Origin of the sequence: Mycolicibacterium anyangense (assembly GCF_010731855.1) — a bacterium.
In the GTDB taxonomy this organism is placed as follows: Bacteria; Actinomycetota; Actinomycetes; order Mycobacteriales; family Mycobacteriaceae; genus Mycobacterium; species Mycobacterium anyangense.
This window is the reverse complement of the sequence record NZ_AP022620.1, coordinates 4,559,795-4,675,137: the sequence shown is the minus strand read 5'-3', so window position 1 is coordinate 4,675,137 and position 115,343 is coordinate 4,559,795. Positions and strand designations below refer to the sequence as shown.

94 protein-coding genes (2 of these 94 running past the window's edge) are annotated in these 115,343 nt (G+C 67.4%); 59 read left to right on the top strand and 35 right to left on the bottom strand.

The window, feature by feature from the left end:
* A protein-coding gene (locus G6N35_RS22055; RefSeq protein WP_163806166.1) for an alkaline phosphatase family protein crosses the window boundary here: on the bottom strand, nt 1-1,399 show its 5' portion. The gene continues 524 nt to the left of window position 1, outside the view; only the first 1,399 of its 1,923 coding nucleotides appear in the window; its start codon is at nt 1,397-1,399; its stop codon lies beyond the left edge, outside the window.
* A gap of 106 nt (nt 1,400-1,505) precedes the next feature.
* Between G6N35_RS22055 and G6N35_RS22050 the strand changes: the two genes are divergently transcribed.
* Nucleotides 1,506-2,996, top strand: a complete 1,491-nt coding sequence (locus G6N35_RS22050; RefSeq protein ID WP_163806165.1) for a bifunctional phosphatase PAP2/diacylglycerol kinase family protein — start codon at nt 1,506-1,508, stop codon at nt 2,994-2,996.
* Here the strand turns inward: G6N35_RS22050 and G6N35_RS22045 are convergent.
* A complete protein-coding gene (locus G6N35_RS22045) occupies nt 2,950-3,615 on the bottom strand; it encodes a phosphatase PAP2 family protein (RefSeq protein WP_163806164.1) in 666 nt (221 codons plus the stop codon). The two genes, G6N35_RS22050 and G6N35_RS22045, sit on opposite strands and share 47 nt — an antisense overlap.
* Before the next feature lie 165 nt (nt 3,616-3,780).
* Between G6N35_RS22045 and G6N35_RS22040 the strand changes: the two genes are divergently transcribed.
* Nucleotides 3,781-5,196 (top strand): sulfatase family protein, encoded by a 1,416-nt coding sequence (locus G6N35_RS22040; RefSeq protein ID WP_163806163.1) that lies wholly within the window; start codon nt 3,781-3,783, stop codon nt 5,194-5,196.
* 66 nt (nt 5,197-5,262) lie between these two features.
* Entirely contained in the window at nt 5,263-6,066 is an 804-nt protein-coding gene (stf0, locus tag G6N35_RS22035) for a trehalose 2-sulfotransferase (protein WP_163806162.1), read from the top strand.
* Here stf0 and G6N35_RS22030 read toward each other — a convergent pair.
* Nucleotides 6,055-6,828, bottom strand: a complete 774-nt coding sequence (locus tag G6N35_RS22030) for a trans-aconitate 2-methyltransferase (protein WP_163806161.1) — start codon at nt 6,826-6,828, stop codon at nt 6,055-6,057. The two genes, stf0 and G6N35_RS22030, sit on opposite strands and share 12 nt — an antisense overlap.
* 75 nt (nt 6,829-6,903) lie before the next feature.
* On the opposite strand from G6N35_RS22030, the gene G6N35_RS22025 reads away from it, so the two are divergent.
* Together G6N35_RS22025 and G6N35_RS22020 are read left to right on the top strand one after the other, a co-directional pair.
* Entirely contained in the window at nt 6,904-8,679 is a 1,776-nt protein-coding gene (locus G6N35_RS22025) for a glycosyltransferase family 39 protein (RefSeq protein ID WP_246224463.1), read from the top strand.
* Between the two features lie 72 nt (nt 8,680-8,751).
* Nucleotides 8,752-9,969 carry an alpha/beta hydrolase family protein gene (locus tag G6N35_RS22020; RefSeq protein WP_163806160.1) on the top strand — a complete coding sequence of 406 codons (1,218 nt, stop codon included), beginning with the start codon at nt 8,752-8,754 and terminating at the stop codon, nt 9,967-9,969.
* On the opposite strand, the gene G6N35_RS22015 is transcribed toward G6N35_RS22020, so the two are convergent.
* Together G6N35_RS22015 and G6N35_RS22010 are read right to left on the bottom strand one after the other, a co-directional pair.
* On the bottom strand, nt 9,959-10,858 hold the full coding sequence (locus tag G6N35_RS22015) for a class I SAM-dependent methyltransferase (protein WP_163806159.1): 900 nt from the start codon (nt 10,856-10,858) through the stop codon (nt 9,959-9,961). The two genes, G6N35_RS22020 and G6N35_RS22015, sit on opposite strands and share 11 nt — an antisense overlap.
* 33 nt (nt 10,859-10,891) lie before the next feature.
* Entirely contained in the window at nt 10,892-11,794 is a 903-nt protein-coding gene (locus G6N35_RS22010; RefSeq protein ID WP_163806158.1) for an oxygenase MpaB family protein, read from the bottom strand.
* An 82-nt stretch (nt 11,795-11,876) separates the two neighbouring features.
* On the opposite strand from G6N35_RS22010, the gene G6N35_RS22005 reads away from it, so the two are divergent.
* A complete protein-coding gene (locus G6N35_RS22005; RefSeq protein WP_163806157.1) occupies nt 11,877-12,500 on the top strand; it encodes a TetR/AcrR family transcriptional regulator in 624 nt (207 codons plus the stop codon).
* Here the strand turns inward: G6N35_RS22005 and G6N35_RS22000 are convergent.
* Nucleotides 12,497-13,078: a VOC family protein gene (locus tag G6N35_RS22000; RefSeq protein WP_163806156.1), complete on the bottom strand. Its 582-nt coding sequence runs from the start codon at nt 13,076-13,078 to the stop codon at nt 12,497-12,499. The two genes, G6N35_RS22005 and G6N35_RS22000, sit on opposite strands and share 4 nt — an antisense overlap.
* 200 nt (nt 13,079-13,278) lie before the next feature.
* Here G6N35_RS22000 and G6N35_RS21995 point away from each other — a divergent pair, with 200 nt between their 5' ends.
* The 4 genes from G6N35_RS21995 (at nt 13,279) to G6N35_RS21980 (ending at nt 18,976) form a co-directional block, all read left to right on the top strand.
* On the top strand, nt 13,279-14,400 hold the full coding sequence (locus G6N35_RS21995) for an alpha/beta hydrolase (RefSeq protein ID WP_163806155.1): 1,122 nt from the start codon (nt 13,279-13,281) through the stop codon (nt 14,398-14,400).
* Nucleotides 14,376-15,362 (top strand): NAD(P)-dependent oxidoreductase, encoded by a 987-nt coding sequence (locus tag G6N35_RS21990; RefSeq protein ID WP_179967407.1) that lies wholly within the window; start codon nt 14,376-14,378, stop codon nt 15,360-15,362. The genes G6N35_RS21995 and G6N35_RS21990 overlap by 25 nt, the downstream gene beginning before the upstream one ends.
* Entirely contained in the window at nt 15,340-16,662 is a 1,323-nt protein-coding gene (locus G6N35_RS21985) for an MFS transporter (protein ID WP_163806154.1), read from the top strand. Before G6N35_RS21990 ends, G6N35_RS21985 begins: the two co-directional genes overlap by 23 nt.
* A gap of 115 nt (nt 16,663-16,777) precedes the next feature.
* Entirely contained in the window at nt 16,778-18,976 is a 2,199-nt protein-coding gene (locus tag G6N35_RS21980; RefSeq protein WP_163806153.1) for an acyl-CoA dehydrogenase family protein, read from the top strand.
* An 82-nt stretch (nt 18,977-19,058) separates the two neighbouring features.
* On the opposite strand, the gene fadD2 is transcribed toward G6N35_RS21980, so the two are convergent.
* The gene (gene fadD2 / locus G6N35_RS21975) at nt 19,059-20,738 is read right to left on the bottom strand and encodes a long-chain-fatty-acid--CoA ligase FadD2 (protein ID WP_163806152.1); all 1,680 of its coding nucleotides are present in this window, start codon (nt 20,736-20,738) and stop codon (nt 19,059-19,061) included.
* Between the two features lie 65 nt (nt 20,739-20,803).
* On the opposite strand from fadD2, the gene ligD reads away from it, so the two are divergent.
* The 6 genes from ligD to G6N35_RS21945 all read left to right on the top strand — a co-directional run bounded on the left by ligD (nt 20,804) and on the right by G6N35_RS21945 (nt 27,265).
* Entirely contained in the window at nt 20,804-22,009 is a 1,206-nt protein-coding gene (gene ligD / locus G6N35_RS21970; protein WP_163806151.1) for a non-homologous end-joining DNA ligase, read from the top strand.
* 17 nt (nt 22,010-22,026) lie between these two features.
* Complete coding sequence (locus G6N35_RS21965) at nt 22,027-22,476, top strand: SRPBCC family protein (RefSeq protein WP_163806150.1); 450 nt, start codon at nt 22,027-22,029, stop codon at nt 22,474-22,476.
* Nucleotides 22,469-24,259: a sulfatase-like hydrolase/transferase gene (locus G6N35_RS21960; RefSeq protein WP_163806149.1), complete on the top strand. Its 1,791-nt coding sequence runs from the start codon at nt 22,469-22,471 to the stop codon at nt 24,257-24,259. The genes G6N35_RS21965 and G6N35_RS21960 overlap by 8 nt, the downstream gene beginning before the upstream one ends.
* A 3-nt stretch (nt 24,260-24,262) precedes the next feature.
* Nucleotides 24,263-25,120, top strand: a complete 858-nt coding sequence (locus G6N35_RS21955; protein ID WP_163806148.1) for a polysaccharide deacetylase family protein — start codon at nt 24,263-24,265, stop codon at nt 25,118-25,120.
* Nucleotides 25,121-25,199: 79 nt separating this feature from the next.
* Nucleotides 25,200-26,330 carry a VOC family protein gene (locus G6N35_RS21950; RefSeq protein WP_163806147.1) on the top strand — a complete coding sequence of 377 codons (1,131 nt, stop codon included), beginning with the start codon at nt 25,200-25,202 and terminating at the stop codon, nt 26,328-26,330.
* Nucleotides 26,327-27,265 (top strand): fumarylacetoacetate hydrolase family protein, encoded by a 939-nt coding sequence (locus G6N35_RS21945; protein ID WP_163806146.1) that lies wholly within the window; start codon nt 26,327-26,329, stop codon nt 27,263-27,265. Before G6N35_RS21950 ends, G6N35_RS21945 begins: the two co-directional genes overlap by 4 nt.
* On the opposite strand, the gene G6N35_RS21940 is transcribed toward G6N35_RS21945, so the two are convergent.
* Nucleotides 27,256-27,900: a TetR/AcrR family transcriptional regulator gene (locus G6N35_RS21940; RefSeq protein ID WP_163806145.1), complete on the bottom strand. Its 645-nt coding sequence runs from the start codon at nt 27,898-27,900 to the stop codon at nt 27,256-27,258. The two genes, G6N35_RS21945 and G6N35_RS21940, sit on opposite strands and share 10 nt — an antisense overlap.
* A 106-nt stretch (nt 27,901-28,006) precedes the next feature.
* Here G6N35_RS21940 and mhpA point away from each other — a divergent pair, with 106 nt between their 5' ends.
* Nucleotides 28,007-29,524 carry a bifunctional 3-(3-hydroxy-phenyl)propionate/3-hydroxycinnamic acid hydroxylase MhpA gene (gene mhpA, locus G6N35_RS21935; protein ID WP_163806144.1) on the top strand — a complete coding sequence of 506 codons (1,518 nt, stop codon included), beginning with the start codon at nt 28,007-28,009 and terminating at the stop codon, nt 29,522-29,524.
* On the opposite strand, the gene G6N35_RS21930 is transcribed toward mhpA, so the two are convergent.
* Both G6N35_RS21930 and G6N35_RS21925 read right to left on the bottom strand, forming a co-directional pair.
* Nucleotides 29,510-29,761, bottom strand: coding sequence for a hypothetical protein (locus G6N35_RS21930; protein WP_163806143.1), 252 nt, complete (start codon nt 29,759-29,761; stop codon nt 29,510-29,512). The genes mhpA and G6N35_RS21930 overlap by 15 nt on opposite strands.
* Nucleotides 29,762-29,888: 127 nt before the next feature.
* On the bottom strand, nt 29,889-30,497 hold the full coding sequence (locus G6N35_RS21925) for a helix-turn-helix domain-containing protein (protein WP_163806142.1): 609 nt from the start codon (nt 30,495-30,497) through the stop codon (nt 29,889-29,891).
* A 103-nt stretch (nt 30,498-30,600) separates the two neighbouring features.
* Here G6N35_RS21925 and G6N35_RS21920 point away from each other — a divergent pair, with 103 nt between their 5' ends.
* On the top strand, nt 30,601-31,944 hold the full coding sequence (locus tag G6N35_RS21920; RefSeq protein WP_163806141.1) for an NAD-dependent succinate-semialdehyde dehydrogenase: 1,344 nt from the start codon (nt 30,601-30,603) through the stop codon (nt 31,942-31,944).
* A 62-nt stretch (nt 31,945-32,006) separates the two neighbouring features.
* Here the strand turns inward: G6N35_RS21920 and G6N35_RS21915 are convergent, their stop codons facing one another.
* Nucleotides 32,007-33,068, bottom strand: a complete 1,062-nt coding sequence (locus tag G6N35_RS21915; RefSeq protein WP_163806140.1) for a zinc-dependent dehydrogenase — start codon at nt 33,066-33,068, stop codon at nt 32,007-32,009.
* Between the two features lie 252 nt (nt 33,069-33,320).
* Here G6N35_RS21915 and G6N35_RS21910 point away from each other — a divergent pair, with 252 nt between their 5' ends.
* Nucleotides 33,321-35,240: a PTS mannitol transporter subunit IICBA gene (locus tag G6N35_RS21910; RefSeq protein ID WP_246224687.1), complete on the top strand. Its 1,920-nt coding sequence runs from the start codon at nt 33,321-33,323 to the stop codon at nt 35,238-35,240.
* A gap of 10 nt (nt 35,241-35,250) precedes the next feature.
* A complete protein-coding gene (locus G6N35_RS21905; protein ID WP_163806138.1) occupies nt 35,251-36,009 on the top strand; it encodes a DeoR/GlpR family DNA-binding transcription regulator in 759 nt (252 codons plus the stop codon).
* Here the strand turns inward: G6N35_RS21905 and G6N35_RS21900 are convergent.
* Nucleotides 36,003-37,469 carry a peptide MFS transporter gene (locus tag G6N35_RS21900; RefSeq protein ID WP_163806137.1) on the bottom strand — a complete coding sequence of 489 codons (1,467 nt, stop codon included), beginning with the start codon at nt 37,467-37,469 and terminating at the stop codon, nt 36,003-36,005. The two genes, G6N35_RS21905 and G6N35_RS21900, sit on opposite strands and share 7 nt — an antisense overlap.
* A gap of 43 nt (nt 37,470-37,512) precedes the next feature.
* On the opposite strand from G6N35_RS21900, the gene G6N35_RS21895 reads away from it, so the two are divergent.
* The gene (locus G6N35_RS21895; RefSeq protein ID WP_163806136.1) at nt 37,513-37,953 is read left to right on the top strand and encodes an MOSC domain-containing protein; all 441 of its coding nucleotides are present in this window, start codon (nt 37,513-37,515) and stop codon (nt 37,951-37,953) included.
* 11 nt (nt 37,954-37,964) lie between these two features.
* Here G6N35_RS21895 and G6N35_RS21890 read toward each other — a convergent pair whose 3' ends face one another.
* Nucleotides 37,965-39,215 carry a cytochrome P450 gene (locus tag G6N35_RS21890; RefSeq protein ID WP_163806135.1) on the bottom strand — a complete coding sequence of 417 codons (1,251 nt, stop codon included), beginning with the start codon at nt 39,213-39,215 and terminating at the stop codon, nt 37,965-37,967.
* A gap of 96 nt (nt 39,216-39,311) precedes the next feature.
* On the opposite strand from G6N35_RS21890, the gene G6N35_RS21885 reads away from it, so the two are divergent.
* Complete coding sequence (locus tag G6N35_RS21885; protein ID WP_163806134.1) at nt 39,312-39,917, top strand: TetR/AcrR family transcriptional regulator; 606 nt, start codon at nt 39,312-39,314, stop codon at nt 39,915-39,917.
* A gap of 10 nt (nt 39,918-39,927) precedes the next feature.
* Here the strand turns inward: G6N35_RS21885 and G6N35_RS21880 are convergent, their stop codons facing one another.
* Nucleotides 39,928-40,806, bottom strand: coding sequence for a LysR family transcriptional regulator ArgP (locus G6N35_RS21880; RefSeq protein WP_246224685.1), 879 nt, complete (start codon nt 40,804-40,806; stop codon nt 39,928-39,930).
* A 62-nt stretch (nt 40,807-40,868) separates the two neighbouring features.
* Here G6N35_RS21880 and G6N35_RS21875 point away from each other — a divergent pair, with 62 nt between their 5' ends.
* The 10 genes from G6N35_RS21875 to G6N35_RS21830 all read left to right on the top strand — a co-directional run bounded on the left by G6N35_RS21875 (nt 40,869) and on the right by G6N35_RS21830 (nt 50,193).
* Nucleotides 40,869-41,468, top strand: coding sequence for a LysE/ArgO family amino acid transporter (locus G6N35_RS21875; RefSeq protein ID WP_163806132.1), 600 nt, complete (start codon nt 40,869-40,871; stop codon nt 41,466-41,468).
* A gap of 56 nt (nt 41,469-41,524) precedes the next feature.
* Nucleotides 41,525-42,109, top strand: coding sequence for an acyl-CoA-like ligand-binding transcription factor (locus G6N35_RS21870; protein ID WP_163806131.1), 585 nt, complete (start codon nt 41,525-41,527; stop codon nt 42,107-42,109).
* Nucleotides 42,110-42,123: 14 nt separating this feature from the next.
* Nucleotides 42,124-43,107, top strand: a complete 984-nt coding sequence (locus G6N35_RS21865) for an ABC transporter substrate-binding protein (RefSeq protein WP_163806130.1) — start codon at nt 42,124-42,126, stop codon at nt 43,105-43,107.
* A 22-nt stretch (nt 43,108-43,129) separates the two neighbouring features.
* Entirely contained in the window at nt 43,130-43,831 is a 702-nt protein-coding gene (locus G6N35_RS21860) for a queuosine precursor transporter (RefSeq protein ID WP_179967406.1), read from the top strand.
* A gap of 110 nt (nt 43,832-43,941) precedes the next feature.
* Complete coding sequence (locus G6N35_RS21855) at nt 43,942-44,583, top strand: 5-oxoprolinase subunit B family protein (protein ID WP_163806129.1); 642 nt, start codon at nt 43,942-43,944, stop codon at nt 44,581-44,583.
* A gap of 9 nt (nt 44,584-44,592) precedes the next feature.
* A complete protein-coding gene (locus G6N35_RS21850) occupies nt 44,593-45,486 on the top strand; it encodes a 5-oxoprolinase/urea amidolyase family protein (RefSeq protein WP_163806128.1) in 894 nt (297 codons plus the stop codon).
* 10 nt (nt 45,487-45,496) lie between these two features.
* The gene (locus G6N35_RS21845) at nt 45,497-46,048 is read left to right on the top strand and encodes a GNAT family N-acetyltransferase (RefSeq protein ID WP_163806127.1); all 552 of its coding nucleotides are present in this window, start codon (nt 45,497-45,499) and stop codon (nt 46,046-46,048) included.
* A 258-nt stretch (nt 46,049-46,306) separates the two neighbouring features.
* Nucleotides 46,307-46,801: a MarR family winged helix-turn-helix transcriptional regulator gene (locus G6N35_RS21840; protein WP_246224461.1), complete on the top strand. Its 495-nt coding sequence runs from the start codon at nt 46,307-46,309 to the stop codon at nt 46,799-46,801.
* 45 nt (nt 46,802-46,846) lie between these two features.
* Complete coding sequence (locus G6N35_RS21835) at nt 46,847-47,287, top strand: MmpS family transport accessory protein (RefSeq protein WP_163806126.1); 441 nt, start codon at nt 46,847-46,849, stop codon at nt 47,285-47,287.
* Nucleotides 47,284-50,193 (top strand): MMPL/RND family transporter, encoded by a 2,910-nt coding sequence (locus tag G6N35_RS21830; RefSeq protein WP_163806125.1) that lies wholly within the window; start codon nt 47,284-47,286, stop codon nt 50,191-50,193. The genes G6N35_RS21835 and G6N35_RS21830 overlap by 4 nt, the downstream gene beginning before the upstream one ends.
* Nucleotide 50,194: 1 nt before the next feature.
* Here G6N35_RS21830 and G6N35_RS21825 read toward each other — a convergent pair whose 3' ends face one another.
* Nucleotides 50,195-50,956, bottom strand: coding sequence for an isocitrate lyase/PEP mutase family protein (locus tag G6N35_RS21825; protein ID WP_163806124.1), 762 nt, complete (start codon nt 50,954-50,956; stop codon nt 50,195-50,197).
* 163 nt (nt 50,957-51,119) lie between these two features.
* On the opposite strand from G6N35_RS21825, the gene G6N35_RS21820 reads away from it, so the two are divergent.
* The 5 genes from G6N35_RS21820 to G6N35_RS26975 all read left to right on the top strand — a co-directional run bounded on the left by G6N35_RS21820 (nt 51,120) and on the right by G6N35_RS26975 (nt 55,270).
* Nucleotides 51,120-51,416 (top strand): Rv0250c family protein, encoded by a 297-nt coding sequence (locus tag G6N35_RS21820; protein ID WP_163806123.1) that lies wholly within the window; start codon nt 51,120-51,122, stop codon nt 51,414-51,416.
* A 69-nt stretch (nt 51,417-51,485) separates the two neighbouring features.
* Complete coding sequence (locus G6N35_RS21815; RefSeq protein ID WP_163806122.1) at nt 51,486-52,322, top strand: succinate dehydrogenase subunit SdhC; 837 nt, start codon at nt 51,486-51,488, stop codon at nt 52,320-52,322.
* Between the two features lie 35 nt (nt 52,323-52,357).
* Nucleotides 52,358-54,268: a fumarate reductase/succinate dehydrogenase flavoprotein subunit gene (locus tag G6N35_RS21810; protein WP_163806121.1), complete on the top strand. Its 1,911-nt coding sequence runs from the start codon at nt 52,358-52,360 to the stop codon at nt 54,266-54,268.
* Nucleotides 54,269-54,270: 2 nt separating this feature from the next.
* Complete coding sequence (locus tag G6N35_RS21805; protein ID WP_163806120.1) at nt 54,271-55,023, top strand: succinate dehydrogenase/fumarate reductase iron-sulfur subunit; 753 nt, start codon at nt 54,271-54,273, stop codon at nt 55,021-55,023.
* 91 nt (nt 55,024-55,114) lie between these two features.
* Nucleotides 55,115-55,270 carry a hypothetical protein gene (locus tag G6N35_RS26975; protein WP_170313145.1) on the top strand — a complete coding sequence of 52 codons (156 nt, stop codon included), beginning with the start codon at nt 55,115-55,117 and terminating at the stop codon, nt 55,268-55,270.
* A 25-nt stretch (nt 55,271-55,295) separates the two neighbouring features.
* Here G6N35_RS26975 and G6N35_RS21800 read toward each other — a convergent pair whose 3' ends face one another.
* Nucleotides 55,296-55,778, bottom strand: coding sequence for a flavin reductase family protein (locus G6N35_RS21800; protein ID WP_163806119.1), 483 nt, complete (start codon nt 55,776-55,778; stop codon nt 55,296-55,298).
* A 127-nt stretch (nt 55,779-55,905) separates the two neighbouring features.
* Between G6N35_RS21800 and G6N35_RS21795 the strand changes: the two genes are divergently transcribed.
* Entirely contained in the window at nt 55,906-57,636 is a 1,731-nt protein-coding gene (locus G6N35_RS21795) for an AMP-binding protein (RefSeq protein WP_163806118.1), read from the top strand.
* Nucleotides 57,636-58,271: a GAP family protein gene (locus G6N35_RS21790; protein ID WP_163806117.1), complete on the top strand. Its 636-nt coding sequence runs from the start codon at nt 57,636-57,638 to the stop codon at nt 58,269-58,271. The genes G6N35_RS21795 and G6N35_RS21790 overlap by 1 nt, the downstream gene beginning before the upstream one ends.
* Before the next feature lie 14 nt (nt 58,272-58,285).
* Here G6N35_RS21790 and pe read toward each other — a convergent pair whose 3' ends face one another.
* The 3 genes from pe to G6N35_RS21775 are packed head-to-tail and all read right to left on the bottom strand — an operon-like array spanning nt 58,286 to nt 63,814.
* Complete coding sequence (gene pe, locus G6N35_RS21785; protein WP_163806116.1) at nt 58,286-59,398, bottom strand: acyltransferase PE; 1,113 nt, start codon at nt 59,396-59,398, stop codon at nt 58,286-58,288.
* Nucleotides 59,395-62,373 carry an MMPL/RND family transporter gene (locus tag G6N35_RS21780; RefSeq protein WP_163806115.1) on the bottom strand — a complete coding sequence of 993 codons (2,979 nt, stop codon included), beginning with the start codon at nt 62,371-62,373 and terminating at the stop codon, nt 59,395-59,397. Before G6N35_RS21780 ends, pe begins: the two co-directional genes overlap by 4 nt.
* A gap of 31 nt (nt 62,374-62,404) precedes the next feature.
* Nucleotides 62,405-63,814: a condensation domain-containing protein gene (locus G6N35_RS21775; protein ID WP_163807856.1), complete on the bottom strand. Its 1,410-nt coding sequence runs from the start codon at nt 63,812-63,814 to the stop codon at nt 62,405-62,407.
* A 351-nt stretch (nt 63,815-64,165) separates the two neighbouring features.
* On the opposite strand from G6N35_RS21775, the gene G6N35_RS21770 reads away from it, so the two are divergent.
* Both G6N35_RS21770 and G6N35_RS21765 read left to right on the top strand, forming a co-directional pair.
* Nucleotides 64,166-75,169: a type I polyketide synthase gene (locus G6N35_RS21770; protein WP_163806114.1), complete on the top strand. Its 11,004-nt coding sequence runs from the start codon at nt 64,166-64,168 to the stop codon at nt 75,167-75,169.
* Nucleotides 75,170-75,431: 262 nt separating this feature from the next.
* Nucleotides 75,432-77,267, top strand: coding sequence for an acyl-CoA dehydrogenase (locus tag G6N35_RS21765; RefSeq protein ID WP_163806113.1), 1,836 nt, complete (start codon nt 75,432-75,434; stop codon nt 77,265-77,267).
* A gap of 93 nt (nt 77,268-77,360) precedes the next feature.
* On the opposite strand, the gene G6N35_RS21760 is transcribed toward G6N35_RS21765, so the two are convergent.
* Nucleotides 77,361-78,431, bottom strand: coding sequence for a PE-PPE domain-containing protein (locus tag G6N35_RS21760; RefSeq protein WP_163806112.1), 1,071 nt, complete (start codon nt 78,429-78,431; stop codon nt 77,361-77,363).
* A 108-nt stretch (nt 78,432-78,539) separates the two neighbouring features.
* Between G6N35_RS21760 and G6N35_RS21755 the strand changes: the two genes are divergently transcribed.
* The gene (locus tag G6N35_RS21755) at nt 78,540-79,820 is read left to right on the top strand and encodes an alpha/beta hydrolase family protein (RefSeq protein ID WP_163806111.1); all 1,281 of its coding nucleotides are present in this window, start codon (nt 78,540-78,542) and stop codon (nt 79,818-79,820) included.
* A 183-nt stretch (nt 79,821-80,003) separates the two neighbouring features.
* Here the strand turns inward: G6N35_RS21755 and G6N35_RS21750 are convergent, their stop codons facing one another.
* Complete coding sequence (locus G6N35_RS21750; RefSeq protein ID WP_163806110.1) at nt 80,004-81,305, bottom strand: acetyl-CoA C-acetyltransferase; 1,302 nt, start codon at nt 81,303-81,305, stop codon at nt 80,004-80,006.
* 120 nt (nt 81,306-81,425) lie between these two features.
* On the opposite strand from G6N35_RS21750, the gene G6N35_RS21745 reads away from it, so the two are divergent.
* Together G6N35_RS21745 and G6N35_RS21740 are read left to right on the top strand one after the other, a co-directional pair.
* A complete protein-coding gene (locus G6N35_RS21745) occupies nt 81,426-82,790 on the top strand; it encodes a 3-oxoacyl-ACP reductase (RefSeq protein ID WP_163806109.1) in 1,365 nt (454 codons plus the stop codon).
* Nucleotides 82,791-82,795: 5 nt separating this feature from the next.
* Complete coding sequence (locus G6N35_RS21740) at nt 82,796-83,641, top strand: MaoC/PaaZ C-terminal domain-containing protein (protein ID WP_163806108.1); 846 nt, start codon at nt 82,796-82,798, stop codon at nt 83,639-83,641.
* A gap of 4 nt (nt 83,642-83,645) precedes the next feature.
* Here G6N35_RS21740 and G6N35_RS21735 read toward each other — a convergent pair whose 3' ends face one another.
* On the bottom strand, nt 83,646-84,278 hold the full coding sequence (locus G6N35_RS21735) for a TetR/AcrR family transcriptional regulator (RefSeq protein WP_246224460.1): 633 nt from the start codon (nt 84,276-84,278) through the stop codon (nt 83,646-83,648).
* 55 nt (nt 84,279-84,333) lie between these two features.
* Nucleotides 84,334-85,527 (bottom strand): glycoside hydrolase family 3 N-terminal domain-containing protein, encoded by a 1,194-nt coding sequence (locus tag G6N35_RS21730; protein ID WP_163806107.1) that lies wholly within the window; start codon nt 85,525-85,527, stop codon nt 84,334-84,336.
* A gap of 119 nt (nt 85,528-85,646) precedes the next feature.
* On the opposite strand from G6N35_RS21730, the gene G6N35_RS21725 reads away from it, so the two are divergent.
* From G6N35_RS21725 to G6N35_RS21710, 4 genes are all read left to right on the top strand, one after another.
* Nucleotides 85,647-85,820 carry a DUF2613 domain-containing protein gene (locus tag G6N35_RS21725; RefSeq protein ID WP_163806106.1) on the top strand — a complete coding sequence of 58 codons (174 nt, stop codon included), beginning with the start codon at nt 85,647-85,649 and terminating at the stop codon, nt 85,818-85,820.
* 61 nt (nt 85,821-85,881) lie between these two features.
* Nucleotides 85,882-90,102, top strand: a complete 4,221-nt coding sequence (locus G6N35_RS21720; protein WP_179967489.1) for an alpha-(1->3)-arabinofuranosyltransferase — start codon at nt 85,882-85,884, stop codon at nt 90,100-90,102.
* 9 nt (nt 90,103-90,111) lie between these two features.
* Entirely contained in the window at nt 90,112-91,095 is a 984-nt protein-coding gene (locus G6N35_RS21715; protein WP_163806104.1) for a phosphotriesterase family protein, read from the top strand.
* Nucleotides 91,092-92,558 carry an AMP-binding protein gene (locus G6N35_RS21710; protein WP_163806103.1) on the top strand — a complete coding sequence of 489 codons (1,467 nt, stop codon included), beginning with the start codon at nt 91,092-91,094 and terminating at the stop codon, nt 92,556-92,558. The genes G6N35_RS21715 and G6N35_RS21710 overlap by 4 nt, the downstream gene beginning before the upstream one ends.
* On the opposite strand, the gene G6N35_RS21705 is transcribed toward G6N35_RS21710, so the two are convergent.
* The 5 genes from G6N35_RS21705 to G6N35_RS21685 form a co-directional block, all read right to left on the bottom strand.
* Nucleotides 92,555-93,073 (bottom strand): Clp protease N-terminal domain-containing protein, encoded by a 519-nt coding sequence (locus G6N35_RS21705; RefSeq protein ID WP_163806102.1) that lies wholly within the window; start codon nt 93,071-93,073, stop codon nt 92,555-92,557. The genes G6N35_RS21710 and G6N35_RS21705 overlap by 4 nt on opposite strands.
* A gap of 57 nt (nt 93,074-93,130) precedes the next feature.
* A complete protein-coding gene (locus tag G6N35_RS21700) occupies nt 93,131-93,742 on the bottom strand; it encodes a TetR/AcrR family transcriptional regulator (protein WP_163806101.1) in 612 nt (203 codons plus the stop codon).
* A 194-nt stretch (nt 93,743-93,936) separates the two neighbouring features.
* The gene (locus tag G6N35_RS21695) at nt 93,937-94,902 is read right to left on the bottom strand and encodes an SIS domain-containing protein (protein ID WP_163806100.1); all 966 of its coding nucleotides are present in this window, start codon (nt 94,900-94,902) and stop codon (nt 93,937-93,939) included.
* Entirely contained in the window at nt 94,892-96,106 is a 1,215-nt protein-coding gene (locus G6N35_RS21690) for a glucosamine kinase (RefSeq protein ID WP_246224459.1), read from the bottom strand. The genes G6N35_RS21695 and G6N35_RS21690 overlap by 11 nt, the downstream gene beginning before the upstream one ends.
* 4 nt (nt 96,107-96,110) lie before the next feature.
* A complete protein-coding gene (locus G6N35_RS21685; RefSeq protein ID WP_246224458.1) occupies nt 96,111-97,394 on the bottom strand; it encodes a glycosyltransferase in 1,284 nt (427 codons plus the stop codon).
* Between the two features lie 461 nt (nt 97,395-97,855).
* Between G6N35_RS21685 and G6N35_RS21680 the strand changes: the two genes are divergently transcribed.
* From G6N35_RS21680 to G6N35_RS21670, 3 genes are read left to right on the top strand one after another with little or no spacing between them, the layout of a single operon-like run.
* Nucleotides 97,856-99,484, top strand: coding sequence for a PP2C family protein-serine/threonine phosphatase (locus G6N35_RS21680; protein ID WP_163806097.1), 1,629 nt, complete (start codon nt 97,856-97,858; stop codon nt 99,482-99,484).
* Entirely contained in the window at nt 99,481-100,551 is a 1,071-nt protein-coding gene (locus tag G6N35_RS21675) for a cobalamin B12-binding domain-containing protein (RefSeq protein WP_163806096.1), read from the top strand. The genes G6N35_RS21680 and G6N35_RS21675 overlap by 4 nt, the downstream gene beginning before the upstream one ends.
* An 8-nt stretch (nt 100,552-100,559) precedes the next feature.
* Nucleotides 100,560-100,913: an STAS domain-containing protein gene (locus G6N35_RS21670; RefSeq protein ID WP_246224457.1), complete on the top strand. Its 354-nt coding sequence runs from the start codon at nt 100,560-100,562 to the stop codon at nt 100,911-100,913.
* 3 nt (nt 100,914-100,916) lie between these two features.
* On the opposite strand, the gene G6N35_RS21665 is transcribed toward G6N35_RS21670, so the two are convergent.
* Nucleotides 100,917-102,095: an acyltransferase family protein gene (locus tag G6N35_RS21665; protein ID WP_163806094.1), complete on the bottom strand. Its 1,179-nt coding sequence runs from the start codon at nt 102,093-102,095 to the stop codon at nt 100,917-100,919.
* Nucleotides 102,096-102,262: 167 nt separating this feature from the next.
* On the opposite strand from G6N35_RS21665, the gene G6N35_RS21660 reads away from it, so the two are divergent.
* Together G6N35_RS21660 and G6N35_RS21655 are read left to right on the top strand one after the other, a co-directional pair.
* Nucleotides 102,263-103,459: a cell envelope lipid trafficking protein PgfA gene (locus G6N35_RS21660; RefSeq protein WP_163806093.1), complete on the top strand. Its 1,197-nt coding sequence runs from the start codon at nt 102,263-102,265 to the stop codon at nt 103,457-103,459.
* A gap of 7 nt (nt 103,460-103,466) precedes the next feature.
* Entirely contained in the window at nt 103,467-105,206 is a 1,740-nt protein-coding gene (locus tag G6N35_RS21655) for an MmpA family trehalose lipid delivery protein (RefSeq protein WP_179967405.1), read from the top strand.
* Here the strand turns inward: G6N35_RS21655 and G6N35_RS21650 are convergent.
* From G6N35_RS21650 to G6N35_RS21640, 3 genes are read right to left on the bottom strand one after another with little or no spacing between them, the layout of a single operon-like run.
* Nucleotides 105,203-105,667 carry a DUF1003 domain-containing protein gene (locus tag G6N35_RS21650; protein ID WP_163806092.1) on the bottom strand — a complete coding sequence of 155 codons (465 nt, stop codon included), beginning with the start codon at nt 105,665-105,667 and terminating at the stop codon, nt 105,203-105,205. The two genes, G6N35_RS21655 and G6N35_RS21650, sit on opposite strands and share 4 nt — an antisense overlap.
* 37 nt (nt 105,668-105,704) lie before the next feature.
* Complete coding sequence (locus G6N35_RS21645) at nt 105,705-106,094, bottom strand: DUF5313 domain-containing protein (protein WP_163806091.1); 390 nt, start codon at nt 106,092-106,094, stop codon at nt 105,705-105,707.
* A gap of 20 nt (nt 106,095-106,114) precedes the next feature.
* Nucleotides 106,115-107,272: a glycosyltransferase family 4 protein gene (locus G6N35_RS21640; protein ID WP_163806090.1), complete on the bottom strand. Its 1,158-nt coding sequence runs from the start codon at nt 107,270-107,272 to the stop codon at nt 106,115-106,117.
* 99 nt (nt 107,273-107,371) lie between these two features.
* On the opposite strand from G6N35_RS21640, the gene G6N35_RS21635 reads away from it, so the two are divergent.
* Nucleotides 107,372-108,151 (top strand): class I SAM-dependent methyltransferase, encoded by a 780-nt coding sequence (locus G6N35_RS21635; RefSeq protein WP_163806089.1) that lies wholly within the window; start codon nt 107,372-107,374, stop codon nt 108,149-108,151.
* Between the two features lie 41 nt (nt 108,152-108,192).
* Nucleotides 108,193-109,665 (top strand): aldehyde dehydrogenase, encoded by a 1,473-nt coding sequence (locus G6N35_RS21630; RefSeq protein WP_163806088.1) that lies wholly within the window; start codon nt 108,193-108,195, stop codon nt 109,663-109,665.
* A 185-nt stretch (nt 109,666-109,850) separates the two neighbouring features.
* On the opposite strand, the gene G6N35_RS21625 is transcribed toward G6N35_RS21630, so the two are convergent.
* Complete coding sequence (locus tag G6N35_RS21625; RefSeq protein WP_163806087.1) at nt 109,851-110,309, bottom strand: MaoC family dehydratase; 459 nt, start codon at nt 110,307-110,309, stop codon at nt 109,851-109,853.
* Between the two features lie 46 nt (nt 110,310-110,355).
* Nucleotides 110,356-112,191, bottom strand: coding sequence for an acyl-CoA dehydrogenase (locus tag G6N35_RS21620; RefSeq protein WP_163806086.1), 1,836 nt, complete (start codon nt 112,189-112,191; stop codon nt 110,356-110,358).
* 257 nt (nt 112,192-112,448) lie between these two features.
* Here G6N35_RS21620 and G6N35_RS26970 point away from each other — a divergent pair, with 257 nt between their 5' ends.
* Both G6N35_RS26970 and G6N35_RS21615 read left to right on the top strand, forming a co-directional pair.
* The gene (locus G6N35_RS26970) at nt 112,449-112,586 is read left to right on the top strand and encodes a hypothetical protein (RefSeq protein ID WP_170313144.1); all 138 of its coding nucleotides are present in this window, start codon (nt 112,449-112,451) and stop codon (nt 112,584-112,586) included.
* 60 nt (nt 112,587-112,646) lie between these two features.
* On the top strand, nt 112,647-113,222 hold the full coding sequence (locus G6N35_RS21615; RefSeq protein WP_163806085.1) for a TetR/AcrR family transcriptional regulator: 576 nt from the start codon (nt 112,647-112,649) through the stop codon (nt 113,220-113,222).
* On the opposite strand, the gene G6N35_RS21610 is transcribed toward G6N35_RS21615, so the two are convergent.
* Complete coding sequence (locus G6N35_RS21610; protein ID WP_163806084.1) at nt 113,212-113,736, bottom strand: dihydrofolate reductase family protein; 525 nt, start codon at nt 113,734-113,736, stop codon at nt 113,212-113,214. The genes G6N35_RS21615 and G6N35_RS21610 overlap by 11 nt on opposite strands.
* 36 nt (nt 113,737-113,772) lie before the next feature.
* Between G6N35_RS21610 and G6N35_RS21605 the strand changes: the two genes are divergently transcribed.
* Nucleotides 113,773-114,615 carry a PaaI family thioesterase gene (locus tag G6N35_RS21605; protein WP_246224455.1) on the top strand — a complete coding sequence of 281 codons (843 nt, stop codon included), beginning with the start codon at nt 113,773-113,775 and terminating at the stop codon, nt 114,613-114,615.
* A 5-nt stretch (nt 114,616-114,620) separates the two neighbouring features.
* Nucleotides 114,621-115,343 carry the 5' portion of an acyl-CoA dehydrogenase family protein gene (locus G6N35_RS21600; protein WP_163806083.1) on the top strand. The gene runs 477 nt beyond the window's last position, so only the first 723 of its 1,200 coding nucleotides appear in the window; its start codon is at nt 114,621-114,623; the stop codon falls past the right edge of the window.

Sequence of the window (115,343 nt, the reverse complement as noted above, 5' to 3'; positions counted from 1 at the left end):
CCCCGGTTGTCGGGTCGTTGTAGATGTCGGTGAAGGCCAGGAACGGTGTGCGGTCGTTGGGCAGGCTGTACCCGCCGCCGCCGTCCTGGTAGGCGGCCCACGTCAAACCCGGGTTCTGGTTGATCAGGTTGGGCTCGTTGAAACATTGCGCCGCGCAGTTGTAGTTCAGCCCGAAGTCAGAGCCGCCGAGAATCGGCCAGTAGTTCGGCATGCTCGGATGGGTCAGCGCGTAGTAGTTCTGCGCATAGCCGTAGGCGTTGATCAAGCTGTTGATGTACGGCGCGTTCGGGCTTCCGATGATGTCACCGACGCCATGGTTTTCCATGTAGACCAGGAAGACGTGGTCCAGCGAACCGACGTTCGACGTCGGTACCGTCAGCCCGGCCGGCGCTACGTCCGTCGACTGGACGCTGAACGAGACGTTGTCGGCGTAGGCGTTGTTGTAGTTACCCAGCACCGGGTTGAGATCCTTGAAGCTCACCACGATCTGGGCACTGCGGGTTCCCACCGGGATATAGCCGGTGGTATCACGCTCCTGAAAACCTGTCTGCAGGAAGCGATTCAGTGCAGTCACCGGACCGATGTCGGCACTACCCAGGTAGCCCTTGTTGGCATCGAGGAAGGTGACCTTGACCGATGCCCGGGATGGGTCGATGAGGTACCCACCCAGTTCCGCGCTCAACGCGAACGCCACACCGGCGGCGTTCGGGTCGGCGGTGTGGTCGATGGCGGTCGCCGCGCCGCTGAGGTCCACGGTCTGCGACAGCGACGAACTGGCCACGTTGCCGCCACCGAAGAACTGATTGCCCGCACCGGCGGGAGCGGTCTGCGGGAAGCTCAGGAAGGCGGGCAGCGTCGGGCCCATGGCACCCAGGAATCCGGGCAACCGCCGCAGCGTGCCGTACTGGATCACCGTGGGCGTACCGGTCACCGACCAGCCGGGCACGGTGACCGAGCTGTAGCCGGACAGCGACGGATCGCCCACCTCGGCTCCTCCGTTGATCAGGAGGTTGCCGCTGCTGAGCACCGGTGTCGGGGTGGTGACGACGGCTGCCGTGCGGACCGCGCCGACCGACGTCCGCGCACTGCGTCCCACGTCGCGACGCACCACCTCGGTGACGGCGGCCGCCAGGGCCTGGGCCGGCGTCGCGGGATCCTGCGGGCTGGGACTGGCGCCGCCTGCAACATAGGCCTGGGTGATGGTCTGGTGCGACGACGCAGTCGCGGCCTTGTGCGTGGCTGCGCCACCGGTGCGTGCCGAGCTGCCGTGGGTGCTCGACGAGCCCGTCGAGCCGGTGTCAGCACTACTCGTCGCCGACGTCGCAGTGGCGATGGCCAACCCGACACCGAGGGCCACAGCCAAACCGCCGACCCGACCGACATACCTGGCACAACTCATGACTCGTCCCTTCGCCGGAAATCCCCCAGAGATTGGACACCCATAACCTTGGAGCCGAGGCGAAATTGACCATCGTGTCGAAGAACGGTCCGGCTACGTTGGATTGATGACGTCGCGAAGCGTGCTTGAAGGTCAGGGCATCCGTCAGATCACCAAGGGGCTGGGCACCCTCGACCGGGAAGTCTTCGAGGCTGTCGCCGAATCACCGAGCGTGCTGTTGGACAAGGCGATGCCGATCCTGACCCGCGCGGCCGATCACTCCAAGCTGTGGCTGGGCATCGCCTCAGGCCTGGCCGCGACGGGTTCGCCGTCGGTGCGCCGGGGTGCCGGCAGAGGGGTGGTAACGCTGGCGGTGACCAGTCTGGTCACCAACCAGGTGGCCAAGCGGGTGTGGAAGCGGGACCGGCCCAACCGGACGCTGGTCCCCTTGGTGCGCCGGGCGCGGCGGATGCCGACGTCGAACTCGCTGCCGTCCGGCCATTCGGCCAGCGCTGCGGCGTTCGCCGTGGGTGTCGGACTGGAAAGCCCCCCGGTCGGATTGGGCCTGGCCCTGCTGGCTGGTCTGGTCGGCCTGTCCCGGGTGGCCACCGGCGCCCACTATCCGGGCGACGTCTTCGCCGGGTTCGGCATCGGGGCGGCCATCGCCGTGCTGGGCGGACGGCTGGTACCGCCGATCGTGCCCGCCAAACTTCCGTCCACCGAGCCGCTCGTTGTCGACACCCCCCAACGGCCCGACGGCGACGGGGTGGTCCTGGTGGTCAACCCCGCATCGGGCAGCGGCACCGGAGCCCGGGTGATCGACGAGGTCCGCGCCAAGCTGCCCAAGGCAGACATCGTCGAGCTCGGAGAAGACGACGCCCCCGAGGAGGTGCTGCGGCAGGCCGCCCAGCGCGCCGAGGTGCTCGCCGTCGGCGGGGGTGACGGGACGGTGTCGTGTGCGGCGGCGGTGGCCGTCGACGCGGGATTGCCGCTCGCCGTGTTCCCGGCCGGGACGTTCAACCACTTCGCCAAGGACATCGGCTGCGACACTGTCGAGCGCACCGTCAATGCGATCCGCACCGGCAGCGTCTCCTGCGTCGACCTGGTGTGCCTCAACGAGGACAAGACGGTGATCAACACCGCCAGCATCGGCTCCTACCCGCAGTTCGTGCGTACCCGCGAGAAGCTCGAGCACAAGATCGGAAAACCACTGGCCGGCCTGTACGCGATGCTGCACACCTTGCGCAGCGAGAAGCCCGTGCGTATCCGCTACGACAACAAGACCCTGGAGACCTCGCTGTTCTTCTTGGGCAACTCGGTCTACCTGCCGTCAGGCTTCGCCCCGGCCCGGCGCACCCGGATGGACGACGGCCTCATCGACATCCGCATCCTGGAGACCGGACGCCGGCTGAGTCGATTGCGGATCCTCGCCGCCCTGGCGCTGGGCCGCCTCGAACGCAGCCCGCTCTACCACGAGATGCAGGTCCCGGAATTCTCCTTCGAGGCCGTCGACGGCCCCACCCCGATCGCCCGTGACGGCGAGGTGGGCAGCACCTACGACAAGGCCAGCTTCACCGCACGGTATCGAGTTCTGCCGGTCTTTCGGCCGCTGCCGTGACCGGTCGCGGCGATACCAGCCGCACACACAGCAGGTAATAGACGTAGCCCAGCGCCCATCCCGCGACCACGTCCGACGGGTGGTGGACATTGAGGACCACCCGGCCCACCCCGACCATGACGATCAGCACCGCCCCGATCACCGCCAAGGGGATGCGCAGCCCCGCAAGCCGCGGCCACAGCACGGTCAGGATGGCCAGCACCCCCACCATCACACCAAGCGCATGCCCGGACGGAAACGAGGACGAGGTGGCCTCTGTCATCGCCGTCACCGGCCGCGGCCGCCCGGCGATCCGCTTGAACACCTCCGTGACCAGGCCCGTCATCCCGACACTGAGCACCAGGAACAACGCGGTCCGCAGGTCACGGCGCAGCACCGCGACCACCACCAGAACCAGCGCCATGAGGCGAAACCCGGTGGGGCCGAACACCGTACAGAAAATGTTCCAGAACGACACCCAGCCGGAACGGGTCGCCCCGAAATCGTAGAAGAACCGCAGCGACTCGGTGTCCACGCTGTCCAGCCACGCCCAGTTCTGGACGTAGCCGATCCACATCGCGGCGTAGACGATCACGGCGCCTACCGCCGCGATGACCGCCCAGCGTGTTCGCAATGTCATCTCCGCGAGCGTAACGCGACACCTGAAATGCTGCCTGTGAGCAAACGTAGGGTTACATTCGGCCTTCTGCGGTGGAGGAAACGCCAGGTAATCGGGCTGTGCAAAACCCTTGTGCGCGGGGACCGGCCTGGGGCAGCCTCGCACCGCCAGGCAAGCTAGAACCGAATGAACGGAACGGGAGCAAGTCGCGTGAGCCAGCCGCAACCGGACAACGTGCTGATCGTCCATTGGCATGACCTGGGCCGTTGTCTGGGAGCCTACGGCTACGACGGTGTCGCCAGTCCGCATCTGGACCAGCTGGCCGCCGAGGGCATCCTGTTCACCCGCGCGCATGCCACCGCCCCGCTGTGCTCGCCGTCGCGCGGGTCGCTGTTCACCGGCCGCTACCCGCACAGCAACGGCCTGGTCGGGCTGGCCCACCATGGTTTCGAGTACCGCCCGGGTGTTCGTACCCTTCCGCAGATCCTGCATGAGCACGGCTGGTATTCGGCTCTCTTCGGTATGCAGCACGAGACGTCGTTCCCGGCCCGGCTGGGCTTCGACGAATTCGACGTTTCCAACTCCTACTGCGAGTACGTGGTGCAGCGGGCCCAGGAGTGGCTGGTCGACAGCGCCCCCATCGAGGAGGGCATACCCTTCCTGCTGACCGCGGGCTTCTTCGAGACGCACCGGCCCTATCCACGGGAACGCTACGAGCCGGCCGACACCGCAGACGTCGAGGTGCCCGACTCGCTACCCGACACCCCCGAGGTCCGCGATGATCTGGCCGAGTTCTACGGCTCGATCGCCGTGGCCGACGCCGCCGTCGGCCGCCTGCTCGGCACTCTGGCCGAGACGGGCCTGGACCAGAGCACCTGGGTGGTGTTCATGACCGACCACGGCCCGGCATTCCCGCGCGCCAAATCCACCCTGTACGACGCCGGCACCGGTATCGCACTGATCATCCGCCCCCCGCTGCGACTGGGCCGCTCCGCCCAGGTCTACGACCATCTGTTCAGCGGGGTCGATCTGCTGCCCACCCTGTTGGAACTCGTCGGCGTCACCCCAGGCAATGACATCGACGGCCTCTCCCACGCCGCGAAAATCGTTGCACAACAGGATGATCCGGAAGAAGTCCGCGATCACGTCTACACCGAGAAGACGTTCCACGACTCGTTCGACCCGATTCGCGCCATCCGCACCAAGGAATACAGCTACATCGAGAACTACGCGCAGCGCCCGCTGCTCGACCTGCCACTGGACATCGAGGAAAGCGCATCCGGTCAGGCAGTCGAACCGTTCATCCACGCGCCCCGGCCGGCGCGCGAACTCTACGACCTGATCGCCGACCCGACCGAGACCACCAACCTCCTCGTCGGCGAGGTCACCGACGACGCCGAGAAGATCGCCGACGAACTGGCCGCCCGGCTCAACGACTGGCGGCAGCAGACCGGTGACGTGATCCCCTCGGAGTTCGCCGGAACCCGGATCGCCGCCCGCTACACCGAGACCTACTTCCAGATCCACGGCATCACGCTGACCAGCCGCTCGGCGACTGCCGTCGAACGCGGCATCGACGACGAAGTTGGCTTCGCACAATAATTTTCGTCACAGCGAGTTAAAACGGGCCCCGAAGCGCGCGTGCTCGAGTGCGGTTAGGCTCTGCGCATGCCCGAGCCCGCCTCCGCGTACTTGGTGCTGGCCTCCCAACGAAGCGGCAGCACATTGTTGGTCGAATCACTGCGCGCCACCGGGGTGGCCGGTGAACCCGCCGAGTTCTTCCAGTACCTACCGACGACGAGCATGTCCCCGCAACCGCGGGAATGGTTCGCCGAAGTCGACGACGAATCGATCCTGCGTCTGCTCGACCCCTTGATCGAGGGTAAGCCGGACCTGGCGCCCGCGGAGATCTGGCGTGACTACATCCGCACCGTGGGCCGCACCCCCAACGGCATCTGGGGCGGCAAGCTGATGTGGAACCAGACTCCGCTCCTGCTCAGCCGCGCCAAGGATCTGCCGGACCGGTCCGGGTCAGGTCTGCTCTCGGCGATCCGCGACGTCGTCGGCAGCGACCCGGTGCTGATCCACGTCTACCGCCCGGACGTGATCTCCCAGGCGGTGTCGTTCTGGCGGGCGGTGCAGACCCGGGTCTGGCGGGGCCGCCCGGATCCGGTGCGCGACGCCAGGGCTGAGTACCACGCCGGCGCGATCGCCCATGTGGTGACGATGCTGCGAGCCCAGGAGGAGGGCTGGCGGCAGTGGTTCGTCGAGGAAGACGTCCACCCGATCGACGTGCCGTATCCGGTGTTGTGGCGCAATCTGACTCAGGTCGTCGCACAGATCCTCGAAGCGCTGGGCCAGGATCCGCGGCTGGCTCCGGCGCCGGTGCTGGAGCGTCAGGCCGACCAGCGCTCCGACGAATGGGTGGACCGCTACCGCGCTGATGCCGAGAAGCTCGGACTACCGACCTGAATCGACCTGTGCGACAAAGAAGATACGTCGGAACGGGAAGAACACCAGGCCGTCGCGCCGGACCGGATACTCCGCGTCGATCATCGGGGCCAGTTCTGCCCGGAACTGCGCCCACTGATCATCGGTCAACCGTTCCCGGACCGGCGTCAGCGCAGTCCCGGTGACCCAGTTCAGAATCGCGTCCGCACCACTGAGCTGATGCAGATAGGTCGTCTCCCAGGCGTCGACGCGGCAGCCGGCATCGGTCAGCAGTTCGGCGTAGCCGGTGGGTGATTCGACGACCTGTCCCGTCCGGAACGGGATGTCGTGCAACAACTCCAACCACCCTTCGCTGCTGGCCAACTGCCGGATGGCGGCGTGCGACGGGGCATCGAAGTTGCCGGGGACCTGCACGGCGATCCAGGCTCCGGGCGCAAGGTGGCGAGCCCAACTCGCCAGCAACTCCCGGTGCTCAGGCACCCACTGCAGCGCGGCGTTGCTCAGCACCACATCGGTGTCCGGCCGCGGCACCCACCCCGATACATCGCCGAGGCTGGCGTCGATGCCCCGCTTCTGCGCGGCGGCAACCATCTCCGGCGAACTGTCCAAGCCCTCGACGATCGCGCCCGGCCAACGCCGGATCAACTGCTCGGTGAGATTGCCCGGGCCGCACCCCAGATCGACCACCCGGCGCGGCGCCTCGATGCTCACCCGGGCGAGCAGATCGTAGAAGGGCCGGGAACGCTCGTCGGCGAACGTCAGATAGGTCTGCGGATCCCACATCATTCAAGTTGACCACGCCGCACCCGGGCACGGCACTCACAGCAACTTCCCAGCAGGGTGCGGCACCGTATTGCCGTGACTCTGCGCTGGCCCCGCTTCGCCCTGTTCGGCCTGCTCGCCGCCACGGCCGCGCTCTACCTGTGCAACCTGTCGATCAATGGTTACGGCAACACCTTCTACGCTGCCGCGGCGCAGTCCGGGGCGAAGAATTGGAAGGCGTGGTTCTTCGGGTCGCTGGACCAGAACAACTTCATCACCGTGGACAAGCCGCCGGCCTCGTTGTGGATCACCGGGTTGTCGGTGCGGCTGTTCGGGATGAACAGCTGGGCCGTGCTGGCTCCCCAGGCGGTGATGGGGGTGGCCGCCGTCGGGTTGCTGTACGCGACAGCGCGCCGCACGGTCGACGATCCGGCGCGTGGTGCGATCGCGGGTCTGATCGCGGGGGCCGTACTGGCCCTGACCCCGGCCGCCACGCTGATGTTCCGGTACAACAATCCCGATGCCCTGATGGTGCTGCTGATCACCCTGGCGGCCTACTTCTTCGTCCGAGCCGTACGGACCGGATCGTGGCGCTGGCTGGCCCTGGTCGGTGTGGCCCTGGGTTTCGCGTTCCTGACCAAGATGCTGGCCGGGCTGATGGTGCTGCCCGCCTTCGCGCTGGCCTACCTGTTGTTCGCCCCGGCAACACGCGGCCGGCGGATCCTCGATGTCCTCATTTGCCTTGCCGCTCTTGTGGTTTCCTGTGGGTGGTGGGTGGCAGTAGTCCAGCTGTGGCCGGCCGCGTCACGCCCCTACATCGGCGGCTCCACCGATGACAACGTGCTCAACCTGGCACTGGGCTACAACGGGGTGGACCGCATCGTCGGCGGCGGCGGGGATCGGCCGCATCCCGCCGACGCGCACCCGAGTGGATGGGGCACCCATGCGGGCCCGATCCGGTTGTTCTCCGCGGAGATGGGATACGAGATCTCCTGGCTGCTACCCGCCGTGCTGGTGGCGATCGCCGTCGGGGTCTACCTGGCTGTGCGCGGCCGGCTCACCGCGGTGGAGAACGCCGCCCTGACGATGTGGACCACCTGGTTCGTGGTCAACGCCGCGGTCTTCAGCTGGATGACGGGCATGGTGCACCCCTATTACACCGTGGCCCTGGCACCGGCGGTCGGCGCGTTGATCGGCCTGGCCGCGGTCTGGAGCCGGCCCGCCGGTGTCGTGATGGGAGTGTCGGCGGCGGCGTGGAGCGTGGCTCTGCTCCAGCGCGCGAAGATGGGCCCGGTGTGGAGCCACTGGGCTATCGCACTGGCCGCGATAGCCGGTGTGGGGCTGCTGGCCGTGGCGTTGTGGAAATGGCCCCGGCTAGCGCCGGTGGCCGCCGCGGTGGCGCTCCTGGCCGGTGTCGCCGGACCCACCATCTTCTCGGTGGCGACGGCCGCGACACCGCACAGCGGGTCGATCCCGAACGCCGCACACACCGCCACCGTGTGGCCCACCGTCGGAAACCGCTTCAGCCAGACCATCACGATGGGTGCCAGTTCCGGGCACGTCGATCCGGGGCTTGCCGACCTGCTCCGGGCCTCTCCCGCCCCCTGGTCGGCAGCGACGCCGGGTTCGCAGGATGCAGCGTCGTTGGAGCTGGCCACCGGCACTGCAGTGATGGCCATCGGCGGGTGGAGCAACGACCCGGTGCCTACACTCGACGAGTTCGTCGCTGCGGTGCACGCCGGAAAGATCGGCTACTACGTCGACAGTGGACGACTGCGCCACGACGCCAACGGCATGGACATCGCCCGCTGGGTGGTCAAGAACTACCGCCCCATGCGGATGGGCGGGACGGTGGTGTTCCGGCTGTCCTGACGCCGACGGACGGCTAGCATCCGGACAGGGGGCTGACACCTGTCAAAGATCAGCCGGAGAGGCGCCGCGACGATGACGTCGAATGTCGATTTGCCCATTCCTGTGCCGGTACCGGATGTGCCGGGGGCCGATGCCGGGCGCGCCGGGCTGCCCGCCCGCTCCGACCTCAGCCTGCTGCAGCGCACGGTGGTCGACACCTCGGCCGTCGCTGACCTGGCGCTGCGCACCGCGATCTCGTCCCTGATCGGGGCCACCCTGCTGCCGTCGGTGGCCACCGGCCTGCTGCGCCGCTCGCAGGTCACCCGCGAACGCGACAGCCTGGCGTTCTACGCCGAACTCGCCGCCCATCACGATCCGGCACTGTCGTTCCCCGCGCCGACCACCGCACCGGCGGTCTCCAGCCGCCCGGCCAATCCCGTGGCGGAGTACATCGCACACGGCAACGTCCACAACATCTCGTTCCAGAGCAGCTTCGAACCGGTCAACCCGGCCCTGCGACCCCAGTGGAAGCGGCTGGAGCGCAACAACGTCGTGTGGGCCCAGCACTGGCGCCACGGTGACGGTCCCCGGCCCACGCTGTGCGTGATCCACGGGTTCATGGGCTCGGCCTACCTGTTCAACGGGCTGTTCTTCTCGCTGCCGTGGTTCTATCGAACCGGCTACGACGTGCTGCTCTACACCATGCCGTTTCACGGTCGCCGGGCCGAAAAGGGTTCGCCGTTCAGTGGTTACGGCATCTTCGCCCAGGGAATGGCCGGCTTTGCCGAGACGATGGCGCAGGCGGTCCACGACTTCCGATCGGTGCTGGACTGGTTGCAGGAGACCGGGGTCGACCGCATCGCGTTGACCGGTATGTCGCTGGGCGGCTACACCTCGGCACTGATCGCCTCGGTCGACGACCGGCTCCAGGCGGTGATCCCGAACGTTCCGGTGGTGACCCCGGAGTCGGCGTTCGACCAGTGGTGGCCCACCAGCAAGCTGGTGTCCTTGAGCCGCAATCTTGGTGGCATGAGCCGGGCCGATTCGGTGGCATCCTCGGCCTACCACTGCCCGCTGAACTATCAGCCGCTGGTGCCCAAGGACCGCCGGCTGATCATCACCGGTCTCGGCGACCGGCTGGCACCGCCTGAGCAGGCCGAGGCGCTGTGGGAGCACTGGGATCGCTGCGCGCTGCACTGGTTTCCCGGCAACCACATCCTGCACGTCAGCCAGCCGGAGTACCTGCGCCGCACCAACCGGTTCCTGCGTCCGTTGATGTGGGACGGACCGACGCGCGGTCTTAGTTCTTGACGGCGCGCACCAGCGACACGCTCGAAAGCATGTACTGCGCGTCGGCGTCGCGGTTGGCGACGGTGCGCCCCACCGCTGCCAGGTAGTCGGTCAGCAACGTCTCCTCGGCAGACCACCCGTGCTCGGAAAGCCATTGTGCGGCAGGGGCATGCTGTTCGTTGTAGATCATCTGGTACCACTGCCCGCGACTGTCGTCGATGGTCTTCGCTTCCTGCAGCTTGACCTCGAACTCCGCGGCATCCATCGGCCGGCCCTCCTCGACCGCCACGTGGCTGCCCGCACTGGCCAACGAGTCGATGCCGGTGAACAACTGCTCCTGAGCGCCGGCCGGCAGGTAGATCAGCAGCCCCTCGGCGATCCACGCCGACGGCTGGTCCGGGTCAAAGCCATTGTCACGCAAAGCCTTCGGCCAGTCATCTCGCAGATCCACCGCGATCTCCCGGCGCGCGGCCTTGGCCACCGCACCGTGCCCGGCCAGCGTCTCGTGCTTGAACTCCAGCACCCGCGGCTGGTCGAGCTCGAACACGGTGGTGCCCGGCGCCCAGTCGATCCGGTAGGCCCGCGAATCCAGGCCAGCCGCCAAGAGCACCGCCTGGCGCACGCCCGCAGCGGCGACATCACGGAAGTAGGCGTCGAAGTAGCGCGTACGGGCAGCCTGGAACGCGACGAACGGGATGCCGAATTCCGTGGTCGTCAGCGGATGACCCGACGCGTTGCCGTCCAGCAGATCGGCCCAGGGGCCACCGACGGCACGACAGAACACCTCGGCGTACTCGTCGACGGCCAGCGGATCAGGCTTCTGAGCCTCCAGCGCTCGTGCGGCGGCGACGAACAGAGCCGTCGACCCGACGCTGGTGGTGATATCCCAGGTGTCCTTGTCGCTTCGCACCCTCGCGAGGGTACGCGGGAAGTCTGACAGCCCTCAGACCAACGGGCGCCCGGTGCGGATACGCCAATCCAGGTCGCGCAGCAGCACATTGAACGGGAAGGCCCGGACGAAGCCCGGGGCGAGGTCGTTGGCCACCCGGACGATGCTCATCAGGCGGTCGAACCGGCGCTGCTTGCCCGGATTCCACTCCAAGTGCATCTCGTCGCGGAACTTCTGCGGGAGGAAGCCGGTGGTGATCAGCAGAGCCAGGTCTTCGTTGGCGCGCTGCAGCGGACCGGGCAGCGTCAGGCCCGGTAGCCGCGACACCGCGATCGGATACAGGTAGCCACGGACGGCATCGTCGATGTGCACCTTGTCGAGCGACTCCTGCCAGTACTTGTCGAATGCCACCCGGTCTGCCGGCCACATCTCGGCCGGGACCTGCAGCGTGGTGCCCAGCGCGATGCCGTCGCGATAGTGCCGATCGGCGGTCTCGTCGTCCATCTCACCGACGAAAATCCGGTAGACGTCGACCGCACCCTTGTACAGGCACGCCGCCACCCACAGCTGGAGGTCCTTGTCGAAGGCGTTGTACTGCACCGGGCTTTCTGCCGTCGAGTACACCTGGGCGTGCGATTTGTTGACCGCGCGGCGGTAGGCCTTCTTCTGCTCCTCGGTGCCACGGGTGGCCACCGCCAGATAGGTGAACGTGGTGCGGGCCCGCTTGATCGGATGACGGTCCACCCGCCCGCTTTCCACCCGGCTCTCCATCACGCCATAGCCGACGCCGGGCCTGGCCAGTTGCATGATGACGTTGGCTGGTCCGGCGAGCAGGGCCACTCCCATCATGCCGTCGTCGATCCCGGCCGCCCGCTTACCGCGCCGACGCTGCGCGCTCGGCGCCGGCGGGGCGCTCACCGGGCGTTCGACGTGGCTGAGGGGTTGGCTGATGGTCACTGGTGCCTCACCTGACGGATAATCTGAGAACCGATGTTTCCTGATATTGCCGCTTTCCTGCGGCTGGTGTCAAGATGACCGGATGACGACGCAGGCGCGGCCCTATGCCGGCGTGGACGCCGCCGACCGGCTGGCCCGGCGTCACGCCAACCTGCTGGAGGCCGGGCTGGAACTGCTCGGCGGCGACGTGGACCCGGCGGAGTTGACTGTCCGCGGCATCTGCCGCCAGGCCGGTGTCGCCACCCGCTACTTCTACGAAAGTTTCGCCGACAAGGACGAGTTCGTCGCGGCGGTGTTCGACTGGGCGGTCGCCGGCCTGGCCAGCAGCACGCAGGCGGCAGTGGCCGCGGCCCCACCCGCCGACCAGAACCGAGCCGGCATCGCCAACCTGGTCCAGACCGTCGAACGGGATCCACGCCTAGGCCGGTTGCTGTTCGGCGCGCAGCTGTCGAACTCCACCGTGGTGCGCAAACGCCAGGAACTCGGCCCGCTGTTCGCGATGCTCTCCGGCCAGCACGTGGAGTCGACGCTGAATCGCAAGGCCAACGACCGGATCAAGGCGTTCGCCCACTTCGTCGTGGGCGGGGTGGGCCAGACCATCAGCGGGTGGCTGGCCGGACATGTGGGCCTGTCGGCGACCGAACTCGTCGACCAGATCACCGCGATGGTCGAGAAAATCGGCGACCCGCGACTGTTCCGTGACTAAGGCGTGGCGTGCAGCCGCGGCCTGCGGTCGGCAGCCGTCTTCGGCACCGTGATTGCCTCACCCTCGATGAATTCCTTGGTCCAGCAAGCGAACTCGAGCAGGATACCGTCGGGGTCGGTGAAATAGAACGAACGGACATACACCCCGGGATGCACCGTGGGTGCCGCTTGCGACGGGCTGTTGTCATGGTTGAGCACCGGACCGACCCGCACACCCTTGTCCTTGAGCCGCTGACGGTAGTCGTCGAACTTCTCGGCTGGCACGTGGAAGGCGATGTGGTTCATCGATCCCACCGCCGTGACGATGTCGCCGACGCCGGGCAGCGCCCTGGGCGTGGTCTTGCCCGGCTGACCATCCGGGGCGCCGGTGAACCAGAAGAAGGCCACGCAGTCGCCGTTGCCGGCGTCGAAGAAGAAATGCTGACCCATACCACCGGGCAGATCCAGCGACTTGATCAGCGGCATCCCGAGAACGTTGGTGTAGAAGTCGACGGTGCGCGCCATGTCCGAACACACCAGCGCGACGTGGTTGATCCCGCCGAGTTCGAACTCGCGGTTGGCGAAGCTGGGCCTGATCATGAAGTGCTCCCGATCGCGTGGCACGGTCACCTCGAAAGTAGCACCGTAGGACCTCCGGATTACCCAGCTCAGCATGGTTGTCCAGGCAACATGTCCGAGTCGGCGGCGATCTTCGACGGATGTCAAAGATCCGGCATGCACAGCGACCGCGGCGAATATCGTCTCCTGAGGCGACGCACACCCGAGGAGGCCCGCAGACCATGGCAACCCCCGGAGTGGTTCGCGAGTTCATCGGCGTCGCGTCGCCCACCGCCCGCCGGGCCGGCGCCGGCGGTCACCCCTGCCAGGGCCTTTACCACCGCGGCGTCGGCCGCAAGCCCAAGATCGCGATCATCGCCACCCACTATCAGATCGACTTCTCCGAGCATTACCTTGCCGACTACATCGCCACCCGGGGTATCGGGTTCCTGGGCTGGAACACCCGATTCCGGGGATTCGAGAGCAGCTTTCTGCTCGACCATGCCCTGGTCGACATCGGCGTCGGTGTGCGCTGGCTGCGCGACGTCCAAGGCGTGGAAACCGTTATCCTGCTCGGTAATTCCGGGGGTGGCTCGCTGATGGCCGCCTACCAGTCGCAAGCCGTCGACCCGAATGTGACGCCGCTGGAGGGGATGCGGCCGGCCTCCGGACTCGGTGACCTTCCCCCCGCCGACGGCTACATCGCCAGCGCGGCACACCCCGGTCGCCCAGAGGTGCTCACCGCGTGGATGGACGGCGCGGTCACCGACGAGAACGACCCGCTGGCAAGCGATCCCGACCTCGACCTGTTCGACGAGCACAACGGACCGCCGTTCTCCCCCGAATTCGTCACCCGCTACCGGGACGCCCAGACCGCCCGCAACAACGCCATCACCGACTGGGCCGAGACCGAACTCACACGCGTTCAGGCTGCCGGCTTCTCCGACCGGCCGTTCACCGTGATGCGCACCTGGGCCGACCCTCGAATGGTGGACCCGACGATCGAACCCACCAGACGTCAGCCCAACCTCTGCTACGCCGGGGTGCCGGTGCAGGCCAACCGCTCCGCGCGCGGTATCGCGGCCGCCTGCACGCTGCGCAACTGGCTGGGGATGTGGAGCCTGCGGACGGCCCAGACCCGGGCCGCACCGCACCTGGCCCGGATCACCTGCCCGGCCCTGGTGATCAACGCCGAGCAGGACACCGGGGTCTACCCGTCGGATGCCCAGCGGATCTTCGAGGCGCTCGCCGGCTCCGACAAGACCCTGTGCTCCATCGACACCGACCACTACTTCACCACCCCCGGGGCACGCAGCGAACAGGCCGATACGATTGCGAAATGGATCGCCAAACGGTGGCGCTGAGAGTTCTTGCGCACTTCCTACCCACCGAGACGGTATTGGAAATCATTGCGCCCGAATCTGATTGGCTCGACGTTCACTGGTGCCACGAGGACGATGACGACACGCTGCACCGCGAACTGCCGGAGGCTGAGGCCATCTGGCACGTGCTGCGCCCGCTGTCGGGCGACGATCTGCGCCGGGCGTCACATCTGCGCCTGGTGCACAAGCTCGGTGCCGGGGTCAATACCATCGATGTCGACACCGCAACCGAACTCGGTGTCGCGGTGGCGAACATGCCGGGCGCCAACGCCCCCTCGGTGGCCGAGGGCACGGTCCTGCTGATGCTGGCCGCCCTTCGCCGGCTGCCCGCACTGGATCGCGCGATCCGCGGCGGCCGCGGCTGGCCGACGGACGCCACGTTGAGCGAGACGGTGCGCGATATCGGAAGTTGCACCGTCGGCCTGGTCGGCTACGGCAACATCGCCAAGCGCGTCGAGCAGATCCTGCACGCGATGGGCGCGACGGTGTTGCACACCAACACCTCCGACGACGGCACCGACACCTGGCGCCCGCTGTCCGGCCTTCTGACCGAGAGCGACATCGTCAGCCTGCACCTGCCACTGACGCCGGCCACCGACAAGCTCATCGACCGCGGTGCGCTGGACCGAATGAAAACCGAGGCGGTACTGGTCAACACGTCCCGTGGCGGCGTCATCGACGAGCGCGCGCTGATCGAGGCGCTGCGGGCGGGCCGGCTCGCCGCAGCGGGTCTGGACGTCTTCGCCATCGAGCCGGTGACCGACGACAACCCGCTGTTGCAGTTGGACAACGTGGTGCTGACCCCGCACGTCACCTGGGTCACCCGGGACACCATGCGGCGCTACCTACTGGAGGCGGTGGACAATTGCCGCCGGCTGTACCAGGGGCATGATCTGGTCAACGTTGTCAACGGGAGGCAGGATGGCAAGCGCGTCCACCGCTGAGGTGTCTCTGGAGGCTCGCACGCTGCGCAAGGTGATCGTGCGCGTGGTGCCTTTCCTGATGGCGCTGTACTTCGTCAACTACCTCGACCGCACGAACCTCGGCATCGCCAAGGCCGACATCAGCGAGCACTTGCAGCTGACCTCGACGATGTTCGGGCTGGCCTCCGGCATCTTCTTCATCGGCTACGTGCTGGTCGAGGTTCCGTCCAACCTGGCACTGGAACGGTTCGGTGCCCGGCGCTGGCTGGCGCGCATCGCCGTCTCATGGGGAATCGTCGCCGTCGCAATCGGTTTCGCACCCAATGCAGCGACCTTGCTGGCGCTGCGATTCCTGTTGGGAGTGGCCGAGGCGGGTCTGTTCCCGGGCGTCATCTTCTATCTGACACGCTGGTTCCCGGCGGCCTACCGAGCGCGCATCGTGGCTATGTTCATGATGGCCAGCCCCATCGCGGCAGCGGTCGGCACCCCGTTCTCGGCGTGGCTGATCTCCACCGGTGAGGGCACGTTCGGGTTGGCCGGATGGCAGTTCATGATGATCGCCGTCGGGCTGCCCGCCATCGTGCTGGGCATCATCTGCTGGTTCTATCTCACCGACCGTCCCGCCGATGCGCACTGGCTGGCCGCCGAGGAACGCCAGTGGCTCATCGACGTGCTGGCCGCCGAGGAGCGAGAGGTGGCCGGCACCTTCGAGTTCCCGCTCCGCCGCGTGCTGACCAGCCCGCGGATCTGGGCGCTGTCGGTGGTGTATTTCGGGATCGCCTACGGGCTCTATGCGCTCGCGTTCTTCCTGCCGTCCATCATCTCGGGGTTCAAGAAGACGTTCGGGGTGCACCTGTCGATCGTCCAGGTCGGACTGATCACCGCGGTGCCCTACACACTGGCGGCCATCGCGATGTACCTGTGGTCCCGGCACGCCGACCGCACTCGCGAGCACGTCTGGCACGTCGCAATCCCGATGTTACTGGGCGGCTTGGCAATTCCTGTCGCCCTGTATCTGGACAGCCCGCTGCTGGTGATGATCCCGGTGAGCATCGCCGCGATGGGTGTGTTCAGTGCCATCCCCAGTTTCTGGGCGCTGCCCGCCCAATTCCTGACCGGGGCGGCCGCCGCCGGCGGGATCGGACTGATCAATTCCGTCGGCAACCTTGGCGGGTTCGCCGCCCCGTACGCGACCGGTGCGCTCAACCAGTTCACCGGCAGCGACAAGGCCGGCATGTGGGCGGTCGGCATCTTCATGATGATCTCGGCGGCCGTCGTGGTGGTCCTGCGCGCCACCCCTGAACGCTCCACCCTGCGGTAGCGGCATCCGGCGCCAGCCCGTGAGACTTCCAATCCCGTGGGCTAAGACAACGGGTACCCTCGCTCCCAACCCACCGGTTATTTGACATGCTCAGCCGACACAGGAGTCCGTGAACATGCCCATCGCCATCACCCCCGAACACAACGACCTTGCGGATTCGGTGAAGTCCCTGGTGGCGCGGGTGGCGCCATCGGAGGTTCTGCACGAAGCGCTGGAGAACCCGATCCCCAATCCGCCGCCGTACTGGAAGGCCGCCGCCGAGCAGGGCCTGCAGGGCGTGCACCTCGCCGAATCGGTCGACGGCCAGGGTTTCGGCCTGCTGGAGCTGGCCATCGTCCTGGCCGAGTTCGGCTACGGCGCGGTCCCCGGTCCGTTCGTACCGTCAGCCATCGCCAGCGCGCTGATCTCGGCCAACGACCCCGAGGCCAAGATGCTCGGCCAGCTGGCCTCCGGTGACGTCATCGCCTCCTACGCACTGGAGTCCGACCTGACCGCCGAGCAGCAGGGCGATGGGCTGGTCATCCGCGGTGAAGCACGATCGGTGGCCTCGGCCGCCCAGGCCTCGGTGCTGGTGTTGCCGGTGGCCATCGGCGGCGGCGTGGAGTGGGTGGTGCTCGACGCCGGCCTGCTGGAGATCGAGCCGGTGAAGTCGGTCGACCTGCTGCGGCCGGTCGCCCACGTCCGCGCCAACGGTGTGGAGGTCAGCACCGACCAACTGCTGTCCAACCTGTCCCAGAACGCCGGGCGCGCCATCGTGACGACCCTGCTGTCGGCCGAGGCGATCGGCCTGGCCCGCTGGGCCACCGACACCGCGGCGGCCTACGCGAAGATCCGCGAGCAGTTCGGCCGCCCGATCGGTCAGTTCCAGGCGATCAAGCACAAGTGCGCCGAGATGATCGCCACCACCGAACGTGCCACCGCCGCGGTGTGGGACGCCGCCCGCGCCGTCGACGAAGCCCTCCACAGCGACTGGGACAACGGGGAAACGGCCTACGAGTTCGCCGCCGCAGTCGCCGCCACCCTGGCACCCGAGGCCGCCCAGCACTGCGCGCAGGACTGCATCCAGGTGCACGGTGGGATCGGCTTCACCTGGGAGCACGACACCAACGTGTACTACCGCCGGGCGCTGGGTCTGGTGGCCGCGTTCGGCCGGTCCTCGGAGTACCAGCAGAAGGTGTTCGACACCGCCACCAGCACCGGCATGCGTCCGGTCAACATCGACCTGGACCCCGAGACCTCGAAGCTACGGGAGGAGATCCGCGCCGAAGTCGAAGCGCTCAAGGCCATTCCGCGTGAGCAGCGTAGCGCCGCGATCGCCGAGGGTGGCTGGGTGCAGCCGCACCTGCCCAAGCCGTGGGGCCGCGCCGCCAGCCCGATCGAGCAGATCATCATCGCCCAGGAGTTCACCACCGGCCGGGTGCGCCGCCCGCAGATGGGTATCGCCGCGTGGCTGATCCCGTCGATCGTCGCGTTCGGCACCGACGAGCAGAAGCAACGTTTCCTACCGCCGACGTTCCGCGGCGAAATGATCTGGTGCCAGCTGTTTTCCGAGCCGGGCGCCGGCTCTGATCTGGCCAGCCTGACCACCAAGGCCACCAAGGTCGACGGTGGCTGGCGTATCACCGGGCAGAAGATCTGGACCACCGCCGCACAGTTCTCCCAGTGGGGGGCGCTGCTGGCGCGGACCGACCCCACCGCACCCAAGCACGCCGGTATCACCTACTTCCTGCTCGACATGAAGAGCGCGGGTGTGGAAGTCAAGCCGCTGCGTGAGCTGACCGGCAATGCCATGTTCAACACGGTGTTCATCGACGACGTGTTCGTTCCCGACGAGCTGGTACTCGGCGAGGTGAATCGTGGCTGGGAGGTCAGCCGCAATACCCTGACCGCAGAACGCGTTTCGATCGGCAGCAGTGAGCCCGGCTTCCTGGCCAACCTCGACGGATTCGTCGAGTTCGTCAGCGGCGGGCACTTCGACCAGATCGGTCATCACCGGGCCGGCGAGCTGATCGCCGAAGGCCATGCCGCCAAGCTGCTCAACCTGCGCTCGACACTGCTGACACTGGCCGGTGGCGACGCGATGCCGTCGGCCGCGATCTCCAAGCTGCTGTCGATGCGCACCGGGCAGGGTTATGCCGAGTTCGCGGTGTCGTCGTTCGGGATCGACGGCGCCATCGGCGATCCTGAGTCGGTGCAGGGCAAGTGGGCCGACTATCTGCTCGCCAGCCGTGCCACCACGATCTACGGCGGCACGTCGGAAGTGCAGCTCAACATCATCGCCGAGCGGCTGCTCGGCCTGCCCCGCGACCCGTAGCCCGCGCCGAGATCGACGAAATGTAGTGTTCCACTCGCACTTTCGCGCCCGTTCGCCGGTTTGGGCGCAAGGGTGCGGGGCGCTACTGGATTTCGATCTGGCGCAGTTCGCGTTTGAGGATCTTGCCGGTGGGGTTGCGCGGCAGCTCGGACAGGAACACCACTTCGCGTGGAACCTTGTAGCGAGCAAGATGTTCGCGCACATAGTTCTTGATCGCGTCCTCGGTGGTCTCGGCCTCCTCCTTGAGCACCACGAACGCCCGCAGGCGTGCTCCCCACTCGGGATCGTCCACACCCATCGCCGTCGCCTCGACCACGTCGGGGTGGCCGTTGATGAGGTCCTCGACCTCGGCCGGGAAGACGTTCTCGCCGCCGGAGACGATCATCTCGTCGTCGCGGCCGCTCACGTAGAGCAGCCCGTTGTGGTCGAAGTAGCCGACATCGCCGGAGGACAGCAGACCGTCGATGATCTGCTTGTTGCCGCCGCCGGTGTAGCCCTCGAACGGGAAGCTGTTGCCGACGAAGATGCGCCCCACCTCGCCCTGGGGCAACTCGGCGCCGTTGTCGTCGAGGATCCTGATCCGGGTGCCCCGCACCACCCGGCCCACGGTGGCCGGATTCTTCTGCAGATCGGCCGGACTGGCAATGGTGGCCAGTGCGACTTCCGTTGAGCCGTAAAGGTTGTAGATGACCGGGCCAAGACTCTTCATCGCCCGGGTGGCGAGCTCGGCACCCAACTGGGAACCGGAGACGAACACGATCCGCAACGACGACAGATCCGGCTTGTCCGCCATCTTCTCCAGCGCGTCGAGCATCCGCGACAGCATCACCGGAACCACCACGATGGCGGTCACCTTGTGCTTGGGAACGTCCTCGAGCACCGTGGCCGGCTTGAACCGCCGGTGCAGCACCAGGGTGGTCCCCATGGTCAGCGCGATGGTGGCGTGCAGGTAGCCCAGCGCGTGGAACATCGGCGAGGGCAGCGACGTCACCTCGCCGGCCTTGAACGGAACGCTGGACAGCACACCGCCGATCGGCGCCAGACTCGGTGGCGCGTTACGCGTGGCGCCCTTCGGTGTGCCGGTGGTGCCACTGGTGAGGATGATGACCGAGGACCGCTTGGTGACCTTCGGCGGCGGTGTACTGCTGCTGCGCGCGATCAACTCGGCCAACGTCTCGTCGGTACTGCCCGACGGCTCGTCGGCGTCCGGATTGGTGCCCAGCGCCCGCAGCTTGCCCAGCGGCGGCTGCGCGAGCGCGACAGCCTCGGTGTACTCGTCGTCGTAGATGATCAGCTGGGCGCCCTCGCGCTCGGAGACGTCGCGGATCTGCGGACCAGAGAATTCGGTGTTGAGCATGACCGTGCGGGCACCGACCCGCGCGCAGCCGTAATTGGCGATGACGAACCACCGGTGATTGCGGGCCAGGATCGCCACACCGTCACCGCCCTTGACGCCCATCGCCAACAGCCCGTTGGCCACCGCGTTGACAGCGTCATCGAGTTCTTTGCACGTCAGCGATCCTTCGTCGTCGACGATCGCCAGCCGGTTCGGGGTGCGCCTGGCGTTGAGCGCGGGCACCATCCCGATCTCACCCCAGCGGCGGATGTCGGCCACCATGGCGGCCAGGTTCTGCGGCGGTTCCAGCCCGAACGCCCCGGACTGAATGAACTTCTGCAGGTAGTGCAACTCCGCGGCGCCACGCTCGGCCAGGGTCTGGACCTTGGACAGTGCCTTCGAGGGCAAGTCGGTGAGACTGGACATGCCGCCCACCCTAGGTGACTCGCCGCGCGGGCTGAGCGGAATGCGCCCGTCATTACCATGGCCTTATGGAGGGCTTCGTCGACATCGGGGGCCGCCAGGTCAGCATCAGCCATCCGGACAAAGTCGTGTTCCCGGCTTGCGGTGACCGCGGCCCGGTGACCAAGCTCGATCTCGTCGACTACTACCTGGCCGTGGCTGACGGCGCGCTGCGCGGTGTCGCCGACCGGCCGATGATTCTCAAACGCTTCGTCAAGGGCATCACCGAGGAGGCGATCTTTCAGAAGCGTGCCCCCGAGAAGCGTCCGGACTGGGTCGAGGTAGCCGAACTGCGCTACGCGCGGGGCACCTCGGCCAAGGAAGCGGTACTGCATGACGCAGCCGGGCTGGTGTGGGCGGTGAACCTGGGCTGCGTCGACTTCAACCCGCACCCCGTGCGCTCCGGCGATCTGGACCATCCCGACGAACTGCGCATTGACCTGGACCCGATGCCAGGGGTGAGCTGGCCGCAGATCCTCGACGTCGCACAGGTGGCCCGCGAGGTGCTCGAAGACCACGGCCTGACGGCATGGCCCAAGACGTCCGGATCGCGCGGCTTTCACATCTATGCCCGGATCGCTCCGCAGTGGCCGTTCAAGCAGGTTCGCCTGGCAGCCGAGACGGTGGCCCGCGAAGTGGAGCGCCGCGCGCCGGAACTGGCGACCAGCCATTGGTGGAAGGAAGACCGCGGGCAGACGGTGTTCGTCGACTTCAACCAGAATGCCAAGGACCGCACGGTCGCTTCGGCCTACTCAGTACGCGCGACGCCGGACGCCCGGGTATCGACGCCGTTGAGCTGGGACGAGGTGCCCGGCTGCCGCCCCGAGGCGTTCACCATCGACACCGTCGGGGCCCGATTCGCTGCCGACGGTGATCCATGGGCGGCGATGGACGACGCCGTCGGCTCACTGGACGGGCTGCTGCGGCTGGCCGGGGAGCTGGGGCCGGCGGAGAAGCCGCCCAAGGGCAGCAAGCCGCTGATCGAGGTGGCCCGCACCAAGACCCGCGACGAGGCGATGGCCGCCCTGGACACGTGGAAGTCGCGTCATCCAGCAGCCTCGGCGCTGCTGGCGCCCACCGACATCCTGGTCGACGGGATGCGCGGGCCCAGTTCGATCTGGTATCGCATCCGCATCAACCTCGAACACGTACCAGAACCGCAGCGCCCACCTCAGGAGGAGCTGGTCGCCGATTACAGCCCCTGGCAAGGTTATTCAGGACGTCAGGCACCCTGACGGCTAGGGTGATACCCGTGGCCGAATCCACCCGTCGCAGAACCATTCCGGCCGAGGCACAGCGCATCTGGGCTGTGCTCGCCGACTTCGGAGCCATCAGCTCCTGGGCTGACATCGTCGACCACTCCTGTCTGCTGAGCCCCGCCGCTGACGGTGTCGGCATCGGGGCGGCCCGCAGGGTTCAGCTCGGCCGCAACGCCGTCGTGGAGCGCATCACCGATTTCGATCCGCCGCACACCCTGGCCTACGACATCGAAGGGCTGCCCCGGCAGGTACGCCGGCTCAACAACCGGTGGACGCTACAGCCGATCACCGGCGGCACCGTCGTATCGCTGACCACGACCGTCGACATCGGCCCGCACCGACTGCAGCACCTCGCCGAGAAGGCGCTCACCCGTTTCTCGGCCAGCCGACTGGACGCGCTGCTCGACGCACTGTCTCGCAGAATGGAGGGCTCCCATGTCTGATCGTCCGGACGTCATCATCGTGATGACCGATGAGGAACGCGCCGCCCCGCCTTACGAATCCGACGCCGTCCTCGCGTGGCGCCGGCGCGTGCTGACCGGACGAAAGTGGTTCGAGGACAATGGTGTCAGCTTCACGCGTCACTACACCGGTTCCCTGGCGTGCGTGCCCAGCCGGCCCACCATCTTCACCGGGCAGTATCCGGACCTGCACGGGGTCACCCAGACCGACGGGATCGGCAAGACCGCTGAAGACAGCCGCATGCGCTGGCTGCGGCCCGGCGAGGTACCCACCCTGGGCAACTGGTTCCGTGCCGCAGGGTATGACACCCACTACGACGGCAAGTGGCACATCTCGCACGCCGACCTGACCGACGACAAGGGTGCGCCACTGGCGACCAATGACGACGAGGGCACCGTCGACCATGCCGCAGTCCAGCGCTACTTGGAGGCCAATCCCCTTGACCGATATGGCTTTTCCGGCTGGGTGGGACCGGAGCCGCACGGCGCTGGGCTGGCCAACAGCGGTACCCGTCGCGACCCGCTGATCGCCGAGCGGGTGGTGGCATGGCTGCAGGATCGCTACGCCCGCCGGCGGGCCGGTGACCCGGACGCGCTGCGCCCCTTCCTACTGGTGGCCAGTTTCGTCAACCCGCACGACATCGTGCTGTTCCCCACCTGGGTCCGCAAGACTCCCCTGCAGGAGCCGTCCCCGCTGGACCCGCCTCCGGTCCCGGCCGCGCCCACCAACGCCGAGGACCTCAGGAGCAAGCCGGCGGCGCAGATCGCGTTCCGGGAGGCCTACTACTCCGGTTACGGCCCTGCCGCAGCGATCCAGCGGATCTACGACGGCAATGCGCAACGCTACCGCGACCTCTACTACCGGCTGCATGCGGAGGTGGACGCGCCGATCGACCGGGTTCGCCGTGCGGTCGCCGAAAGTGGTTCGGAAAACGCCGTTCTGGTTCGGACATCTGATCACGGTGATCTGCTGGGCGCGCACGGCGGCCTGCACCAGAAGTGGTTCAACCTCTACGACGAGGCCACCCGGGTTCCGTTCATCATCGCGCGCATCGGCGAACAGGCCACCGCCTCGCGGGTGGTGTCGGCGCCCACCTCGCACGTGGACCTGGTGCCGACGCTGCTGGGTGCGGCGGGTATCGACGTGCCGGCCACCGCAGCGGTACTGGCGGAGACATTCAGCGAGGTGCACCCACTGCCGGGCCGCAACCTCATGCCGATCGTCGACGGAGCCGCCGACGACACCGGCCGCGCCGTCTACATCCTGACCCGCGACAATATGCTCGAAGGCGACAGCGGCGCATCCGGGTTGGGACGCCGGTTGAAGCAGACCACGAATCCCCCTGCGCTGCTGCGCATTCGAATCCCCGCACATGTCGCGGCGAACTTCGAAGGTCTGGTAACCCACGTCGAGGAGTCGGCAGCCGCCGGCGGCGCGGGCCACCTGTGGAAGCTCGTGCGGACCTTCGACGATCCGAGCACCTGGACCGAGCCGGGGGTGCGCCATCTGGCCGCCACCGGCGCCGGTGGCGACACCTACCGGACCAACCCGCTCGATGACCAGTGGGAGCTCTACGACCTGACGGCCGATCCGATCGAGGCGTTCAACCGGTGGACCGATCCCACCCTCGACGAGCTGCGGCAGCACCTGCGGGCCGAGCTCAAGCAGGTGCGAGCCGACGCGGTGCCCGAGCGCAACAGCCCGTGGCCGTACGCCTCGCGGCGCCCATCGGTCCCCGGGCGCAAGCGGTTACTCGGTCGGTGATCGATGTCTGATTTCCATTGGCCTGCAGGGGTACACGCAGCGGCAGCGTTCACCTTCGACGTCGATGCCGAGTCGGCAATCCTGTCGTTCGCGCCGCAGGCAGCCGAGCGGCTGAGCGTGATGTCACACCAGAGCTACGGCCCGTTGCACGGCGTGCCCCGAATACTGCGGATCCTGGATCGCCACGACATCCGTTCGACGTTCTTCGTGCCGGGCTATACCGCCGACAAGTATCCCAACGTTGTCCGAGCCATCGCCGACGCCGGCCACGAGATCGCGCACCACGGTTACCTGCACGAGACGGTGACCGGCATGACCGAGGCCGAGGAACGGCGGGCGATCGAGCGCGGTCTCGAAGCACTCGAACGCATCACCGGGGTCCGACCGGTTGGCTATCGGGCACCGATGTGGGAGATGAACTACCGCACGCCAGAACTATTGGGCGAGTATGGTTTTGGCTACGACAGCAGCCTGTTCGACAGTGACCTGCCCTATCCGATTGCAATCGGCGATCGCGATCCGCTGATCGAGATCCCGATCCAGTGGTCACTTGACGACTGGGAGCAATACGCCTACCTGCCCGACCTCACCGGCACCGGCCTCATCGAGACGCCGACGAAAGCGGCCGAACTCTGGCGACTCGAGCTCGACGCGGTCTACGCCGAGCGGCTGACATTCGTGTTGACCAATCACCCTTTCCTGAGCGGACGGCCATCACGTGCGGCCGCACTCGAGGGATTGATCGAATACGCGACCGCGCTCGATGGTCTGTGGATCACCACACTGGGTGAGCTGGCGGACTACACCGCTTCGCTGGGCTTGGCGCCGATACGGCACCAGCCGCCCGTCCTGCCCGACTGACACTCGAGTCGCACACCTGCCGCTTGACTGACACGACCGTCGCATGTGACGATTTCGTCAGTCAAGTGAGGAGCTTCGCATGGGTGACGTCGTCGGCGCGCACAACGACCTGCACAGCGAGCAGGGTGGCCTACCCGGTGAACACCCCGGGCGATCCCGCAACCCGGTCATCAAGGTGGCCGGCTTGGCCTGGCTGGAATTCGAGAAACCCGACCTGAGCAGGGCCGAAGCATTCGCGCGGGCATTCGGCTTCACCGTCGCGCACCGCGGCGCCGACGAGCTGCAGTTGCGGGGCACCGACCCGAGCGCACCGTGTGTGCTGGTCCGCCGCGGCCCGCGCACCCGCTTCGCCGGGCTGGCCTTCGAGGCTCAGGACGAGATCGACCTGCTGCGCCTGGCTGAGCACACCCACGCGCCGACCCGCGCGCTGCCGGAAGCCTTGGGCGGTGCCGTCGTCGAGCTCACCGACCCCAGCGGCACACCGGTCAAGGTCGTCGCCGGCCTCGACCGGCAGGCGGCGTTGACCGCCCAACCGCCGCACACGTTCAACTTCGGCCACGAGGTCACCCGCACCAACGCCACCCAGCGCCCGCCCCGGGTACCGGCCAGCGTGCAGCGCCTCGGCCACGTCGTACTGCAGTCGACGCGGTACATCGAGACGCTGAACTGGTACCTCGACCATTTCGGCCTGATCGTCAGCGACTTCCTGTACTACCCCGGTCAGCGCGACCGCGGGCCGACCATGAGTTTCATCCGGTGCGACCTCGGCTCCACCCCGACCGACCACCACACGCTGGCGATGGCGCTCGGGCCCGCGAACCGCTACGTACACTCCGCCTATCAGGTCGCCGACCTCGACGCCTTGGCCGCCGGAGGCGAATACCTCCTCGAGCGCGGCTATCTGCGCTCCTGGGGGATCGGCCGCCACATCCAGGGCAGTCAGTTGTTCGACTACTGGCGCGACCCGGACGGCTTCATGGTGGAGCACTACGCCGACGGCGATCTGTTCGACAACACGCTGGAACCCGGGTGGGCGCCGTTCACCGCGACCGGACTGGCCCAGTGGGGCCCGCCAGCCAGCAAGGATTTCCTGGGTATCACCCCGAAAAGCGCACGGCACGAGGTCGGTTCGATGATCACCGCCCTGCGCGACAAGAACGAGTTCGACGTCACCCGCCTGATCGGTCTACTGAAAGTTGCCGCCTCATGACCATCTCCATCCTGCGCACCGCAGACGCCTGGTGGGTCGCCACGCCCACCGGTGCGGCCAAGATCGCCACCGCCGCGCAGACCACTGCAGAGCTGCTGACCGACCGGGCTGCGATCGACGCTGCGGCAGTGAGTTCGGAGACCGTCGACATCGCCGGACTCGAGCTCCTGAGCCCGATCACCGCACCGTGCCGAGTCGTCGCGCAGATGACGAACTTCGCTTCGCATGTCAAAGACGCCGGCATGGATCCGAAGACCATCCCGCTGACGTTCTTCCGTAAGTCTTCGGCCTCGATCAGCGGGCCATACGAGCCAGTGACCAAACCCTCCCACGTGCGGTTCCTCGATTACGAGGTCGAGATCGGCCTGGTGATCGGACGTGACATCCCGGTCGGCACAACAATTTCCGAGGCCGACCTGAGCGACTACATCGCCGGTCTGGTGGTCACCAACGACATCTCGGCGCGTGACATCCAGCTTCCCCAGACGCAGTTCTACGAAGCCAAGTCCTACCCGACATTCACGCCCACCGGCCCTGCCCTGGTGTTGCTCGACGCCGCCGAACTGAAGCGGTTCGGCGAACTGCGACTGCGCCTGAAGGTCAACGGCGAGGATCGGCAGAACGCCCTCGTCGACGGCGACATGCTGTACCGGCCGGTGGAGGCGCTGCGATCGCTGAGCCGGTTCCAGGACTTGGCCGCCGGCGATCTGGTGCTCACCGGAACGCCGGTCGGCACCGCGCTGAGCGCACCGCCGAAGCTGATCGGCATGATCGCCGCGCTGCTGCCGCCGGCCGTCAAGTGGAACGCCTTCTTCAAGGGCCAGGCCAAGAACCCCAAGTACCTGCACAGCGGGGATGTGATCGAGGCGTCGGTGGCCACCGACGACGGCGCGATCGACCTGGGGACCCAGCGGATGACAGTGGTCTACGCCTGAAGGTCGATGTCCGGCAAGGGCATCGAGCAGACCGTGCGGGCGTCCTTGGCCGACATGCCGAACAGTCGCAGCACACTCTCGGTGACCGCGTCCGCCGTCGCGGCCGCGTCGCGATCCGGGTTGGCCTCCAGCAGGTGACCCAGTCCGAGCAGCGCGCCGGCGGCGACGGCCAGCGCCAGCTCAGGATCCTCGATCTCGAAGCGGCCGGCGGCGACCGCGGCCTTGATGTCGCGTGTCGCGCGCGGAGCAAGCCCGCGGTCCGATGTCAGCAGCGTTCCCCAGTTGGCCAGCAGGATGCGGCTCTCCTGGGGGCGTTCCCGGAAGAACCGGCCGGTGAGCCGGAAGCTGCAGGCGAACACCTCGGCAGGGTCTTCGAGGTCGGCGGTCAGCCGGTCCAGGACGGCGCCGTGCCGGTCCAGCACGTCGACGACGGCGGCCTCGAAGAGTTGTTCCTTACTGTCGAAGTGGTTGTAGAACGACCCCATGCCGACGTCGGCGGCCTGGGTGATTTCGAGAACCGGGACGTTCAGCCTGCCCTCGGCGATCAGCGCCTGCGCCGACTTGATCAGTGCCGCCCGGGTGCGTTGTTTACGTCGCTCGAGCCGGTTGGTCGACGGTTCGGGTTCTTCAGCCACGGGCTGATCCTACCGCCCGTGCTCACTACTGATGATTTCATCAGAACTGCTTGACTGACGCGTATCTCGTATGTGACGATTTCGTCAGTTGATCGAAGGAGTCGTGATGGACGAGGCGTATCGGGTAGTGATCGTCGGCGCCGGACCCACCGGCATCACCGCCGCCACACTGCTCGCCCAGCACGGCATCGAGACCCTGATATTGGACCGCTGGGCGCAGGTGTACCCCCAGCCGCGGGCCGTACATCTCGACGACGAGGTCTACCGGATCGTGCACCGGCTCGGAATCGCCGAGGAATTCGCCAAGATCTCGCGACCCGCCCTGGGCCTGCGACTGCTCGATCCCCGGCTCACAGTGCTCGCCGAATTCCAGCGTGACCCGACGCGAACGCGCCACGGCCATCCCGAGGCCAATATGTTCGACCAGCCGGAGTTCGAGGCGCTGCTGCGCACGAACCTGGAGCGCTACCCGCTGGCTACGCTGAAAGGCAATGTCGAAGTCACCGACCTCGTCGACCTCGGAGCGGGACGCACCGGCGTCACCTTCAGCGACCGGGCAGACGGTCACTCCCATACCGTGGCCGCCGATTACGTGCTGGGCTGCGACGGCGCCAACAGCCTGATCCGATCCCGCATCGGAGTCCCTATGCGCGACTTGAGATTTGACCAGCGCTGGCTGGTAGTCGACGTCGCCACCACGGCTGACCTGGGTCAGTGGGCCGGCGTCCATCAGCTCTGTGATCCCCATCGAGCGGGGACCTTCATGCAGATCGGCGATGTGCGCTATCGCTGGGAGTTTCGGCTGCTCCCCGGCGAGACGGCCGACGATTTCCGGTCGGTGCGCGCGCTGCGGCCGCTCATCGCGCCGTGGACCGGCGAGGTCGGTGACGATCAGCTCGAACTCATTCGCGTCGCCGAGTACACCTTCCGGGCCAAGATCGCGCAGCGCTGGCGCAGCGGCAATGTCTTCCTTCTCGGCGATGCCGCCCATCTGACCCCGCCGTTCGTGGGCCAGGGAATGGGGGCAGGGCTTCGCGACGCGATGAACCTGGCGTGGAAACTTGCCGGCGTCCTGGACGGCTCCTTGGATCCCAGCGTTCTGGACACCTACGAACAGGAGCGAAAGCCCCACGCCCGCAAGATGATCGGCCTTGCCCTCACGGTCGGGCGGGCGATGACCGCCGGCGGCGACATCGGTGATCTGTTGCGGCGGACCGTCGTCCCACGGATGCACCTGATACCCGGACTTCGCGAGCGGGTCGTCGACTCCCAGACACCGGCGCTTCACCGCTCCGCGTTGGTACACCGCACGGTGCGGCCGAAACAGTTGGGCGGCACCTTGTGCCCCAACGCCGTGACGGGCGACGGCAGGCGAGTGGACGACGTACTGGGCCGCGAGTTCGCGGTGATCACCGACCGCGCGTTGACCCCCGCCCAGGATGCCGCGCTACACAATTGGGGTGCGGCGATTCTGGTCGCCGAACCGCAATCGGCGCTCGCCGCCTGGCTACGCGCGGGGCACGCCCACGCCGCCGCGGTGCGGCCCGATCGCACGGTGTTGAAGGCAGCGCTCGATATCGACGAAGTGTGCCAGGCGTTGTCGGAGGTACTACTCGGGCGCTAGCTGGTGGCTGTCGACGAAAGCCAATGTGCCCCCGTCCAACAGTACGGCCCACCGGCGCGCAGCGTCGGCGATGTGGGTCTCGCCCAGATCGACGCTCTGCCCCGCCAGGTCACCGAAATCCTCGACGACCACGCCCCGCGTCTCGTCCTCGGTATCGACATAGACCCGCACCCGCTGGTCGACTGCGACAGGTTGCTCACCGTCTTTGCGGCGCACCACTTTGACCGACTTGGCCATCTTTGCAACCTCCCCCTCAGGGATTCCGTTGGGCCAGTACAGCACGGAAAAATCGAATATGGAACAAATTTGATCGACATGTTATCGCCGCATTGCCCGCCGCAACGAATTCCGTCGCTGAGCTGAATCAGCTGGGCCCGCCGGCGCGGGGCAACGGCGGCACGATCGACCACAACACCTCGGACTCCTCGTGACCGGGATTGTCCCAGGAGTGCGCCGCCCGAGCCGAAAAGGTGTAGCTGTCACCGGCTTCGAGCACCGACTCCTGGCCGTCGACCAGAAGCCGCAGACGGCCACGGACGACGAAGACGAAGATGGTCTCCGAGTCCAGCGTGTAGGCCCCCCCGGTGCCACCGCCGGGCTGCAGCACCGACCGCATCACCTGAAGGTGGCGTTCGGTCTGCGGCGTCAGCAGATACTCGCGAATTCCGCTGCCGCCCATCTCCACCGGGGCGCCGCGGCCGTCACGGACCACGGCCGATTCCGGGTAGTCGAACAGCGAACCCAACGAGACGCCGAGGATGTCGCACACCTTGAGCAGGTTGGGCACCGAGATCGTGGTCTGACCGCGTTCCACCAGGCTCAGGAAACCTTTGGTGAGGCCAGCGCGGTCGGCCAGGGCCTCCAGCGTCAGCTCCCGGTCCTTGCGCAGCGCGCGCAGTTTGGGGCCTAACCGGGTGATCCAGCCGTCGGCGCTGTCCGTGATGTCGTCAGCAGCGGGTGCATCACGGGACATCCCGGCACCTCACCTTCGCTTGTCGGCCGCAGGCCTTGCGGAGCCAAAGTTTAGCGGTATATAACTTTCGTAGTTTTACACTACTAAACACCAGGACGGGACAATGAGTCTGTACGCAGTGGTCGACCCCAAGACCGGAGATGTCGTGCGGGAGTATCCGACTGCCACCGACGAGCAGATCGAACAGGCATTGGCCGCTGCCACCAAGGCATACCGGGAATGGTCCAAGACCAGCACCGTCGCCGACCGGGCCGCACTGGTGCGCCGCGTCGCCGCATTGCACACCGAGCGCCGCCAAGAGCTGGCCGAGATCATCCATCGCGAGATGGGTAAGCAGTTGGATCAGGCCCTCGGTGAAGTGGACTTCAGCGCCGCGATCTACGAGTACTACGCGGACAACGCCGAGAAGTTCCTGGCCGACGAGCCCATCGACCTGCTCGACGGCGAAGGCAGCGCGGTGATCAAGCGCGGCCCGGTGGGCGTGTTGCTGGGCATCATGCCGTGGAACTACCCGTACTACCAGGTGGCCCGCTTCGCCGGCCCGAACCTGACCCTCGGCAACACGATCGTGCTCAAGCACGCCCCGCAGTGTCCCGAGTCGGCCGAGGCCATCCAGAAGATCTATGACGACGCCGGCTTCCCCGCCGGGGCGTACGTCAACGTCTATGCCACCAATGAGCAGATCGCCACGGCCATCGCCGATCCGCGGGTGCAGGGTGTGTCGTTGACCGGATCCGAGCGCGCGGGTGCCGCGGTGGCCGAGATCGCCGGCCGCAACCTCAAGAAGGTCGTCCTGGAGCTCGGCGGATCCGACCCGTTCATCCTGCTGAGCAGTGACGACCTCGACGCCACCGTCGATGCCGCCATCGCCGGGCGCTTCGAGAACGCCGGCCAGGCCTGCAATGCCGCCAAGCGATTCATCGTGGCCGCCGACCTCTATGACGAGTTCCTGGACAAGTTCACCAAGAAGGTGCTCGAGACCGCCGACGAGCTGGCCCCGCTGTCCTCGCTGGCCGCGGCCAAGCGGTTGGCCGAGCAGATCGACCGCGCGGTGGCCGACGGCGCCAACCTGGTGTCGGCCGGCGAGCGCAACGGCGCCTACTTCCCGCCTGGCGTGCTCACCGGTGTCAGCGCCGACTCGCCCACCTACCGTGAGGAACTGTTCGGCCCGGTGGCCATGGTCTTCAAGGTGGACTCCGAGGACGAGGCCGTCGAGCTGGCCAACGACATCCCGTTCGGCCTGGGCTCCTATGTGTTCACCACCGACGCGGCGCAGGCCCAGCGGGTGGCCGACAAGATCGACGCGGGCATGGTCTTCGTGAACCTGGTCGGCGCCGACGGTGTCGAGCTTCCGTTCGGCGGAGTGAAGCGTTCGGGTTACGGTCGCGAGCTCGGCCGGTTCGGCATCGACGAGTTCGTCAACAAGAAGCTGATCCGGATCGGCTAGCCGTGAGCGTCACACCAGAGCGGCACTCGATGTTCGATGCCACTCTGGTGTGACGGTCGGTCCTAGCGGGGTTCGACGGTCACCTTGATGGCCTCACCACTGGAGACGATGCCGAATGCGTCGAGCACGTCGTCCAGCGCGATGTGACTGGTGATGAGGTCCTTGACCGGCACCTGCCCGGTGGAGATGTACTCCAGAGCCCGCTTGTTGTGTTCGGGCGCCGAGCCGTTGGCGCCGTGGATGTGCAATTGGCGGTAGTGCACGACGTTCGAGTCGCAGGTGATCGTCGGGTTCGTCTTGGGCAGACCGCCGAAGAAGGAGATCCGACCGTTGCGGGCGGCCATCGCGATGGCTTGTTCCTGGGTGATGTTGGCGGCCGTCGCGGTGATGACGACGTCCGCGCCGCGCCCGCCGGTCAGCTCCATGACCTTCTCGACGACGTCGACCTCGGCGGCGTTGATGACCTCGTCGGGATGCACGGCGTCGGCCGACATCGTGAGCCGGCTGTCGTTGACGTCGACGAGGTAGACCGGCCCGCAGTTGTGCACACCGCGGGCGATGCGGATGTGCATGCAGCCGATCGGGCCGGCACCGAACACCACGACGGTGTCCCCCTCTTCGATACCGAGCAACTCCTGGGCATTGATGGCGCACGCGAACGGCTCTGCGGCAGAAGCTTCGTCGAATCCGACGTTGTCCGGGATGCGGTTGAGTCCGTCCACCTTGAGTACCTGCTTGGGCACGATCATGTACTCGGCGAAGCCGCCGTCGTACTGGTAGCCCACCGACGTCTGGTTCTGACAGACCGCCATCCAGCCCTTGCGGCATTCGTGGCATTCACCGCAGGGCACTGCGGCGATGACCTGGACGCGGTCGCCCGATGTCCAGTCGCTGCCGTAAGTCGCGTTGACCCGCGACCCGACTTCGACGATCTCGCCGGCGACCTCGTGACCGATGGTGCGCGGCGGCGTCAGGTTCTGGTGCCCATTGTGGAAGATCTTGACGTCGGTGCCGCAGGTCGAGCAGTTGCGGACCCGGATCTTGATCTCGTCGGGACCGCACTGCGGTTCGGGTACGTCTTCGAGGCGGACATCCTCCGGGGCATAGAAACGCAGCGCCTTCATCGTCGTCGTCCTTCCACTGTGCGATTGCCGTCACAGGCACTGTAGCGCAGTCCGGGCAGAAAACCACTCCACAATGCGCCCAGTTATGCCCGTTTGCTTGCGACAGTGCCCGTTTGTGGGTTTTACTAGGGAGGTGATGTGACTCGTATCACCTATACCCAGATCGGAGGCCCCGCAGTGACCACCACTGAAACCCAGCCCCGGGCCGGCGCGCGCGTGCACGTGCAGAAACTCGGCACGTCGCTGTCGAACATGGTCATGCCCAATATCGGCGCGTTCATCGCATGGGGCCTGATCACCGCACTGTTCATCAAGGCCGGTTGGCTCACCGGCCTGTTCGAGGGGTTACGCAGCCCGGACGGCTGGGTGGCCAAGATCGGCGGCTGGGGCGACTTCGCCGACGGCGGCATCGTCGCGCCGATGATCACCTATCTGCTGCCGATCCTGATCGGGGCCACCGGCGGCCGGATGGTCTACGGCATCCGCGGCGGCGTGGTGGGCGCCATCGCCACCATGGGCGTCATCACCGGCTCCGACATCCCGATGTTCCTCGGCGCCATGATCATGGGCCCACTCGGTGGCTGGGTGATGAAGAAGGTCGACGGGCTATGGGACGGCAAGATCCGCCCGGGCTTCGAGATGCTGGTCGACAACTTCTCGGCCGGCATCGTCGGGCTGATCCTGGCGGTGTTCGGGTTCTTCGGAATCGGCCCCATCGTGACGGCGTTCTCCAAGGGCGCCGGTCATGTCGTCGACTTTCTGGTGGCCCACGACCTGCTCCCGCTGACCTCGATCTTCATCGAGCCGGCCAAGGTGCTGTTCCTCAACAACGCGATCAACCACGGCGTCCTCACCCCGCTGGGCACCACCCAGGCCCTGGAGACCGGTAAGTCGGTGCTGTTCCTGCTCGAGGCCAACCCCGGTCCCGGTCTGGGAATCTTGCTGGCCTACATGGCATTCGGCAAGGGAGCCGCACGGGCATCAGCACCGGGCGCGGCGATCATCCAGTTCTTCGGCGGGATCCACGAGATCTACTTCCCGTACGTGCTGATGAAGCCGAAGCTGATCGTGGCCACCATCCTCGGCGGCATGACCGGCATCTTCATCAACGTGCTGTTCGGCTCGGGACTGCGGGCCCCGGCGGCACCCGGATCGATCATCGCCGTCTACGCCCAGACCGCGACCGGCAGCTTCGTGGGTGTCACGCTCTCGGTATTCGGCGCTGCGGCAGTCGCGTTCGCGGTGGCCGCGCTGTTACTCAAGACCGACCGCGCCACCGACGACGGTGACCTGGCGGCCGCCACAGCCGACATGGAGGCGCTCAAGGGCAAGAAGTCCAGTGTGTCGGCCGCCCTGGTCGGCTCGACCGGCAGGGCCGCACTAGTCGGCTCCGCCGACGGGGGCCCGATCACGAACATCGTATTCGCCTGCGATGCCGGGATGGGGTCGTCGGCAATGGGCGCTTCCGTACTGCGCAAGAAGGTTCAGGCGGCGGGCTTTTCGGATGTGAAGGTGAGCAATCAGTCCATCGCCAACCTGACCGACACCTACGGCCTGGTGGTCACCCACCAGGATCTGACGGCGCGCGCCCGGCAGAAGACGCCCTCGGCCGTGCACGTCTCGGTGGACAATTTCATGAACGCCCCGCAGTACGACGAGATCGTCGAACTACTCGGCAGGACCAACCGCACCAACGGCGCCGCACCCGCCACGACCGAAGCGGCCGACGACGCGCCCGCCGAGGACATGCTGGCGGTGGAATCCATCGTGCTGGCCGGGACCGCGACCACCCGCGACGGCGCCATCGGCGAGGCGGGTCGGCTGCTGGTGGCCTGCGGCGCGGTCGAACCCGCCTACGTCGAGGCGATGTACGAACGGGAGGGGTCGGTATCGACCTACGTCGGCAACGGCTTGGCCATCCCGCACGGCACCAACGATGCCAAGTCCTCGATCAAGCGGACCGGCATCTCGTTCGTGCGGTACGCCGAACCGATCGACTGGAACGGCAAGCCGGCCGAGTTCGTGGTCGGTATCGCCGGCGCGGGCAAGGATCATATGGCGCTGCTGACCCAGATCGCCGGGGTGTTCCTCAACAAGGACGAGGTGGCCCGGTTGCGGGCGGCCCAGACTCCTGAAGAGGTCCGAGAGGTGCTGGCCGGCTCCGGCAAGTGAGAATGTCGGCGTGGACTCTGAAACCCGGCAAAGCCGCATCGTCGAATTCGCCCGCATCCGGGGACGCGTCGAGGTGGCCGCGCTGGCCGAAGAACTCGACGTAGCCACCGAGACGATCCGGCGCGACCTGAAAGTGCTGGCCGGCCGGCGGCTGCTCAAGCGGGTGCACGGCGGGGCCATCCCGTTGGAGACGGTGTCGTTCGAGTCGACGGTGGAGTACCGCAGCCAGGCCGATCTCGCCGAGAAGCACCGTATCGCCGCCGCAGCGGCAGACCTGCTGCACGGCGCCGAAACGGTCTACCTGGACGAGGGTTTCACCCCCCGGTTGATCGCCGAGCGAATCGCCGAACGGGAGCTGACCGTGGTGACGTCGTCGATGCTGGTGGCCGAGGTGCTCGCGCACAGCACGACGGTGACGGTGCTGCTGTTGGGCGGGCGGCTACGGGGCCGGACCCTGGCCACCGTCGACCACTGGGCCACCGACATGCTCGGCAGCCTGGTGATCGACGTGGCCTACCTCGGCACCAACGGCATCTCGATCGAACACGGCCTCACCACGCCGGACCCCGCGGTGGCGGCGGTCAAACAGACGGCGGTGAAGGTGGCCCGCCGGCGGATCCTGGTCGCGGCACATTCGAAGTTCGGGGCCAACAGCTTCTGCCGGTTCGCCGAGGTCTCCGACTTCGAGGCGATCGTGACCGACACCGGCCTTTCACCCACGGAGGCACAGCGCTTCGAAGCACTCGGACCGTCGGTCCTGCGTCAGTGAACGCCCTCCATCAGACGGCTGATCCGCGGTGCGATCACCCACACGATCGCACCGACCACGATGGCGGCCGCGCCGAGAATGCCGAAGTAGGCGACTTCGTGGTTCGCGTCGTAGTACCGCGCGAGTACCCCCGACAGCGCGGTGCCCAAGCCCACCGAGAAGAAGTACAGTGCCATCATCTGAGCGCGAAATGCATTGGGCGCCAATTGAGTTGTCACCGACAGGCCGATGGGCGAGAGCATCAGCTCCGATACCGCGAACGCCGCCATGATGGCGACCACCACCAGGGCGGGCACGCTGCGGCCGGTGGTGGCGGCCATCGGCAGGAACAGCAGGAACGCCGCGCCCATGCCGATCACCCCGTAGGCGAACTTGCGCGGGGTGGTGGGGGCGCGCCGCCCGAGCTTGGTCCACATCAACGCGAACACCGGCGACAGCAGGATGATCCACACCGGTTCGATCGAGCCGATCCAGCTCGACGGCGCGGTCCAGCCGAAGATCGACCAGTCCATCCGTTCGTCGGAGTAGACCGCGAGCACCGTGAAGATCTGTTGGAACAGCGACCAGAACACCGCATTGGCGATGAACAGCGGGATGAACGCCCGCACCCTGGTCCGCTCCAGGGCGTCGACCTTCGGGCTACTCAACATCAGTGCGAAATAGCCGATCGAGGCGACGATGATGACTCCGGTGGTGACCTGTGACAGATTCGCCAAGGTGATGAGCCCAGCGAGGAAGGCCACGACGACGACGCCCGCCACCACGGCCAGCGCAATGGCGGTGCGCCAGAAATCCTTGCGCGACAACGGATGTGGGACAGTACGGCCGTGCTCGCCGAGATTTCGCCGGAACACCACGTATTGCGCGAGGCCCAGCGCCATACCGATGGCAGCAGCACCGAACCCGTAGTGGAAGCCCAGGTGGGTCTGCAGCAGGCCGGTGATCAACGGCCCGATGAAGGCGCCGAGGTTGATACCGAGATAGAACAGGGTGAAGCCGCCGTCGCGGCGCGGGTCGCCCTCCTCGTAGAGGGTGCCCAGCAGCGAGGACGCGTTGGCCTTCAGCGCGCCGGACCCCAGCGCGATCAGCATTAGACCCACCGCCACGCCGGCCAGCCCGGGGATGAGAGCCAGGGCGATATGGCCGCACATCACCACCACGCCGCCATAGAACACGGTGCGTTCCATGCCGAGCACCCGGTCGGCGGTCCACCCGCCCAACACCGTCGACAAATACACCAGGCCGCCGTAGGCGCCGACGATGCCGGTCGCGGTGGCCTTTGGCAGGGCAAGGCCTCCGTCGCTCAGTGAGTAATAGAGGTAGTAGCCGAGGATGGTGAGCATCCCGTAGAACGAAAACCGCTCCCACAGCTCGACACCGAACAGGTTGGTCAGCCCGATCGGGTGTCCGAAGAGGGTGCGACGCGCGGGGTGGTCGGTGCGCTCAACGAGTTCAGCCATGCGGACAACCATGCCACGCGGCGGTCGCCGGTAAACTCCAGCCGTGAAAGTGCTGGCGATCCATCTGGCACCGGGCACCCGGCTCCCGGTCCGTGCCGTCGATTCGGTGGTGGCCGAGGCGGGCACCGGACTGGTCGGCGACCGCTACCACGGCGCCCGGCACCGGCACGTGACGATTCAGTCCCAGGAGTTCCTCGACCACGCCGCGGCCGAGCTCGGCTACGACTTCGACCCCGGGGCCACGCGGCGCAACATCACCGTGGACGCCGGCGAGATTCCCACCAGGCCGGGCGCCCGGCTGCGGATCGGTGCCGTCGATCTGGAGGTGGTGCGGGTGGCGGCACCGTGCCGGCTGCTCGACGACAGCGTTGGCCCGGGTGCTGCCGCGGCGCTGCGCCGCCGGGCCGGCTCGGTCTGCCGGTTGCTGACCTCCGGGACGATCCGCGTCGGCGATCCCGTCGAGGTTGATCTACCCGACGGCTGAACCGGCGGCGGTCAGCGCAGCGAGTACCTGATCGGCAGGTGCTTGACCCCACCGACGAAGGTACTGGCGGCGATCTCGGGCTCGCCGGCGAGTTCGATGGTCTTGATCCGCGGGATCAGCTCGGAGAAGAAGCTGTTCATCTCCATCCGGGCCAGCGAGGCACCGAGACAGAAGTGCACCCCGTAGCCGAAGGACAGGTGCTTGTTCGGGTCGCGTCCGACGTCGAAGCGCATCGGATCGACGAACACGTCCTCATCGCGGTTGGCTGAAACATAGGACAGCAGAACCGATTCGCCCTTGGTGATCGGCACACCGCGGACCTCGGTGTCGGCCTGCGCGGTCCGCATGAATGCCCGGACCGGCGTCGAACACCGCACCATCTCTTCCACCGCGGTGCCCATCAGACCGAGGTCGCCCTGCAACCGGGCCAGCTCGCCGGGATTTCGCAGCAGCTCGAGCAAGCCGCCCGCGATTCCCGCGCTGGTGGTGTCGTGTCCTGCGCTGGCAACGATGACGTAGTAGGACAGCGTGTCCATGTCCGAGAGCGGCTCACCGTTGATCTTCGCGTTGGCCACCGCGGAGGCCAGATCGTCGGTCGGGTTCTCGCGGCGCGAAGCCGTCAGTGCGGCGAAGTAGGCGAAGAAGTCCATCAGGGTGGCCAGCAGCGCTTCCTGGTCGACATCGCGCTGGAATTCCGAGTCCTCGCTGCCGAACAGTTCCTGCGTGAGCTTGAGCATTCGGGGGAAGTCGGACTCCGGCAGGCCCAGCAGCGTGAGGATCACGTAGAGCGGGTAGTTGACCGCAATCTCCTGGGCGAAGTCGAGTTCGGGCCCCTTCTCCACCATCAGGTCGACGTACCGCTTGGCCAACTCGTCGCAGCGCGCCTTGAGCACCCTTAGCGCCGACGGCTTGAACCAGTCCGCACCGATCTTGCGGAGGTCGCGGTGGTGCGGATCGTCGATATGGATCAGGGTAGCCAGCCCGGCGCCTGCTGCCCGGTCGGCACGCATCTGGGCATCCAGCGCCGATGGCAGCAGCACGGCCCGTGGATCGTTGGTGAACAAGTCGTTCTGGCGTTCGATGTCCATGATGTCGGCGTGCTTGGTGATCCCCCAGAACGGGTCGAAACCCTCGACATCCACCCACGACACCGGGGCGTGCGCACGCAGCTGGGCCAGCGACTCGTGCAGCCGCTTCTCGTCGGCGTAGGCCGCGGGTTCGGCGAGCACCCGCCCTGCCGGGTCCATGATCCGAGTGGTCATCGTTGTCACTCCCTCGCCGATTGCCGGCATCGCGTAATCTGGAACGAATTCGTTCTAGATTATGACTGCCGCCACAGAATGGTCAAGGATGGGTTCATGACAGTCGACGGGCGCACCTACGGCGGCCTGACCGCCGAGCAACGGTCGCGGGAACGCCGACAACGCCTGCTCGATGCGGCGCGGGCACTCATCGCCGAGGTCGGCGTGGCAGCTCTGACCGTCGACCTGGTCTGCCAGCGGGCCACCCTGAGCAAGCGCTACTTCTACACCGAGTTCGCCACCAAGGACGATCTACTCGATGTCTGCGCCGACGACCTCTACGCGCGATTGCACCAGGCGATGACCGAGGTTGTTCAGACAGCGCCGATGGAAATCCGGGTGAGCCAATCGATTCGGGCCACCCTGGACATCCTGGCGGACCCACCAGACGCGCGGTTGTACATGGAATCGCCCGGCTTCCCCCGGTTGCGCGCCCGCCAGCAGCAGGCCGTTCACGAGGTGACCGCACTGATGGCCACAAGCGGTCTGCCGTTCACCGGAAGGCCGAAACCGTCGATAGACCGCACCCTGGCGACGCGCGCATTGGTCACGGCCACCTCGGAACTGCTCATCGGATGGCTGCAGGGCGATGTCGACACCGACGAGGGCACGCTGATCGCGACGATCACGGCGACGTCACTGGGCGCAGCGCGAAACCTCTGATAACGACAGCTCACACCAGCCCTTCGGCAGCTGCAGCCACGACAGCGCCGGTGATGTTGCGCACCAACGCAGTGTCGAGCTTCCAGCACTGCCAGAACAGCGGAACATCAAGGTGCGCATCGGTTATCAGCTCGAACGAACCTGACCTGATATCAGGGGCGGCGAGTCGCTCGGGAAACATTCCCCATCCGAGCCCGGCCCGCACGGCGGCCGCGAAGCCCTCGGCAGTGGGTACATAGTGCACGGGCCTGCCGATATCACGCCGGAATGCCTTGCGCACCAACATGTCCTGAAGTGCGTCGTCCCGGTTCCAGGCCAGTGACGGCGCCAGGCCCACCGCCTGGACGGTGAAGCCTTCGGGCAGATAGCGCTCGATGTAGGCGCCGGTGGCCACTGGGACGTACCGCATCACACCGAGCGGATGGACGCGGCACCCGCCGATCGGGGTGTGTTCGGTGGTCACCGCGCCCATCACCGCCCCCTCCCGCAGCAGGCGCGCCGAATGGTCCTGGTCCTCGATCCGCAGATCGAACAGCACCTCGGGCACTGCGGTGAAGACCGTGGTGAACCAGGTGGCCATCGAGTCGGCGTTCACCGCGATCGCCGCGCGCGTTGGCTGGGCCCCACTTCCGGTTTCCCGCAGCGCCTCGGATTCCAGCAACGCGATCTGCGCGGCAAGCCTCAGCAGCGGAACTCCGGCATCGGTGACCGAACACGGCTTCTGCCGCACCACCAGGACCTGGCCGACGCGTTGCTCGAGCGACTTGATCCGCTGGCTGATCGCCGACGGCGTCACATGCAACCGCTCGGCGGCGGCATCGAAACTGCCGAGATCGATGACGGCGGCCAGCGCCGCCAGTTGGTCCCCGCCGATGGCCACATTAACGATGCTAATCGTTAGTAAGAATCATTAGTTGGACTTCAGCAAGTCGGCTTCCTAGCGTCGACGTCGTGTCCTCACCCCTGCTCGTCGGATTTCTCACCTCGATGACGCTGATCGCGGCCATCGGTGCGCAGAACGCCTTCGTCCTGCGCCAGGGCATCCGGGGCGAGCACGTGCTGGCGGTCGTCAGCGTGTGCGCGCTATCCGATCTGCTGCTCATCTCCGCAGGCATCGCCGGGATCGGCGCACTCATCACCGCACACCCGCAGACCGTCACCATCGCCAAGGTGGGCGGTGCGGCGTTCCTACTCGGCTACGCCGCCCTGGCCGCCCGGCGGGCGTTGCGCCCGTCGGCCCTGAACGCCTCCCAGGACGGCCCGGCCCGACTGGCCTCGGTGGTGCTCACCTGCCTGGCCCTGACCTTCCTCAACCCGCACGTCTACCTGGATACCGTCGTGCTGCTGGGCACCATCGCCAACCAGCACACCGATAGCCGGTGGCTGTTCGGCGTGGGTGCGGTCAGTGCCAGCGTCGTCTGGTTCGTCAGCCTCGGCTTCGGTGCCCGACGGCTGGCGGGACTGTTCGCCACCCCGAACACCTGGCGCATTCTGGACGGGCTGATCGCCGTGACGATGAGCGCACTCGCGGTCTCGCTGATCGTCGGCTGACCAGAATTCGGGCCTCCGACGGGCGCGTCAATACCTCAATAGGTGAGAATCGACGCATGTCGGAGGCTATGCGTTTCCCCAGCCTGAGGGAGCGGAAGAAGGCCAGGACGCGGGAGACCATCCGGCGCGAGGCATTCCGCCTGTTCGACGAGCGCGGTTACGCCGAGACCACCGTCGAGCACATTGCCCAGGCTGCCGACATCTCGGCCAGCACCTTCTTCCGGTATTTCCCGAGCAAAGAGTCGGTGCTACTGGCCGACGACCTGAGCCAGGTGATGCTGGAGTCGCTCGCCACCCAGAATCTGGAGATGACGCCGATCGCGGCGTTTCGACAGGCCGTCCACGATGCCTACGAGCGGATGTCTGCCGACGAATGGGACACCGAGAAGACGCGGCAACGGTTGATCTACTCACTGCCCGAACTGCAACCCGCACTGCGCGAGGAGTTCAACACCCTGGTGCAGGGAGTGTCCGAGGCCATGGGCCGGCGCCTGCACCGCGCGCCGCACGAACTGGAGATTCGCACCTTCGCCGGCGCCGTCGTCGGTGCGGTGGTGGCGCTGGGCAACCGGGGGCCCTTCTCACTGGACAACGTCGACCAGGCCCTCTCCGTCCTCGAGTCGGGACTTCGGCTGGATTGAGCTAATGTCGCGCCGTGGGCACGCACTGGAGCAGGCGTGAGTTCCTGGGAGCCGCCGGCGCGGCCGGGTTGCTCTTCGCGACGGCATGTTCGTCGAAGGACGCCGGGGACTCGACGCCGACAACGGTCACCGTCAAGCACATCTTCGGCGAAACCACGCTGAAGGCACCGCCCACCCGGGTGGTCAGTGCCGGACTCACCGAGCAGGATGATCTCCTGGCCGTCGGGGTGGTGCCGGTGGCCGTCACCACCTGGTTCGGCGATCAGCCGTTCGGCGTATGGCCCTGGGCGACCCCCAAGTTGGGTACCGCCCAGCCGGTTGTGCTCAACCTGGACAACGGAATTCAGGTCGACGAGATCGCCAGGCTCAAACCCGACCTGATCGTGGCCATCAACGCCGGCCTCGATGCCGACACCTACCAGAAGCTCACCGCCATCGCCCCCACCATTGCTCAGTCGGACGGCGACGCCTTCTTCGAACCGTGGAAGGATCAGGCCGCCGCGGTGGCCACGGCCGTGTTCAAGGTCGAGACGATGCGACAGCTGATCAGCGGCGTGGACAACAGGTTCGCCGACATCGCCAAGGCCAATCCCGGCTTCAAGGACAAGAAGGCGGTGCTGCTGGCGGGCAGTGCCTCGGCAGGGACCTTCACAGCGACGCTGCCCGGTTGGCGCACCGACTTCCTGACGACCATGGGTTTGAAGATCCCGGACACCCTGTCCCGCTTCGCCGTCGATGACGACCGGGCGGCGATCCCCCGGGACAAGCTCGGCGACGCCCTCGACGGGGCCGACGTGCTGATCTGGTGCACCGACAGCGACGCCGATCAAGCTGCTCTGCTGGCGGATCCCGCAGTGGCCGCGCTGACCGCCACCCGGCAGAACCGCAATGTCTACACCGGCAAGGACTTGGCCGGGGCCATCGCCTTCTCCTCGCCGCTGTCCTATCCCCTGGTGGCCGATCAGCTGCCGGCACTCGTCGCCCGCGCGCTGGGTTGACCCACATGTTTGGATAGCACCCGTGACAAGCAGCCAGACCGACGCAGCACGACAGGACGCCCCCATCCCGGGCTTCGCCCAGGTCGGCTCTCGCTATTATCCGATCCTCGTCGCCGTCTTCACCGCGCTGGTGATCATCTCGAACGTCACCGCGACCAAGGGGGTGGCGTTCGGCCCGATCATCACCGACGGCGGATTCATCGTCTTCCCGCTGACATACGTGATCGGTGACGTGCTGTCCGAGGTGTACGGCTTCAAGGCCGCGCGCCGCGCCATCATCCTGGGGTTCGCGATGAACGGCCTTGCGGCCCTGGCCTTCTGGGTGACGATCTACCTGCCGTCCGCCGACTTCTACACCAATCAAGAGCATTTCGAGAACATCGTCCACGCCTACACCCAGCTGATCGTGGCCGGGCTGGCCGGCTTCATCGTCGGCCAGACCATCAACGCCTGGACGGTTGTCAAGATCAAGGAACGCACCAAGGAAAAGCACCTGTGGGCGCGGCTGGTGGGTTCGACGTTCGCGGGTCAACTCGGTGACACCCTGGTGTTCTGCAGCATTGCCGCCGGCGCGATCGGCATCACCACCTTCAAGGACTTCGCCACCTACACCGCGCTGGGCTGGCTCTACAAGACCGCGGTCGAAGTGGTCATGCTGCCGGTCACCTACCGCGTGATCGCCTACATCAAGCGGCACGAGCCCACCTACACCGCGATGGTGTGACGGCCGCGATAAATATGAGATGCCTGGCAGGTCTGAATCTTTGGTAAGGCAGCTCTGGCAGTGCTCGAAAATCAGCGAGGTAACGCCGGCAACGGATCTACCGTCGGCCAATGAGTGTGGTGACAGATCTCATGGTGTCCAACACGATCCGCGATTACGGTGACCAGGGTCTGCTGCTCGAATGCGAGTCGGCAGATGAGGTGCTCGCGCTGACGGACGCGCTGCAGCGCGAGCGCATCCCCGGCGTCCTCGACGTCGTCCCGGGCGCCCGCACGGTACTGGTCAAACTGGATGGTGCCCGGCTACAGGCCGCCACCCGGCGCCGACTCAGCGCACTGAGCGTCGAGGACCCCGCCGACGCCGCGGGGCATCGCACCGAGGTGGTGATCGACGTCGTCTACGACGGCGCCGACCTCCACGACGTGGCCCGCCACACCGGACTGGCCGTCTCAGCCGTCATCGAGGCACACACCGCGACCCCCTGGCGGGTCGGATTCGGCGGATTCGCACCGGGTTTCGCCTACCTGATCGACGGTGACCCGCGCCTGGACGTGCCGCGCCGAAGTGAGCCGCGGACCAGGGTGCCCGCCGGTTCAGTCGGCCTGGCAGGAGAATTCAGCGGCATCTATCCGCGCCAGTCGCCGGGCGGGTGGCAGTTGATCGGGCACACCGATGCGGTGTTGTGGGATATCGACCGCCCGGTGCCTGCGCTGCTGCTACCCGGCATGTCGGTGCGGTTCCGGGCTGTCTGAGGGGGCGCCGTGATCACCCTGGAGATTCTGCGGACCGGGCCGCTGGCGCTGGTGCAGGACCTCGGCCGGCCCGGCCTGGCGCATATGGGCGTCACCCGGTCCGGCGCGGCCGACCGGCGGTCACACCGGCTGGCCAACCGTCTGGTGGCCAACCCCGACGACTGGGCCACCGTCGAGGTGATGCTCGGCGGATTCGCTGCCCGAGTGCACGGCGGTGACCTCGACATCGCGGTCACCGGCGCCGACACCGATCCCGCCGTCGGTGGAATCCCGTTCGGAACCAATAGTATTCATCATGTCCGCGGTGGCGAAGTGATCTCGCTCGGCGCACCGCACTCCGGTATCCGGTCCTATCTCGCGGTGCGCGGCGGTATCGCCGTCGAGCCAGTACTCGGCTCCCGCAGTTACGACATGATGTCGGCGATCGGACCCCGGCCGCTGCAGCCGGGCGACGTGATCCCGGTGGGCCCGCACACCGACGACTACCCCGAGCTCGAGCAGGCGCCGGTGGCCGCGATCGCCGACGACCTGCTGGAGTTGGGCGTGGTGCCCGGCCCGCGTGAGGACTGGTTCACCGATGCCGACGCACTGGTACACACCCACTGGGTGGCCAGCGAGCGCAGCGACCGCGTCGGCACGCGGCTGATCGGGACACCGCTGGCGCACCGGTGGCCGCAGCGACAGCTGCCCAGTGAGGGCGCCACCCGCGGTGCCATCCAGGTACCGCCGAACGGACAGCCGGTCATCCTGGGACCCGATCACCCGGTGACAGGCGGCTACCCCGTGATCGGGGTCGTCACCGACGCCGATGCCGACAAGGTGGCCCAGATCCGGCCCGGTCAGAAGCTTCGTCTGCACTGGACGCGTCCGCGTATTGCCGCAGGAACGTCTGCGGGCTGGTAGAGCTGACGGTGTGCACGCGCAGCTCCACACCGCCCGGCTGATCCACACCAGCGATCTCGACCACGACACCCGCCGCGACGCCCACCTCATGGTGACCGAGGCGTTCGGCGGGTTCGCCGAGTTCACCGACTCCGATTGGGAGCACGCCCTAGGCGGTATGCACGCCGTGATCGTCCACCGCGGGGCGCTGATCGCGCACGCCGCCGTTGTCCAGCGTCAGCTGCTGTATCAAGGCACAGCGCTGCGGTGCGGTTATGTGGAGGGAGTCGCCGTCCGCGAGGACTGGCGGGGTCAGGGCCTGGGGCATGCGTTGATGGACGCGATCGAGCAGGTGATCCGCGGGGCCTACCAACTCGGCGCACTCAGCGCGAGCCCGGCCGGCGAGAAGATCTACCGTCGGCGGGGTTGGCTACCCTGGCAGGGCCCGACGTCGGTGCTGGCGCCGGCGGGTCGGACCCGCACCCCGGACGACGACGGATCGATCTTCGTCCTACCGGTGGAGGTCGGCATGGATCCGGCCGCCGAACTGTCCTGCGACTGGCGCGACGGGGATGTCTGGTGACGCCCACTACATTGTGTGGTTTATATATCTTCGGCTGACGGATTCCCACTCGATGGCGAAAATACCCTGGCGCCTGATCTCACAGCGCTTGCAGCACAGCACATTTCGTCCGCGCTTCGCGGGAACTGCCTGTTCGACGCGTTCGTGAAACGGATCGGAAGCGTTCGGAAAGCAGGGCGGATTCTCGAAAAGACCCAGTGAACTCGCCGAACAAGGGCCACTATTGCAGCTATATAATGCACATGATATAGATTCCTGGTGGGTATCCAGCTAACCGACAGCGATGTCAGCGAATGCGTCGGGGAACTTCTGGATCACGCCATCGATCTGACCGCCCGATTCCTCGCCGACCGCTCCGAGCTGAGCACCACCGCGGCGTACACCTTGAACCGGACCGACCGTGAGGGCCCGATCAGGCTCACCACGCTGGCCGCCCGTGAAGGAATCAGCCAGCCCTCGATGACACAACTCATCCAGCGCCTCGAACGCGCCGGACTGGTGACTCGACTGCCCGACCCGGACGACGGCCGGGCGGCCCTCATCGATATCACCGACGCCGGACGGATGTTGCTGGCCGAGCGACGTCGGCAGCGCCGGCACCGGTTGACCTCGCTGCTTGCCACCCTGACCCCCGAGGAGCAATGCGCGCTGTGGCATTCCGCGCAGGTCGCCCTGCCGATCCTCGACAAGCTCGCCGCCAGCGCGGAGGGTGTTGCGAACGACTGCCCGGGCCGCGCGACGGAGACCGAGTAGGTCCGGGGATCGACTCTCTAACAGAGGTTATCGAAAGGTGTTGAGATGAAGGCGGTTCCGGTGGTCCGCGGCCTGAAGAAGGTGTGGATACCGCTTGTGTTGATCGTGGTGCTGGCGGTCTCAGGCCTTGTCGTGTCCCGACTGCACAAGATGTTCGCATCCCAGAACCTCAACGCCGGCGCAGGCGCGGGCATCGAGATCGTCCAGTTCAACCCGAAGGTGCTGGTTTACGACGTCTACGGCGCGCCGGGGACCAGCGCTCAGATCAGCTACTTCGATCCGGAGGCCAACGTGCACACGATCACCGTTCCACTGCCGTGGTCGGTCACCCTGTCGACCACTCTCCCCACCGTCAGCGCCAGCCTGATGGCACAGACCGACGGTGATCAGATCGGATGCCGAGTGACAGTCAATGGTGTTGTTCGCGAGGAGAAATCAGCCGATGGCGTCAACGCCCAGACCTACTGCCTGGTGAAGTCCGCATGACCCACACCGTCGCCACACCCGAGTCCGGCTCCCACCAGAAGCGGCCGGTCGTGCCCCACCTGATCCGCATTCTCTCGGTCCCGATCATCCTGTTCTGGATCGCCGTCTCCGTCGTGGTCAACGTGGTGGCACCACAGCTCGAAGTCGTCGGCGAGATGCATGCGGCGCCGATGGCTCCCTACGACGCCCCGTCGATGATCGCGATGAAGAAGATGGGCGCCGACTTCCAGGAGTTCAACTCCAACAGCACGATCATGGTCGTGATCGAAGGCCAGCAGAAACTCGGCCCCGACGCGCACGCCTATTACGACGAGATCATCCGCAAGCTGCGCCAGGATCCAACACACATCCAGCACATCCAGGATTTCTGGGGCGACACGCTGACGGCTGCCGGCGCCCAGAGTGCCGACGGCAAGGCGGCATACGTGATGCTGAACCTTGCCGGTGAGCAAGGTCTGACGCTGGCCAACGAAGGCGTCGAGGCGGCGCGCAATGTCATCGCCGACACCAAAGCGCCGCCCGGGGTGCAGGCCTACGTCGCGGGCCCGGCCGCGTTGACCCACGACACCCACGTCATCGGCAACGCCAGCCTCGCCGAGATCACCTTGATCACGCTCGTGGCCATTGCCGGCATGCTGCTGGTGGTCTATCGCTCGATCCGCACCACACTGATCCAGCTGTTCCTGACGTTCCTCGCCCTGCTGACCGCGCGTGGTGTGGTGTCGGTGCTGGCCAGCCATGGCGCCTTCGGAATGACCACCTTCGCCGGGAACATCCTGACCATGCTCGCCATCGCCGCGGCCACCGACTACGGCATCTTCATCTTCGGCCGGTACCGTGAGGACCGCGGGATGGGTCTGGATCGAGATGAATCCTATTACGCCACATTCAAATCCGTCGCCCCCGTCATCGTGGGCTCCGGTTTGACCATCGCCGGTGCGACATACTGCCTGAGCTTCGCCCGACTGCCCTACTTCTCCACCATGGGCGCCCCGGTGGCGATCGGCATGCTCGTGGTCGTGGCGATCTCCGTCACGCTCGGCCCAGCGGTGCTCTACCTGGGCAGCCGGGTGGGTCTCTACGAGTCGAAACGTCCGCCACAGAGCCGGTTCTGGCGAAAGGTCGGCACCGCTGTGGTGCGTTGGCCCGCACCGATCTTCGTGGCCAGCCTGTTCGTCGTCCTGCTCGGACTGGTTGCGATCCCCGGCTATAAGCCGGCCTACAACGACCGCTACTACATGCCCAAGGACGCGCCGGTCAACATCGGCTTCGCCGCGGCCGACCGCCATTTCACCCAGGCCCGGATGAACCCCGACATCATGATGATCCAGGCCGATCACGACATGCGTAATCCCGCCGACATGCTGGTGCTCAACAAGGTCGCCAGCAATGTCATGCACACCGACGGTATCGCGATGGTGCAGAGCATCACCCGGCCACTGGGCATCCCGATCCAGCACAGCTCGATCCCGTTCCAGACCAGCGTCGCCGGCCAGACCACCAACATGAATCTGCCGTTCCAGCAGGATCAGCTGGCCAACCAGCTCAAGACCGTCGACACGATGAACACCTCGATCGACATCCTGGAGCAGCAATACCAGTTGTCGCTCAAGCAAACTCAGCTCACCCAGGACTCGGCGGCCAAGTCGGCGGACCTGTTGGAGACCACGAAGGCGTTGCGGGACAACATCGCCAACTTCGACGACCAGTTCCGGCCGATGCGCAACTACTTCTACTGGGAACCGCACTGCTTCGACATCCCGCTCTGTTCGGCAACGAAGTCGCTGTTCGACTCCCTGGACGGGATCGACGAGGTCACCGACAAAACTCAAGCGGTGCAGGGCAACACCGATCAGCTGGCCGCGCTGGCACCACAGCTGACCGCGCTGCTGCCCCAGACGATCGCGTCGATGAAAGTCAGCCGGGACCTGGCGCTGGCGTCGTACAACAACCAGAAGGCGCTGCTCGACCAGATGCAGGCCAGTAACGACACCGCGCTGGCGATGGGCTCCAGCTTCGACCAGGCCAAGAATGACGATCTGTTCTTCCTGCCGCCGGAAGCCTTCCAGAATCCGGACTTTCAGCGCGGTCTGAAGATGTTCCTATCCCCCGACGGCAAGTCCGCCCGCATGTTCATCACCCATGAGGGCGACCCTGCCACAGTGGAGGGCATCGCCAGGGTCGACGCCGAGCGAAAAGCAGCCCAAGAGGCGCTCAAGATGTCGTCGCTGTCGAATGCCAAGGTGTACCTCGGCGGTGTCGCGGCGACCTACAAGGACATGTCCGACGGAGCGCGCTATGACCTGCTGATCGCCGTGGTGTCGTCGTTGACGCTGATCTTCATGATCATGTTGATCCTGACCCGCAGCGTGGTCGCCGCACTGGTGATCGTCGGCACTGCGGGCAGCTCGATCGCGGCGTCCTTCGGTATCTCGGTGCTGCTCTGGCAGGACCTGTTCGGCATCCAGGTGCAATGGCTGGTCATGCTGATGTCGGTGATCATCCTGTTGGCCGTCGGCTCGGACTACAACCTGCTGCTGGTCTCCCGTTTCAAGGATGAGATCCACGCGGGCCTGAAGACCGGGATCATCCGCTCGATGGCGGGCACCGGTGGCGTGGTGACCTCGGCCGGCCTGGTGTTCGCCGCGACCATGGCGGGCATGATGTTCAGCCAGCTGACGGTGTTGGCCCAGATGGGCTCGACGATCGCGATCGGTCTGCTGATCGACACCTTCATCGTGCGCTCGCTGTTGATGCCGTCGATCGCGACCATGCTGGGACGCTGGTTCTGGTGGCCCCAGGTGGTCTACCCGCGCGGCGACAACCACTTCCGGGCCCGGCAGGCAACTCCGCCCACGCCGCCGGCCGGCGACGAGGACACCGCGGAGGTGCCCGCCGGGGCCTGAATTACTGCCAGCGGCCGAGGATCTCGCGCGCCCGCACCGCCAGTGCGGCCTGCCAGAACGGTCCGAAGCTGATCCGTCCCACGCCCAGCGGCCCGAACGAGGCCGGGTCGTCGGATTCCGGCAGGGCGATCGCGTTGATCGGCAGCGGCAGCTCGGTGGCCAGCCGGCGCAACGTGTCGTCGTCATGGCGACCGACGGGATAGAGGACGTCGGCACCGGCGTCGGCAGCCTCGGTAAGTCGGGCGATGGCACGCTCCACCCGATCGGAGGCGTCGCCGTCCTGGCGCAGGAACAGATCCGTGCGGGCGTTGACCACCAGATGAACTCCGGCCGCGTCGGCGCCGGCACGCAGTGCGCCCACCAACTCGGCGTGCTCGGACGCCGACCGCAGCCGACCGCCCTCGGAGTGCACGGTGTCCTCGACGTTGAGGCCCACCGCCCCCGCCCCGAGCAGACCCTCGATCAGCCGCCCCGCGGGCAGCCCGTACCCGGACTCGATGTCGACCGAGATGGGCACGTCGACCGCTGCGGTGATCTGGGTGACGCGGGTGAGCAGGTCGTCGAACGTCATGCCCTCGTTGTCCGGCTTCCCGATGGAGTCGGCGACCGGGTGACTGCCGACGGTCAGCGCGGTGAAACCGGCCTCGACGGCCAGCTTGGCCGACCACGCGTCCCACACCGTGGGCAGAACCACCGGATTGCCGGGCTGATGAAGCGCCAACAACGTTGCGGCACGTTCGGCGAGATTCTTCGGGTCGGTCATGGCGTCAGTCCTTGTCTCGGGTGGTTCAGGTGACTTCGGGTGGTGCAACACGGCCGGCGACAGACCCTTACCGGACGTGACCTGTCTCACTTTTAGTCGGCGACGTGGCTAACATCGGGTGCCGTAATGTGATTCATAACACTTTCAGCCCCGAGGAGGTCCGTTGTCCACCACGACCGAATTGACCGAACTGCACCATCTGATCGGCGGCCTGCGGCAGTGCGTGCTGTCGATGAAGTCCAAATACGGCGACTCCCCGGCAATGCGTCGAATCGTCAACGACACCGAGCGAATCCTCAATGACGTCGAGCTACTGGATATCGACGCCAATGAACTCGAGCTCGGCCAGCAAACGATCATCGTGTCGGGCGAGAAGATCCCCGTTCCCGACACCCCCTACGACTCGACCTTCTGGCGCGACGTCGATGACGAGGGTGTCGGCGGCCACAACCGTCGTTGAGACCACTTTTCACCGGGTGCTGTGATCTGGGTACCCTCCAAACAGTTCATGAGAAGGGGATCACAGTAGATGAGCGCACCTGCGGGTAACCGCCCTGCGACCGGCGTCTTCTCACCGGGTCGCGCCCAGATACCGCAGCGCACGCTGCGCACCGACAACTGGCTGAAGTCGCCGATCCTCACCGACCTGGGATTCGCGGCATTCATCATCTACGCGACGGTGCGGGCCTTTCAGCGGGACCACTTCTTCGTCCCGCAGTACCACTACCTGACGCCGTTCTACTCCCCGTGTCTGAGCAAGGCGTGCGGGGAGGCCAGTGACTTCTGGCCGCAGATCCTGCCCGCGACCGGCCCGCTGTCACTGCTCCCCTACGCCCTGCTGTCGTTGCCGTTCCTGCTGCTGTTCCGGCTCACCTGCTACTACTACCGCGGGGCCTACTACCGTTCGGTGTGGCAGTCCCCCACCGCCTGCGCCGTCGCCGAGCCGCACGCCAAATACACTGGGGAAACCCGTCTTCCGCTGATCATCCAGAACAGCCACCGGTACTTCTTCTACATCGCCGGCATCATCTCGGTGATCAACACCTACGACGCGATCGTCGCCTTCCACTCCGACAAGACCGCCAGCGGTTTCGGGTTCGGCCTGGGCAACGTCATCCTGGTGGCCAACGTCGTGCTGCTCTGGATCTACACGCTGTCGTGCCACTCCTGCCGCCACGTCACCGGGGGCCGGCTCAAGCACTTCTCCAAGCACCCGGTCCGCTACTGGATCTGGACCCAGGTCAGCAAGATCAACACCCGCCACAAGCTGTTCGCGTGGATCACCCTGGGCAGCCTGATGCTGACCGACTTCTACGTCGCGCTGGTGGCCAGTGGGACCATCTCTGACCTGAGATTCATTGGCTGACAAGCATTTTCTGCCCATAGTTTGAGTGAGGACACATGACGGTTGAGGTCGAACGGCATTCCTACGACGTAGTCGTGATCGGTGCCGGCGGCGCGGGCCTACGAGCGGTGATCGAGGCTCGCGAACGGGGCCTGCGGGTGGCCGTCGTGACGAAGTCGCTGTTCGGTAAGGCCCACACCGTGATGGCCGAAGGCGGTTGCGCCGCTGCGATGCGCAACGTCAACACCAAGGACAGCTGGCAGGTTCACTTCGGTGACACGATGCGCGGCGGCAAGTTCCTCAACAACTGGCGGATGGCCGAGCTGCACGCTCAGGAAGCCCCCGACCGGGTATGGGAGCTCGAGACCTACGGCGCACTGTTCGACCGGACCAAGGACGGCCGGATCAGTCAGCGCAACTTCGGCGGCCACACCTACCCGCGGCTGGCCCACGTCGGTGACCGCACCGGCCTGGAGATCATCCGCACCCTGCAGCAGAAGATCGTCTCGCTGCAGCAGGAGGACAAGAAGGAACTCGGCGACTACGAGGCCCGGATCAAGGTCTTCCATGAATGCTCCATCACCGAACTGATCAAAGACGGCGACGCGATCGCGGGAGCCTTCGGCTACTGGCGCGAAACCGGCAAGTTCGTCCTGTTCGAGACGCCGGCCGTGGTGCTGGCCACCGGCGGTATCGGTAAGTCGTTCAAGGTGTCGTCGAACTCCTGGGAGTACACCGGCGACGGACACGCCCTGGCGCTGCGCGCGGGTTCCGGCCTGATCAACATGGAGTTCATCCAGTTCCACCCCACCGGTATGGTCTGGCCGCTGTCGGTCAAGGGCATCCTGGTCACCGAGGGTGTGCGCGGTGACGGCGGTGTTCTGAAGAACTCCGAGGGCAAGCGCTTCATGTTCGACTACATCCCCGAGGTGTTCAAGGGGCAGTACGCCGAGACCGAGGCGGAAGCCGATCAATGGCTCAAGGACAACGACTCGGCGCGTCGCACGCCGGACCTGCTTCCCCGCGACGAGGTGGCCCGGGCCATCAACGATGAGGTCAAGGCCGGCCGCGGCACGCCGCACGGCGGTGTGTACCTCGACATCGCCTCCCGGATGACGCCCGAGGAGATCAAGAAGCGCCTGCCGTCGATGTACCACCAGTTCATCGAGCTGGCCGAGGTCGACATCACCAAGGACATGATGGAGGTCGGTCCGACCTGCCACTACGTCATGGGTGGTATCGAAGTCGACCCCGATTCCGGTGCCGGCGCGACGCCGGGCCTGTTCGCTGCGGGTGAGTGCTCGGGCGGTATGCACGGTTCCAACCGGCTGGGCGGCAACTCGCTGTCGGATCTGCTGGTGTTCGGCCGCCGCGCCGGGCTCGGAGCGTCCGACTACGTCCGGGCGCTCGCCCACCGGCCCACGGTGTCGGATGCGGCGCTCGAGGAGGCCGCCGGCCTGGCATTGGCGCCGTTCGAGCCGAAGGCCAATCCCGAGAATCCCTACACCCTGCACGCCGAGCTCCAGCAGTCGATGAACGACCTGGCCGGGATCATCCGCAAGGAAGGCGAGCTGCAGGAGGCACTGGCCAAGATCGACGAGCTCAAGGCGCGCTATGCCAACGTCGCCGTCGAAGGCGGGCGCGTCTTCAACCCGGGCTGGCACCTCGCGATCGACCTGCGCAACATGCTGCTGGTCAGCGAGTGTGTCGCCAAGGCCGCGCTGGCGCGCACCGAGAGCCGGGGCGGGCACACCCGCGACGACTACCCGAAGATGGATTCGCACTGGCGCAACAAGCTGCTGGTCTGCCGGGTCGCTCCCGGTGATGCGGTGGTGCCCGAGGTGACGGTGACGCCCGAACAGCAGCCGGTGATGCGGCCCGACCTGCTGGCCACGTTCGAGCTGTCCGAGCTCGAGAAGTACTACACCGACGATCAACTGGCCGAGCACCCGGACCGGAAGGGCTGACCATGGCTGCATACGACGCGAAACTGCGGGTGTGGCGCGGCGACGAAACCGGCGGCGACCTGCAGGACTACACCGTCGAGGTGAACGACGGCGAGGTGGTACTCGACATCGTCCACCGGCTGCAAGCAACGCAGGCCGGTGACCTCGCGGTCCGCTGGAACTGCAAGGCCGGCAAGTGCGGCTCGTGTTCGGCGGAGATCAACGGCCGGCCGCGGCTGATGTGCATGACGCGCATGTCGACGTTCGGCCAGGACGAAGTCGTGACCATCACCCCGTTGCGGACCTTCCCCGTCATGCGCGACCTGGTCACCGATGTGTCCTTCAACTACGAGAAGGCCCGGGAGATCCCGTCGTTCACTCCCCCCAAGGATCTGCAGCCCGGCGAATACCGGATGCAGCAGGAGGATGTGAACCGCAGCCAGGAATTCCGCAAGTGCATCGAATGCTTCCTGTGCCAGAACGTGTGCCACGTCAACCGCGACCACGAGGAGAACAAGAAGTCCTTCGCCGGCCCGCGGTACCTGATGCGACAGGCTGAGCTGTCGATGCATCCGCTGGACACCCTGGATCGTCGCAACATGGCCCAGGAGGAGAACGGCCTGGGCTTCTGCAACATCACCAAGTGCTGCACCGAGGTGTGCCCCGAGCACATCAAGATCACCGACAACGCGCTGATCCCGCTGAAGGAGCGGGTGGTCGACCGCAAGTACGACCCGGTGGTCTGGCTCGGCAACAAGCTGTTCGGCAAGAAATAGGCCCTTTTCGACGAGCGTGAATCTGCTGCGAAATCTCACCCGATTTTTCGCAGTGGGTTCACGCTCGTCGCTATCTGGGTAGCCTCGCGATATGGGAACAGCCCACAGCATCAACGAGATTCGCACTGCGATCCGCGAGCTCTCAGCCCGCGCCGAACTGGCCCGCAAAGAGGGTCGGGGCGACGACGCGACCGAGATCGAGCGCCGCATCGCGGGCTATCGCGACGAACTCGCCGAGCGACCCTGACGGCGGGTGTGCCGGTCAGGCTGGGCTAGCTGCTCAGCCTGCGAAACGAGCTGCGGTGGAACACGATCGGGGCGACGTCGTCATGCACGGTGATGTCGGTGACCCGCAGGATGACGATGGTGTGGTCGCCGGCCGGAATCAGCTGCTCGATGGCACTCTCGAGCCAGACGCTGGTGCCGTGGATGAAGACCGCGCCGTTGCGCGACTCGGTCTGCAGGCCGGCGAAACGGTCTCCGGTCTTGGCGGCCAAAGTCCGGGCGGCGACATCGTGGCTCTCGCCGAGCACACTGATGCCCAGCAGCGGAGCACCTGCCAGCTTGGGCCAGGTTTCCGAGGTGTTCTGCACACAGAACGACACCAGCGGCGGGTCCAGTGAGACCGGGACGAAGGTGGAGGCGGCCAGGCCGACCCGCGTACCGCTCACTTCAGCGGCGATCGCGATGACTCCGGTCGGGTAGTGACCGAAGGCCTCACGTAGCGAACTCGAACTCAACTCGGTAGTGCCCATGACGACCCCATCATGGCACCGAGGCCGCCTGTTGTCCGGGCCCGTCCCACCAGCCGGTCCCCTTTTCACAGATGGTCCTTAGCCGTGCCAGGGCGCGAACATATTTACGGTTGAGTAACCTGTGGCCATGTCGAATGTCTCGCTCTTGACCGTGTTGCGCGAGCGGGCGAGTTCGACACCAGACGACGTCGCGTTCACCTTCACCGACTACGACCAGGACGCCGACGGTATCGCGGACCGGCTGACGTGGGCGCAGCTCTACCGGCGCACCGTCAACGTGGCCGAGGAGCTGAGCAGGCACGGCTCACCCGGTGACCGCGCGCTGATCATCGCGCCCCAGGGATTGCCCTACATCGTCGGGTTCCTGGGGGCGATGTGGGCCGGTTTCATCGCCGTCCCGCTGTCGGTCCCCGTCGCCGGGTCACACGACGAGCGGGTGAGCGCCGTGGTCACCGATACCTCACCTGCCGTGGTGCTGACCACGGCAGCGGTTGCCGATGTCGCGGCCCAGTACGTCGATGACGGCGCGGCCGTGATCGCGGTGATCGCGGTGGATATGCTCGACCTCGACGCACCCCAGCCGCAGGACGCCGAGATCGCCGACGGCACCGACGTCGCCTACCTGCAGTACACCTCGGGCTCGACCCGGTTGCCGGCCGGGGTGATGATCTCGCATCGCAACGTGTGCGCGAACTTCGAGCAGCTGATGGCCGAATACCTGGCTCACTACGGTGGCACGTTCCCACCCGGGGTGACCCTGGTCTCGTGGCTGCCCTTCTACCACGACATGGGACTGATGCTCGGGATCGCTGCGCCCATCCTCAGCGGACACCCCGCCGACCTGATGAGCCCCATCTCCTTCCTGTCCCGTCCGGCTCGGTGGCTGGAAGCCATGGCCCGCCAGGACAAGGCGTGGTCGGGTGCACCCAACTTCGCGTTCGATCTCACCGCACGGCGCGCCACCGACACCGAGCTGCAGGGTCTGGACCTCAGCGGCGTCATCGGCGTGATCAACGGCGCCGAGCGCATCCACCCGGAGACCCTGTACCGCTTCACAAAGACGCTGGCGCCCAACGGGTTTCGCCCAGAGATGATCGCGCCGTCGTACGGCCTGGCCGAGGCGACGGTGTACGTTGCCAGCGGCGGCGCCGATCGGGCACCCGAAACCGTCGAGTTCGATGCGGACGAACTGACCCAAGGCCGGGCGGTACGCACATCGGGCGGGACCGAACTGCTGCGCTACCAACCGCCGCGTTCACCGCTGCTGCGCATCGTCGACGCGCAGACCTGCCTGCTGTGCCCGGATGGCACCGTGGGCGAGATCTGGACGCATGGCGAGAACGTCTCCGCCGGCTACTGGCGCAAGCCCGAGCAGACCGGGTCCGCGTTCGGTGCTCGCCTTGCCGATCCCGTCGACGGGCTCGACGTCCCCGTCGACGGCTGGCTGCGCACCGGGGATCAGGGCTTCATCTCCGAGGGAGAGTTGTTCGTCGTCGGCCGCATCAAGGACATGCTGATCGTGCGCGGGCGTAACCACTATTCCGACGACATCGAGGCGACGGTGCAGCGGATCACCCGCGGCCGGGTGGCCGCCATCGCGGTGGCCGACGAGCAGACCGAGAAGCTGGTCGTCATCGCGGAGCTGAAGAAGACCCATGATCCCGAATCCCTGACGACGGCGAAAAACGATGTGATTGCCGCGGTTTCGCGCGCCCACGGGTTACAGGTCGCCGACATCGTCCTGGTGGAACCCGGGTCGATGCCCACCACCACCAGCGGCAAGATTCGCCGTGCGGCCAGTGCCGAGCAGTACGGTCGGGGGCAATTCGTGCGGTTGGACGCGCAACCGCTCAGCTGATGTGGTTCACCCTGCTGGTCATGGCGGCCGCGGTCAGTGTGGAGCCTTTCCGGGTCGGGATGACCGTGCTGATGCTGAATCGGCCGCGACCGGTCCTTCAGCTCGCCGCGTTCCTGTGTGGTGGTTTCCTGATGGGTCTGACCGTCGGTGCCGTCGTCGTCTTCGCGCTGGGAGCACACCTCACCGCCAGCGCCGACGTCACCCTGCCCACCGTGCAGATCACCATCGGCGCATTGGCGCTGCTGGCCGCGATCGTGCTGGCAGTCACGAAGGGCCGCGACAGGACACCACCGGACTGGCTTCGTCAGACCCTCACCCGGCCCTCACCGGTCTGGGCCGGGATCGCGGGGCTCGGGATCGCGCTGCCGTCCGTCGACTTCCTGGCGGCCATGGCTGTCATCGCCGCCGCCGACGTCGCCGCCGAGACCCGGCTGGCGGCGCTGCTGATGTTCAACGTCGTGGCGTTCACTCTGGTGGAGCTACCGCTGTTGGCCTATCTGGCCGCTCCCGGCCCGACCTACGCCGCGATCACCGCGGTGCATCGCTGGATCCGGGCCAGAAGCCGACGACAGGTCGCCGCCCTGCTGGCCGTGCTCGCAGTGGTGCTGCTCGCCGCGGGCGTGGCGTCGATGTGACCGGCCGCGCGGACTCAGTGCTGATTGTGTGACAGCACGTACTGCAGACCGGCCATCAACTGCGACACCGGGTCAGCACCGCCACCGAACGCTGCCTGGGTTGCCGGTGCGGTGACGGCCGCCGGGTCGTAGCCGTGCACCGGATCCACTTCGAGCGGCGCGGTGGCGGGATCGTCGTTGCGTGAATACCCGGAATCCACCATGGGTTTGAGCACCCCGTCGAGCCGGTTCAGGGTCGGCTCGTCGACACCGAGGTACTTGAACGGCAACACCAGTGGCAGGTGCTGCTCCGGAATGAGGAACGTCGTCGTCGTGGCTCCCCGGGAGTTCACCGTGGTCCGGATGTTCTGCGGCGGAACCATGCTCGGGTTGGTGAACGCCACCGCGGTGTGACCGGTGGCCAGCCCCACGACAGCGTTGAGCAAAGCCATCCAATTGTCTTGCCGGTCCGGCCAATCCGCGATGCTGTCATAGGCGGAGACGAACCGGTAGGAGTTGTACTGGCTGTCCACCTGTGGCGGCATGGTGTAGTCGAGGGCCGGTACCACGCTGCCCACCGAAAAGTTCTGCGCCAGGAAGCCCGCACCGAAGGCGTGCGGTGCGACCGGATCGCCGTAGGTGGCGAAGGACAGCTGGTCCGGCGGCGGCGCGTTCGGATCGGTGGCCAACCGGTTCTGCACGGCGTTGAGCACCATCGCACCCTCGGACAGCCCGATCGCGGTGCCGGGCCCGCCCTCCTGAATGGCACGGATGACGTTGCCCTCACCCACATCGACTGATTCGCCGATGCTCGGTCCGTCGATGCCCAGGCCGGGGAAGTTGTCGTCGAGCCGACCGATGCCGGGGAACAGCCGTTCCAGCACGTGGCCCTGCACCTGCCCGGCTGGGTAGTCGACGATCTGGCGCTGCAGACCGGGGAACCAGTCCGCACCGGTTCGGCGGATGTATTCGTCGTAGGGGATTCCCAACACGTGAGCACCGCCCAGCGCATAGCCCCGGCCCGGTGTGCCCAGCGGCGTGGTTCCGTTGTCGGGTGCGATATCCGGTGCCGGCTGATCCGCGCTGGCGATCCCGCCGGTAGCCCCCAGAGTCAGGAAGAGTGTTGCCGCTGCGAGTAGCTTCTTCACGCCTTACTACTCCCCTGCCGGATGAATCGAGACGGCCACCAGTTCGCCTTTCCGACCAGAGTAGCGATGGCGGGCACGGTGATGGTCCTGACCAAGAATGTGTCCAGCAAGATCCCAGCGCCGATGACGAAACCGCCCTGGACGACGGTCCCGATGCTGGAGAACAGCAGCCCGCTCATCGACGCCGCAAAGATCAGACCGGCAGCGGTGATGACACCACCGGTCGAGGACAGCGTCCGCACGATGCCGTAGCGGCTGGCGCCGTACGCCCCGTCCCGCAGTCGCGAGGCGAACAGCAGGTTGTAGTCGGCACCGACCGCGACGAGCACGACGAACGCCAACGGCGGCACCGTCCAATGCAGGTGCTGGTGCAGCAACACCTGGAAGACCAGGACCCCGAGACCCAGCGCCGCGAAGTAGGACAGCACCACCGTGCCGACCAGATACAGCGGTGCTAGGACTGCGCGTAGCAACAGCATCAGGATCGCCAGCACCACCAGCGTGGTCATCGCGATGATGAACCGGATATCGCGGTGGTAGTAGTCGCGGGTGTCACGCAGCGCGGCGGGGTAGCCACCCATCGATATGGTGGCATCGGCGAGCATGGTGTTGGGCTGGGCGCCCCGTGCGGTGTCGGCGATCTTCGACACCTGATCCATGGACGCGGCACTGAACGGATCGAGTTTGGTGAGCACCAGATAACGCGCCGAATGCCCGTCCGGTGAGATGAATACCTTGGTGGCGGTCTTGAAGTCGGGCAACCCGAGCACCTCGGGCGGAATGTTGAAGCCCGCCATCGCCGGGGAGGCCGCGTTCTGCTTCATCGACAGCAGGAAGGCAGCGGCCTGGTCCAGGCCGCTGCGCATGAGTTTGATCTGATCGACCACCTCGTCGACGCCGTCGGCCACCGCACGGCTGCCGGTGGCGGCCTGATCGGCACTCCTGCGCAGCTTGCTGGTGCCGGCCTGGGCGCCGGCCGGGGTGTCCAACCCCATGGTGTGCATGATCGAGGTCAGCCTGCCGAACGCGCTGTTGAGCTGGTCCAGTGCGGCACTGAGCGATTGCTTGTCCTGCATGGACTGCAATTGCCCTGCCAGAGCGTTGATCTCGTCGATGGTCCCGTCATTGCGGGCGTCGACGAGGGCCTGGAAGTGACCGCGCGTCTCGGCGCAGGACGGGTCGAGGTCGCACACCGCGTTGCCATGCAGTGCCACCAGCACCGGGCCGACCCAGGCGAACATGTCGCGGGCGGCGGTGAAACTCACCCCCATCTCGTTGCCCAGCCGATTGACCGCGTTGACCAGCTTGGCTGCCACCTCGACGTTCTTGACCAGCGTGTCGCCGCCGTACTGGCCCTTGATGGACGAGAACGCATCCACCATGGCCTGGATGCTGGTCGCCACCTGGCCGACCTGACCGCGGACATCCCCCAGGTTGGTCGCCAGCGTGTCGGCCCCGCTGGCCAACCGATTCAGGTCGGCCATGTTGTCACCGATGACGGCTGCCCCGGTGCTGAGCCGGTCACCGACCAGGCCCGCCTGATAGGTGGCCCGAAACTCCTTGGGAACCACACCCAGCGGCCGGGTGATCCCGCTGACCATCGCGATGTCGGGCAGCTGGCTGATCCGGCTCGCCATCTGTTCGAGGTCGGCCAGCGCCTGCGGGCTGCGCAGGTCGCGCGGTGACCGGACCAACACATACGACGGGATCAACTGATTGATGTCGAAATGCCGGTCCAGCGCGGCGTACCCGACCGAGCTGGGCGCCGAGGCGGGCACCGCCTTGCGGTCGTCGTAGTTGTACGTGGCCAGCGCCGCCGAGCTGGCCAGCAGACCCAACACCAGCATGCTGGCCACCAGGTGGGCGACCGGCCTGCGCACGATCCGAACCCCGGACCGTCGCCACCAGCGGGCGGTGAGCTCCCTGCGCGGTGCGATCCAGCCGCGCGGACCGGCCAGGGTGATGATCGCCGGCAGCAGCGTGACCGCGGCCAGGAACGCCACCCCCACGCCGATGGCCGAGGACACCCCGACCGTGGCGAACACGCCCATCCTGGCGAAGCTGATACCCAGGAAGGTGACGCCGATGGTGGCGGCCGACGCGGTGATCACCTTGCCGACCGAGACCAATGCCTGACGGACCGCGTCATCGGAGCTCTCGCCCTGCCGCAGGAAATCGTGATAGCGGCTGATCAAGAAGACCGCGTAATCCGTTCCGGCCCCGGCAATTATCGCACTGAGCAAGATGATCGCCTGGTTGGAGACCCCCAAACCGGTCAGCTCGGACACCCCTGCAACGGCAGCCTGGGCGATGACCAGCGACGTGCCGATGCCGATCAGCGGCAGCAGCATGGTGATGGGATTGCGGTAGACCACCAGCAAGACCAGCAGCACCAGCACCCCAATGGCGATCTCGATCGGCAGCCGGTCGGTCTGGCCGGCAACCGTCAGATCCGCGACCGTGGCCGCCGGCCCGGTCAGGTGGACCTCCAGCGGACTACCCGCAGTGCTCTTCTTGACGATATCGGCGACCCTGGTGAAGGCCGCGTAGGACTGCGGGGTGCCCAGCGCACCGGAAAGCCCGATCGGCACCACCCAGGACTTGTTGTCCTTGCTGGTCAGAACCGAACGCAGGGCCGGTGTCCCGATGAACTCCTGCACCATGACGACGTCATGCGGATCATCGCGCAGCGCGGTCACCAGTTTGCGATACGTGGCCTCATGAGACCGGTCCAGACCCTTCTCGGCGGTCAGGACCACCAACAGCAGATCGTCACCGCCGGGCTCTTGGAACGCCTCGGTCATCTGCCGGGCGGCGATACTCGAGGGTGCGTCGGCGGGCAGCATCGACAGGGGATGCTTGGTCGCCATCTCGTTCAGGCTGGGAAACGACAGCGGCAGGGCTATCGCCAACGCGGCCCAGAATCCGATCACGACCCAGGGCCAGCGCACCACCGAATCGGCTAGTCGTCGCACGAGGCCCTCTCGCCCACCATCACCACAGGATTCACCACTGTCCGCTGTCAGCCACCCGCGTCACCACCGACTTCATCGTGGCGATGTAGCGCGCGACAGATTTCTGCGCAATCGGGTTGTCCGGGAACATCACCGACATGACGGTGCCCCCGTCGTACCGGAAGACATAAATGGTCAATTGATAGGAGAACCGGCCATCGGAATAGATCCCGATGTTGTTCGAATAGCCCATATCCGCAGCCGCCAGAACTGCATTCATCGGGGCGGCCTTCCCATGCAGAAAGTTCGACACCGGGAAGTTCGGGCGCGGCCGCTCGAGCCAGTCCGCCAATTCCAGCACCCGGTAATAGGGCACCCTCGACAGGTTCAGCGCCGAATCGAACGACGTCTGTGCCGCCCACGCGGCTTCACTGAACGACGTCGCAGCAATCGGAACGGTGATCGGCACCAGACCGGTGAACCACCCCTGTGTCATGAAATTGTCCGATGTCCGGCGGGTATCCCGTGGAGTCAGACCGAAATACGTTGCAGCGCCGGTCAGCTCATGCTCCGCCATGGCTGTGCAGGCAAACAGGCCACCGACGAAGCGCACCCCGGCAGCCGAACATACCGCGTCGAATCGCTCACTCTGTTCGGGATCCAGCAAAATGTCGCCGACCATATCGGCGACCGTCGGCACACCCGGATCACCCAGCGGCAGCGGAAACTCTGGCAATGTGCCGCCGTTTTGTTCGGCGAAATCGATCCAGGCACGAACTTCCGGCGAATCGACGGTCAGTGCCGCCGTGCGTTCAGCCTCCTGGCGGCAAAAGTCGTCGAAACTGCCCGCCTCCGGCAACGGCATTTCCTGACCGGTCGTGGTCAACGACGAATACATGCCGTGCGCTTCGAGCATCGTGATGCCGATCAAGGCCGCATCACCGTGAACATGATCGATGCTGGCGTAGAAATCGAAATGATCAGCGCTCTGCACGATTCCGAAGCTGAAGCAGCCCCACTCCAGCGGACTCGGAATGTCGACGATGTGCTTGCGGGCCGCTGCAGCGTCCATCTCGCCGTAGTTGTGCGCCTCGAATTCGATGTCCGCCGGATCGGCGATCGTGTGCCTCACCACGTCACCACTGCCGGAGTACTCGAACCAGCTCCGATAGGTGTCATGGCGGCGAAGGTAGGAGTTGATGGCCCGGCCCATCGCCTCGACATCACAGCGACCAGGAACTTCACAGGTCGCGATGATCTGCCGCGAATAGTCCAACCCGGCCGCCGCCTGGTGATGGACACCCCGGATGTGCTGGCTCTGCATGTAACTGACCGGCACCGGACTCACCGGCGCCTGCCTGGCCTTCTCGATCGCGGCCTCGGTGGGATGCCAGGAGATCACCTCTCCAGGCCGCGGATCCCAATCGTCGATGGTGCCGATCGTGATCTTGCCGATCTGCAACAGGTCCTCCACATCACTACAAACCCCGACCGCGGCCTGCTCGCGCCACGTTCGGACCCGACCCGGCCGGCGGCGTCACCGGATGACCCGGTGCGATCGCCGCCACCCCGGAGGGTCCGCAAGCAAGGACCCTAGTCCCACCGTCGGGTGATTGCGCCGATCCGGCGGAGGCACCCAGCTATGAATCGCATTTGGATGGAGACGTGCGCGAGCATCCGCGTGCAATACTGACCCACGCGTCAAGCGGCAGGACGCGGTTGGGGAGGAATTGCGGGCGCCACGCGTGCGCTCACCTCCTGATCACGGGTCCGGCGCGAGGCGCTGATCTAAGCGATGCGGAGAGCACAATCCATGGCAGACACCGTCGACCCGACGCCACCGGCGCCCCGGTTCGCGATCATCGGATACGCGGCGCGCCTTCCCGGGGCGGCGGATGCCGACGGGTACTGGGATGTGCTGCACAACGGCCGCGACGCGGTATCGCAGATTCCGGCCGACCGCTGGGACTGTGAGGAGTTCTTCGACGCGGACCCCTCCGCACCCGGCAAGGTGGTGACCCGGCGGGCCGGGTTCCTCGACGATGCCGTCGGGTTCGACGCGCCGTTCTTCGGGGTGTCGACCCGCGAGGCGAATTTGATGGATCCGCAGCACCGGCTGCTGCTGGAAACCGCCTGGCATGCGGTCGAGCATTCCGGAACCGCGCCAACGACATTGGCCAACACCAGAACAGGCGTCTTCGTCGGACAGTCCACTCATGACTACCTGAGCATGGCCTCGTCGGGGCTGGACTACCCCGAGATCGAAGCCTATATGGCGATCGGCACCTCGGCTGCCGCCGGCGCGGGGCGGATCAGCTACCGGCTCGGCCTGCAGGGACCCGCCGTCACCGTCGACACCGCGTGCAGTTCCTCGCTGGTCGCGATCCACCAGGCATGCCAGGCGTTGCGGCTCGGCGAGTGCGACCTCGCCCTGGCCGGCGGAGTGAACGTCCTGCTCAGTCCGGCCACCATGATCACGTTCTCCCAGTCCCGGATGCTGGCACCGGACGGGCGGTGCAAGACCTTCGACGCGGCGGCCGACGGCTATGTCCGCGGCGAGGGCTGCGGCGTCCTGGTCATCAAGCGTCTCGAGGATGCGGTGCGCGACGGTGACCACATCCGGGCCGTGATCCGCGGCAGCGCGGTCAACCAGGACGGGGCCTCGGGCGGTCTGACGGTACCCAACGGGGTGGCCCAGCAACGGGTCATCACCGAAGCCCTGCAGCGGGCGGGTGTGCAGGCGAGCGACATCAGCTACCTGGAGGCGCACGGCACCGGCACCTCGCTGGGTGATCCCATCGAGGTACAGGCCGCGGCGGCGGTCCTCGGCGCCGGGCGCGACGCGGGTGACCCGCTGCTGATCGGCTCGGCGAAGACGAACATCGGTCATCTCGAGGCCGCGGCGGGCGTTGCCGGCGTCCTCAAGGTGGTGCTCGCCCTGGAACACCAGGAACTGCCCAAACACCTGAACTTCCAGAATCCGTCGCCGCACATCCCGTGGGACCGGATCCCGGTGCGGGTCGTCGAGCAGCCCGTCGCCTGGGAACGGGGTGCGCGCCCCCGCATCGCCGGGATCAGTTCCTTCGGGTTTTCCGGCACCAACGCGCACGTCATCCTCGAAGAGGCACCGGCCACCGCCCCGGCGTCGGCGCCGGCCGAACCGGGCGACGACCGGCGGTTCAGCCTGCTCACACTCAGCGCGCGCACCCCGGCCGCACTGGCGCAGGCCGCGCAGAACTACCGCGGCTGGCTCGCCGAGCATCCGGAAACCAGCCTGGCCGATCTGTGCCTGACCACCGGAACGGGACGCGCGCACTTCGAACACCGCGCGGCGCTGGTGGTGAACTCGGTCGCGTCGGCCGGTGAACTGCTCGCGGCGCTGGCCGACGAACTGCCCGCCAAGGGCCTGGTCCGTGGCCACAGTGCCGCCCCGCCCAAGACGGCGTGGCTGTTCCCCGGACAAGGCAGCCAGTACGCCGGGATGGCCCGCGAGCTCTTCGAGACCGAACCCGTCTTCGCCGAGACGCTCACGCGCTGCGCCCGAGCGGTTTCCGACCTCCTTGACACACCGCTTCTGGACCTCGTCTTCGACGCCGAGGGCGGCGAGACGCTCAAACTGACCAAGCACGCCCAACCCGCTATTTTCGCCGTCGAGATGGGCCTGGCCCGGCTTTGGCAATCGTGGGGCTTGGAGCCGGATGTCGTGCTGGGCCACAGCGTTGGCCAGTACTCGGCAGCCTGTGTGGCAGGAGTGTTCAGCCTCGAGGACGGTGTACGGTTGCTGGCCGAGCGGGGCAGGCTGTTCGCCGAACTGCCGCCGGGCGGACAGATGTGCGCCATCTTCGCCGATCCGGACCGCGTCGAACGGATCACCGACGAGTTCCCCAGCCTGTCGGTGGCCGCATTCAACGGCGCCAACACCGTGCTCTCCGGCCCGGCAACCGACCTCGAACAGGCAGTCGTGCAGTTGTCCGACGAGGGCGCGCGCTGCGATTGGCTGGATACCAGTCATGCCTTCCACTCGGCAATGCTGGACCCCGCGCTCGACGAGTTCGAAGCGATCGCCAATACCTTCACATTCGCTGCGCCGCAACGGATTCTGTTGTGCAACCGGACGGGTGCCGCACTCGGCCGGACAGCGAAGCTCGACGGCGCCTACTGGCGCCGGCACGCCCGCCAGCCGGTTCAGTTCGCCACCTGCGTGGCCACGCTGGCCGAGCTCGGCGCCACGCTCCTCCTGGAAGTGGGCCCACAGCCGGTACTCACCGCCACCGCGCTGCGTGCCTGGCCGGACGCCGCGAACCCGCCGAAAGCGGTTGCATCCCTCCGCCGCAACAGTGCCGACCATTGGCAGATCACCGAAGCCTTGGCCCAGGCCTACGTCGCAGGCCATCAGCCCGACTTCGGCGCACTCGCCGCACCCGCGGCGCGCACCCTCGACCTGCCGCCCTACCCGTTCCAGCACCGGCACTACTGGTTCCGCCAGACCGCGGGCGTGCACCGCGGACCGGGCAGCACCGAAACCGCCGAACACACCCAGGTGCTCCAGCTTCTCGAAGAAGGCCGGATCGAGGAGTTGGCCGCGCTCCTCGATGACGCAGGCGCACAGCAGAACCCCATCGACACGTTGAAACTTCTTGCTGCACAGCATAATCAGCAGCGAGATGCCAAATCCATCGCGGACATCTGCTACGAAGTGCGCTGGCAGAAGCACACCGACTCGCTGAAATCGGCTGCTGCAGAGCCTGTTTCGTGGATGCTGGTCACCGACGAAGCCGAGGCGATCCAGCCCCTGGTCGAGGCGCTGACGGCCCTCGGCCACCGCCATCGGATCGTCTGGCTCCCGGTCAACGACGAGGACGAAGCGCAGCTGGCCGCCGAGTTGCAGACCGCGTCGGCCGACGAACCGGGGCTGCGGATCCTGCACTGCGCCGCGCTGGAATCGTCCCTCGGCGCCGACGGCGCCACCTCGATGCGGTCCCTGCTACGCATGCAGCACCGCATCCTGGGCGGCACCCAGCGGACCTTCCGGGCCGCAGCGGCAGCCGAATCGCGAACCCCGGTCTGGGTCGTGACCACCGGCGCGCACCACGTCGCAGAGTCCGATTCGGTGTCCCCCGACCACACCAGCCTGTGGGGCTTCTGCCGCGTCGCGGCACTGGAGTATCCCCAGGTGTGGGGCGGACTGGTGGATCTGGCGGCCGGGGTGGCCGACCAGTGGAGCAGGCTGATCACCCACGTGGTCGCCGCCGCGTCTGGTGAGGACCAGATCGCCGTCCGCACGGACGCCAGCTACGTGCCCCGGCTGGTCCGGCGGACCGGCAGCGGAACCAAGGCGCCGCTGGTGTTGCGAAGCGACGCAACATATCTGGTGACCGGTGGACTCGGATCGATCGGCCTGGAGTTCGCCGACTACCTTGCCGCGCACGGCGCCCGGCAGCTGGTGCTGACCGGCAGGCAGCTACCGGGCGAGACCACCCGCCAGCGCATCGACGCGCTCAGCGAACGGCATGGTTGCACGGTTCGGGTGATCGCCGCCGACATCGCCGACCCGCATGATGTGACCCGGCTGCTGGCCACCGTCGACAACGAACTTCCGCCGTTGGCCGGCATCGTCCATGCCGCCGGTGTCAACGACACCACCCCGCTGAGCACGCTCTCCGGTGCCGACATCGATCGAACCTTCGCTGGCAAGGTCTGGGGCGCTTGGAATCTGAGCGAATCGTGCGCCGGCCGCCAGCTGGACTTCTTCATCACCACCTCGTCGATCTCAGCGGTGTGGGGTAGTTACGGCCAGAGTGCCTACAGCGCGGCCAACGCCTTCCTCGACGGTGTGGCGTGGCGGCTTCGCGAGCGCGGCATCCCCGGCATCAGCGTGAACTTCGGCCCCTGGTCGGCCGGCATGGCCGACCCGGAGGCCCGGGCGCAACTGCAACGCCGGGGCATCCACCCACTGGCTCCCGGAGAGGCCCTGGCCGCGATGGCAGACGCGATGGGGCGTCCGAAGTCAGCCACACAACCGGTGGTGGCGCGGGTCGACTGGAAGCAGTTCCTGGCGCTGTACCTGCAAACCGGACACCGCGCGCTGTTCGACGTGGTGGGCCAGGAGGCACGCCGCTCGGCACCCGAGGAGACGACCCGGTCGGCGGAGACACCCGGCAGCACCCGCCTGGTCGAGCAACTCACCGCCGCCCCGGCCCAGCAACGCCGGAAATTGGTTCTGGACCATCTGCGCAACACCGTGGCGGAGGTGACCAGGATCGAAGCCGCGGAGATCCGCGAAGACACCGGATTCTTCGACCTCGGCATGGACTCGCTCATGGCGGTGGAGTTGCGCCGCCGGCTGGAACAGTCCGTGGGCAAGGAACTCCCGGCCACGCTGGCGATGGACTATCCGCGGCTGTCGGACGTCGCCGACTATCTGATCGGCGACGTCCTGGAACTCGGCGACCGGCCGACCGCTGTTGCCGCAGCAGCCCCGGCGGTACCACTGAGCGTCGGCGCCGACGAACCTATCGCGATCGTCTCGGTGGCCTGCCGCTTCCCGGGCGCACCGGATCCGGATGCCTACTGGGATGTGCTCGCCAACGGGGTGGACGCCATCCGGGAGATCCCCGAGGACCGCTTCGAGGTCGACGCGTTCTACGACCCCGACCAGCAGACACCCGGCAAGATCTACACCCGCAGCGGTGGATACCTCGACAGCGTCGACAGCTTCGATCCCGAGTTCTTCGGCATCTCCCCGCGCGAGGCGGTCTGGATCGACCCTCAGCAGCGTCTGATGCTCGAAGTTGCCTGGGAAGGCCTTGAGCGCGCAGGCTATTCGGCGTCGTCACTGCGCGGAAGCCGCACCGGCGTCTTCGTCGGCGTCGGCGCCAACGAGTACTCGCACCTGTTGTCCGGCGATTCGGTGGACAACCTGGAAGGCCACTTCATCACCGGCAATGCGCTCAACGCCGTCGCCGGACGAGTGGCCTTCGTCCTCGGTCTGGAGGGCCCCGCAGTCGCGGTGGACACCGCATGCAGCTCCTCACTGGTCGCGGTCCATCAGGCCACCCAGGCACTGCGCTCGGGTGACTGCGACCTGGCGCTGGCCGCCGGGGTGAACGTCCTGCTGAGCCCGGTGTCGATCGTCGCCGCCTCGCGCGCCCGCATGCTGGCCCCCGACGGGCGATGCAAGACATTCGACGCGGCCGCCGACGGCTACGCCCGCGGCGAGGGCTGCGGTGTCCTGGTGCTCAAACGCCTCAGTGACGCACAGCGCGACGGCGACCGGATCTGCGCAGTGATCCGTAGCACCGCTGTCAATCAGGACGGTGCGTCCAGTGGTCTGACCGTGCCCAATGGTGGTGCGCAGCAACGCCTTATCGCCACCGCACTGGCGCGGGCGGGGCTCAGCGGGTCCGACGTCGACTACCTCGAGGCGCACGGGACCGGCACTCCGCTGGGCGATCCGATCGAGGTACAGGCGGCCGCGGCCGTCTACGGTGCCGGCCGCGACCAGAATCGGCCGCTGCTGATCGGTACCGCCAAGACGAACATCGGGCACCTGGAATCCGCTGCGGGCGTCGCCGGTCTGCTCAAAGTCGTACTGTCCCTGCAGCACGACCTCCTGCCGCCGAGCCTGCACTTCCACACCCCGTCACCGCATATCCCGTGGAACTCGCTGCCGGTCCGGGTGGTCGACGAAGCCACGCCATGGCATGCCAACGGCCATCCGCGGCGAGCCGGTATCAGCGCGTTCGGCTTCACCGGCACCAATGCGCACGTCGTGATCGAGGAGGCGCCCGCCACCGCGGCGGCCGCCGAGCCGACCGATCAGGATGGCGAACCCGCCCCAACGCGAGAACCATTCAGCGTCCTGCCGCTGTCCGCGCGCTCCGGGCCGGGGCTCACGGCGCTGGCCGCACGCTACGCCGGCTGGCTGGCCGAGCACCCCGACGCCTCGTTCGCCGACGTGTGCTTCACCGCCGGGGCCGGACGCTCCCACTTCGAGCACCGCGCGGCGATCGTCGCGAATTCGACTCGTGAGGCCGGGATCCTCCTGGAGGACCTCATGGCCAACCGGACCCGGCCTGGCGTGCTACGCAGGGAATGCACCGACCGACCCACCACGGCATGGTTCTTCCCCGGTCAGGGCAGCCAGTACGCCGGGATGGCCCGCGAACTGTTCGACAGCGAACCGGTGTTCGCCGAGACCATGCGGCGGTGCGCCGAGGCCGTCGATCCGATGCTGCCGCAGCCGCTGCTGGAGGTGCTCTACACCAGCGACCGGTCGGCCGGAGAAACGTTGCGGCACACGTCCTTTGCGCAGCCGGCGATCTTCGCGGTCGAGATGGGCCTTGCCCGGCTGTGGCAGTCGTGGGGCATCGAACCCGACGTCGTGCTTGGCCACAGCGTGGGCCAGTACGCGGCGGCCTGTGTGGCGGGCGTGTTCAGCCTCGAGGACGGGGCCCGGTTGATCGCCGAACGCGGCAAGCTGTTCGGCAGCCTGCCGCCCGGCGGCCGGATGGTGGCGGTCTTCGCCGATCCCGACTACGTCGAGCGTGCCGCCGCGGACTTCCCGCGAGTGTCGGTCGGCGCCTACAACGGCCGCAACACCGTCCTGTCCGGCCCCGCCGAGGACCTGGAGAAGATCGCCGATGCCTGTGGCCAGGACGGTACCCGGTGCACCTGGCTGGAGACCAGCCACGCCTTCCACTCCGAACTGCTGGAGCCGGTTCTCGACGAATTCGAGGCCTTCGCCACCCAGTTCGACTTTGCCGCCCCCACCTTGCCGTTGGTCTGCAACCGCACCGGGGCGGTGCTCAATGCCCAGACACCGCTGGATGCGCAGTATTGGCGGCGGCATTCCCGTCAACCCGTGCAGTTCACCGAGAGCGTGCGCACCGTCGCCGGGTTGGGCTGCACGGTCCTGATGGAGATCGGTCCGCAACCGATCCTGACCGCCGCAGCATTGCAGATCTGGCCGGAGACATCGGCCCCGCCGCTCGCGATCGTCTCGCTGCGCAAGGGCGCCAACGCGGTACGACAAATCGCCGAGGCTCTCGCAACGACCTACGTCTGCGGGCACCGCCCCGATTTCGCCGCGATCGGCCACCGGCAGGAGCACAAGCTGGAACTGCCCACCTATCCGTTCCAGCGGCGCCGGTACTGGCCGAAGAGCTCGGGGATCTCAGCCCTGGCCTCGTCCGGGCTGTCGGCGTCCGGAATCCTGGGTAGCCCAAAGGATCTGGCTTCCGGCGACACTGTCTACAGCAGCGTGCTGTCGGTCAAGACCCAGCCGTGGCTGGCTCATCACGTCATCTACGGCACCGTGGTGGTGCCGGGAGCAACCTACGCGGCGATGGCGCTGGCCGCCGCAGGTGCGCCCGCAAGTGTCCGCGAGGTGTTCTTCTACGAGCCGATCATCCTCCCGGACAAGGCTTCTCGCGAAGTCCAGTTGACCCTCCATCCGATCGACGACGGCTGGAAATTCCAGGTGCACAGCCGCCCCTACGGGGTACGGGACGCCGAGTGGTCCCTCAACGCCGACGGCAGCCTGGCCACGGGTGCGGATCCGGACGCCGAACCGGCCGATGCCGGCGTCGCTCCAAGTGACGCGATCGAGCAGATGGAGCGCAACCGTCCGCAGGATCTGTTCGACTTCTTCAACGACATGGAACTGGCCTGGGGGCCGACCTGGTCGACGTCGCTGAAGTCATTGTGGGTCGGCGAGCGGGAAGCGATCGGGGACATCGTCGTCGGCGACGAACTCGCCGAACATCTCGGTACCGAACCGATCCACCCGGTGTTGCTCGACCTCTGCACGGGTGTCGCTTTCCCGGCCTTCCCGGCCACGCTGGCCGCCGAGCAGGGGATGTCGGACCTGTTCCTGCCACTGCGATACGGACAAGTCCGGCTTCCGGAGCGGATGCCGCGCCGGTTCTACTGCCGCGCCCGCTGGCATGACAGCGCCGTCACCAACGAAACTCAGGTCTTCGACCTCGATTTCGTCGATCCGGACGGCCGCTCCCTCGGTGGCATCCGGGAGTTCACCGTCAAGCGAGCTCCGCGGGAAGCGCTGCTGCGCGGGCTCGGCGGGGACTCGACCCGGCTGCTCTACACCTTGGGCTGGCAGGAGGCCGCCGCGCCGGGAACCGACGCGGACAGCACGGAACGGGTCAGCGGGCCGTGGCTGGTCGCCGGTTTCGACACCCTGGCCGCCCAACTACCCGACGCTGTCGGCATTGCCGACATCGCCGACCCCGACACCTGGCGGCAAGCGTTCCTGGACGCGGCCGGCCGTGGCGCGCCGGTCGCCGGGATCATCTGGCGCAGCAGCGAGAAACCGGATGACGACGGAACAGCCGGTCAGCTGGCGAGCCGGCTGGAGGCCGAGGTCTCGGCACTGCTGGCCGCCGCCCAGACCGCGCTGACCGAGCAGAAAGCGACGCTGCCCGGCGGCCTCTGGATCCTCACCGAACACGCCGTGGCCACCGAGCCCGGTGAGTCGGTCGATCCGGTTCAGGCGGCGCTATGGAGTTTCGGGCGCACCCTGGTCGCCGAACAACCGACCCTGCGCTGCCGGCTCATCGACACCGATGCCGGCGAGGAATCGCTGAGTTGGCTCGCCGGTGCGCTGGGCACGCCGGTCGTGGAACCCGAAACGGCGGTCCGCCAAGGCCGCTTCCTGGTGCCGCGATTGCTGCACTGGGCGCGCAGCGGTCAGCTGCCGATGCCGCGCAGTGACGACTACGTGCTGGCCCCGACCGAACGGGGTGCGATCGACAACCTGCGCCTGACCGAAACCACCGTGACCGCTCCTGCGCCCAACGAGGTGCAGGTGGCGATCGAGGCCGCCGGACTCAACTTCCGCGATGTGCTCAACGTGCTCGGGTTGTACCCCGGCGACCCGGGCCCGATCGGCGGCGACCTGTGCGGTGTGGTCACCGAAGTCGGTTCGGAGGTCACCGGATTCGAGGTCGGACAACGGGTGTTCGGCTCGATGCAGGGCGCCTTCGCGAGCCGGCTGAACGTGCCGGCCCAGCTGCTGGCCGTCGTCCCGGACGGGATCGGCGCCGTCGAGGCGGCGACCATCCCTGCCGCCGCGCTGACGGTTCGGCTGGCATTCGACTGGGCCCAGATCAAGCCGGGTGACAAAGTGCTGATCCACGCGGCCAGCGGCGGCGTGGGACTGGCGGCGGTGCAGATGGCCCGACACCAGGGGGCGACCGTGTTCGCCACGGCCAGCACCCACAAACGGGCGACCCTGCGCGACATGGGCGTCGAATACGTTTACGACTCTCGCACAACAGCTTTCGCGGACCAGATCCTGGCCGACACCGGCGGCGCGGGTGTCGACGTGGTACTCAACAGCCTCACCAACGAAGGCTTCATCGAGGCCACGGTGCGCGCCACCGCTGCCGGCGGCCGGTTCGTCGAGATCGCCAAGCGGGATATCTGGACGGCCGACCAGATGGCTGCCGTCCGGCCCGACATCCGCTACGAGATCGTCGCACTGGACGTGACGATGATGAGCGATCCCGAGCACATCGCGCGGTTGATGGACGAGGTCTCCCAGGGCCTGGCCACCGGGGAATGGACGCCCGTCCCGGCCGAGGTGTACCCGCTGCCCGAGGCGCGCACAGCGTTCCGGCGGATGCAACAGGCGCGGCACATCGGCAAGATCGTGGTGCAGATGCCCAAACCGCTGCAGCCGCGCGGTGATCGCAGCTATCTCATCACCGGTGGTCTTGGCGCGCTCGGCCTGCATACCGCGGCATACCTCGCCCAGCTGGGCGCCGGGGACATCGTGCTGACCAGCCGGCGTGAGCCGGAGCTCGAGGCGCAGCAGACGATCGACGCGATCGCCGAGCGCTACCACTGCCGGATTCACGTCTTCACCGCTGACGTGGCCGACGAGGACGAGGCGGCCCGGCTGCTGGCCAGGATCCGCGCCGAGTTGCCGCCGCTGGCCGGTATCGCCCACCTAGCCGGTGTGCTCGACGATGCGCTGTTGCCGGACCAGTCCCTGGATCGATTCCGGACCACCCTGGGGCCCAAGGCTTATGGCGCCTACCATCTGCATCGGATGACCGCAGGCGAGAATCTGGAGTTCTTCATCCTCTACTCGTCGGCGTCAGCGGTTCTCGGCTCACCGGCGCAGGCGAACTACGCGACTGCCAACGGACTGCTCGACGGCCTGGCCGCCTATCGACGCTCTCGGGGGCTGCCGGCGACGGCGGTCGACTTCGGACCATGGGGAAGCGGCGGCATGGCCACGTCGGCAGCAGCCCTGGCCAACCTCAGCGCGCAGGGCATGATGCCGCTGGATCCGCCGGCCGCCTTGGCGGCACTGGGGGAAGTGGTCCGCCACGGGACGGGGCAGGCCACGGTTCTGAAGGCCAACTGGCAGCGGACCGCCAAGATGCTCGGCGGTATCCGGCCGCCGATGCTCGACAACGTGCTGCCGCGCGACGACGCGGCGACAGCCGCCGACAGCCAACTGCTGCGCCAGCTCCAGGACACCCCGGAAGCGCAGCGGGTCGACTTCATCGCCGAATTCCTGCAACGCGAAGTGCAAGGCTTCCTGCGCCTGGCCCAACCACCGGCCGCGTCCAGCAGGTTCCTGGATCTGGGGACCGATTCGCTGATGGCGGTCGAGTTGCGCAACCGGCTCTACGGACAGTTCGGCGGCAAGTTCGACATCAGCCCGACCGCGGTGTTCGACTATCCGACGATCGGCGAGCTGGCCGCGCACCTGGTCAGCCAGCTGCCCGCGGGCGGGGAAGCACCCGAACCGGCCGCGGATGGCGGCCCGGAGGCCGACCAGTAGGTGTGATTTCGGTCGCACCCGCTGGTTCGGCGGGTGGCGGGGCAAACCGGGGTACGTCGCCCGGTATGGCCACTAGCTGCATAGATGGCGACGCCAGCGGACCACTGGGCGAGCAGTCCAACCGGTGGGTTGAGCATGCATTCGGAGTTGCGCACGGGGATTTGCAAGCGGGTTACCGGGCGGTATAGTTGCCGTGTTACTGGTGGGTAACTTAGAGCCAAGTACCCAACCCGAAAAGGCACATTCCCATCGAGGAGAAGCAGTGAGCCACTACAAGAGCAACGTACGCGATCAGGAGTTCAACCTGTTCGAGGTACTTGGCCTGGACAAGGTCCTTGGCGAGGGCGAGTACAGCGATCTGGACCCCGACACCGTGCGCGAGATGCTGGCCGAGTCGGCCCGCCTCTGTGAGGGCCCGGTCGCGGCGTCCTTCGTCGACGGTGACCGCAACCCGCCGGTCTTCGACCCCAACACCCACACGGTGACGCTGCCGGAGTCCTTCAAGAAGTCGGTGCAGGCGTTCATCGAGGGCGGCTGGGACAAGGTCGGCACCCTGGAGGAGCTCGGCGGTATGCCGATGCCCCGGATCCTGGTGTGGGCTATCCACGAGCACGTGCTCGGCGCGAACCCCGCGGTCTGGATGTACGCCGGCGGCACCGGATTCGCCAACATCCTGCATCACCTCGGCACCGACGAGCAGAAGAAGTGGGCCGAGCTGGCCGCCGAGCGCGGCTGGGGCGCCACCATGGTGCTCACCGAGCCCGACGCCGGATCCGATGTCGGCGCCGGCCGGACCAAGGCCGTCAAGCAGGATGACGGCTCCTGGCACATCGACGGTGTGAAGCGATTCATCACCTCGGCCGATTCGGATGACCTGTTCGAGAACATCTTCCACCTGGTGCTGGCCCGCCCCGAGGGCGCAGGCCCCGGCACCAAGGGTCTTTCGCTGTTCTTCGTGCCGAAGTTCCTGTTCGATCCCGAGACCGGCGAGCCCGGCGAGCGCAACGGCGTCTTCGTCACCAACGTCGAACACAAGATGGGCCTCAAGGTTTCGGCGACCTGCGAGCTGACCATGGGCCAGCACGGCATCCCGGCCAAGGGCTGGCTGGTCGGCGAGGTCCACGACGGCATCGCGCAGATGTTCGACGTCATCGAGCAGGCTCGAATGATGGTGGGTACCAAGGCCATTTCGACGCTGTCGACCGGTTACCTCAACGCGCTCGAGTACGCCAAGGAGCGCGTGCAGGGTGCCGACCTGACCCAGATGACCGACAAGGCCGCGCCGCGCGTCACGATCACCCATCACCCCGATGTGCGCCGCAGCCTGATGACCCAGAAGGCCTACGCCGAGGGCGGCCGCGCGCTGTACCTCTACACCGCCAGCTACCAGGACGCCGCACTGGCCAAGGCCGTGCACGGTGTCGACGCCGAGCTGGCCGCCAAGGTCAACGACCTGCTGCTGCCGGTCGTCAAGGGCTGCGGCTCCGAGCAGGCCTACGCCAAGCTCACCGAGAGCCTGCAGACCTTCGGTGGCTCCGGCTTCCTGCAGGACTACCCGGTCGAGCAGTACATCCGCGACGCCAAGATCGACTCGCTCTACGAAGGCACCACCGCCATCCAGGCGCAGGACTTCTTCTTCCGCAAGATCGTCCGCGACAAGGGTGTGGCGCTGGGCCATGTGGCGGGACAGATCGGTGAGTTCATCAAGAACGAGTCCGGCAACGGCCGGCTCAAGAGCGAGCGCGAGTTGCTGGCCAAGGCGCTGGAGGATGTCCAGGGCATGGCAGCGACGATGACCGGCTATCTGATGGCCGCGCAGGAGGATCCGCAGTCCATCTACAAGGTGGGCCTGGCCTCGGTGCGCTTCCTGATGAGCGTCGGCGATCTGTTGATGGGCTGGCTGCTGCAGCGCCAGGCCGCGGTCGCCATCGCCGCGCTGGACGCCGGTGCTACCGGTGCCGACAAGTCCTTCTACGAGGGCAAGATCGCTGCGGCGTCGTTCTTCGCCAAGAACATGCTGCCGCTGCTGACCAGCACGCGTCAGGTGATCGACACCATCGACAACGAGTTGATGGAACTCGACGAGGCGGCCTTCTAACCCACGCAGGAAGAACAGCCAAAGACAAGCGGCCCCGGGACCTTTCGGTCTCGGGGCCGCCGTCTTTGATGCGGTTGCGGCGCGCCTACGCAATCACTTGTTGCGCCCGGAGCCGCCCGTCGACTTCGACGAGGATCCCGAAGACGATCCCGATGACCCGCCCGATGACCCGCCCGAATGCGAGCCTGTGGACGCCGCACCCTTGACCGCCGGCGGCGTGGTTGGGCGCTGCCGGCCGCTGGACGCGGTCCGCGAGACCAGCTGGGCGGCCGGCGACGCCGCTACCGGGGGCCGGGTCGACGAGACCGGCGCGTACCCCTGATCGATGATGGGCCGCAGTTGGGCGTCGATGGCATCGACGACGCCGGCTGGAACTCCCCACTGCCGCAACGGCATTGTCAACGGAAGGAAGGTGGTGGGAACGCGGTAGACCGTCGTGGTGCCACCTTGGCTGTTCGTCGTGGTGGTGATGTTCTGCGGCGGGACGGTGGACAGGTCGGTCGCCTGCGCGACCGAGTGCACGTAGTAGATGCCCACCAGCGCATTGAGATCGGTCAATAGATTCCACGGCTGGGTGATCGGATCGGCGAAGAAGTCGTACTGATTGACCACGATGATCGTCTTGAAGCGCGTCTCGGGAACGGCGAAGGGGACATAGTCGAAGACCGGCACCGATTGCCCGTGACTGCCGTTGAACAGACCCAGGTTCGGGTCGGCGATCAGGATGAAGGTGGTGTTGTCCGGGACTGCCGGGTTGCTGTTCAGGTTGGCCTCGACCTGCTGCACCACCAGGGAACCCTGTGACGTGCCGGCGACCACCAATTGGCCACTGAGCGTTGCGATGGCGGCCATGGTGTTGGTGACGCCGATGCCCACCGAGACGCCGAGGGTGGGATCCAGTACTCCGGTGATGGGCCACAGCCCGCCCGGATAGTCGACCGTCGTGAAGTCGTCGTCTTGGTATGCGCCGCCGAGCAATTCGTCGTTGATGCTGAACAGTCCGGACAACACCGTGCCCAGCGAACCCTTCGTACCCCCGACCCAGACCACGTTCGCCGCATGCGCGGGTGCGGCCATGGCGACCACGACGGCCAACGCCGCAAAGAACAATGCGCCCGCTCGCGATCGACCCTGATCACATAGCGGGGCCAAACCCCGACCCATTGCTAAATGGTAAGCGCTGCAGCAAACTCCGCAAGTCCGTCGTTCGGAGGACAATTGTCGGGACCTTGTCCTCTGGCGCGCCCGCAAGCATCGGTTAGATTCGACGGTATGGCAAAGCCTGATGACAGCAAAGATGCTGTACCGACGGCCCACGGCCCGGACAGGGAGAAACCGTCGACAAGTGGACCGCTGGCGACAATCGTCGCACCATTCACCCGAGCGGGCAGCTATTACGCGCGGTCCTGGGGCGCGTACCTCGACGGCAGCAACGGTGAATTGCCGGTCGCGCGCCCGACCCTCTCGCTGGCCACCCACGCGCTACGGGACGAGATCGTCCTGGTCGGATTGCGCTGGCGTCGGCCGCTGAGTGACGCCCGCGTCTACGATCGCATCAACGCCGAGGTACGCCAGGCGATCGCGCTCTACGACAAGAAGGGCTGGCTGACCGCGCCGGCGACGTTCTTCGCGGCGCCGCCGGCACCGACCGACGTCGCGATCCGGTCGTTCACCAGCCGTAACCGCACCCACGAGCGGTTGTCGTTCGATAGCGGCTATCAGCCCTTTCCGAAGGAGCCGGGCGGGGACCGCTGGCGTAGCTACACCGGGAATCACCGCGCGTACGCGCTGATGCTGCGCCACCCCGAACCGCGGCCGTGGCTGGTGTGCGTGCACGGCACCGAGATGGGCCGGGTGGGCCTGGACCTGACCCTGTTCCGGGCCTGGCATCTGCATGAAGACTTCGGACTCAATGTGGTGCTGCCGGTGCTGCCCATGCACGGGCCCCGGGCCAGGGGCCTGCCGAAGAACGCGGTCTACCCGGGCGAGGACGTGATGGACGACGTCCACGCCACCGCGCAAGCGGTGTGGGACGTGCGGCGGGTGCTGGCCTGGATCCGCACCGAGGCGCCCGACGCCCAGATCGGACTGAACAGCATCTCGCTGGGCGGCTACATCGCGGCTCTGGTCGCCAGCCTCGAGGACGGCCTGTCCTGCGCCATCCTCGGTGTGCCGCCGGCGAATCTGGTCGACATCCTGGGCCGCCACGCGGGCCTGGAGAAGAACGACCCGCGACGCAAGACCCTGGAGTTGGCGGCACCGATCGGGCGGATGATCTCGCCGCTGTCACTGCAGCCGAAAGTCGCACCCGCGGGCCGGTTCATCTACGCCGGTGTCGCCGATCGGATCGTGCATCCCCGCGAGCAGGTGCTGCAGCTGTGGGAGCACTGGGGCCGGCCGGACATCGGTTGGTACCACGGCGGTCACACCGGTTTCTTCCAGGCGCGCCCAGTGCAGCGCTTCATCGACGCCGCGCTGATTCAATCGGGACTCGTCGACGCCGGGTCCGTCGACACCGGGCCCATCGACACCGGGCCCATCGACAAAAAATGACCGCCGCTGGACTCCCCTCTCGCCAGCGGCGGTCCTTCATCCGTGTCAATTAGCCCCGGATAAAGAGGATGCCCCGTGTTGCCGTCGGGTCGGGGGGTCAGACGGCAACACGGAGCTATCCGGTACATCGGGTACCCGAGGCGCCGCGTTACAAACCCGCCGAAGTTTTTTTCGACATTTTTTTCAGGCCTCCAGGATCGCGGTCACACCCTGGCCGCCAGCTGCGCAAATGGAGATCAGGCCGCGCACCGGCTGACCGGTCTGCGCCTTCTTCTCGGCCAGTTGCTTGGCCAACTGGGCCACGATCCGACCGCCGGTGGCCGCGAACGGATGTCCGGCCGCCAGCGACGAACCGTTCACGTTGAGCTTGGCGCGGTCGATGGTTCCCAGCGCAGCGTCCAGGCCCAGCCGTTCCTTGCAGTACTCCTCGGACTCCCAGGCCTGCAGATGCGCCAGGACCACCGAGGCGAAGGCCTCGTGGATCTCGTAGAAGTCGAAGTCGCCCAAGCCCAGCCCGTTGCGCGCGAGGAGCCGCGGTACCGCGTAGGTGGGCGCCATCAGCAGGCCGTCGGCGCCGTTGACGTAATCCACCGCCGCCGTCTCGGAATCGACGAAGTACGCCAGCGGCGTCAACGAATGTGATTCTGCCCACTGTTCGCTGGCGAGTAGCGCCACCGAGGCGCCGTCGGTCAGCGGTGTCGAGTTGCCCGCCGTCATGGTGGCGTCGCCGTTACGCACCCCGAAGACCGGCTTGAGCTTGGCCAGCTTCTCGGCACTGGAGTCGGCGCGAAGGTTGTTGTCGCGGTACAGACCCAGGAACGGTGTGACGAGATCGTCGAAGAAGCCACGGTCGTAGGCGGCCGCCATATTGCGGTGGCTGGCGGCGGCCAGTTCGTCCTGGTCGACGCGTTTGATGCCCATCTGCTTGGCGGTGATGGCGGCGTGATCGCCCATCGACAGACCGGTCCGCGGTTCGCCGTTGGTGGGGATCTCGACCCCCAGCGCGGCGGGCAGCTTGCCGACCAGTCGCAACCGATCGACATTGGACTTGGCCCGGCGCAGCCCGAGCAGGGTGCGACGCAAATTGTCGCCCAAGCCAATTGGCGCATCGGAGGTGGTGTCGACGCCGCCGGCGATGGCCGCCTCGTAGCGGCCTGCGGCGATACCGTCGGCCGCGGCGATGGCCGCCTGCAGACCGGTGCCACAGGCCTGTTGCAGATCGATGGCCGGCGTGTAGGGCGAAAGTGCACTACCGAGCACACTTTCGCGCATGAGGTTGAAGTCACGGCTGTGCTTGAGCACTGCACCGCCGATGACGGCGCCGAGTTGTTCACCGGCAAGACCGAATCGGTCCACCAGACCGTCGAGTGCGGCGGTGAACATGTCCTGGTTCGACGCTTCGGCGTAGGCGCCGTCGGATCGGGCGAACGGGATGCGATTGCCGCCGAGGACGGCAACCCGACGAGGTTTCTGACTCAAGGCCACGGGAATCTCCGCTGTGTCGTCGTTGCAAGGTGGGTATACGGGTCCATCGTACCCACCGTTCTTACTCTAGAGTAAGTTCGTTCCCGGTCCACCCGCTCCGCAAACGCGAAAGGCAGATTCGTGGCTACCGACCTGTTCTCGCAAGTCCTCAACTCCGCCCCCGGGTCGTTCCTGGCCAAGCAGCTCGGCGTCCCTGCGCCCGAGACCCTGCGCCGCTACAAGCCGGGCGAGCCGCCGCTGGCCGGCTCGCTGCTGATCGGCGGCGAGGGTCGCGTGGTCGAACCGTTGCGGGCCGCGCTCGCCGAGGACTACAACCTGGTGTCGGACAACCTCGGAGGTCGCTGGGCCGATTCGTTCGGCGGCCTGGTCTTCGACGCCACCGGCATCACCGAGCCCACCCAGTTGCGCGGCCTCTACGAGTTCTTCACCCCGCTGCTGCGCAACCTCGGACCGTCGGGCCGCGTCGTCGTGATCGGCACCACCCCGGACGAGGCCGCCGGTACCGACGAACGCATCTGCCAGCGTGCGCTGGAAGGCTTCACCCGGTCTCTGGGCAAGGAACTGCGCCGCGGCGCCACCGCATCCCTGGTGTACCTGTCGCCCGCCGCCAAACCCGCCGCCACCGGCCTGGAGTCGACGATCCGGTTCATCCTGTCCGGCAAGTCCGCCTACGTCGATGGGCAGGTGTACTCCGTTGGAGCCGCCGACTCGACACCGCCTGCCGACTGGGACAAGCCGCTGGCCGGCAAGGTCGCCGTCGTGACCGGCGCCGCCCGCGGCATCGGCGCCACGATCGCCGAGGTGTTCGCCCGCGACGGCGCGAAGGTCGTCGCCATCGACGTCGAACAGGCCCACGATGCGCTGACCGAGACCGCGGCCAAGGTCGGGGGAACGGCGCTGCCGTTGGATGTCACCGCAGACGATGCCGTGGAGAAGATCACCGAGCACCTGCGCGAGCACTACTCCGACCACAACGGGGGCCGGGCCGACATCCTGGTCAACAACGCCGGTATCACCCGCGACAAGTTGCTTGCCAACATGGACGACGCCCGCTGGGATGCCGTCATCGCCGTGAATCTCCTTGCCCCGCAACGACTCACCGAAGGCCTGGTGGGTAACGGCACCATCACCGAAGGCGGCCGGATCATCGGCTTGTCGTCGATGGCCGGCATCGCAGGCAACCGCGGCCAGACCAACTACGCCACCACCAAAGCGGGCATGATCGGCATCACCCAGGCCCTGGCCCCGTCGTACGCAGAGAAGGGCATCACGATCAACGCCGTGGCACCGGGCTTCATCGAGACGGCGATGACCGCCGCGATCCCGCTGGCGACCCGCGAGGTGGGCCGCCGACTCAACTCGCTGTCCCAGGGCGGCAAGCCCGTCGACGTCGCCGAGACCATCGCCTACTTCGCCAGCCCGGCGTCGAATGCGGTGACCGGCAACGTGATCCGGGTCTGCGGCCAGGCGATGCTGGGGGCGTAGCAGCGATGACCGAACAACCCAGTGGCCTGCGCAACATGCTTCGGGCAGCAGTTGGCGCGCTACCAGTGATCCCCCGCAGCGACAGCCTGCCTACCAGGACGCTGACCGTCGACGGGCTGGCCATCGACCGTTCCAATGTGGCCGAATACGCGGCGGTGACAGGTCTGCGCTTCGGCGACACCGTGCCGTTGACCTACCCGTTCGCGCTGACGTTCCCGACCGTGATGTCGTTGGTCACCGCGTTCGACTTCCCCTTTGCCGCCATGGGGGCCGTCCACGTCGAAAACCACATCACCCGGTACCGGCCCATCGCGGTCACCGACACCGTCGGGGTCACGGTGCACGCCGAGCAGCTGCGCGAGCATCGCAAGGGGCTGCTGGTGGACCTGGTGACCGACGTGCACGTCGGCAACGAGCTGGCCTGGCATCAGGTGACCACCTTCCTGCACCAGCAGCGCACCAGCCTGACCGATGAGGCCCGGCCGGAGCCGCCCAAGGCGCCGAAGCTGCCGCCGCCCAACGCGATTGTGCGCATCACGCCGGCCCAGATTCGCCGCTACGCCTCGGTCAGCGGTGATCACAACCCGATCCACACCAACACGATCGGCGCCAAACTGTTCGGGTTCCCCACGGTGATCGCGCACGGAATGTTCAGCGCGGCAGCAGTTCTGGCGAACATCGAGGGGCAGATCCCGGATGCGGTCCGCTATTCGGTGAAATTCGGCAAGCCCGTGGTGCTGCCGGCCAGCGCCGGCCTCTACGTCGACCGGGTGGCCGACGGGTGGGACATCGCGCTACGCAACGTCAGTAAGGGCTATCCGCATCTGACCGGTACGGTCAGAGCGCTCTAGCCGGTCAGTGCGAGCTGGCCGGGGTGATTTCCTTGTCCGCCGGGGCACCCTTGAGGCCGCGCCAGAAGAGGTTGATCAGGAGGGCGGCGGCCTCATCCACGTCGGCATCGCCGGCGCTGACCCGGGCCGCGACCGCCTCGCCCGCGCCCACCAGCGCCACGGCCATCATGTGGAAATCGGTGCCGGGTTCGGGATGTCGCGTCCCGGTCTCCAGCAGCCGGGCCACCATGTCGATGATCTTCTCGCGCCCTTCCCGCACAGTGTGCGCGAAGGCCTGCGAACTGGTCGCCTGGGTGTAGAGCACGATCCAGGACGCCCGGTTGGCGTCGATGTACTGCAGCACCGACAAGATGACGCTGCGCAACAGGTCATGCGGACTCTGCTTGAGGTCGATGTCCTCGCGCAGCGCCTCGATGAAACGGCTCAGCTCCCGGCTCAGGCACGCCCCGAACAGCTCCTCCTTGGAGCCGTAATAGAGGTAGAGCATTGGCTTGGAGATCTGGGCCTCGGCGGCGATGACGTCCATCGACGTCTCGTGGTAGCCGTTGACCGAGAACATCTGCACGGCCGCGTCGAGCATCTGTTGCTCACGCACGGCACGGGGCAACCGCTTGGTGCCACCTGCCGCCATGGTCATCGCCTTCCCTGTCGCAGAACGTTCCCCGTCCCGTGACGTCCGTCCTAGGAAGAGGCTAACCGCCGCAGCGCGGACTCGGGCCCTTCAACGCCGCCAACCGCTGTACCGAGGCGTCGACGGCCGGCATGGCCAGCTCACCGCCGTTGACCGCGGCCTCGAGGCGGTCGAGCACGGCGGGCACCTCGTCGGTGGTCACCCACAGCCCGACATCGGCCCCGGCCTGCAGCGCCCGCAGCACTGCCTCGGCCACGCCGTAGTGCGACGAGATCGCGGCCATGCTCGACAGATCGTCGGTGAAGATGATGCCGTTGAACGGCGGGCCGCCGTAGTCACCGCTGCGCAGCAGGTTCACCGCGGCCGGGCTGAGGCTGGCGGGCAACCCGCCGGTCAGACCCGGGACCTCGAGGTGGCCGATCATCACTGCGACCGGCGCGTCGGCGGCCAGGGTGCGGTACGGGACCAGATCGTTGCTCTGCAGCTGATCCAGCGGCGGGGTGGTGACCGCACCGGCGGTGTGCGAATCCCCGGACCCGTGGCCGTGGCCAGGGAAGTGCTTGAGCACCGGCAGCAAGCCGGCATCCCGCAGGCCGCGGGCGTAGGCACCGGCGTAGGTGGTCACCACCGCGGGATCGTTAGAGAACGACCGGTCACCGATCACGCTGTCGTCGGGGTCACCGGAGACGTCGGCCACCGGCGCGAAATCGACGGTGAAGCCCAGGCCCTTCATCTTGCGGCCGCGTTCCAGGGCCAGCTGGTACACCTCGTCGGGGGTCTTGGTCTGGGCCAGCACCCGGGCCGACGGCGCGGTCCCGATCAGGCTTTTCAGCCGGGAGACCCGGCCGCCCTCCTCGTCGACGCTGACCGCCAGCGGCAGCGGCCCGGCACCGGCGATGCCCGGCAATGAGCCGTCGGTCAGCATCGACAGGTCGGTCCAGCTGCCGATGAAGATGCCGCCGACGTGGTAGTCGGTGACCACGGCGCGGGCGTCGGCGCCGTTGCGCACACCGACCATCAGCAGCTGGGCCAGCTTGTCGCGGGTGGACATCGTCAGCGGGTCACCGCACACCGGCGGCGCCGGGGCGGCGGGGACCGGGCCGGCCAGCGGCGCAACCCCGGTGCCCGAGGTCGCGCTGACCGGCGACGAGGGCGCCGCTGCGCTCTTGGAGGCCGGCGACGAACAGCCCAGGAGCAGCAGCGGCAGGGTCGACACGGCGGCGATTCCGCGCAGGGTGAGCAGGCGTCTGGCCATCCGCCCATGCTGTCATGAGCGCCGCCGCGGTCCAACCGCGGTTGGACGCGTGTTAGGTTGACCAGCGGGTACCCCCCACTCGATTCGACCCTTCCCCGTACAGCAGAGGAGACCCGATCATGACCCGGTTCGTGGTTCCCGCCGCCGCCAGCATCCTGGTGGGCCTGCTGCTCGGTGCGGCTGCGGTGTTCGGGGTGACGCTGATGATCCAGCAGGACACCAAGCCACCGCTGTCGCCGGGCGACCCGGCCTCGTCGGTGCTCAACCGCGTCGAGTACGGCAACCGCGGCTAGCCTGAGCACGCTCGCCACCGCCTCCCCCGCGGTCACGGAGGCGCCCGTCACCACCACACCGCTGTCCCGGCGCTGGCTGGGCGGTGCGTTCGTGATCGCGCTGGTGCTGTGCTTCGCGCAGTCCCCGGGCATGGTCTCGCCCGACACCAAACTCGATCTGACCGCCAACCCGCTGCGGTTCCTGGCTCGCGCCGCCAATCTGTGGAACAGCGACCTGCCGTTCGGGCAGGCGCAGAACCAGGCCTACGGGTACCTGTTCCCGCACGGAGCGTTCTTCCTGCTCGGCGACACCCTGGGCTTGCCCGGCTGGGTCACCCAACGGCTGTGGTGGGCGCTGCTGCTCACGGCGGGCTTCTGGGGTCTGCTTCGGGTGGCCGAGGCCCTGAACATCGGTAACCGGCCGGCCCGGGTGATCGCCGCGGTGGCGTTCGCGCTGTCACCGCGGGTGCTGACCACGCTGGGCTCGATCTCCTCGGAGACACTGCCGATGATGCTGGCGCCATGGGTGCTGCTTCCGGTGATCCTCGCGCTCAAGGGGGATAGCGGCAGGCCGCTGCGGATGCTGGCCGCCCGTGCCGGCATCGCCCTGGCACTGATGGGCGCCGTCAATGCGGTGGCCACGATCACCGGCTGTCTGCCAGCGATCATCTGGTGGTTGTGCCATCGGCCGAACCGCACCTGGTGGCGTTTCGCTGCCTGGTGGGCGCTGGCCTCGGCGTTGGCCGTCGTCTGGTGGGTGGTCGCGCTGCTGCTGCTCGGCCAGATCAGCCCACCATTCCTGGACTTCATCGAATCCTCGGGCGTGACCACCCAGTGGACGTCGCTGATCGAGGTACTCCGCGGCACCGACAGCTGGACGCCGTTCGTGTCGCCGAATGCCACGGCAGGCTCGTCGCTGGTGACCCAGCCGGTGATGGTGCTGGCCACCGCACTGGTGGCGGCCGGCGGGCTGGCCGGGCTGGCCTTGCGGTCCATGCCGGCCCGCGGACGGCTGGTCACCATGCTGCTGGTCGGGGTGGTGCTGCTCGCGGTCGGCTACTCCGGCGGCCTGGGTTCGCCGCTGGCCCATCAGGTGCAGCTGTTCCTGGACGCCGCCGGCGCTCCGCTGCGCAACGTCCACAAGCTGGAGCCGGTGATCCGCATTCCGCTGGTGCTCGGCATCGCCCACCTGCTCAGCCGGATTCCGCTCCCCGGCAGTGCCCCGCGACCGGTCTGGATCCGGGCCTTCGCCCATCCCGAGGACGACAAGCGGGTGGCGGTCGGCATCGTCGTGCTCGCCGCGCTCGCCGTGGCCACGTCGATGGCCTGGACGGGCCGGCTCACCCCGCCCGGCACCTTCCGGGCCATCCCCGATTACTGGCATCAGGCTGCGGCGTGGCTGGCCGAGCACAACACGGGACACCCCACACCCGGCCGCGTCCTGGTGGCCCCCGGTGCGCCGTTCGCCACCCAGGTGTGGGGCAACACCCACGACGAGCCGATGCAGGTGCTGAGCGAAGTGCCATGGGGAGTCCGGGATTCCATCCCGCTGACACCGCCACAGACCATCCGCGCACTGGATTCGGTGCAGCGGCTGTTCGCCGCGGGCCGGCCGTCGGCCGGTCTCGCCGACACCCTGCTGCGCCAGGGCATCTCGTATGTGGTGGTGCGCAACGATCTGGACCCGGACACCTCGCGATCGGCCCGGCCCCTGCTAGTCCACCGCGCGATCGACGGATCACCCGGGCTGACCAAGGTGGCGCAGTTCGGTGAACCGGTGGGCGCGGGCACCTTGTCGGGCTTCATCAGTGACAGCGGGCTACGCCCCCGGTATCCGGCCGTGGAGATCTATCGCGTTGACACCCAAGGCAATCCGGGCGCACCGTACCTGACTGACGCAAGCCGGATGGCCCGCGTCGACGGCGGGCCGGAGGTGCTGTTGCGCCTGGACGAGCGGCGCCGCCTGCTCGGCAGGGCCGCCCTGGGTCCGGTGCTGCTGACCTCCGATGCCCAGCGGGCGAACCTGCCGGTCCCGGTGGTCACGGTCACCGACACCCCGGTGGACCGGGAGACCGACTACGGACGCGTCGACGACCACTCCTCGGCGGTGCGAGCCGAGGGCGACCGGCGCACCACGTTCAACCGGGTACCCGACTACCCGGTGCCGGGGGCCAAGCTGGTGCACGGAGCCTGGTCGGGCGGGCGGCTGAGCGCATCGAGTTCGTCATCGGATGCCACCACGCTGCCCAACGTCTCTCCGTCCAGTGGGCCGGCCGCCGCCATCGACGGCGACTCGGCCACGGCATGGGTGTCGAACTCGCTGCAGCCGGCCGTCGGCCAGTGGCTGCAGGTCGACTTCGACCATCCGGTGACCAATGCCACGCTCACCGTGACACCGAGCGCCACCGCCGTCGGGGCCCAGGTCCGCAGGCTTCAAGTGTCGACCGTAAACGGCACCACCACAGTGCGTTTCGACGAGCCAGGTAAGCCCCTGACGATCGCGCTCCCGGTCGGCGAGACGCCGTGGGTGCGGATCACCGCGATCGGCACCGACGACGGGTCCGCCGGCGTGCAGTTCGGGATCACCGACCTGTCGGTCACCCAGTACGACGCATCCGGTTATGCCCACCCGGTCGATATTCGGCACACCGTCGTGGTGCCGGGCCCGCCCACCGGTTCGGCTGTCGCGGCGTGGGACCTGGGCTCCGAACTGCTCGGGCGGCCCGGCTGCGCAGACTCCCCCGATGGTGTGCACTGCGCGGCCTCGATGTCGCAGGCACCCGAGGAACCCGTGACGTTGAGTCGCACGCTGACGGTGCCCGCGCCGATCCAGGTGAACCCGATCGTGTGGGTGCGGGCCCGTCAGGGCCCCAATCTGGCCGACCTGATCGCCCAGCCGGGCACCATCCGGTCGCGTGCCGATTCCGATCTGATCGACGTCGACGGTTCGGCCTACGCCGCCACCGACGGCGACCCCCGCACTGCGTGGACCGCGCCGCAGGGCGTGGTGCAGCACCGGACGGCGCCGACGCTGACCGTCACGCTGCCCAAGGCGACTGAGGTCACCGGGTTGCAGTTGACGCCGAGTTCCTCACCGCTGCCGACACATCCGACGATGGTGGCCATCGACCTCGGGGACGGGCCGCAGGTGCGCAGGCTCAAGGCCGGTGACGATACCGCCGCACAGACCGTGACGTTGCGTCCCAGGATCACCGACACCGTGCGGATCAGTCTGCTCAACTGGGACGACGTCATCGACCGCACGGCGCTGGGGTTCGACCAGCTCAAACCACCCGGCCTGGCCGAAGTCGCCGTACTGGGCCCCGACGGCAAGCCGGTGGCGGCCCCCGACGCGGCCGGCAACCGGGCCCGCAGCATCGACATCCCGTGCGGGCAAGGCCCGATCGTCGCCGTGTCGGGCCGGTTCGTGCAGACCTCGGTGCACACCACCGTGGCCGCACTACTCGATGGCGAGCCAGTCGCCGCCAAGGCCTGTGATCCCGCACCGATCGCGCTGCCGGCCGGCAAGCAGGAGCTGCTGGTCAGCCCCGGCTCCGGTTTCATCGTCGACGGAATCGCACTCACCGGGCCGCGGGCGGCCGAAATTCCCACCGCGACAACGACTCCCGCCGACGTGACCAGCTGGGGCCCGGACCGTCGCGTCATCGACGTGGCGCGGGCACCGATCGCCCGGGTGCTGGTGGTCCCCGAGAGCGTCAACCCGGGGTGGGTGGCGCACACGCCCGACGGCGTGACGCTGACACCGGTGGTCGTCAACGGCTGGCAGCAGGGCTGGGTGGTGCCCGCCGGCGAGCAGGGCCCCATCACCCTGAGCTTCCCGTCCAACGCCACCTACCGGGCCGGCCTGGCCGGCGGCCTGTCGCTGCTGCCCCTGCTACTGGTCCTGGCCCTGGTCCCGGCCCGCCGCCGGAGGGCACCGGCCAGCCCGGCCCGGCCGTGGGCCGCCCCGGTACTGGCGGGTGCGGGCGTGCTCACCGTCGGCGCCCTGATCGCCGGCATCGGCGGGGTGGCGGTCTTCGCCGCCGCGCTGGCCGTCACCGTCGCGCTGCGGCATCGGCAGCGGCTCCGCGACCGCCTCACCCTCGGGGCCGCCTCGTGCGGACTGATCCTGGCCGGGGCATTGTTGTCGCGCTATCCGTGGCGGTCGGTCGACGGTTACATCGGGCATTCGCCGTGGGTGCAGCTGCCTGCGCTGATCGCACTGGGCGCGCTGGCCGCCTCGGTTCTGCCCGAACGGTCGGGTTCTGCCGAAAATGGCGAGGGCGCAACACCTTCCCGTTAGTGTCGAGGGATGACAGTGCCGCCCCAGGTCGATACCGTGCGGGGTCCCGTCGCGACGTCTGAGCTCGGCGTGGTGCTCATGCACGAGCATGTGTTCGTGCTGTCGCCGGAGATTCTGGTCAACTACCCGCAGGGCTGGGGAGACGAGGCGGCGCGGGAGGCAGACGCCGTCGACAAACTCAACGCGCTCAAGGCCATCGGGGTGGACACCATCGTCGACCCCACCGTCATCGGGCTGGGCCGCTACATCCCCCGCATCCAACGGGTGGCTGCCAGGACCGGCCTGCAGATCGTGGTGGCCACCGGCGTCTACACCTACAACGACGTCCCGATGTACTTCCACTTCACCGGCCCCGGCACCGGGCTGGGCGGCCCCGAGACGATGACCGAGCTGTTCGTCCGGGACATCACCGAGGGCATCGCCGACACCGGCGTCAAGGCCGCGATCCTCAAGTGCGCCACTGACGAACCGGGCCCGACTCCCGGTGTCGAGCGGGTGCTGCGGGCGGTGGCCCAGGCGCACCGGCAGACCGGTGTACCGATCACCACTCACACCCATGCCGCCACCCGCCGCGGCCTGGACCAACAGCGCATCTTCGCCGAGGAGGGTGTGGACCTGAGCCGGGTGATCATCGGGCACAGCGGTGACACCACCGATCTGGGCTACCTCGAAGAACTGATCGCCGCGGGCTCTTATCTCGGGATGGACCGATTCGGCCTGCACAACATCCTGTCCTTCGACGACCGGGTGGACACCGTGGCGCGGCTGTGCGAACGTGGCCACGCGGACAAGATGGTGCTCTCCCATGACGCGTCGTGCTACATCGACTGGCTTCCCGAGGCGGCACTGCCCGTGGCCCTACCGGACTGGCATTTCCTGCACATCCACCAGGACGTGCTGCCCGCACTGCGCCAGCGGGGCGTCACCGAGGAGCAGATCACCACCATGCTCGTGGACAACCCGCGGGCCATCTTCGCCCGGAGCGGCAGATGAGCGTCGAGATTCCCCCGATCGGAACCAGGCTGAGCCAGCTGGCCGCCGAGGACCCCGATCGCCCGGCGATCACGTGCGACGGCCGTACCCTGACCCGCCGCGAACTGGAGTCGGCAGCCAACCGGCTGGCCCGCGCCTATGCCGAACTGGGGGTCAGCCGCGGCGACTACGTGACGATCGCGCTGCCCAACTCGATCGAGTGGGTGCTGGCGACGATCGCGGTGTGGAAGCTGGGTGGGATCCCCCAACCGCTCTCGCCGCGGTTGCCCGACGCCGAGTTCGTCGGTCTGCTCGACCTCAAGCCCCGCGCCCTGCTGGTCGGCCGGCCCGACCCGCGCGGCCTGGTGCCCTCGGTCGGCGGCGATTTCACCGGCCGTCCGGAGCTCTCGGATGCTCCTCTGCCCGAGGCGGTTTCGCCGTCGTGGAAGTCGATGCCCTCGGGTGGTAGCACCGGGCGCCCCAAACTCATCGAAGCCGGCGGCGAGGGCCGGATCCCGGCCGAGGTCATCGCCATGGGCATGGGCAACCTGCCGACGGACACCCACCTACTGCCGGTTCCGTTGAGCCACAACACCGGTTTCACCTCGGCCACGCTCGCGCTGCTGACCGGTCAGCATCTGGTGTTGATGCGCCGGTTCGAGCCTGCGGAGTTCCTGCGTCTCATCACCGAGCATCGGGTGAACTACCTGGCGACCGTGCCCACCATCATGCAGCGGCTGCTACCGGTGTATCGCGCCGATCCCGACGCTTACGATCTGTCGTCGGTGCGCCGCTTCTGGCATCTGGCGGCGCCGTGCCCACCGAACATCAAAGAAGCCTGGATCGAACTGCTCGGCCCGGACACGGTGTGGGAACTCTACGGCGGCACCGAACTTCAGGCACTGACCTTCATCAGCGGCACCGAGTGGCTGGCCCACCGCGGGTCGGTCGGGCGGGTAGTCGCCGGCGAGATGAAGGTGCTCGACGACGACGGCAACGAGTGCCCGCCCGGTGTGGTCGGCGAGATCTACCTTCGTCCGGCACCGGGCAGTGCGCCGACTTACCGCTACATCGGCAGCACCGCGAAGACCCGCGACGGCTGGGATTCGCTGGGCGATCTCGGCTGGTTCGACGAGGACGGCTACCTCTATCTGGCCGATCGCCGCGTCGACATGTTCACCGTCGGCGGGCGAAACGTCTACCCGGCGGAGATCGAGAATGCCCTCGCCGAACACCCGTCGGTGTTGTCCTGCCTGGTGGTCGGTGTGCCACACGAGGACCTCGGCCAGGTGCCGCACGCCCTGGTGCACACCGATGGCAGTGCGCTGGACACTGCGGCGGTGCAGGTCTTTGTCGCGCAACGGTTGGCCGACTACAAGGTTCCGCGCACCGTGGAGTTCGTCGACTCCCCGCTGCGCGACGATGCCGGCAAGGCGCGGCGCTCGGCGGTCCGCGACCAGGTGATCGCGCGACTGAACGGCTAGGCCGAGGGTGAGGCCGACGCCCCCGGCACCGGCGGTGACTGACCCGCGAGTTCCCGGACGTAGTCGAGTTGGCCCAGCTCGGCCAGCACCTGGCGGGCCATCAGGCCATGGTTTCGGGTGATCGCCAACCAGAGGTGATCCGGCTCGGTCGCGGCCGCACCCGCCTGTTCGGCGAGCAACGCTGCGGTGACCACCAGCGCACGTGCCTGCGGACTGAAAGGGAGGTGCACGAAGCGTGGCGACGGCCGCTGCCGCACGCCGGTGATCTCTTCGATGCACCCCCGGATCACCGCGGGGCTGACCCCTCGTTCGTCCAGCCCTGCGGTGATCCGATGTGACGCGTCGGCCACCAGGCCGAGAAGCAGGTGCGCCGACCCTACGAAGTTGCTGGCGTAGGAGTAGGCCTCATCGTGCGCTTCCCGGATTACCGCCCGCGCCGATTCACCCAGGGTTGCCAGGGCTCGAGCGAACCGCTCGGCGCCGACGTGACCGTCCGGGGGAAGGGCAGGGGCCATAATTGACCCAGCCTACAATATGGCCGTATTGTAAGCTTCGCTAAGGGTTGCCTTACGCTACTGCGGCGGCTGGCGGATCTGTCCCCGCTCGAGGAGTTTGTTCACGGATTCCTTCCATCGCTCCAGCTGAGCCGGGGTGACGAAGGGTTCCGGCAGGTGCCGGTCGATATGCCGGCGCATGATGACCGCGCCCATCACCAACACCAGCGGATTCAGCGCCGCCCACTCCAGATCCAGATCCTCGACCGTGCCGCCCTCCTCGGCCAGCCGGCGCCAGCGCGCCAATCCGATCTGAGCGGTCGAGTCGAAGAAGGCGGCCCCCGCCGGAGCACCCTCGACGAGCAGCCTGGCCAGGTAGTCCACCGCCGTTAGCTGTTGGGACAGTAGGAAACTCACCCGGCGACCCATCTCCAGAACGGACTGGCCCGGCGAAGCGGTCAGCGGTCTGCTCATCTCGGCTCGGATGACGCCCAGGGCATAGGTGTTGACGGCATCGATCAGCCGGTCTTTGGAACCGAAATGATGTTGCACCAAGCCAACCGAGACCCCGGCCGCCTTCGCGACCATCTGCAGGGTCGACTTGGCGGTGCCGTGCTCCCCGAACACGTCGAGCGCTGCCACGACAATCCGGTCCTGCTTGGACGGACCCAGGCCTTCTTCCGGGACCACTACCTCGCCTATCTTGCTGCCTATCCTGGTGCCGATCGTGCTGCTTGTCTGGTGCCCCGCTGTCTGCCCATCACCCACCGGCGGCTATTGGTATACAGAGTATGACCGACCGCAGATGAAAACGCGTCCCCAAGTTCTACACGAACTGGACGCGTATTTGGTTCAACCCATTGGCAATACGCAGCTATTGCCCGCTATTGCCCGTTCTGCCAGGCCCGACCGGCGACCAGTTCGGGCACCAAAACCTCGGTGAGCAACCGTACGTCGTCGTCCTCGTCGCCGGGATAGCGGACGGTGTAGCCCGCACTGGGGACCGCGCCGCCAACTCCGACGACGGTGGTGTTGCGCAGCGTCGTCCACTCGGCCAGCTGTTCTTCCCACGCCGATCCGGCGAAGACCAGCAGACGGTAGTCGGTGGTCTTGGTGAGGTACACGTCGACGTGGCTCCAGTCGCCGGTCTCGCAACCGACCGCCGGGCGCCGCGGGCCCTCCCGCAACATCAGTGCGCCTTGGGCGGCCGAACAGAATCGGTGGGCCGGGGCTGCCAGATGGGTACCATCCGGACCCAGAAGAAGCTCTGAAATAGTTGGGCGCCAATCAGATTCGGAATCGAGCAGATGCGCGCTCGCCGCCGCCGCCCGCGACAGCGTGTCGGCCAGCACCTCCGTCGGGGCACCGGCGAGGTGGCACTCGAGCGCCATCAGCAGCGCCAGCGTGTGCTGGTAGGTGCGGCAGGCCACGCCGCCGACCTCGGGGTCGGCGCGTAAGTCGACGACGGCCTGGCAGCGGTCGGTGATCGCCGATCCCGGGGTGTTGGTCAGCGCGACAGTGGTGACGCCGGAGGGCAGACGATCAAGGGCGTCAAGCGTTTCCACCGATCCACCGGTAGCGGAGGTGGCCACCACCAGGGTTGCCGCCCCCCAGTCAGGCATCAGGGTGGTGGCGGCGACCTCGGAGACCGCGACCAGTCCGCGGGCCCGCATCCGGGCCGCCACGACGCCGCCGGCGTACGCCGAGGAGCCCATCCCGATCAGCACCACCCGTTCGATACCCTCCGGCACCACCGAAGCCCACGGGTTGCCCTCGGCCAGCACGTCGGCCAACCGGCCCAGCATCTCGGGTTTGCGGTGCAGGTCCGCGACGAAACCGTCAGCGTCCACCGGCCATCCTTTCGTCGAGCAGCGCGGGCAGCGCGGAATCGGGGACGTACATCCAGCGCGGCAGATGCCGCGCCGCGTAGACGATCTCACGCAGCACCTGCTGCAGGCGAAAGGCCGGTACCGCAGCAGCGTCGTAGATCTCGGCGTACCCCAGTCCGGTGAGCGTGCGGGCATAGCCGTCCAGGAAGGATCGGCGTGCGGTCTGGTCGACGACGGCCAGCGCTGCCTCGTCGAGCCGATGGTGCCGCCGAGCCACGATCGCGACGTGGGCCAGCGACTGGGCCATTCCGGCGACGTCGAGGGCTGCTGGGATCGGCAGCACCCGCTGGTGCGGGGGCAGGACGGGGTTTCCGTCGAAGTCGGTGACCACGTAGCCACCGTCGTGGTGCAGTATCTGCCCGACGTGCAGATCGCCGTGCCCCTCGATCACCCGGCTGCCGGCCAGCTCACCGAGCTCGTCGAGGATCTGCTCGATCTCGTGGCCCCGATCGCGCAGCACCGTCGCGGCCGACGAGTCGCACAGCGTTCGAGCCTCGGCGAGGGTGGCAAACGCTGCGTCACGCCAGCGCCGGCTGTCAGCAGGGGTCGCGGTGGCGGCGTTGGCCGCCAGGGCCGCGTGCAGCTGCGCGATCACCGTGGCGACTTCTGTCGCTGCGGCGGCCACCGGGGCGGGGTGCGCGGTGCCGTCACGGGCCGCCTCGGCCACCAGGTCCACCGCCCATGTCCATCCGTCGACAGCGCCCGCAAGATAGGCATCGACGTTGGCCACCAGGGTCTCCTGCCCACCGACGGGCTGCCAGGTGACCAGACCCCAGGGTTGGGGCATGTGGCGAAAGCCGTTGGTGCGCAGCACTTCGAGTCGGGACGGCGCCGGATGCGGCCCCTGCTGCAGATGCGTCGCCCACTTGACCACGGCGGCGTCGCCGACGATCACCGACTCATTGGTCTGGTCCACGGTGACCGCCCGTTCCCCGGCCGCCGGACGCACCGACCAGGAGTGCACGGCGAAGTTGCCGCGCCGCGAGATACCGGGTGCCGACCCAAGCATGGCGATCAGCGCGTCGGCCACTCCGTCCCCCGGTCGTGCCCGGCGCCACTGGCCGGCGTCGCGTACCTGGGGCAGTGCGGCCAAGCCCTCGTCACCGGCGAGCACCGCCAGGCGTCTACCCTCGGCGAGTTCCAGGACATCGAGTTCGTCGGCCACCGGATCAGGCTGTCGCAGCCCGGCCCACCTGCTCGATGACATCGGCGCCGATCCGCAGCCCGTCGCGCGCCCTGATCTTCTCGCCGATTTCGGCCAACCGGTCCCGCAGGGCGGTGTCGGCCAGGATCCTGTCGACGGCGCCGGTCAGCTCGGCGTCACCGAACGCGTAGGTGTTCAGCCGCACCCCGAAGCCAAGTTCGTCGATCCGCTGGGCGTTCTCATATTGGTCCCAGAACAGCGGCAGCATGATCAACGGCTTGCCGAAGTGCAGCGTCTCGGTCACGGTGTTGTTCCCGCCGTGCGAGATCACCAGGTCCACCTGTGGGATGACCTTGGTCTGCGGCACCATCTGTTCACCGACCATGTTGTCGGCCAACGTGATTCGATCAGCCTGCGGCCCCTTGCTGACGATGTAACGGTGGCGGGTGGTACTCAGGACGTCGACGAGCCGTTGCATCAGCTCCACATCGGCGCCGCCCAGCGAACCCAGCGACAGGTAGACCAGCGCGCTGCCCTCGGGACGGTCGGCGACCTGTGCGGGCACGGTGTATTCGGCGTCAGTTTCCCGGACGCTGGAATCCATCCGGGTCCAGCTGCCGTCCAGCGGCCGGGCTTCGACGTAGTCGGCCTCCGCGGGATACACGTAGAGGTTGGCGGCGTTCTCCCGCGGCATGAACTCCAGGTCCGGCAACGGGGCGGCACCCTGCTGCTGCACCCAGGTGTTGAAGTCGTTCCACAGCGTTCGGTGGGTGCGGTCGAACTCCGCGCGGTAGTCGTCCCACGCCGACCGGTCATCACTGGGCAGTCCCGAGAACGGGGGCGGGATGTTGGGGCCGGGAATCTCCAGTGGGCTGCACGAGACGATCCGGACGAACGGGACCCCCGCGGTGACCAGTGCCGGGAACAGCACCACGTTGTCCTCGACGATCACGTCGGGGCGGTGCTCGGCGATGATGGCCCGCAACCGCGGCTCGCAGTACTTGGCCCCATCGACCAGCGCCTGATAGGTCGGCTGGATGAACGTCTCGAGCTGCTCGACGGTCGGCTTGCGGAACTCCGGAGCGGTCTCGGCGATGAAGTCCGTCCAGAACTTGCCCGGGTCTTCGTCGGCCGCTCCCTCGGCAGGCTCAGCCAGATCGACGAGCTCCTCGATGAACCCGAGCGGGGCGAGCTTGCCGGCCCAGGAGCTCTCGGCGGCGAACACGATCCGGTGGCCCCGATCCCGCAGGATGGCCGCCAGCCCGATGCACTGGTTCGTCGGCCCATACGCCGACTCCGGCCAAAACATGACGGTTAGCGGCCTGCTGGCTCCCATGGCGGTCCCTTCGACTGAGGCGGGTCTGACAGATCATTGCGCAACGGTCACCCCGGGCGCATCAGCACCGGGGTCCGACGGCGAACACCACACCGTCCCGGCGCCGCCTGCGCGGGCGCGCGTTTGCCATCAACGCCTCCAGTGGCGTCCCGGGAGACGCCACCTACCCTCCTCGGCGGCGCCGAATTCCGAACCGTCTCATTCCGACCTCCCGCTATTGCCACGAGCCTGGCGTCCGTGCAGATCGGGGCCCGCTTCGTTCTCTGGCGCACGACAATTCGCGGGCGCGAGACGGCGAGGAGGTCCAAATATTACGTTTGCTGCCCGCAATAACGTCTCGACCGCGAAGGCAGCTACCGTCGAGGAATCAATCTACTTCCGCTCTGTCGCGCCCGCGCGAGCCGACCGGTGGTTCACGTCAGTCGGAGGCCGGGATGAGAAACGAAACGCCGCCCGGGGTGGGTACGTCAATCACCCAGGACTGGGGGGCGGTCCCGCACCCCGTCTTCGTCGTCGATGACGACGGGGTTGTGCGCGCGCTCAGCACGCCAGCCCACGCGGTACTGCCCGAGGTGACCGTCGGTGGACAGCTCGACGGCGCGGTCCCGGCGTGGTTGGCCGATGCCTGCCTGAGCCGTTCGGAAGTGGTGACCGGCCAGCTCGGCGGCCGGGACTTCCACGTCCAGCCGACGACGCTGCCCGACGGCCGGGTGGCGTGGTGGCTGATCGGCGACACCGACCGGTCGCTGCAGCTGGTGCAGGATGCCCTGCACCGCGAGCGCAGGCACGCCGCCTTCCTCGACGAGGCGTCCGCGGTACTGACGGTGTCGCTCAACGTCGACAGGTGCATGGAGGCCACCGCGCGGATGGCGGCCCGTCACCTCGCCGACGCCGCCGTGGTCGTAGGACCCCGCTTCGGCGGCGCGCTGCCCGTCTTCGGCAGCGATGCCGACGGCGCGGTGACCCAACGCCACATCGCCGAAGACCCGGCCCAGATCTCGGGACTCAGCGAGGCCCTGCGCGGCTTCCCGCCGGTGCCCTCGCGCTGGATCGATCCCTCGACGCTGCCGGCCTGGCTGATTCCTGATGGCTTCCAAGGGTCGGTGGGCTCGGTGGTGATCACGCCGCTGCCCGGTCACGGGATCCCGGCCGGAGCGCTGGTGCTGCTGCGCCGCACCACCCACATGGCGTTCAGCGAGGGCGAGGAGATCCTGGCCCGGCTGTTCGCCGCCCGCGCCGGTGCCGCGCTGGCCGCCGCGCGCCTCTACGCCGAGCAGTCGGCGATCACCAGCACCCTGCTGCGCGAGCTGCTGCCGCCACAGCTACACCGGATGCACGGGTTCGAGCTGGCCGGGCGGTATCGGGCTTCCGACGACCATCAGCTGATCGGCGGCGACTTCTACGACGTGCATCCGTCCCCCACACCGGACGAGGAGACCCTCGTCGTACTGGGTGACGTGTGCGGCAAGGGTTTGGAAGCCGCGGTGCTGACCGGCAAGATCCGCAACACGCTGCAGGCGCTGGCGCCGCTGGCTGAGCACCACGAAGAGGTGCTGAAGCTGCTCAACAATGCGCTGCTGTCCCCGGACAACAGCCGCTTCGCCACGTTGGTGCTGGCCTCCATCTCCGACCGGGACGGTCAGCTGCGGCTTCGGTTGACCTGTGCGGGCCACCCCGCGCCGCTGATCGCCCGGGCCGACGGCACCGTCGAGACCGCCGACACCCGGGGCATGCTGATCGGTGCGCTGCCGATGTTCCGGGCCCGCTCGTTCGACACCTGGCTGGCGCCGGGTGAAACCTGCCTGCTCTATACCGACGGGGTGACCGAGGCCCGCGGCGGACCGCTGGGCACCGAGCAGTTCGGGGAGGAACGGCTGGCGGCGGCCTTCGCCCGGTGCGCCGGGATGCCCGCCGAAGCGGTCGTGGAGCGCATCATGATGCTCACCGCCGACTGGGTGGACCGCAAGCCGCACGACGACATCGCCGCCGTGGCGATCACCGCGCCGCGGCGCAATCACCTGTCCGCCGTCAACGGCCACACCGCGGGGCGATACACCGCATGACGGTGACCTGCGCACGTGCCCGGCTCTGGGATGCCGTCCTGGCCGGTGACGAATATGCCGCCATCGCAACGGTTTTCGATGCCGTGGATGGCGGGATGGGCCTGGAGGGGGTGCTGCTGGAGGTGATCGCGCCGGTGCAGTACCGGATCGGTACGGAATGGGCCGCCAACCGGATCTCGGTGACCGAGGAGCATTGCGCGACGGCGATCAACGACCGGGTGATCGCCGCCCTGTCACGGCATCCGTCCGTCCGCGGTGCCGGGCAGGCGGGCCGGGTCGTGGTGGCGTGTGTCGACGGCGAGTGGCACGCCCTGCCGGCCCGGCTGCTCACCGAGGTGCTGCGGTTACGTGGGTGGCAGGTGGACTTCCTCGGCGCCCACGTCCCCACCCAGAGCCTCATCGCCCACGTGCACCGACACGGGCCGGACGCAATCGCATTGTCGTGCATGATCCCGAGCCGACTGCCCGTCGCGCACGCCGCGATCACCGCCTGTCAGGCGGCCGGTGTGTCGGTGCTGGCCGGCGGAGCCGCCTTCGGACCCGAGGGTCGGTACGCCTACCAGTTGGGCGCCGACGCGTGGGCACCCGACGCACGCTCGGCCGCCGAGACGCTGGCCCGCGGACTGCCCCCGGCTAAGCGTTTCCCCGACCCGCAGTGCGGGCAGGAGCTGGGCCACCTGGCCGACCAGGAGTACACGATGGTCAGCGCGATGGCCGCCCAGCTGGTGGCCCACACCATCGCAGACCTGCAACAGCAGCTGCCCGCGGTCGGTGGATACAGCGAGCTGGAGCGCGAACGGATCCTCGAGGAGATCGCGCACATCGTCGACTTCCTGAGCGCGGCACTCTACGTCGATGACGACGCGTTGTTCACCGGCTTCATCACCTGGACCGCCGAAATCCTTGCGGCGCGCGGTGTCGGCCAAACGTCGATCCAGCCAAGCCTGGAGATCATCAGTCGCCACCTCCAGGACTTCCCGCGTGCCATCCGCATCCTGGACTGTGCCCTTGCCGCCCTTTCCACCGAACCGGCCAGACCGGCCACCGACCCCGCACCGATGCCATGAATCTGACCGTGACACTCGATACCCCCCATTCAGCGCGACTGATCGTCGCCGGCGAGCTGGATTTCGTTGCCGCGCCGCAGCTTCTGGCCACCGCGTCCCAGGTGCTGCGCGAGAACGACAGCCTGGGTCACCTACACCTGGATTTCGCAGACCTCACGCTGTGTGACTCCGCGGGCCTGGCCACCCTGGTCCTCATCGAGCGTCGCTGTACCGAATCCCGGGTGCGGCTGCACCTGGATCGCACGACGCGCCAACTGGAGCGCATCCTGGACGTCACCGGTCTGCGCGAACACTTCGCCGCCGCCGCGAGTGCGCAGCCCGAGCCCAGGGCCGACGGCAACCAGGACGAGACGGTGGGCTGAGCGCTACCTCGCGATCACCGGCTCCGGGGTATCGCTGACCGAGCTGTCCAACGGCGGCACCGGCGCCTTGCGCCGATATTCCCAGCGCCGCAATGCATTACGGCATGGCGACTCGATGAGCGCGTAGCTCACCGCCGCCATCGCGAAACCGAAGACCAGGGTGAGTACGAGCACGACGATCAGGTTGCCGTTGAACATGAACTTGCCGACCATCGGGAACACCATCACCAGTGCGGCCAGGTGCCAGACGAACAGTCCGTAGGACCACCGCCCGAGGGTCACCATCACCCTGCTCCCCAGAATCGGGTGCGCGGTGTCGGGCCGGTCGAGCACCAGCGGCGCCAGCAGCGCCCAGGCCACCACCGCGCCCAACGAGGTCCTCGTGACGAACTGGCCCAGCGTCGCCGGGACCAGATCTTCGGGACCCGCCAGCGGCGAGGCCGAGAGCAGATAAGCGGTCACCGCGATCGCCGTGATCGCCCACCGGTTTCGGGCCACCTTGTGTGCCCAGCCCAGCGGGCTGACCGTCCACTCGGCCAGCAGCATGCCGGCAGCGAACCAGGAGGCGTACGCCGGCGGCCAGTTGAGAAAGTTGACGCCCTGGGCGGTGTGGATCGGCAGCAGCCCCCAGCCGAGGCTGGCCACGGCCACCGCGGCAATCACCGGCACCCGGGCCCGCACCGGCAGCCGGCGCGCCAGGAAGGCCAGCAGTGGCAGCGCGAGGTAGAAGCTCACCTCGACCGACAGACTCCACATCTGGGTGAGCCCGGCGGTCAGGGTCAGCGGCACATACACCTGGGTGAGCGTCAGATTGGCCCACCACACCGTCCAGCTGGCGTGGTTGGCCTCCGGGAGCAGCGTGAGGATGACGATGACGGCCACCAGGTAGCCGGGCATGATGCGCACCAGCCGGGACCGCAGGTAGTGGCTGGTGACCGGGCGGTGCCGCAGTCCACGCGCCGCCGCGGCGTGCCCGCGCCACAGCAGGAAGCCCGACAGCGCGAAGAAGACCGCGACGGCGAGGTCGAATCGGTGCAGCAACCGGCCCAGCACTCCGCTGGAGGTTCCGGTCTGGAAGGCGACGTGGGTGAGCACCACGCCCATGGCCGCGCAGGCGCGCATCCCTTCCACGGCGGGCAGGAAGCCGCGAGTGCCGCCGACCCGCTCGGCCACCTGTTCCATGTCCGCCAGTCTGCCGGTGTGGGGCCGCCGGGCGAAAGTGGGTACACCGTGGCTGCGGCGTGACCTCCTCATTGGCCGGTGCCTCGGCATCTGCTGTTAGGGTCAGACCGGTTTGCCTCGCCGTTTCGGCGGTGCGGAACCCGACGGGAGAAGGAGGCCACGGCAGCGTGAATCGCGCAGGCATGTTGCGTATCGCGGCGTACGGCATCATCGGGCTCGGAGCCGCCCTTCTGATCGCCGCCCTGCTGTTGTCGACCTACACCTCCGGCAAGATCCAGAAAATCCCGCTGAACATCGACGAGTCGCTGGTCAGCGACGGCACCGGCACGGCACTGGACCCCGCCTCCCTGTCCGGCGAGCGGTTCATCATCGACAAGAACGTCCCACTGGTGTCCCAACGGCAGATCACCGTCGAGTCGCCCGCCAACGCCGACGTGGTGACCTTCCAGGTCGGCACCAGCGTGCGGCGCAGCGACAAGCAGCAGGACAACGGTCTGCTGCTGGCCATGGTGGACACCGTGACGCTCAACCGCAGCACAGCGCTGGCGGTCTCCGACGACACCCACCCGGGTGGTTCGGTGCAGAAGCCGCGGAGCATCGAGGACGACAAGCCGGCGACCAACATCGCGTTGCCGCACGACGGCCTGTCCTATCGCTTCCCGTTCAACACCGAAAAGAAGACCTACCCGTACTTCGATCCGATCGCGCAGAAGGCGTTCGACGCCAACTACGACGGCGAAGACGACGTCAACGGGCTGACGACCTACCGGTTCACCCAGAACGTCGGCTACGACGCGGACGGCAAGCTGGTCGAGCCGATCAAGTACGCCTCGCTCTACGACAACGACGAAGAGGGCCAGGTGACCGCGCGGGCGTCGCTGTGGGGTCTGCCCGGACCGCCGGACGACCCGGTGACCATGACCCGCTACTACGCCGCGCAGCGCACGTTCTGGGTGGACCCGGTGACCGGCACCATCGTCAAGGCCACCGAGCACGCCAACCACTACTACGCCCGTGACCCGCTCAAGCCGGAGATGGCGCTGGCCGACTACAAGGTCACCACCACCGAGCAGACCATCGAAGATCAGGTGGCCGCCGCGCGGGACGAGCGGGATCGGGTCGGGCTGTGGTCGCGAGTGCTGCCCATCAGCTTCACCGCGGCCGGTCTGGTCGCCCTGATCGGTGGCGCCCTGCTGGGCATGTTCAGCGTGCGCGCCGAGGCGGCTCTGATCGATCCGGGTCTGGACACCGCCGATCACGGCTTCTTCGGTAAGGACGAGACCGGTCCGATGCCCGCCGCCGAGGCGGCGACCGAGAAGATGCCCGCGGCGCGACCCGATCTGGAGTCTCCGCCGGACCGGTGAGCATCGCATGACCCAGGCACGCCGCCGGGCAGTCCGGTGGGTGCTGCCGGGATATGCCCTGGCACTGGCCGTCGCGGTGACGGCGCCGCTGCTGGCGCCGGGTTATCTGCTGCTGCGCGATGCGGTGTCCACACCGCGGTCCTACCTCTCCGACGCCGCCCTCGGGTTGTCCGAGGCTGCCCCGCGCGCGTTGCCACAGGATTTCCTGGTGGCCGTCCTGTCCTCGGTGATCGACGGCGGCGTGGTGGTCAAAGCCCTGCTGGTGGCGGGTCTGTTCCTGGCCGGCTGCGGTGCAGGCAGGCTGGCTGCACAGGTGGTCGGAGAATCGGGGCTTGCCGGTCAGCTGGTGGCCGCGACGCTGGCCGTGTGGAACCCCTACGTGGCCGAACGGTTGCTGCAGGGGCATTGGAGTCTGCTGGTCGGCTACGGATGCCTGCCATGGGTCGCCACGGCGGTGATCCGGTTGCGGACCGGGACGCGGCCCCGATGGCCGGCGTGGGCTGCCTCGGCGTTCTGGATCGCCGTGGCCGGTCTCACCCCGACGGGACTGATCCTGGCGGCAGTGGTCGCCGGTGTCTGCGTCGCAGTGCCGGGCGGCGGGGTGTCCCGGCCGCGCTGCGCCGCCGGGATTCTGGCCGCGGCACTCACCACAGCCTTGCCGTGGTTGACCGCATCGGCACTCGGTGGCGCCCTGGGCTCCACCCCAGCGGCGGGGCTGACGGCGTTCGCCGCCCGCGCCGAGCCCGGGCTGGGAACCTTGGGCAGCCTCGTCGGCCTGGGCGGCATCTGGAACGCCGAAGCCGTACCCACCTCCCGCACAACGCTCGTGGCACTGCTGGGCACCGCGGTGCTGGTGACCGTGGTGGCGCTCGGGCTGCCGAGGGTGATCCGGCGCCCCGTCGCCGTACCCCTGCTGGTGCTCGCGGCGGTCGGCGTCCTCGCCCCGGCCCTGGCCGCGACCGGCCCGGGCCTGGCGGTGCTGCGGACGGTCGTCGACACCGCACCGGGTCTGGGTGTGCTGCGCGATGGGCAGAAGTGGGTGGCGCTGGCCATGCCGGGCTACGCGATCGCCGGTGCCGCAGCGACGGTCACCGCGCGAGTGTGGCTGCGGCCGGCCCTGGCCGCGCTGATCGCCGTCATCGCGTTGATCGCGGTGCTGCCGGATCTGGCCTGGGGCGTGGGCGGCAAGGTGGCACCCGCGCACTATCCGCGCGGATGGTCTGCGGTGGCCTCGGCGATCAACGCTGACCCCGGTGCGGTCGTGGTGCTGCCCGCCGACACCATGCGCCGGTTCGGCTGGTCCGGGCCCGCGCCGGTGCTCGACCCGATGCCGCGCTGGCTCCGACCCGAGGTGCTGACCACCGGCGATCTGACCATCTCGGGGCAGACCGTACTCGGCGAGGGTGCGCGTGCCAGGGACATCCAACGCACGCTGCTGGCTGGGGCCGGCCCGTCCGAACTCGCCGAGGCCGGGGTCCGCTGGGTGGTGATCGAGGAAGGCACCGCCGGGGACACCGGCGACGCCGAGCAGACACTGCGCGGCCTTCCGGTGACCTACCGCGACGACGACCTCACGCTGTACCACGTTGGTGGAACGAGTCCTGTTGCCACACAAGGCAAACGGCAGATCCAGATCGCTGTGCACCTGGCCTGGATGGCGCTGCTGACGACCAGCGGTTGCGCGCTGGCGGTCGCCGCCCTCCGACGCCGACGGCCAGCACCGGCGGGCCACAATGCCTGCGGCTAGCCCTGTTTGGCGATCAGCGGCTTGAGCTGATCGAGGATGTGGGTGATCAGCTCGTCCTGCTTGGTGAGGTGGTCCTGGATCATCGACGCCTCCTTGAGAACCGCCTCGGCGTCCTTGTAGGTCTCGTCCGCGCGGGTGTCGGCGGCCTTGGCCTGGATGTTCTGCCCGACGATGATGATCGGCAGCAGAACCAGTTGCAGGAAACTGCTCGAGAGCCACACGACGATGAAGTAGGTGCCCTGCTTGATCGCGTCGGGCAGCGCGACCAGGGCCAGCACGGTGAATAGATAGGCCGTCCACATCGTGCCGACCACCACCGTGATCTTGAGACCGAACTTGGCGTTGAACCGGACCAGCCAGTTCTGATGGTCGACACCGCGAATCTCGTCGCTGGTCAACGGCTTTCTGGCACGCAGTTCGGCCGCACGAGGGTGGCGGACGTACTCGTAGATTTTCGACATCCGCGGATCATCACACGGCGACCCCGTGAAAGAGCTGTCAATCCTGGGCGCGCGGCCCGTAACGCTCGCGGTAGGAGTCATGGATGTGGGCGTCTCGCTCGCGGGCCAGGGCGTCGATGAGCCCCGGATCGAGGTTGTGCTGGCGCAGCCGGTAGGTGCGCCAGATCTTGTCCAGGGCATGGGCGAAGTAGAGGAACGGCAGGAACAGCAGCGACGACATCGCCAGGTGCATGGGGGTTGTCGTGGGGACGAGCCACAGCGGCGAGACGAGCAGCAGGCCCGGGATCGCGACGCGTAACAGCGTCCGGCGGCGGGCGCCCTTGCCGGTCAGGTCGTTGCGCACCCAGTCGTTCATGGCTGCGGGGAGCTGCTTGCCATAGCAGTAGGCGATGTACTGCAGCGGGTTGGGGCGGGTGTTGCCGGTCATGGTTGCTTGATCACGCCGTTCTAGATCACGCCGCTGACGCGGGTTCCGGAGTGCACGGACTCCAACACATTTCGCATGGCAACCGCACTCTGCTGCCATGAGAACTCCCGGCTACGGGCCTGGGCCTTGGCGCCGAGTTCCTCGCGCAGAACCCGGTCGGTGAGCAACCGCTCGAGGCCGTCCACCAGTTCTTCTCGGTCGTCGACCAGCAGACCGGTGACCCCGTCGATCACCGAATCGGTGAGCCCACCCGAGGATCGGTAGCCGATCGTCGGCACCGCATGCTGGGCGGCCTCGATGACAGCCAGGCCCCAGCCCTCCTTGCGCGACGGCAGAACGTGAACCCAGGACTGTTGCACCACAGCGTGTTTGACCGCGTCGTCCACGTGACCGTGGAACGTCACGGCATCGGCGATACCCAGTCGGGCAGCCCGCTCGACCAGCCGGTCGTGCCACCAGCCGCCGCCGACGACATCGAGGTGCAGGCCGGCCACGCGAACGCGCAGGCTGGCCACCGCATCCAGGGCGTCTTCGATCTGCTTGTGCGGCACCAGCCGGGACAGCACCACCACCCGGGGGGTGGCCGAGCGCTCACCGGCCAGGGTGTGCGCGGGCGCCTCGTCCAGCCCGTTGCGCACCACGGCGATCTGGCGGGCGTCGACACCGAGATCGGTCAGATCGCGGGCCGACGGCAGCGACACCGTGACGTACTGGTTGCGCCGGTGCATGCGCGGCGACAGCCAGGACTCGACCAGCCAGCCCAGCTTCCCCAGCACCCGGCCTGCGACCGGCCACTGTTCGCGGTGGCAGTGGTGGACCAGGACGGCCACCCGGCGGCCGAACGCCAGCCGGGCCAGGAAGGGGATTCCGTTCTGGGTGTCGATGACGACGTCGGGGCGTACCCGGCGCAGCGGGCCGAGGCCGACCCGCGCCAGCACCATCGCCAGGCCGGCCCAGATGTAGACGGTGTAGGGACCGCCGCCGCGGCTGATGCGCACGCCGTCGACGACCTCGTGGCGCGGCGCCCCGGGGTAGCGGGCGGTGCGCAGGGTGACGTCGATGCCGGACTGTGCCAGCGCTGTGCCGATGCGCTGCACGTACGTCTCACTGCCGCCACCCTGCGGGTGGCCGGTGTCGCGCCAGCACAGCAGCAGCACGGAACGGACGGTGGCAGACATCGAGCTCAGCGTAGTCCGCCCGTCGAGTTTCACTTAGTGCAGCTCTGCACTCGTACTTTCCCGGCGAAACGTGAATGTCGAGCTGACTAGGGTGGGCCCGTGGCCGTCACCGACATCTTCGCCCGGCGAGCGACGCTGGCGCGGTCGGTCCGGCTGCTCTCGGAGTTCCGCCACGAACAGCCCGACCCCGACCGCTTCTACGGGGCGCTAGCAGCCGATACCGCGGCCATGGTCACCGACCTGTGGTGTGCGGGGCACCCGAGCGGTCCTGCCGGGTGCACGGTCGTCGACGTCGGCGGTGGTCCCGGGTACTTCGCCTCGGCGTTCAGTGGGGCGGGCTGGGACTACGTCGGCGTGGAACCGGATCCGTCGGAGATGCACGCCGCCGATCATGTGCGGCGCAGCAGCCCCGGGGCCTTCGTGCGGGCCTCGGGGATGGCACTGCCGTTCGCCGACGGCAGCGTCGAGGTCTGTCTGTCGTCGAATGTCGCCGAACACGTGGCCCGCCCGTGGCAGCTGGGTGCCGAGATGTTGCGCGTCACCCGCCCGGGCGGGCTGGCGATCCTGTCCTACACGGTGTGGCTGGGCCCGTTCGGCGGTCACGAGATGGGCCTGACGCACTACCTGGGCGGCCACCGCGCGGCCGCCCGCTATACCCGGAAACACGGCCACCCACCGAAGAACAACTACGGATCGTCACTTTTCGCCGTCTCTGCCGCCGACGGCCTGCGCTGGGCGGCGGGCACCGGGGCTCTGGTCGCCGCATTTCCGCGCTACCACCCACGATGGGCCTGGAAACTGACGTCGATGCCCGGTGTGCGCGAGTTCCTGGTGAGCAATCTGGTGCTGGTGCTACAGCCGTCACATCCGCCCAAGTGAACAGGTTCTAGTTTTTGTCTTCAGTCGGTAGTGTGACGGGTATGACACAGAGCACCGCGTTCAAAACCGAATGGGACAAGCTGTTTATCGGCGGCAAGTGGGTCGAGCCCGCCACCGCCGACGTCATCGAAGTGCACTCCCCCGCCACCGGCGAGCTGGTCGGCAAGGTGCCGCTGGCCGCCAAGGCCGATGTCGACGCCGCCTGCGCCGCCGCCCGCAAGGCCTTCGACGAGGGCCCGTGGCCGCAGCTGTCGCCCGCTGAGCGCGGCGAGATCCTGGCCCGCGCCGTCAAGATCCTCGAAGAGCGCGCCGAGGAGTTCAAGTTCCTGCTGGCCGCCGAGACCGGCCAGCCGCCGACCATCGTCGACATGATGCAGTACGGCGCGGCGATGTCGTCGTTCCAGTACTTCGCGGGTGCTGCCGACAAGTTCACCTGGCGCGATTTCCGCGACGGGGTGTACGGCACCACGATGGTGGTACGCGAGCCGATCGGCGTCGTCGCTGCGGTGACCGCGTGGAACGTGCCGTTCTTCCTGGCCGCCAACAAGCTCGGCCCGGCTCTGCTGGCCGGCTGCACGATCGTCGTCAAGCCCGCCGCCGAGACCCCGCTGTCGCTGTTCGCCATGGCCGACGTCTTCGCCGAAGCCGGCCTGCCGGAGGGTGTGCTCTCGGTGGTACCCGGTGGCCCCGAGACCGGTCGTGCGCTGACCGCCAACCCGGAGATCGACAAGTTCACCTTCACCGGCTCCAGCGGCGTCGGCAAGGAGATCGCCAAGATCGCCGCCGAGCGGCTCAAGCCGTGCACCTTGGAGCTGGGCGGCAAGTCGGCCGCGATCATCCTCGAGGACGCCGACCTGGATTCGACGCTGCCGATGCTGGTGTTCTCCGGACTGATGAACTGCGGGCAGGCCTGTGTGGGCCAGACCCGCATCCTGGCGCCGCGCTCGCGCTACGACGAGGTCGTCGAAAAGCTCTCCGGCGCAGTCGCAGCCATGCCGATCGGATTGCCCGACAACCCGGGGGCCATGATCGGCCCGCTGATCAGCGAGAAGCAGCGCGAGCGGGTCGAGGGCTATATCAAGAAGGGTGTCGAGGAAGGTGCACGGCTGGTCACCGGCGGCGGCCGGCCGGATGGCCTGGACAACGGCTGGTTCGTGCAGCCCACCGTCTTCGCCGACGTGGACAACGCGATGACCATCGCCCAGGAGGAGATCTTCGGGCCGGTGCTGGCGGTGATCCCGTACGACACCGAGGAGGACGCGGTGCGCATCGCCAACGACTCGGTCTACGGGCTGGCCGGCTCGGTGTACACCACCGACAACGACAAGGCGATGAAGATCGCCGCCCAGATCCGCACCGGCACCTACGCGGTCAACATGTACGCCTTCGATCCGGGCTCACCGTTCGGCGGCTACAAGAACTCCGGCATCGGCCGGGAGAACGGCCCCGAAGGCATCGAGGCCTACACCCAGGCCAAGAGCGTGCTGCTGCCGTTCGGCTACCAGCCCGAATAGCCCGGCGAGACAACGGGAATGGCCCCCGCTCTGCGGGGGCCATTCTCGTGTCCGTAACGGTTCACCCGAGTGCCGACACTCAGCGGGCATGGGTATCACAGATCGCGCCCGCCGAGTCGCTCGAGCCATCGCCCAACCCGAGCTGGCGATGCTGCTGTCCACGGCGCTCATCGTGGCGGGCGGGGCTAGAACAGGGCGCGCACGATCATCTCGGCGACCGCGGCCGGCTTGTCCACACCGTCGATCTCGATGGTGTGCTTCACGGTGAGGTTGACGGTGTTGTCGTCGACCTTGTCGGCGCCGGCCAGCTCGGAGCGCACCCGCACCCGGCTGTCGACCGGCACGGCCGCCACGAAACGGACCTTGTTGAGCCCGTAGTTGATGGCCATCTTGGCGTTCTCGAGGCGGAAGTTGTCCTTGGACAGCGCCGGAACCAGCGACAGGGTGAGGAAGCCGTGCGCAATCGGTGCACCATATGGACTTTCAGCCTTGGCGCGCTCGATGTCGACGTGGATCCACTGATGATCACCGGTGGCGTCGGCGAAGTCGTTGATGCGCTTCTGGTCGATCTGGAACCACTCGCTGACGCCGAGTTCCTGCCCGACCAGCGCCTGGGCGCCGTCGATGGACGTGATCACCTGCATGGGGTCAACCCTTTCTCACCGGTTACCCCGCCATCTTGGCCGACAGCTAGAACGCCGCCTCATCCAGGTCCATGATGGCCAGGTCGACACCTTCTGCGATGCGGCGCTCGGCGGCCAGGCGGGGTAGCACGTTGCGGGCGAAGAAGGTGGCCACCGCGACCTTGCCGCGATAGAAAGACGTCTCCCGGGGGTCCGGCTCGCCGTCGAGGGCACCCAGGGCGATCTCGGCTTGCCGCAGCAGAAGCCAGCCGATCATCACATCGCCGACAGCGAGCAGGAACGGCACCGAATCCAGGCCGACCCGGTACAGCTCGCGGGCATCCTGCTGGGCACCGAACAGATAGCCGGTGAGAGTGGCGACCATGGCCCGCAGATTGTCGAGTGCGTCGGCCAGCAGGGCGCGGGCACCGGCGAGTTCCGGCCGGGCGTCCGGGCTGTCGATGAACGTCTCGATCTGCGTGACGACATGAGTCAGTGCCACCCCCTGATCGCGGGCGATCTTGCGGAAGAAGAAGTCCTGGGCCTGGATCGCGGTGGTGCCCTCGTAGAGTGAGTCGATCTTGGCGTCGCGGATGTACTGCTCGATCGGGTAGTCCTGCAGGAACCCTGATCCGCCGAACGTCTGCAGCGATTCGGTCAGCGTCTGGTAGGCCCGCTCGGACCCGACACCCTTGACGATGGGCAGGAACAGGTCGTTGATCCGCTCGGCAAGTTCCGCGTCAGCACCCGAGACCACCGCAGCAGCGGCCGGATCCTGATGGGCCGCAGTGTAGAGATACAGCGCCCGCAGACCTTCGGCGTAGGCCTTCTGCGTCATCAGGGCGCGACGTACGTCGGGGTGGTGCACGATGGTCACCCGCGGTGCGGCCTTGTCGGTCATCTGCGTCATGTCCGCGCCCTGGACGCGGAACTTGGCGTATTCCAAGGCGTTCAGATAGCCGGTGGATAGTGTCGCAATAGCCTTGGTACCGACGAACATTCGCGCGTACTCGATGACCTTGAACATCTGGGCGATGCCGTTGTGGACGTCACCGACCAGCCATCCGATGGCCGGCTTGCCGTGCAGGCCGAAACTGATCTCGGTGGTGGCCGACGCCTTGAGCCCCATCTTGTGTTCGAGGTTGGTGACGAAGGCACCGTTGAGTTCTCCCGGCTCACCGGTTTCCGGGTCGAACAGGAACTTGGGTACGAAGAACAGGCTGAGCCCCTTGGTGCCCGGTCCTGCTCCTTCGGGTCGGGCCAGCACCAGATGCATGATGTTCTCGAAGAGATCATCGGTGTCGCCGCTGGTGATGAACCGTTTGACGCCCTCGATGTGCCAGGTGCCGTCCCCGGCGTCGACCGCCTTCGTCCGGCCCGCGCCGACGTCGGATCCAGCGTCGGGTTCGGTGAGCACCATGGTGGCGGCCCACCCGCGGTCCACCGCGAGCTGGGCCCAGTGCTTCTGCTCGTCGTTGCCGATGTGGAAGAGGATGTTGGCCATGATCGGGCCGGCCAGGTACATGAACACCGCCGGGTTGGCGCCGAGCACCAGTTCGTTGATGGCCCAACTCACCATCGCCGGGGCCGGGACGCCGCCGACCTGCTCGTCAAGACCGACCCGGAACCACTCACCGTCCTGCCACGCCTTGAGCGACTTCTTGAACGGCTCGGGGATGGCCACCGTATGCGCGTCGGGATCGAAGGTGGGCGGGTGGCGGTCGGTCTCCGCGAACGACTCGGCCACCGGACCTTCGGCCAGGCGGGCCGCCTCGGCCAGCATCTGGCGCACGGAGTCGCCGTCGAGGTCTGCGTAGTCGGCACCATCGAGCACCTTCTCGAGGCCGAGCAGCTCGAAGAGGTTGAACTCGAGGTCGCGGACATTGCTCTTGTAATGGCCCATGCGCTTGCGCCTCCCGTTGCGGCTGAGCTGAGCCTAGCCCGTTCAGGTGGCCTGATCAGGGCGTTGAGGTGACCAACCGAACTATGATCTACACCATAGACATACCTCACACTCGATTCATCCCTGCAGGTCAGAGCTGCACGTTCGAGGTCAACTTTCGCGCACGAAGATTAATAGTTGCGCTTACGAAACTCTCATCTTATGGTCATAACCATAGTTATGGCACCGGCCCTGACCTGCCGCCCGAGGAGAACCACATGTGGCTGATCGAGCTCAACATCGCCGGCCACCGGTTCACTCGCCACGTCCCTGACAAGCGCAGACAGCTGTTCGGTCGCGGGGTCCGCGCACTGCCGTGGCGGGGTTCTTCGGTCCGCCCGTCCTCCGCGGCCTGAATGGCCGAAAAGGCACCTGAGGACACCGCGCGTCGAACCAGGGGTTCGACGCGGACCAAGATGTTGATGAGCGCCGCACAGGTGCTCCGCGAGCACGGCGCCGCCGGGGTGACGGTCGACGAAGTACTGGCCCGCAGCGGCGCCCCGCGCGGCTCGGTCTACCACCACTTTCCCGAGGGCCGCAGCCAGATCCTGCGCGAGGCGCTGGACTACGCGGGCAACGAGATCACCGCGAGTATCGACGAGGCGGCCGGCAAGAGCTCGACGGTCCTGCTGACCCGATTCGTCGAACTCTGGGAAGAGGCGCTGATCGCCAGCGACTACTCGGCTGGATGCCCGGTCTTGGCGGCGGCAGTCGGCTCCGGTGAGGACGATCAGCAGCTCACCGCACTGGCCGGTGACATCTTCAGCCGCTGGCGCGAAGCCTCCAAACAGGCGTTCATCCGGGAGGGTTTCGACGACACTGAAGCCGCATCCCTAGCCGACACCACCATTTCGGCGTTGGAGGGCGCGGTGGTGCTGTGCCGCTCGGTGCGCACCCTGCAACCGCTGCACGAGGTAGCCACTCAGATCGAATTCCTGATCAAGGCAAAGGAATTCGTCACAAAATTCGGTGTACCGAGCCTTAACTCCTGAACTGCCAACGCGCGCAGACGAAGTCACCGTTGACACCGGTCTCGGCCAACGTCCATTCCGACCGAATGGGCAGGACCGGCGCCCCCGATCCCAGACTGCACGGCGCGTAGGAGACGATCATCTCGTCGACGAGCCCGGCAGCCACGAACTGCGCGGCGACATCGCCACCACCGACCACCCAGACGTCCTTGTCACCTGCGGCCGCAACGAGCCGCGGGTGCAGATCGGTTGGTGCGCCACTGAATACCTGAACCGGGTGATCCTCGGCGATGATCTGCGGTCGGTGGGTGAGCACCCAGGTCGGCTGGCTGTACATCCAGGGTCCGGGCTGGTTGGCCAGCAGCCATTCGTAGGTCGCCGAGCCCATCACCAGAGCGCCGATCCCGGTTTCGAACGCCCGGTAGCCGAACGGGCCGTCGACGTCGATCTCGCGCGAGGTCAGCCAGTCCAGGCTGTGGTGATCGTCGACGATGAAGCCGTCCAGGCTGGAAGCGGTGAAGTAGACGGTGGCCATGTCTCGAGCCTATGGCCGACGTGTTGGAATACAGGTGTGACGACGTCGCAACAGCATGTCGCAGGGCAGGATCCCGAAACTCCGGAAAGCGTCCTGACCAGGTTCGCCATCACCACGCTGCAGGAGGACCAGGCTGCCGCCACCATCACGGCGGCGATGCCGATCGGCGGCATGGTCAACCCGTTCACCGGGGAGCCGACGATCGCCGCGCTGGCGATCCTGGTCGACGACGTGGGTGGGCGGGCGAATTACTTCCGTCGCGGGGCCGGGCAGTGGACCGTGTCCAGTGAACTCACCATCGACTTGAGCCCGGACGGAATAGACCGCATCCTGGCGGACCCGGACCAGCAGGTGGTCGCCAGCAGTCGGCCCATCGGTCCGCTCCGCGCCACCCTGCTGGCGATCTGCACGCTGACCCACGGCGACGTCACCATCGGCACCGGTACGGTCCGGACCGTCGTGATCAGCGGCGGCCCCGACGGCCCGGTGCCCAGGGGACGGGACCCGCTGAACCGCTCACCGCAGACCAGTCTGGCCGATCTCATGTCGGTGCAGCCGGTGCCGACCACTGCCGAGCCGTACACGTTGGCTCAGCGCGCCGACCCGATCGTCAACAACCTGATCGGGATCGTCCACGGCGGCGTCAGCAGTGCCGGCCTGGAACTGGTGGCCTCGGCCGCGATCAACGCCGGCCAGCACGACCCGCTGCGCACCGCCTCATTGCGGGTGAACTTCCTGCGACCGCTGTTCGCCGGTGAGCATTCACGCTATGAAGGAAGGGCCGTGCGGGTCGGCCGGAACTCGGCAGTCGGCGACGCACTGGCGATCGGCGACGACGGAAAGACCGCAATCATGGCGCGGGTGACGGGATACCGGTGAGCATCATGACCGACGACTTCGCGGCGCTGTGCGCCAATGAGCCCGAGCTGGCCCGGCTGCGGGCCTCGATCCGGTCCTTCCTGGACGCGGACCGGGCCGAATTCGGTTGGCAGCCAGCGGTCGACACGTGGCTGTCCAGCTGGGATGAGCCGTTCAGCGCGCGGCTCGGTGCAGCCGGATTCCTGGGCCTGACCATCCCCCGTGAGTACGGTGGCCAGGGCCTGAGCCATCTGCACCGCTACGTGGTCACCGAGGAACTGCTGGCCGTAGGCGCCCCGGTCGCCGCGCACTGGATCGCCGACCGGCAAGTCGCGCCCGGTCTGCTGGCCTACGGCTCCGAAGAGCAGCGTCGGCGGCTGCTACCGAAAATCGCAGCGGGCAAGCTGTTCTCGGCCATCGGGATGAGCGAACCGCAGGCCGGCTCCGATCTGGCCGCGGCGGCCGCCAAGGCCACCCGCACCGACGGGGGCTGGGTGTTGTCCGGAACCAAGGTGTGGACCAGCGGCGCGCATCTGGCACACCAGATCGTGGTGCTGGCCCGCACCAGCCCGGTGGACCCCGGGCGGCGGCACGCCGGTTTCAGCCAGTTCATCGTCCCGACGGACACTCGACCCACCCCCGGGTCGCTGCGCTCCTGCCTGCCGTCCGGCATCACCATCAGCCCAATCGTGCTGATGTCCGGCGAGCACCACTTCAACGAGGTGACCTTCGACGAGGTGTTCATCGAC

Coding starts and splice junctions, on each gene's coding strand:
- G6N35_RS22050 (WP_163806165.1), top strand. CDS start 1,506: ATGACGTCGCGAAGCGTGCTTGAAGGTCAGGGCATCCGTCAGATCACC.
- G6N35_RS22045 (WP_163806164.1), bottom strand. CDS start 3,615: ATGACATTGCGAACACGCTGGGCGGTCATCGCGGCGGTAGGCGCCGTG.
- G6N35_RS22040 (WP_163806163.1), top strand. CDS start 3,781: ATGAACGGAACGGGAGCAAGTCGCGTGAGCCAGCCGCAACCGGACAAC.
- stf0 (WP_163806162.1), top strand. CDS start 5,263: ATGCCCGAGCCCGCCTCCGCGTACTTGGTGCTGGCCTCCCAACGAAGC.
- G6N35_RS22030 (WP_163806161.1), bottom strand. CDS start 6,828: ATGTGGGATCCGCAGACCTATCTGACGTTCGCCGACGAGCGTTCCCGG.
- G6N35_RS22020 (WP_163806160.1), top strand. CDS start 8,752: ATGACGTCGAATGTCGATTTGCCCATTCCTGTGCCGGTACCGGATGTG.
- G6N35_RS22005 (WP_163806157.1), top strand. CDS start 11,877: ATGACGACGCAGGCGCGGCCCTATGCCGGCGTGGACGCCGCCGACCGG.
- G6N35_RS22000 (WP_163806156.1), bottom strand. CDS start 13,078: ATGATCAGGCCCAGCTTCGCCAACCGCGAGTTCGAACTCGGCGGGATC.
- G6N35_RS21995 (WP_163806155.1), top strand. CDS start 13,279: ATGGCAACCCCCGGAGTGGTTCGCGAGTTCATCGGCGTCGCGTCGCCC.
- G6N35_RS21990 (WP_179967407.1), top strand. CDS start 14,376: ATGGATCGCCAAACGGTGGCGCTGAGAGTTCTTGCGCACTTCCTACCC.
- G6N35_RS21985 (WP_163806154.1), top strand. CDS start 15,340: ATGGCAAGCGCGTCCACCGCTGAGGTGTCTCTGGAGGCTCGCACGCTG.
- G6N35_RS21980 (WP_163806153.1), top strand. CDS start 16,778: ATGCCCATCGCCATCACCCCCGAACACAACGACCTTGCGGATTCGGTG.
- fadD2 (WP_163806152.1), bottom strand. CDS start 20,738: ATGTCCAGTCTCACCGACTTGCCCTCGAAGGCACTGTCCAAGGTCCAG.
- ligD (WP_163806151.1), top strand. CDS start 20,804: ATGGAGGGCTTCGTCGACATCGGGGGCCGCCAGGTCAGCATCAGCCAT.
- G6N35_RS21960 (WP_163806149.1), top strand. CDS start 22,469: ATGTCTGATCGTCCGGACGTCATCATCGTGATGACCGATGAGGAACGC.
- G6N35_RS21955 (WP_163806148.1), top strand. CDS start 24,263: ATGTCTGATTTCCATTGGCCTGCAGGGGTACACGCAGCGGCAGCGTTC.
- G6N35_RS21950 (WP_163806147.1), top strand. CDS start 25,200: ATGGGTGACGTCGTCGGCGCGCACAACGACCTGCACAGCGAGCAGGGT.
- G6N35_RS21945 (WP_163806146.1), top strand. CDS start 26,327: ATGACCATCTCCATCCTGCGCACCGCAGACGCCTGGTGGGTCGCCACG.
- mhpA (WP_163806144.1), top strand. CDS start 28,007: ATGGACGAGGCGTATCGGGTAGTGATCGTCGGCGCCGGACCCACCGGC.
- G6N35_RS21930 (WP_163806143.1), bottom strand. CDS start 29,761: ATGGCCAAGTCGGTCAAAGTGGTGCGCCGCAAAGACGGTGAGCAACCT.
- G6N35_RS21925 (WP_163806142.1), bottom strand. CDS start 30,497: ATGTCCCGTGATGCACCCGCTGCTGACGACATCACGGACAGCGCCGAC.
- G6N35_RS21920 (WP_163806141.1), top strand. CDS start 30,601: ATGAGTCTGTACGCAGTGGTCGACCCCAAGACCGGAGATGTCGTGCGG.
- G6N35_RS21915 (WP_163806140.1), bottom strand. CDS start 33,068: ATGAAGGCGCTGCGTTTCTATGCCCCGGAGGATGTCCGCCTCGAAGAC.
- G6N35_RS21910 (WP_246224687.1), top strand. CDS start 33,321: ATGGTCATGCCCAATATCGGCGCGTTCATCGCATGGGGCCTGATCACC.
- G6N35_RS21900 (WP_163806137.1), bottom strand. CDS start 37,469: ATGGCTGAACTCGTTGAGCGCACCGACCACCCCGCGCGTCGCACCCTC.
- G6N35_RS21890 (WP_163806135.1), bottom strand. CDS start 39,215: ATGACCACTCGGATCATGGACCCGGCAGGGCGGGTGCTCGCCGAACCC.
- G6N35_RS21885 (WP_163806134.1), top strand. CDS start 39,312: ATGACAGTCGACGGGCGCACCTACGGCGGCCTGACCGCCGAGCAACGG.
- G6N35_RS21870 (WP_163806131.1), top strand. CDS start 41,525: ATGTCGGAGGCTATGCGTTTCCCCAGCCTGAGGGAGCGGAAGAAGGCC.
- G6N35_RS21855 (WP_163806129.1), top strand. CDS start 43,942: ATGAGTGTGGTGACAGATCTCATGGTGTCCAACACGATCCGCGATTAC.
- G6N35_RS21835 (WP_163806126.1), top strand. CDS start 46,847: ATGAAGGCGGTTCCGGTGGTCCGCGGCCTGAAGAAGGTGTGGATACCG.
- G6N35_RS21830 (WP_163806125.1), top strand. CDS start 47,284: ATGACCCACACCGTCGCCACACCCGAGTCCGGCTCCCACCAGAAGCGG.
- G6N35_RS21825 (WP_163806124.1), bottom strand. CDS start 50,956: ATGACCGACCCGAAGAATCTCGCCGAACGTGCCGCAACGTTGTTGGCG.
- G6N35_RS21815 (WP_163806122.1), top strand. CDS start 51,486: ATGAGCGCACCTGCGGGTAACCGCCCTGCGACCGGCGTCTTCTCACCG.
- G6N35_RS21810 (WP_163806121.1), top strand. CDS start 52,358: ATGACGGTTGAGGTCGAACGGCATTCCTACGACGTAGTCGTGATCGGT.
- G6N35_RS21805 (WP_163806120.1), top strand. CDS start 54,271: ATGGCTGCATACGACGCGAAACTGCGGGTGTGGCGCGGCGACGAAACC.
- G6N35_RS26975 (WP_170313145.1), top strand. CDS start 55,115: ATGGGAACAGCCCACAGCATCAACGAGATTCGCACTGCGATCCGCGAG.
- G6N35_RS21800 (WP_163806119.1), bottom strand. CDS start 55,778: ATGGGCACTACCGAGTTGAGTTCGAGTTCGCTACGTGAGGCCTTCGGT.
- G6N35_RS21795 (WP_163806118.1), top strand. CDS start 55,906: ATGTCGAATGTCTCGCTCTTGACCGTGTTGCGCGAGCGGGCGAGTTCG.
- G6N35_RS21790 (WP_163806117.1), top strand. CDS start 57,636: ATGTGGTTCACCCTGCTGGTCATGGCGGCCGCGGTCAGTGTGGAGCCT.
- G6N35_RS21770 (WP_163806114.1), top strand. CDS start 64,166: ATGGCAGACACCGTCGACCCGACGCCACCGGCGCCCCGGTTCGCGATC.
- G6N35_RS21760 (WP_163806112.1), bottom strand. CDS start 78,431: ATGGGTCGGGGTTTGGCCCCGCTATGTGATCAGGGTCGATCGCGAGCG.
- G6N35_RS21755 (WP_163806111.1), top strand. CDS start 78,540: ATGGCAAAGCCTGATGACAGCAAAGATGCTGTACCGACGGCCCACGGC.
- G6N35_RS21740 (WP_163806108.1), top strand. CDS start 82,796: ATGACCGAACAACCCAGTGGCCTGCGCAACATGCTTCGGGCAGCAGTT.
- G6N35_RS21735 (WP_246224460.1), bottom strand. CDS start 84,278: ATGACCATGGCGGCAGGTGGCACCAAGCGGTTGCCCCGTGCCGTGCGT.
- G6N35_RS21730 (WP_163806107.1), bottom strand. CDS start 85,527: ATGGCCAGACGCCTGCTCACCCTGCGCGGAATCGCCGCCGTGTCGACC.
- G6N35_RS21725 (WP_163806106.1), top strand. CDS start 85,647: ATGACCCGGTTCGTGGTTCCCGCCGCCGCCAGCATCCTGGTGGGCCTG.
- G6N35_RS21715 (WP_163806104.1), top strand. CDS start 90,112: ATGACAGTGCCGCCCCAGGTCGATACCGTGCGGGGTCCCGTCGCGACG.
- G6N35_RS21710 (WP_163806103.1), top strand. CDS start 91,092: ATGAGCGTCGAGATTCCCCCGATCGGAACCAGGCTGAGCCAGCTGGCC.
- G6N35_RS21705 (WP_163806102.1), bottom strand. CDS start 93,073: ATGGCCCCTGCCCTTCCCCCGGACGGTCACGTCGGCGCCGAGCGGTTC.
- G6N35_RS21685 (WP_246224458.1), bottom strand. CDS start 97,394: ATGTTTTGGCCGGAGTCGGCGTATGGGCCGACGAACCAGTGCATCGGG.
- G6N35_RS21680 (WP_163806097.1), top strand. CDS start 97,856: ATGAGAAACGAAACGCCGCCCGGGGTGGGTACGTCAATCACCCAGGAC.
- G6N35_RS21675 (WP_163806096.1), top strand. CDS start 99,481: ATGACGGTGACCTGCGCACGTGCCCGGCTCTGGGATGCCGTCCTGGCC.
- G6N35_RS21665 (WP_163806094.1), bottom strand. CDS start 102,095: ATGGAACAGGTGGCCGAGCGGGTCGGCGGCACTCGCGGCTTCCTGCCC.
- G6N35_RS21655 (WP_179967405.1), top strand. CDS start 103,467: ATGACCCAGGCACGCCGCCGGGCAGTCCGGTGGGTGCTGCCGGGATAT.
- G6N35_RS21650 (WP_163806092.1), bottom strand. CDS start 105,667: ATGTCGAAAATCTACGAGTACGTCCGCCACCCTCGTGCGGCCGAACTG.
- G6N35_RS21645 (WP_163806091.1), bottom strand. CDS start 106,094: ATGACCGGCAACACCCGCCCCAACCCGCTGCAGTACATCGCCTACTGC.
- G6N35_RS21640 (WP_163806090.1), bottom strand. CDS start 107,272: ATGTCTGCCACCGTCCGTTCCGTGCTGCTGCTGTGCTGGCGCGACACC.
- G6N35_RS21630 (WP_163806088.1), top strand. CDS start 108,193: ATGACACAGAGCACCGCGTTCAAAACCGAATGGGACAAGCTGTTTATC.
- G6N35_RS21625 (WP_163806087.1), bottom strand. CDS start 110,309: ATGCAGGTGATCACGTCCATCGACGGCGCCCAGGCGCTGGTCGGGCAG.
- G6N35_RS21620 (WP_163806086.1), bottom strand. CDS start 112,191: ATGGGCCATTACAAGAGCAATGTCCGCGACCTCGAGTTCAACCTCTTC.
- G6N35_RS26970 (WP_170313144.1), top strand. CDS start 112,449: ATGTGGCTGATCGAGCTCAACATCGCCGGCCACCGGTTCACTCGCCAC.
- G6N35_RS21615 (WP_163806085.1), top strand. CDS start 112,647: ATGTTGATGAGCGCCGCACAGGTGCTCCGCGAGCACGGCGCCGCCGGG.
- G6N35_RS21610 (WP_163806084.1), bottom strand. CDS start 113,736: ATGGCCACCGTCTACTTCACCGCTTCCAGCCTGGACGGCTTCATCGTC.